The organism is Pontibacter actiniarum (assembly GCF_003585765.1).
In the GTDB taxonomy this organism is placed as follows: Bacteria; Bacteroidota; Bacteroidia; order Cytophagales; family Hymenobacteraceae; genus Pontibacter; species Pontibacter actiniarum.
Genome location: NZ_CP021235.1, coordinates 1,494,107 through 1,609,449, shown reverse-complemented (window position 1 = coordinate 1,609,449; position 115,343 = coordinate 1,494,107). Strand labels below are relative to the sequence as shown.

Below are 115,343 nucleotides of genomic sequence, written 5' to 3'. Positions count from 1 at the left end.
GTATAGACAACGCGAAGCTGGAGGAGCACCTCATAGATTTCGATGCGCCGGAAAACTGGCGGCACCTGGTGAAGGGCGATGTGCTTTTCTCCACCCTGGGAACTACCCTGAAGCAGGCGGGCGGGCAGAACCAGCAGTACAAGGTGGATTACCTGTACCAGTTCCGTTTTGCCCAGGCAGCTGCACAAAATGGCGTGCCTGTCTATGTGCTTGTCTCTGCACCGGGCGCCAGCCCCCATTCGGTTTTGTTTTAATCAAGAATGAAAGGAACACTGGAGCAGGATGTGAAAAAGCTCGGGTTCCCAAGTATGCACATCATCCAGCCCAGCCTCTTGCACGGCGACCGGCCCGAGGAGCGCACCGGGGAGGAGGTTAGCTACAAAGTCTTGAGTTTTCTGAACAGGCTTGGCCTGCTGCAGAAGTACCGCCCAATCTCGGGCAGGGAAGTGGCGCAGGCCATGGTGCAGGCAGCTGTAGCCGCTACGCCCGGCGTGCATGTCTACACGCTGGATGAGCTGTTTCTATTGGCAGAGACTGATCAGGCTTAAAAAAGTAGCACTGCACGACTGCCCCACAGGAAAAGTTTTTCTCACAGCGGATTGCTGTTGGCAGAAAGGCTGTAGGTAACCTGCAGGGGCATATTAACATAGCAACAGAAGGAAAAATACGATGGCAACAACAGAAAAAAATATACCTTATTCCGTTTTAGAACTGGCCACAGTGGCAGCAGGCTCTACCCCGGGCGATGCGCTAAAGAACAGTTTAGAGTTAGCCCGCAAAGCCGAAGAAATGGGCTATACACGCTTTTGGCTAGCTGAGCATCACAACATGGTCAGTATTGCCAGTTCGGCCACTTCGGTGCTGATCAGCTACATTGCTGCAGGTACCAAAAAAATAAAGGTTGGCTCTGGCGGTATTATGCTGCCCAACCATTCCCCCTTGATTGTGGCGGAGCAGTTTGGCACCTTGGGCGCCCTGTTTCCCGACCGCATTGACCTGGGCCTGGGCAGAGCACCCGGAACCGATCAGGTAACGGCGCATGCCATCCGCTCCGACAGAATGCAGTCGGTGTACAAATTCCCGGAGGAGGTAAGCCAGATCCAGCAGTACTTTTCGCCTGATAACCGTGCCGCACAGGTACGGGCAACGGTGGCAGAAGGGGTCGGCGTGCCGATCTACATCCTGGGCTCCAGCACCGACAGCGCATACCTGGCGGCAGAGAAGGGGCTGCCTTATGCCTTTGCCAGCCATTTTGCCCCCGGGCAGTTATTCGAGGCGCTGTCGATTTACTACAACAACTTCAAGCCTTCAGAGTACCTGCAGGAGCCTTACACCATTGCCTGTATCAACGTGATTGCAGCTGAAACAGACCAGGAGGCAGAAAGAATATCGACCTCCCTGATTCGCATGATGTTTGGCGTACTGACCGGCAACCTTGACTACCTGCAGGCGCCTACAGACATGACGCCTGACTTGCGAGAGTTGCTGCAAAACCCGGCTTTTGAGCGAATGCTGAAGTACGCTTTTATCGGCAGCAAAGAAACGGTAAAGGAAAAGACCGAGGCCTTTATACAGGAGACCGGGGTAAACGAGGTGATGGTGGTGTCTCATATCTACGATCAGCAGGACAGGGTGAACTCTTACAGGATATTTTCGGAGATCATGCAGCGCCGCTAAGGCTGTAAAACTGTCTTTGCTGCGGAGAAAGAATCTTATATTTACTGAGAAGTACAGCGCTACGTCCGTTGGGCGTTCCCATCGCGAGCGCTGTACTTTCTTCAACACTTAGATACGATGACGATCAAACAACTAATCCTTAAAAAGCTTTACCCGCTTATCATGCGCTTAAGCAAATCCTCTGATGCGAAAGGGAAAGTGCTAAGCAACAAGCAGGGAGCGGCACCAAAGGTGCCTTTCTACCAACTCAAAGTGTTGCAAAATAATGGTGAACTGCTGGATTTTAGCCAGCTCAAAGACAAGAAGGTACTATTGGTGAATACCGCGTCGAACTGCGGCTATACCGGCCAGTACGAGGAGTTGCAGCAGTTGCACGAAGAGCTGCAGGATAAGGTGGTTGTGGTAGGATTTCCGGCCAACGATTTCCGGGAGCAGGAAAAAAGCAACGATACGGATATTGCCCAGTTCTGCCAGGTTAACTTTGGGGTTACGTTCCCCCTTGTCAAAAAAAGCAGCGTCGTGAAAGGCCAGGAGCAGAACCCGGTGTACCAGTGGCTAACCCAGGCCGAGCAAAACGGCTGGAACACCCATCAGCCCGACTGGAATTTCAGCAAGTATCTGGTGGATGAAAAGGGAGCCTTGACCCACTATTTTGGGCCGGCTGTTTCTCCCCTCAGCCCGGATGTAATGAGAGCGCTACAGTCTTAGTAGGCGCTGCTCCTGCGTTAGGGGCTACAGGAGATAGGCGCAGGTGCACCGCTACATGGAGCGGTGCTGCTTCGTTCTTTCCCTGAGTTGCTCGTAGTTGGCGGCTGCGAACGCGTCTATCTTTTTCGGCTCCAGGAAGTTTACCTTTATTTGCTCTTCCCGCTGTTTGCCACCTAGTATTACGTTAATTTCTCCCTGCAGCAGGCCTGCTACGGCAGCTTTGGCAACATCCTCAGCCGTGTCCATCTCGCTTACCACGGCAGTCTTCATCATATCCGTGTCTGTGGCCGAGGGATAAACTGTCATCACATGGATCGGGTACTGGTGCAGCTCTCTTCGCATCGCATCAGAGAACTGGCCGACGGCCGCTTTGGTCGCTGCGTACACGCTGTAGAAAGGCATGGCAATGTATCCGTAGCCGGAAGACATGTTCATGATTGCGGCCTCCTTGCTTTTGGTTAGAAGCGGGAGGGCCTTCTTGGTTAACAGGATCAGTCCGGTAACGTTAATGTTGATCTGGTTGATAATGTCTTCGTCGCTCAGTTCGGAGAGCAGACCGGCACTCACGACACCTGCGTTGTTGATGAGCATGTCTAACTCGCCCCATGCAGCCGCTACGGCAGCAACCGCATTGTCCAGGTCCTCCGGCTTAGCCACATTACTGCGGGTGGTGAGGAAATCGACGGCCGTGAATTCTTCTTTAAGTGCATCCAGGGCCTCCTGCCGCCTGCCCACCACCGCTATCTGCTTTACACCGCGCTGCGCAAGTTCCTTGATAATTGCTTTCCCTATTCCGGCGCTTCCGCCCGTGATTAAAACTTTTTTATTCTGTAGGTCCATTCTTTTTCCTTCTTAGCCTTTATACTTTCAAACGCCGGTAGCAGTGTTTGGTTTTGTACACACCCCGGCGAAAGCACCACCGGAGGCAGTGGCTCTTAGAGCTATACGACACTTTTTTGGGATTCTGCTTTGATGTTATGCTTTTGAAAGTATATTTGCTTTTACTATGTTACAGCAAGCACAGCAGAGCCTTGTTCTCGGCTTAAGAGAATGGTGCCAGCTTGCCGCTACAGAACGCCTCCAGACCCTAATCAACAACAGCCGTCTCTTTCAAGGAGGTGGTTTTTTTATACCTGCCCACTGGAATCAAAAACAAGTATGGCTTCACTACGCACAGTGAATTTTAGCATGTTTTTAATCTATCCTCAACCGCCGCGTTGACAGGAGAGGCTGTGTAGTACCTAACAGCAGGCCTTTCTTGCCCTCCGGCAGGAAAGGCTTTTTTTATGGTAGCTATATCTAACCTTAACCTTCATGTATCATGTACTTTAACAGTGAAACCATCGTCTTCCTGGACGGCCAATTCGTGAAAGCCACCGCGGCAACTTGTTCTGCTTATGCCCAGACACTTCACTACGGCTACTCCGTTTTTGAAGGTATCCGGTCGTACGCCACGCCGGCAGGCACCCATGTATTCAAGGCGAAAGAGCATTATGAGCGGCTGCACTACTCCTGCAAGGCAGTCGGCTTACCCCTTGCCTACTCCGTCGAAGCGCTGACTGAGTTAACCTATCAACTGCTGGAGGAGAACAACCTGCAGGATGCTTACATCCGACCGCTGGTGTATGCCGCCGCGCCAAACATGAGCCTGACAGAAGCGCGGGAAAGCAGCCTGCTGCTGGCGGCGTGGGAGTGGGGCAAGTACCTGGGCGATAAAACCCTGCGCTTGATGGTATCGCCGTATGAGCGGCCAAATCCGAAGGCAGTTCCCATTGAGGCGAAAGTAGCTGGCCACTACGTTAACTCCATTATCGCCAGCTCTGATGCCAAGGCCAAAGGCTATGACGAGGCCCTGCTGCTGGACATGAACGGCTTTGTGGCGGAGGGCCCCGGGGCTAACTTCTTCTATGAGAAAGACGGGGAGCTGTTCACCGCCCCTCCCGGCAGCATCCTGCGTGGCATTACCCGCAACACCATCCTAACGCTGGCGCGCGAAGCGGGTATTACGGTACACGAGCGGTTCTTTACCCCCGATACGCTGCGTGAGGCCGATGCCGCCTTCATGACCGGTACCGCTGCAGAAGTGATAGGGGTACAGTCTGTCGATGAATATGTATTTCCGAAGCCTTACGAGCAAAGCCTGGGGGCTTTCCTGGCCGGCCGCTACACGGAGTTGGTTACGGGCAAGTTAACACCTGCCCTGTAAAAATCCTCCCGTCCGCCTTCAACCAAGGGTCGCTTTAGATTTTGTAACACGACAAAGTGTAAATAATTGACATCTAAGTAGTTATTGAATTGCTTCCTGCTGATAGAAATATTAGTGGGGAGCAACTATGGTTTTGGTGGTGTAGGCTTATCCCTGATATTGGCCTTCTCCTGACACTGCAATTCACTTGCGCGCCCATTGCATAAAGCCCGCGATACGGCCGTGTCAGACTTTGGAGAGGGCTTTTATTTTACCTATAACCACCGTTATACCATGGCTTTAAACAAGTACAGCCGCATCTATACGCAGGACGAGAGCCTGCCGGCCTCACAGGCCATGCTCATTGGCTCCGGGTTGTCGGAAGAAGACCTGCGGAAACCTTTTGTAGGCATCTGCTCCACCGGCTTCGACGGAAACACGTGCAACATGCACCTCAACGGGCTGGCCGATGAGGTAAAGAAGGGGGTGAGCCAGTTCGGAATGGTAGGCCTGCGCTTCAATACCATCGGGGTGAGCGACGGCATCACCAACGGCACGCCTGGCATGCGCTACTCCCTCGTGTCCCGCGAGGTAATCGCAGATTCCATCGAAACCATCACCGGTGCACATAACTATGACGCCCTCGCCTGCGTGGTGGGTTGCGATAAAAATATGCCCGGTTCTCTGATGGCCATGGCACGCCTGAACCGCCCGGCGCTGATGGTGTACGGCGGCACGATAAAGGGCGGCGACTTCAAAGGGCAAAAGCTTAACATCGTTTCCTGCTTCGAAGCCTATGGCAAGAAGTTGAATGGGGCTATCTCAGAAGAAGATTACAAAGGCATTATCCGGAACGCCTGCCCCGGGCCGGGTGCCTGTGGCGGTATGTACACAGCCAACACCATGGCCTCGGCTGCCGAAGCATTGGGTATGTCCGTACCGTTCTCTTCTTCCTCTCCGGCGGCCAGTGCGGAAAAACAGGCCGAGTGCCTGCAAACAGGCCAATACCTGCTGCGCCTGCTGGAGCGCGACATCAAGCCGCGGGACATCCTGGTGCGCGAAGCCTTTGAGAATGCACTTGTTCTGATTACCGTACTCGGCGGCTCCACCAATGCGGTGCTGCACCTGATTGCCATCGCACACGCGGCGGGCATAAAGCTCACGCTGCAGGATTTTCAGGCTGTGAGTGACCGGGTGCCGGTACTGGCCGACCTGAAGCCGAGCGGCAAGTACCTGATGGAGGATCTGTCGGCTTTGGGTGGCGTGCCCGCTGTGATGCGCACCCTGCTGAACGAAGGCTTGCTGACAGGAGACCTGCTGACGGTGACAGGCGAAACACTGGCCGAAAACCTGGCACATGTAAAACCGCTCGGGGCGGAGCAAGACTTGCTGCGCCCGCTCTCGAACCCGATCAAAGTGGATGGACACATCCAGACGCTATACGGCAACCTGGCTCCCAAAGGGGCAGTGGCCAAAATCTCAGGCAAGGAGGGCCACCGGTTTGAGGGGCCAGCTATAGTGTTCAACTCAGAAGATGAACTTAACGAGGGTATTACACAGGGCAAGATACAGGCCGGCCAGGTCGTCGTTATCCGCTATGTAGGTCCCAAAGGTGGCCCGGGCATGCCCGAGATGCTGAAGCCTACCTCTGCCATCATGGGTGCCGGGCTTGGTGATAAGGTGGCCCTGATCACCGACGGCCGCTTCTCCGGCGGCACCCACGGCTTTGTGATCGGCCACGTTTGCCCGGAAGCTTATGATGGCGGCACAATCGCCCTGGTGGAGAACGGGGACCTGATCACGCTCGACGCCAAGGCCAACACCGTGCACCTGCACGTGGAGGAGGCGCTGCTACAGCTGCGGCGCAGCAACTGGCGAAGACCCGAGACTGTCGTGGGGCAGGGGGTGCTACTCAAGTACCTGAAAACGGTAAGCGATGCGAGCAACGGATGTATCACTGATTTAGAGGAAGCCCATGTTAACGAAAGAGAAGCAAGCCACAGCCTTGCCTAAGCAGGCAACATCAATTTCCGGGGCAGAGGCGGTTATCCTTGCGCTGCTGGAGGAAAAAGTAGACACCGTTTTCGGCTACCCGGGCGGGGCTATAATGCCGGTGTATGATGCCTTATTTGACTATACGGACAGGCTAAACCATGTGCTGGTGCGCCACGAGCAGGGAGGCATCCACGCCGGACAGGGCTACGCCCGCGCCTCCGGCAAGGTAGGGGTGGTGTTTGCCACCAGCGGCCCCGGCGCCACCAACCTGGTTACCGGCCTGGCCGACGCACAGATCGACAGCACTCCGCTTGTCTGCATCTCCGGCCAGGTGTATGCGCATTTGCTGGGAACCGATGCCTTCCAGGAAATCGACATTCTGAACATCACAACCCCGGTTACCAAATGGAATTACCAGGTAGCCAACGCCGAGGAGATACCCGATGTACTGGCAAAGGCCTTCTACATTGCCAAAAGCGGGCGTCCGGGCCCGGTGCTGATCGATATCACCAAAAATGCGCAGCTGCAGCAGTTCGAGTTTAGCGGCTACCAGCCCTGCCAACATATCCGCAGCTACCGCCCGAAACCCGTTGTGCGACAGGAGTACATTCTGCAGGCAGCGGAGCTAATCAATCAGGCCCAAAAGCCATTTATACTTTGGGGGCAGGGGGTGATGCTGGGCGCGGCAGAAAAAGAGTTCAGGGCTTTTGTTGAGAAGAGCGGTATCCCGGCCGCCTGGACCATTATGGGTGCAGGGGCACTCCCCAGCAGACACCCGCAGAATGTGGGCATGCTGGGCATGCACGGCAACTACGGTCCCAACGTGCTCACCAACGAATGCGATGTGCTTATTGCCATCGGGATGCGCTTTGATGACCGCGTTACCGGGCGGCTGGACAAGTACGCCCGGCAGGCCCGCATCATCCACCTCGACATAGACCCCACTGAGATCGGCAAGAACGTGCCCGTAACAGTGCCGGTGTGGGGCGACTGCAAAGAAACCCTGCCGCTTCTGACGGAGCTGGTTGAGCCTAGGCAGCATACAGCATGGCTACAGCAGTTTCGCAGGTACAACGAGCAGGAAATCGAGGCGGTGATACAGGAGGAACTGTTCCCGACCTCCGAAGAGATGACCATGGGGGAGGTGGTGCAGCAGCTGAACGAACTCACCGGTGGCGATGCCATTGTGGTGTCGGATGTGGGGCAGCACCAAATGGTGGCCTGCCGCTACGCCAGCCTCAACCATACCCGCAGCAACATCACCAGCGGTGGCCTGGGCACGATGGGTTTTGCCCTGCCCGCCGCCATTGGTGCTAAGTACGGCGCGCCAGAGCGAACCGTGGTGGCCGTAATCGGCGACGGCGGTTTTCAGATGACGCTGCAGGAGTTGGGTACTATTATGCAGTCTGGGGCGGATGTAAAGCTCCTGATCCTCAACAACCGCTTCCTAGGGATGGTGCGCCAGTGGCAGGAGCTCTTCCACGAGCGCCGCTACTCCTTTGTGGACATCGCCAGCCCGGACTTTGTAAAGGTGGCGGATGGCTACGGCATCAGCGGCAAAAGTGTGAGCAAACGGGAAGAGCTAAGGGGGGCGCTGCAGCAAATGCTCTCACACCAGGGCTCCTACCTGCTGGAGGTGATGGTGACCAAAGAGAACAACGTGTTTCCGATGGTGCCGCAGGGCTGTAGTGTAAGTGAGATCAGGCTGAGTTAGCTTCAGCATAAACAGACATACGTATGCGTAATGAGAACCATACCCAAAAAGAGGAGTTCAACATCACGGTGTACACCGAAAACCACATCGGGCTCCTCACCCGTATCGCCATCATTTTCTCCCGGAGAAAGATCAACGTGGAGAGCCTTAACACGTCTCCCTCCGAAGTTGAGGGTATCCACCGCTTCAGTATCGTGATGACAGAAACAGCGGAAACGGTGCGCAAGATTGCCGGGCAGATAGAGAAGCAGGTGGGCGTGCTGAAAGTATACTTTAACACTAACCAGGACGTGGTCTGGCAGGAGATGGCGCTTTACAAGGTGCCTACCGACGTCATTGCCGAGCGTGCCGTGGTGGAGCGCCTGCTGCGGGAGAATGGGGCCCGCGCGGTGGTGATCCGGAAGGACTACACCGTGTTCGAAACCACCGGCCACCGGGAGGAAACAGACAACCTGCTCAGGGTGCTGGAGCCCTACGGCCTGATTGAGTTTGTGCGCAGCGCCCGCATCGCCATCATCAAAGACAGCGAGGGCTTCCACAGAAAGCTGCAGGAGTTTGAGCAAAGCGAGCCGCACGATGAGGTGGTGGAAAACGAGTACCTCAGTAGCCGCGAAAAAGTCTTCACCATGTAGTTTTAGACGAAGGACTTTTTGACAAAAGAAGGAACTGCCGGGAAGTATGAGGCAGCGCTGGCAATTTGTCCTTTGTCAAGTACCCCATAGTCAAGAAACCAAATCATCTAACCTTAAATCAAACTAAAGAATGGCAACTATCAACTTCGGAGGAGTAGACGAAACCGTTATTACCCGCGACGAATTTCCGCTGGACAAGGCGCGCCAAGTGCTGAGAGACGAAACCATTGCCGTGATCGGTTACGGAGTGCAGGGGCCGGGGCAGGCGCTGAACCTACGAGACAATGGCTTTAACGTAATAGTGGGCCAGCGCCAAGACTCCTCCTCCTGGGAGAAAGCTAAGAGTGACGGCTGGATAGAGGGCGAAACGCTTTTCCCGATAGAGGAGGCGGCCGCACACGGAACGATCATCGCTAACCTACTGTCGGATGCCGGGCAGATAGCAGTGTGGCCCACACTGAAAGAAAGGCTCACCCCGGGTAAGACGCTGTACTTCTCGCACGGCTTTGGCATTACATTTAAGGAGCACACCAGCATTGTGCCGCCTGCTGAGGTGGACGTGATTCTGGCAGCACCGAAAGGCAGCGGCACCAGCCTGCGCAGGCTGTTCCTGAGTGGCGGCGGCTTGAACTCTTCTTTTGCTGTATACCAGGATGCCACCGGCAAGGCGTACGAAAAGGCAGTGGCGATGGGTATTGGCATCGGCTCCGGCTACCTGTTTGAAACTGACTTCAAAAAAGAAGTGTACAGCGACCTCACAGGTGAGCGCGGTGTGCTGATGGGCGCACTGGCCGGTATCATAGAGGCACAGTATCAGGTGCTGCGGCAGCGTGGGCACTCGCCATCGGAGGCGTTTAACGAAACGGTGGAAGAACTGACCCAAAGCCTGGTGCCGCTGGTGGGCGAGAACGGCATGGACTGGATGTACGCTAACTGCTCGGTAACGGCACAGCGCGGTGCTTTGGACTGGAAAGGCAGGTTTAGGGAGGCCACTTTGCCGGTACTCAACGAGCTGTACGACAGCGTGGCTTCGGGCAAAGAAGCAGAACGCACGATACAGCGCGGCTCCACGCAGGGCTACCGCCAGGAGCTGGAGGCTGAGCTTGCCGAGCTGCGCGAATCGGAGTTATGGCAGACAGGTGCTACGGTGCGCCAGCTCCGATCACTAAGTAAATAACAGAACTGGCCTTAGGATAGCCTTTGCTGCCGGTTGAGCGGTGGCAAAGGCTATCCGGCCATTTGCTGCCGCTAACCGTTGTGGCAGTTTTTGCCGCACGTCGACAGTTTATTTCCTTCGTGGACGGATGCCTACATTCTCCGCCTCATCTTTTAAACTTATCAAGCAGCTCTTGCTTGTAGGCGCTTCCAATAGGGATTTTTGTGCCGTTGCACAGCGTAAGCACATCGTTCTGAAGAAATTTTATCTGCTCAAGGGCAACTAAGTAGGAGCGATGTACCCGTACAAAATTTTCATCAGCTAACTGTGCGGCCAGTGCTTTCATGGTTTCGTGCAGCAGATAGGTTTTAGTTGTGGTGACAATCTGCATGTAGTCTTTGCGGGCTTCAATGTAGAGAACATCGTTGTAGTTAATCTTTGTCAAGCCCTTTAGGTCTTTTACCAGCAGGTGCTTTTCTTGAGTAGGCGCAACTTGATTTTGGGAAGTAGATTGATAATACTTCTCAATGGCTTTGGAGAAGCGCTCAAAAGAAAAAGGCTTTAGCAGGTAGTCCACAACATCCAGTTCATAGCCCTCATAAGCATAGGCCTTAAAAGCTGTCGTCAGAATGGTTTTAGGAGCCTGAGGTGTTGTCTTCAGGAAATGAATACCATTTACAAGAGGCATCTCCACATCCAGGAATAAAAGATCAACAGTATTGCTGCTCAAGAACTCATGTGCCTCTATGGCATGCCGGCATTTTCCTACCACTACAAGTGCAGGTATTTGAGCAATATAATGCTCCAGTACCTGGTGGGCTAACGGTTCATCATCTACAAGCAAACATTTGATCATAACAGTTTGAAGTGGTATACAGCTTATAAATTAATTGTCAGCTCGGCAACATACTTATTGGCCTTTTCCATAGTAACGAGCTGGTGTCTGTTAGGGTAGTAGAGAGCAAGCCGTTGGCGCAGGTTCACTAAGCCTATTCCTCCGGGTTGCTTACCTAAAGTAGGGGCCGAAAAGATGTCATTTTCAATACGGAAGCGGATGCAATTTTCTTCGCTGGTAAGGCTGGCATGTATGGCTGCATGGTCTGTGGCGCGGTGGCTGCCGTGTTTAAAGCTGTTCTCTACCAAGGGCAGGAACAGAAGGGGAGGAATCAGGATATTACCAGCAGGTGATGTATACTTAAAATCTATGGAAGCCGATGGAAACTTCAGTTGTTCCAGCTCAAAATAGTTTTCCAGAAAAGTTCTCTCCTGCTCTAGGGGCTGACGTTCTTTATCACATTCATATAAAATATACTGCATCATCTGGGAAAGCAGCAGGATATACCGTGGCGTATCTCGTGAACCAGTCAGGCTTAGCCCGTAAAGGCTGTTCAGGGTGTTGAACAGGAAATGCGGTTGTAGTTGTGCTTTTAGCATGCTTAGCTGCAGCGCAAAGTTGTCTTTTTCTAACTGACGCTGCCGTTGCTCGCTTTGGAGCCGCTCTTGTTGGTTTTTATAGCCATACTGCACAAACACAACAGAGCCGAACGCCAGTAGGTCCATGAGCAGAATCTGCAGGTCCCAGCCTCTCAGCAGAATCATGCTTTGCTGTAAAGCTATCCTAAAATGTTGCTGGTAAAACTGTGTAAGCGCCGGGTTTGTATTGATCGACAGAAAGGCATAGCTGACTAGCAGGTAACTTGCTTTTGAAATGTAGGCCAAGTATAAAACTGTGATCATTCCCAACAAACCGTACCTACTCTTATCCAGCAGGTAAGGGGCGATGTACCTGTAAAGCGGGATAAGGTAAAGTGTAGAAGCCACAGCGTACCCCATCACGGAGATAAACGGAAAGTTTTCTTCCCTGGAAACTACGATACTTTCTGTGTTCAGATAATAGCCATACTTGTAGAGGCATACATAAAGCAGCCATATCAGGAGTTCAAAAATAAAAGGAAAAGATGTCCACTTTTTAGCGGCAGATATTGCGGCCGTATACTTCATTCTCTGAAAATAAGCTTGTGCCAGTAAAGGTCAAAATTTCAGCAGCAGTGCTTCGACGAAAGGCTGCTTTTTTCTACGAAAAAGCCACTGTCTCCGCTTCGTAAGATAATCAGAAACGCTTGTCGAGTTTTTTTCAGAGGAGTCGATAGAAGCTTTTGCTTTGTGATAGATTCTTCTGTCAGGCTAAAAATACAGGTATACATCATGAGCAATTATTCTATCACCCGATTAGGCGTTATACTTTTTACAATTTTGTTTCTTCTGCTACACCTTGCGAGTTGCAGGGCAAAGCTAGCACCTACCATAGCGGCAAAAGAAACTCCAGCCACTATTAAGCTGAGGTTTACAGAACCCGATACGACCGAGAGTTATATCCAGGCAGATCAGTTTACCTCTCTGGACTTACACGACTACGAAAACTTCAAAAAACAAATCAAACCACTGCTGGACGAGATGGCCAGTAAAAAAGTAGTATCGCTGGGAGAGGGGACGCACGGAAGCCGTGAGTTCTACAAAGCTCGGTTTTGGATAACGCGCTTGCTGGTAGAGGAATATGGATTTGACAAAATAGCATTTGAGACAGATTATGCAGATGCTTACCTCTTAAATGAGGCACTGCAGGGAGGAAATCAGGAGCATAAGCAGCTGATGAAGACTTACCTTCTAAGCATCTGGCAGAACAAAGAAGTTGAGGAATTATTAAAGTGGATACAGGCTCGAAACACAGCAAACACTGATAAAATAGACCTACTAGGTATCGACCATCCCTTTGTTTTATACGATGCCAGGATGATACAGGAGCTGACAGCAATGGGCGCGCATAAAGCAACAGCCACAATGGCAAAGAGTTTTGAGAGGCTAGCAATCTACCAAGACTCTATTTGGAACAACACAAATAAAGAAGGCTTTACTTACAACGCGAAAGAGTGGTTCAGGAACGGAGTGAAAGCGTATCAACTACTTGATAGCATAGAAGGAGCTGTTCCTGCACTAAACCTTGCAGCCAAGGATAAAGATAAATTGGAGGGGGTGCTGCTAAATGCAAAGCTGGCGTATGATGCTTTTTACCAATATGACCGTTTTAAACGTGAGAGCTCCCGCGACAGCTGTATGGCAGAGATGGCTAGCTGGATAGTAAGAGGAGAGGGTGATAAACTTATTATCTGGGCACATAACATTCATGCAGGCAAGCAAGAAGTAACTATGAGTGGCTATCCTGTAGGAGGCATGGGAGCCTACATTTCTCGAAAGTTTCCGGATGGCTACTATGTGTTAGGTATGGGCACTGCCGGAGGAAGCTTTGCTGCAACAACAGACAGAGTTATAACAAAGCAGAGCCCTATGGCCAGTTATACTTTACAACCTGCTACGGCCGGATCTTTGGAAGGAGAGCTGGAACAGGTGCCTGCCGCCGCTTTTTATCTTACCGCAGCAACACTGGCTAAACTTCCAGAGAAGCTTCCCCATTGGGCGGTTGGGTTTGGCACTGATAGCGGAAAAGACAGCTACGTTAGAGCAAGTGTTGCCAAGCTATATGATGCCTTTATTTTTATTAAAGAGACCAATGCCGCTACTCCTCTTGCTGGCACAGATTCTCTGTTGGTAAACAAACCGTAGCTATAGCGTTTTCGGTTCATAAAGCTTGTTTACAGAGAAGTCTGAGAGTCAGATGAAGTATAATTCTCCAGGTAAAACTGCTCCTCATCATACTGTTGCTGTAAGGTTCTGCCTAGCATGTAGCCAAGGCCGGCCATGCCACCTATCAAAAGAGATAGCTCGCTACTTAAAGACCTGCTGATGCTATCAGGCAGAAGCAGCGGTACCAGGAAGGTAACAACAACAGCTGCTATACCACTCAAGGCATATATATGGTAGTTTGCGTTCTCACCATAAAGATTCTGCTCCCGTCCCAGAAAGCGGATTGCGAGCTTTGCCATCTTTAAAAAGTAGAGGTACAGTAAAGCTCCTGCAGGAATAATGGCTACGTATAGAAAAAACGGGGCGATGAAAAACAGCATAAAGCAGACATACATACCTGCAGCTGTTAAAAGAAAATAAGCAGCACTTTTCAGCAGCGGGTTGTAAAATGCATCAGCAGACAAGTGGCCGAGGTGCTTGTATCGCATGTCGAGGTTGGGCAGCACCAGGGCCAGGAAAAATAGAGGCCCTGGCATAAGCCAGGTGAAGTAAGAAACAGTGGGCGTGAGCACATGCCCATGCCCATGCACCTGACGGAAGATACCGCCAACGCCCATGCTGATCAGGAGTACCAGCAAACAGCCTAGTGCTGTGGCAGGCGCTCGCCTGTTTCGGGTGATGCTGAATAAAGCAGGGAACGGTGTCTTCTGGTATTCTGGAGTTTGTATCATAGCTGCAGGTATTATGCAGGCAATATATGGCTATCTCCTGATATTATATTGGCTTTGCCAGTGATATTTCCGGAACCTTCAATACCTTTTGCTTGCAGTAGAAACACTCCACCGCATTCTTATCTTTATGAGCAGGAAAGTGCTGATTACTCTCCGTACACACTCGTTCATTAAGCTGCACCTGCTGTTACCAGGCTCCTTCCCAAGTATGAATTTTACAAGTTAATTCTAAGCCCTTCAACTGCTTTTACCGTTTCAGCAGGGTCAGTGCCAAGGCCTTCCTGTTGATGCACGATCTCGCCCTGGGCGTTCAGTAGGGTGATAATGTTAGAGTGGGAGATGTTGCCTTTCAGGTCGTTTTTATACTTCACGTTCAGCAAGGCAGCCAGTTCCTGTATGTTGTCGGGGGTGCTGGTGAGCAGCGTCCAGCGGTCAGGTGACAGGCTGTTGCTGGCGGCAAAGTCCTTAAGTACGGCAGGTGTGTCGCGGGCAGGGTCCATGGTGACGAGCACAATACCTAGTTCATCGGAGCTATACTTGCTGAGGCGGTTTTCCAGCACTTTCAGGTCGGCCACTGTTCTGGGGCAGGCATAGCCGCAGCTGGTATAGATCATAGCCACCAACTGGGTTTTCCCTTGCAGCTTTTCTAGCTTCAGGTCTTCACCGTTTTGATTGCTCCAGCTAGAGCTAAGGTTGTACAGCGACATATCAGTCAGGGCACCAACTGGCTGGGCCGCGGCAGTTGTGGTGCGGTTGGCTGTAGTGTTTGGTTTTACGCAGCAGCTGTGTTCTTCCTGCTGGCAGGCGGCAAAGCCTAAAGCCAGGGCAAAGAGGAGGGGATAGGGGGCGCTTTTCATACTTAAAACTGTTGTTGGGGGAATGCTTAATTTATACATGTTATTAGCCGGTGCTACTTCTGAGCGACTGATACTTTGGAGCTTTGAGCGCATCTGAAGCCAAGGTTTGCTACCGTATAGTTGGCCTTCAGGCTGGAGCGGAAGGCATAGCGCATAAAAGCGACGTAGTTCTTTACATTGGAAGCATTGCTGGCCCCACTGCCGCAGAACTGCTGCTGGTCGCTACTGCCGGTGCTGCGGGCATCATCCACCAGCATGGCAGAGTTATAGTCTGAGGTCCATTCCCATACCAGGCCAATCATGCCGTACACGCCATAGTAGTTGCGAAAGCTCTTTTGCACTGGTGGTAGGTATTGCGGGTTGGGCTGGCTGTACCACTCCAGGCTGCGCTGGTAAAAGCGCTCATCGTTGGTGGCATCGGCCTTTGATTCGCTGGCTAGTGCGGCATACTCCCATTCGTTTACGGAAGGCAGGCGTTTGCCTTGGCACTCACAATAAGCCTTGGCCGCAAACCACGACACATTTACTATAGGGCTATTGCTGATCTTGGCAGCGTCTGCACCTATACTTTCATCGGATGCCCAGTGGCGGAGGTAGTTCTGGTCGGCAAACAGGCGCTTTACTTTTGATTTCTGCCACTGCGGGTTCTGCTTCACAAACGCCAGAAATTCTGCGTTCGTAACAGGGTAGGTATCCAGCAGGAACGCCTTTACAGGCACTGGTGCTTTATCAGCACCATAGAGCGGCACAAACGTGCCGCTCTTGATAGTAGCCATCTGCTGGGGAGGTGTTTTCTGTGCCACCGTTATGTGGCACAGAAAACAGAGCATCAGTATAAGGGGTAACTGTCGGGCCATGATTAACAGATTAGTGCTTGTTGCTGGCCTTTGCCTTGGCTACCTGTTGGGTGGTAACCTCGCCACCTTTGTTGCCCCAGCTGTTCAGTACGAAGGTCATCACGTTGGCAATCTCTTCGTCAGTCAGTTTAAGCTTTGGCATAGTGCTGTTGTACAGTTCGCCGTTTACTTTTATCTGTCCTTCCAAGCCATGGGCAATTACACCGATGGCTCTGTCTACGTTTGCATTCAGGTAGTCAGATTTAGCAAGCGGAGGGAAGGCTCCTTTTATACCCTGGCCTTCGGCTTGGTGGCAGGCCTGGCAGTTTTGAGCAAACACTGTTTTGCCAAGTGCCAGTCGTTGGTCTTTGTTGGCGGCCACAGGTGCAGCAGGAGCTTTTGCCAGCGGCATTTCCTGTATGGTAGCACCTTCTGGTAAGTATATTTTGTCAAGAATCTGACCAGAGTAAATGTCCTTATTTTCTGGTCCTTCCACTTTCAGCATGCCCAGCGCGCCTTTATTGAAGGCTCGGAAGATAGAGTGGTCTACCAGAATATAGCTGCCCGGTACATCGGTTTTAAACTCTGTGATAGCAGCGCCACCGGCAGGCACCAGGGTAGTCTGCACGTTCTCGTTTGCTTTAGAGCCACCCTCGGTGTATACTTTGTCGAAGATTTCACCGATCACGTGGAAAGAAGATACCAGGTTAGGACCACCGTTGCCTACAAAGAGGCGTACAGTTTCGCCTGTTTTGGCGGTAAGGGCATTCTCACCGTTCAAGGCACCCACAGAACCGTTAAACACTACATAGGTCGGGTCTTCGTTCAGGGCTTTGCCCATGTCGAACGGCTGCAGGCCAGCATCGCCAAAACCTCCCTTGGTGTAGAAGTCGCCTTGCATCACGTAGTATTCTTTATCTACCGCTGGCAGCCCTTCTTCCGGCTCCACAAGTATAAGCCCGTACATACCGTTGGCGATGTGCATACCCACCGGCGCGGTGGCACAATGGTACACGTACAGGCCTGGGTTCAGCGCTTTAAAAGAGAACACCGTTTCGTGACCGGGTGCTGTAAAAGTGGAGGCCGCGCCACCGCCCTGGCCAGTAACGGCGTGCAGGTCTATGTTGTGCGGGTTCTTACTGTCGGGGTGGTTCATGAGGTGAAACTCTACCTCATCGTTCTGTCGGATACGGATAAACTTACCCGGCACTGAGCCACCAAAGGTCCAGAAAGTATAATCCACACCATCGGCCAGCTTCTTTACGACTTCGGTTACCTCCAGGCGCACCACTACCTTCGCAGCGTGCTTGCGGGTGATGGGGGCTGGTACATTCGGTGCGTCAGTTAACTGCGCCTCTAATACAGGCAGCTCTTTAGGCGTGGCCGTGCCGGAGGTTAGGACTTTTTCTGCTTCTGTTGTCTTTGTGCTACAAGAGCTGAGGATACCCGCACAATAAATAGCTATGGCGAGTGTCTGTACTGTCTGGGTGATGGATAACCTTTTCATGACGTATAGGTGTGGTAGAATTGATAATGCTAAATAAGGATGTCGAGCTCTCTTATTTTATGATGCAGGTCATGTGCAGCGGTGATTTTCGTCACTAAGGTATTTGGAAGTATGAAAGGAGGTTTTGGATAGTAAGGCAACTGTGGGTGTAAGCGTTTGTTTATATATGCTTGAGGTATTGAGTTTGCAACTAACCTGTTTTGAAAAGCCATACTTCACCCCGTTGCTTTTTCTAAATTGCCTGGCGCAAGCGTCCGCTTGTGCCTTAGACTGCCTCTGTTTGTACTTCCATAGTCCCCTGCTGGCGCAAGTCTTCAGACTTGTGTCCTACTATAGTGTCGAGTTTGCAACTCGACTGGCTTACAAAGCCACACCTGCTACTGCCTTGGCTATACTTCTATAGCTGCTTCTGCTGATGCATCTTCTACCAAGCTATCTTTGTTAGCTCCCGTTCATCCTCCAGCTTACACATACCTATCGTTTCACCTCTTGCTCTGGGGCGCTCATGCCCGCGAGGGCTCGTCTTCCCGCATCGCGCTTGGAGCTTTTCCTGCCGGGGGTAGGGGCCCTCTTACTCGTGCCTCGGGCTGCCTCGCTCGCGCTCGTCACCGGAAAAACTCGCATAGGCGCTCAACGGAAAGACTGGATAAGTTTTCAGTAGCCAAAGCTGAGGCGGTTCCTGAAACTGCTTTGTAGGGACAGATCGCGACTTGTCCGCTGAACACCACTGACTACAGTACTTATACTTCTAAAATGGCATCTACAGATTCCCCGCCTTGGCTAAGGAGGGGAAGGGAGGGTTGGGTCCGGTAACCACAAACTACAGCAGCACGATGCCAGGAAGTATAAAACAGAAAACCCCGGCTGTGTAGCCGGGGCGTTCCGTATCAAGTTTGCACGTTCACAGCACTAAACCATGTCTAGCTTTTGGTGGCCGTAGTCATTACAGCGTCGCTTCTTTTTTATTCTTTGCAGAGGGATAGTCTTCCAAGGAAACATCCGTGTCTGCCTCTAATGACCAGCCCGTTTTCAGGCCGATGATGAACCAGGCAAGGGCTATCACACCGCCGGCAAAAATGGTGTCACCTACAACGCGAAGCCAGCGCAGCATCTCCATGGTGTCGGTCTGCATGAACTCCATGGAGCGGGCGTACCACAGACCGTGCTCTACGCTAGCCCAGGTTTGCATCAGTCCAATCGGCAGCACACTGATCACCACCATCAACATCAGGCCAATGTTAATAGACCAGAACGCGAAGCTGATCACGCCGTCTTTCCAGCGGCGACGGGCAGAGAGACCCTTCACCACAAACAGCATCAAACCAATGCCCAGCATGCCATATACACCAAACAGGGCAGTGTGCGCGTGAACAGGTGTGGTGTTCAGGCCTTGCATATAGTAGAGCGCAATGGGTGGGTTGATGACGAAGCCGAACACGCCGGCACCCACCAGGTTCCAGAAAGCCACGGCAATAAAGCTGTAGATAGGCCATTTGTAGGCTTTAATCCATTGCGTGGCGCGACTGATCTGCAGGTTGTGATACGCTTCGAAACCGATGAGCACCAGCGGCACTACTTCCAGGGCACTAAAGGTAGCACCCAACGCCATAACCGAAGTTGGCGTGCCACTGAAGTATAAGTGGTGGAAGGTGCCGATGATACCGCCGAACAAGAAGATGATGGTGGAGAAAAGTACCGTGGCTGTCGCCATTTTAGTTTCCAGCAGGCCCATGCGCACAAACAGGAAGGCAATCACTACGGTGGCAAACACTTCAAAGAAGCCCTCTACCCACAGGTGCACTACCCACCAGCGCCAGTACTCGGCAATAGCCAGGTTGGTGTGCTGTCCCCACATCAGGCCAGAAGCATAGAAAATAGCAATGGCAGCAGAAGAGATCAGGAACATACCCAGCAGGTGGCGACCTTCCACATCATTTTTAAAGGCAGGCATAATAGCACGTACCATCAGGCCCAACCACAGGAACAAGCCTACCAGCAGGAAGATTTGCCAGAAGCGGCCCAAGTCTACATACTCATAGCCCTGATGGCCGAACCAGAAGTTTTCGCCGTAGCCCAATTTCTGCATCACACCGTACCACTGACCAGCCAGCGAGCCAGCCACAATAATCAGCAAGCAAATGAACAGGAAGTTAACGCCCAAACGCTGGAACTTCGGCTCATGTCCTGACACGGCAGGGGCAATGTATAAACCCGTTGCCAGCCAGGAGGTAGCGATCCAGAAAATAGCCAGTTGCACGTGCCAGGTACGGGTAATGGAATAAGGCAGAAAGTCAGCCAGCGGGAAGCCGTACAGCGCCTGCCCCTCTACGCCGTAGTGCGCCGTTACCACCCCCAGCGTTACCTGCACCACAATTAGCGCAGTTACGATCCAAAAGTACTTCAGCGTCGCCTTCATAGAAGGGGTTGCTTTCAGGCCCAGCAGTGGATCTTGCTTTGGCAGCTTAGAATGGTCTATCTCTTCTTCGCGGTTAGAGGCATAGTAGTAGGCCAGCAATCCAACACCAGCTATAAGTATGATCACGCTGAAACCTGTCCAGATAATCAGGTCTGAACTTGGCTCGTTGGCCACCAATTTCTCAGCAGGCCAGTTGTTGGTGTAGGTGATCTTTTGATCAGGGCGTTCGGTAACGCAGGCCCAGGAGGTCCAGAAGAAGAAAGCGTTTAGCTTGCGCATGCGCTCCGGGTCTTTCACCGTATTGTTTGCCATAGCATAGGCATCGCGGTGTTTGGCAAGGGCCGGATCATCTGTAAACAGCGCCGTGTAATGTTTGCTTACGTCTGCAATGGCTTCGGCACGAAGGTCCGAAATGGTAAGCACGCCAGTTGCCGGATCATAGGTATTGGCGCGGATCTGTTTTTGCAGGCGGGCCTGCAGCATGGCTTGTAGTTCGGGATCTAAGGCATCGTGGTTCACGCCTTTCTCCTGCTGCGCCCAGGTATCCAGAAAGTACATAGCTTCCTTATGCAGCCACTCTGCACTCCAGTCGGGCGCAACATAGGCACCGTGGCCCCAGATAGAGCCTAGTTCCTGGCCGCCAATGGACTGCCACACGTTCTGACCGTCCTGTATGTCCTGATCGGTAAAGACTACCTTGCCGGAGGTTGTTACTACTTTTTTCGGAATAGGTGGGGCCTGTCGGTAAATCTCGGAACCGTAGTACCCGAGCACGGCGAAGGAGCCGACGATCACGGCTAAAAACCCCAGCCAAAGTTTTTTGTATTTCATGATAATATAGATTGGATGTTGATTACTTGGAAGTGAGCCAAGTCAGGTGCAGGTGGCAAATCAAACCACCTGCACCTGCACTTTGGTTTAAAAGAGATAAGCCACGCTTACCTGTGCCCGGTTGTTTCCTTTGGTGTCGCGCACAGTGGTTGTGCTGATGTTTTTCTGCAGCATGGCACTCACAGATAGTTTCTGGAGGTACACGCTCAGGCCCAGGTTGGCGTAGATGCTTTCGCCGCCTGTCTGCTTGTTTTCCTCCCCCTGCACTTTGTCTTTCGTGGCTTTTTCATAGTACACGCCTGCGCTTGGCAGCAGTGAGGTAGTGCCCACGTTCTCCCAGTAAAACAGGTTAGAGGAAGCGCTCAGGCGGTCGCCGAATTCGTACCCGTCGTTGTTCTCGGTGTTCTGGTTGTAGGTCACATCAGAGTTCAAACCGATTTTATTGTAGCGGATGGTGTAGATGCCGGTCAGGATGTAGTCGGTGCTGCCGGTGCCGGGCTGCATGTTAGCCGGTCCGCCTTCGTGTCCGCTCTGCTTAAACTCTCCTGTAGGTAATTTTACACCGCCACCCAGGCGCAGGGTATGGCGCAGGCTATATTTTGCGCTATCGCCGGTGTTTACAATGGCATAGTTAGCCAGCAGGGTAATGTCGCCGAAGCCGCTGCTGCGGTGCGTCATGTTGGGCATTACGTGCTCGTTAAAGCGGTATGGCACAAAGGCAAACAGCTGCACGCCTTTTATAGGAGTGTAGCGCCCCCAAAGCTCGGCAGAACGGAAGATGTTGTCGGTTTCTTCGTGGTGTGTTTCAGGCACGCCATCATGCGTGTGGGTGTAGGTGCTGGTGATCGTATAAGTGCTGCTCAGGTAGCGCACGCCGAAGAGGTTTTTGTGCACCTGCGGCAAAATGCCCAGGTAACTGCCGCCCATGGTACAGCCGCCGTCACAGGCCTGGCTGCTGAAATTTATGCCTAAGAAGGCTACTGCAAGTATAAATAACTTTTTCATGACTTAACTTTTTGGATGTGTTAAAGGTGCCACGCAGGTGTGGCGGTGTTTTGTGCGGAGGTTAAGCCATTGTTTTTGGAGGGTGGAAAATGCAAAAGGCAGGGGAGGCATATACCTGTAAAGTAAGGATTGGCTCTTTTGCCTGTGTTGCCGCTACAAACAGCACCTCCTGCAGCCGGAACGCCTCAGCCAGAAAGACAACATCCTGCAGCGGCTGCCGCTCCCGAGTGGGCGAAGATTGCTTCTCGCTCTTTTTAAGTTGCTTCTTTAAATAGCAGCTGCCTTTGCAGGCGGAGGCAGGCGCTTCCCGCTGTTCGCAAAGGTACTGGCTGATATAGGCACGGTTAGCCTGAAACAGCAGACAGGTAGCTGTTTTGCTCATGGGCTGAGCCACTGCGCATATCATTAATAAGAACCAGGCAAACCGTTTCATTTCTCTTCTCTTTTCAGGTTCAAAGGTCTTTGGAAGCATCAAGGGGAAAAATGACATTGATCATAATTAAAAGAGATAAAGGTCTTTTATTATTTTGAACCATGCTCCTACTTTTGTTCTGTAATCAATCGCTAAACAGACCAATCATTAAAATTTAGAGTCATGAAAAACGGCGTTAAAAAACAAGAAAGAGGCCTGAGAGACAAAAACAACAATATGTTTCTGAGCTCTGTAAAGGGTGGTGCCATGGCGCTGCTCTGCGGCATGATGCTCGTTGGCTGCTCATCAGGAGAAAATGAAACCTACTATGATGAGTACAAGCAGGAGCAGGGGGCAAATGCAACTGCGGCAGCAACTGAGGCTCCCGCTGCTGACGATGGCAAAGGGGTAGGCCCGGTAACAACAGTAGCACTGGGAGAGGGCATAGAAGACGCGATGGCCGCCAACGGCAAAACCATTTTCGAAGGCAAATGCTCTGCCTGCCACCAACTGTCTGATCAGAAAGTAGTGGGGCCGGGCCTGGCAGGCGTAACCGAGCGCCGCAAACCAGAATGGGTGATGAACATGATCGTGAACCCGGAGGAGATGACCAAGAAAGACCCGGTTGCTAAAAAGCTGCTGGCCGAGCACCTTACCCAGATGACGAACCAAAACGTGAACGAGCAGGATGCCAGAGCGATTCTGGAGTTCCTGAGACAAAACGACCAGGCGATTTAAGCAAAATCTCTACTCAAACCATAAATCATTATGGAAACTGTATTCAACAAAGTTCGAAAATCAGCCCCAAAGGCCGCCCTGCTGATGGCAGTGGCAGCCGGGGCCATGCTGCAGGGCTGTAGCAGCACCGAAAGCAGCGAGGCAGCTGCCCTTGTTTCCGGTGTTGCCGGCGATGCCGCCTCCAAAGTGTATGTGGCCCCTGGCCAGCATGATGAGCTTTATACGTTTATGTCTGGTGGCTTCAGCGGCCAGGTGGCCGTGTATGGCGTACCGTCCGGCAGGCTGCTGAAAGTGGTGCCGGTGTTCTCGCAGAATCCGGAGAACGGCTACGGCTACAACGAAGAAACCAAGGCCATGCTGAACACCTCCTTCGGTTTTGTGCCCTGGGATGATTTGCACCACCCGAAACTCTCGCGTGCCGCAGGTATGACAGACGGCCGCTGGCTGTTCGTGAACGCCAACAACACGCCACGTGTCGCCCGTCTCGACCTGAAAACATTTGAGACAGCTGAGATCCTTGAGATCCCGAACAGTGCCGGTAACCACTGCTCTCCTTACCCCACCAATGACAACGAGTACGTGCTGGCCGGTACCCGCTTTAGTGTGCCGATCAACGTGGAGGGAGATGGCAAGTATGAGGACGTGAACTTTGATGAATACAAAGAAAAGTTCAGAGGCTCCATCTCCTTCATCAAAGTAGACAAAGAGCATGGCGACATGGACCTGGACTTCCAGATTCTGGTGCCTGGCTTCGACTATGACCTGGCTAACGGTGGCAAAGGCCCATCTTCTGACTGGGTTTTCTTTACCACTTACAACACGGAGCAAGCCAATACCCTGAAAGAAATTGGTGCCTCACAAAACGACAAAGATTACCTGGCGGCAATTAACTGGAAGCTGGCTGTAAAGTATGCCAAAGAAGGCAAAGCGAAAGAAATGCCTGCCTACTACTACCACAACAAGCTGGATGAGAAATCACATATCGCCAAGTCTGAGATCAAGAAGACTGTTAGAATCCTTCGTCCGGAAGATTGCCCTGGCCTGATGTACCTGATTCCGGTTCCTAAATCACCACACGGCATCGACGTAGACCCAACAGGTGAATACATGGTGGTGAGTGGTAAGCTGGCCTCTGTTATTCCGGTGCACTCTTTCTCTAAAATGCTGAAGACTATTGAGAAGAAAGACTTCATTGGCAACGTGGGTGGCATTCCGATTCTGCGCTACGAGTCTGTACTACAGGGGGAGGTGAAAGAGCCGGGCTTAGGACCGTTGCACACCGAGTTTGACGATAAGGGCAATGCTTATTCTTCTATGTTCGTGTCTTCTGAGATCGTGAAATGGACGCTGAAAGACCTGCAGGTAAAAGACAGAATTCCGGTGTACTACTCAGTTGGTCACTTAGTGATACCTGGCGGCGATACGAAGAAGCCTTATGGCAAGTACCTGATCGCCATGAACAAAATCACCAAAGACCGCTACCTGCCAACTGGTCCTGAACTGGCGCAATCTGCCCAATTGATTGACATCAGCGGCGAGAAAATGAAGCTCCTGCTCGACTTCCCGACTATCGGTGAACCGCACTACGCCCAAGCCATTGAGGCGAAGAAGATTGCTCCGAACAGCGTGAAGATGTATAGCCTGGAAGAGAACAGCCATCCTTATGCTGCCAAAAATGAGAAAGAAGCTCGAGTTGAGCGCAAAGGCAACGAGGTACACGTGTACATGACCGCCATCCGAAGCCACTTGACACCGGATAACATTGAAGGTATAAACGTGGGCGACGAAGTATACTTCCACGTGACAAACCTGGAGCAAGACTGGGACGTGCCGCACGGCTTCGCGATCATGGGTAACAACAATGCCGAGTTGCTGGTGATGCCAGGTGCTACCCAAACCCTGAAGTGGGTGCCACAAAGAGCAGGTATCATCCCGATGTATTGCACCGACTTCTGCTCTGCGCTGCACCAGGAAATGCAAGGCTATATCAAGGTATCTCCAAAAGGATCTAAAGTACCGCTGGCCTTCTCAACAGGTGCCAAAAAGCCAAAAGCTTAAACTCTGATATTCTGAAAGCAGGGGGCACCACGCCCTCTGCTTTCTAATCTCTTACCCCTTAAAATTACAAGGATGAAAACTGTAAGCAGGCTGCTGATGTTTCTGGCGGCAATCTCAATTGGTTTGCTCTTTCTGTTCCCGATGTGGAAGATTTTGGTGCAGGCCCCCCAGTACCCGGAAGGTTTGCAGATGCACATCTGGATAAACAAGATATCCGGTAACACAGACTATACGCTGCAGAACTTCAACATCCTGAACCACTACATCGGCATGGAAAAAATAGAGCCAGACTCTTTTAAAGAGCTGACTTACATGCCGTACATCGTTGTTTTCTTTATAATCTCTGGTGTGCTGATTGCCCTGCTTAACCTGAAGCGCCTGGTGCTGCCATGGGTAGCCTTGCTGATGGTAGCTGGTGGCGCTGGCCTCTTAGACTTCTACATGTGGCTGCACAAGTTCGGTACCAACCTCGATCCAAATGCGCCAATTAAAATACCGGGTATGACCTACATTCCGCCTTTTCTTGGCGGGAAAGACCTGCTCAACTTCCACGCAGTATCGCTGCCGGGCGCCGGAAGTATAGGTATAGCCCTGGCAGTTATACTTGGCTTGGGCGTGTACTTTCTGGAACGCAATCGTGAGCCGCAGCGCATCAAAACACTTGCTTAAACTGATTCCGCCGCACCATGAAAACTTACCAAAACATCCTGTTTATACTTGTTGGCCTGCTGCTGTTTGCCTGCAAACCGGAGCCACAACAGATAAGCTACGGCCAAACAAACTGCGGCCATTGCAACATGACCGTGTCGGACAGCCGCTACGGAGCAGAGCTTGTAAACTCTAAGGGCAAAGCCTTTTTCTTCGACTCTGCTGAATGCCTGGCTGCTTACCTGAACGATAACCCAAAGCAGGAGCAAGAAGCTGCTTTTGTACTGGTGACAGATTTTACAAAGCCTAACACGCTGGTTGATGCAAAGCAGGCAGCCTTTCTGCAAAGCGAGCAGTTGCCAAGCCCGATGGGCATGTTCCTGACTGCCTTTGCTGATGCGCAAACAGCCACACAGTTTCAGCAAAAACATACTGGTCGCCTGCTCTCCTGGAAAGAAGCCATGCTAGCCGTTCAAAAAAATGAAAAGCCTCTATAAATATTTCTTCGCAAGTATAGCTGTGCTGTTCGTGCTAATCCAGCAGGTGCAGGCGGCTACGCTGAAGGTATGTGCCAGCTGCCCCAATACGTCTATCAAAAAGGCCATTGCCCTCGCAAAGCCCGGCGATAAGGTGGTGGTAGACGGAGGCATTTACCGCGAGGGAACCATCGATATAACTAAATCTATACACCTAATTGGGCTGAATAACCCAGTGCTGGACGGGCAGCACAAAGGAGAGATACTGAACATCCGGGCAAATTATGTAACCGTGCAGGGCTTTACGCTGAAAGATGTGGAGGTAAGCTACCTGAGCGATTTTGCCGCCATACGTGTGGCAGAAGCCAGCCATGTAAAAGTGCTGAACAACAAAGTACAGAACGCTTTTTTCGGCATTTACCTGCAGCGCGCCGATAGCTGCGAAGTGCGCGGCAATGTAGTACAGGGCAAGGCCACTACAGAATCTGGTTCGGGCAATGCCATTCACCTGTGGTACTGCAATACCATCAAGGTACACGATAACAAAGTATCCGGCCACCGCGACGGAATATACTTTGAGTTTGCCACCAACAGTGACATTCAACGAAACCTGAGCCAGGGCAATCTGCGCTACGGCCTGCACTTTATGTTCTCTGATGGTAACGTGTACAAGTATAATACCTTCCGCCAAAACGGGGCGGGTGTGGCCGTGATGTACACTAAGAACATTGTGATGCAGCAAAACCTGTTTGAAGGCAACTGGGGCGCTGCCGCATATGGCCTGCTCCTGAAAGACATCAGCCGTAGCTCCATCAGCAACAACACCTTTAGGCGCAACACAACCGGCATTTACCTGGAGGGCTCCAGCAAGTTAGATGTGAAACAGAACAGCTTCGAAAACAACGGTTGGGCCATGCGCCTGCTCTCAAATTGCGAGCAGGACACGTTTCTGTTGAACAACTTTATCGGAAACACCTTTGATGTGGCCACGAACGGCACAGCTGCACAGAACCACTTTGCAGGCAACTATTGGGACAAGTATACCGGCTACGACCTGAACAAAGACAAAACAGGCGATGTGCCTTATCGCCCGGTAAGCTTATACTCGATGCTGGTAGAGCGGGTGCCGCCTTCGGTGATGTTTATGCGCAGTTTTATAGTAGACCTGATGGACCAGGTGGAGCGTGTGCTGCCAAGTTTCATACCGGAGCAGCTCCTAGACAACAGCCCATCCATGAAAAAAATATAGCCATGTTAGCGATAGAAAACCTCTGCAAATCTTATGGCAAGCTGAAAGTGCTGCAGCACGTGAGTGTGAATTTTGGGACTGGCAAAGTCGTGTCGGTTATCGGGCCTAACGGTACCGGTAAAACCACTATGATCAAGTGCATACTGGGCATGGCGCTGCCCGACAGCGGCGACATTAAAATGAGCGGGCAGAGTGTGCTGAACCAGCACGACTACCGCAGCCAGATAGGCTATATGCCGCAGATTGGCCGCTACCCCGAAAATATGAAAATCCGCCAAGTGATCGGTATGGTGAAAGACATTCGCAAAGACATCAAAAATACAGACGAGGAGCTGGTAGGGCTGTATGGCCTGGAGCAGCTATATGACAAACGTATGGGCGCTCTGTCGGGTGGAACGAAGCAAAAAGTGAGTGCGGCACTAGCCTTCCTGTTCCACCCGCAGGTGCTTATATTAGATGAACCTACCGCCGGCCTTGATCCTGTTTCGGCCGAAATCCTGAAGAGTAAAATCCTGAAAGAAAAGAAAAACGGCAAGCTTATACTCATTACGTCCCATATCATGAGCGAGGTAGAGGAGGTGGCCGACGAGGTGATGTGTATGATGGATGGCAAGCTGAAGTTCTACGAAACCATTGCCGCCATTAAACAGCAAACGCATGAAAATCGCCTAAGCCGTGCCATTGCTAAAATCATGAACGAAGAGGAGGACTAAGCCATGAACAAGATCATCAAATATGTACTCTATGATATTATCCGGAGCAAAATTGTGCTGGCATATACGTTGTTTCTGCTGCTGCTTTCTATTGGTTTGTTCAACCTGGGTGGCAGCACGGACAAAGCCATCCTTAGCCTGCTGAATCTGGTGCTGCTGACGGTGCCGCTTATCAGCATTGTATTTGCCACCACGCACTTCTACAACTCCTATGAGTTTATGGAGCTGCTGGTAGCACAGCCGATTAACCGCAAAAAGATATTCATGAGCGAGTACCTGGGTGTGGCGCTGTCTTTGTCGGCTGCGTTTATACTTGGCGTGGGGGTGCCGGTGCTGCTTTTCGGGGCCAGCGTTACAGGTTTATACTTGGTACTGACAGGTGTGTTCATCACCTTCATCTTCGTAGCTCTAGCTTTCCTGGCCTCCGTCATTACCCGCGACAAAGCCAAAGGCATTGGCATCGCGCTGCTGCTCTGGTTCTACTTCGCCCTGATCTACGATGGCATTGTGCTGTTTATACTTTACTACTTCGCTGATTACCCACTGGAACAAGCTTCGCTGGCGCTTACCGCCCTCAACCCAATAGACCTGGGCCGCATTATGGTACTGCTAAAATTGGATGTGTCGGCGCTGATGGGCTATACCGGGGCTTTGTACAAGAGCATCTTCGGTAGCATCTGGGGAGTAGGTTTGGCCTTCGGAATGCTGCTAGTGTGGGTGCTGGTGCCGCTGCTGAGCTCCGGAAAAATATTTTCGAAAAGAGATTTATAGTGTAGTGCCTGCTTCGGCAGGTGGATTAACAGGTGTTTTGGTGATTTAGAGAGCACAGAGCTACGTTCTGTGCTCTTTTGTTTTTAGAAGCAAATCTAAATTTCAGAGCGGGCGCTTTCCCGCGGACAGGTCGCGACCTGTCCCTACAAGTCCTGTACCTTTAAGTAGCTCCGTTAGCAGAAGTTATCTGAAATGTTTCCAGTCCTTGGGTTGAGCGCCTTGTAGAGTTCCGGTGCCCGTAAGGGCATTGCGACCGAAGGGTAGCAAAGGAAGGCTACACAGCGCGATGCCCGAGGACGAGGCCCCGCGGCCGTGAGCGCTCCAAAGCAAAAGGTGAAACAGTAGGTATGTGGGAGCTGGAGGATGAACAGAAACTAGAAAGGATAGCTTGTTTGAAGATGAGGTAAGAAGTGGCTATGGAAGGCTGTACATGTATGGTTCTGTGAGCCAGTAAAGCTGGACGCTTTACGCTACAGTAGGCACTAGCTGCAAGCTAGCGCCAGCGGGGAAGTATGCCCTGCGATAAGCAGAGTCAGTCACAGGCACAAGCTGACGCATGCGCCAGAAAAGCTGTTTTGAATATCAACTGTAAGTGTGGCTTTGCAAGCCAGTCGAGTTGCAAACTCGACATTATAGTAAGACACAAGTCTGAAGACTTGCGCCAGAGGAAAAAGTTATACCTAAATAACATCATCAGAAACAATACATTAACAGAAATGACAGACATCATTTTATACTAACCTCCATTTCCCTACACTTGCAGTCCCGTTGATAGTGAAGACGAAGACAAAATGAATATACAGTCAAAACGAAACTGGCTGCTGGTAGCGCTGTTCAACCTGGTAGTGGTAGCTTTTCTGGGGCTGCTGCTGCGGTGGATGTTTGTGGCACCAGTGGCTGGGATCAACTATAAATACCTGTTGCACGGCCACTCACACGTGGCATTGCTGGGCTGGCTATACTCTGCTGTTTTTGTGGCGCTGGTGGCTTTTTTTTTACCGCCGGCACTACAACAAAAGAAGACCTATACCTGGCAGTTTTGGCTGTCGCAGGGGACAGTGCTGGGGATGCTGCTTAGCTTTCCGGTGCAAGGGTATGGACCTGTTTCAATATTCTTTTCCACAGCGCATATCTTAATGAGCTACTGGTTTACTTACCAGTTTCTGAAGGATGGAAAAGCCGCGCAGCTAGGCCAGGGAAAGCATCAGCAGTCTTATGCTTTCGTAAAGGCGGCACTGTTTTTCCTGGTGCTGTCGTCGCTGGGGCCATGGGCAATGGGACCGATCATGGCGACAGGCCAAAGCGGTAGCGAGTTATACTTTAACGCCATCTACTTTTACCTGCACTTTCAGTACAACGGTTGGTTTACGTTTGCGGTGCTGGGGCTCCTGTTCTGGCTGCTGGAGCAGTACAAGGTCAACTTCAGTGTCAAGTATGGCAGGCTCTTCTTTCGCTTGATGTTCTGGTCCTGCCTGCCTGCTTACCTGTTGTCTGTGCTCTGGATTAAACCTGCCGCTGTGGTGTATGCGGTGGGGGGAGCGGCTGCGCTGGCGCAAGTGGTCGCGTTGGTTGTGCTGCTTCTGCTTGTAAACTCTATAAGCAAGCAGGTGCTGGCATTATTCAGCAACTGGAGCCGCTTTATACTTGTACTGGCTGGAATGGCTTTTACAGCTAAAATCCTGATGCAACTAACAACGGGCATTCCGTACATGGCGGATTTGGCCTACAGGCTACGCTTCTTTATCATCGGCTATCTGCACCTGGTACTAATTGGCTTCGTCAGCATGTTTCTATTTGCCTTTTTTGCACAGCAAGGTTGGTTAAGTTTTAAGCAAGGTATGAGCCGGTGGGGGATGGGATTTTTTCTGGCTGCCTTTGCCGGAACCGAAGCTTTGCTTTTTCTGCAGGGCATTTTCTTTTGGTTAGGAGTAGGAGCTATACCTGCTTACCACAAGTTGCTTTTCGGACTAAGCATCTGTTTGCCTGTTGGTATACTTCTGTTTTTTGTAGCACAGGTGTGGCGGAAAGAAGTTTATATTTCGGAAGGCAAAGCAGCAAAAGAGCTGCAGCATCAAACAAGTTAAACTCGTGTAAACAGTCTACATTAAAAACAGCAAGGGCTGCTTCTATGTAGAGGCAGCCCTTGCTGTTTTAGGTTAATTCCTTAGCTGCACCCGAGGCTATTGCCGCAGTTCAGGCATTTATAGCATGTTCCAGAGCGGATGGTAATGTGGCCGCAGGTATTGCAGATAGGAGCATCGCCCATCATGTTCGCCAGCACCTGCTGCGTTTGCTCCATCAGCAGTGTTTTGCTCTGCGATACCACTTTATACTCTGTACCTTTTAGTACAGGCTTTTCTGGAGGTGTTGTCAGTGATGCAGAAAAGGCAGACGGAACATCATCCTGTGCATCTTTCTCTTGCTGCACATGCACCAGGTCGGTGCGGTTCAGGTACTCGTAGCCGAGCAGGCGGAACAGGTAGTCAAACACCGAAGTGGCAGACTTGATGTTAGGGTGCTCCACGCGTCCGGCAGGCTCAAAGCGGGTAAAGGTAAAGCGGCTGACATACTCTTCCAGCGGCACGCCATACTGTAGCCCCAAAGACACAGCAATTGCAAAGCAGTTAAGGATGGAGCGGAACGAAGCACCTTCTTTGTACATATCAATAAACACCTCGCCCAAAGAACCATCAGTGTACTCGCCGGTGCGGATGTAAACCGTGTGTCCATCAATCTTAGCCTTTTGTGTAAAGCCTTTGCGTTTATCTGGCAGTTTATGGCGCTCCACCATAGCGGTAAGCTGCTGGCGGAAGTTCTGGTTGCCGGCTCCTGCAAGTATGGCTTTGGCTGCCTGAAGCACCTGCTCTGCATTGGTCGCGGTTTCTGTTGTAATGGTGGCTTCCGCTGCTTCTTCTCCCGAAGAGCTGCTCTTAGAAGTAAGTGGCTGCGAAAGTTTGCTTCCATCGCGGTAAAGGGAGCAGGCTTTTAGCCCCAGTTCCCAAGAACGCTCATAGCATTGTGCTACCTCGGCTACTGTCGTTTCGTTTGGCAGGTTTATGGTTTTCGAAATGGCCCCGGAAATAAAAGGCTGTACTGCTGCCATCATCTGTATATGTCCATCGGCCTTGATAAAGCGCGTACCCTTGTTGCCGCAGCGGTTGGCACAGTCGAAGACAGCATAGTGCTCCGGCTTCAGAAAAGGAGCGCCTTCCACCGTCATGGTGCCGCAGACGTAGTCGTTGGCCTCCTCTATTTGCTTAAGTGTATAGCCAAGCTGGCATAGCAGGTTAAAGTCTGGATGCTGGTATTGCACAGGGGCAAAACCAAGCCGTTGCAGGCAGTTATCACCTAAAGTATACGCATGAAAAAGCGTATTTACATCGTAGGCAGAAGGTGTAGCTGCTTCAAGCTTTTCCAGCTCTTCCGGCAGCAACCCTCGCTGGAGCAGTGCCTCTGGGTTGATATGCGGTGCCCCTTTCAGCGTAGCGTGGCCTTTGGCGTAGTTTACAATGGACTGTATTTCATCAGAAGTATACTTTAGTTTTTGGAGTGCTGCCGGGATAGACTGGTTGATGATTTTGAAATAGCCACCGCCCGAAAGCTTTTTATACTTTACGAGTGCATAGTCCGGCTCCACGCCCGTGGTATCACAATCCATCAGCAGCCCGATAGTGCCGGTGGGGGCGATAACAGTGGCCTGCGCATTGCGGAAGCCATACTTCTCGCCCTGTTGTAGCGCTTTGTCCCACGCCTGCTGTGCGGCTGCCAGTAAGTTTGGCGGACACAGATCATGTTTCAGGCCAACAGGTTTTATACTTAGATGCTCATACTTGTCAGGTTGGTTATAGGCCGTGTAGCGGTGATTACGAATTACGCGCAGCATAGCCTCCCGGTTAGGTGCATACTTGGCAAAAGCACCTAATGCAGCGGCCATTTCTGCGGAAGTTTTGTAAGCCGTGCCTGTCATCAGCGAAGTAATGCCAGCTGCCACGGCGCGCGCCTGGTCGCTGTCGTAAGGCAGGCCCTGTACCATGAGCAATGCACCCAAGTTAGCATAACCCAGCCCAATGGTGCGGTAGTCGTAGGAGCGTTGCGCCACTGCCTCGGATGGGAACTGCGCCATCAGCACCGATATCTCCAGCACCACCGTCCAGAGGCGACAGGCGTGTTCAAAGGCATTTGCATCAAATTCCTGCTGCTCTTGGTTGTAGAAGCGGAGCAGGTTCAGCGAGGCGAGGTTACAGGCAGTGTCGTCCAGGAACATGTACTCGGAGCAGGGGTTGGAGCCTTTTATCGGTCCTTCTGCCGGGCAGGTATGCCACTCGTTTATCGTGGTATCGAACTGTACGCCCGGGTCGGCACAGGCCCAAGCTGCCTCTGCAATCTGTTGCCATAAGTCGTGGGCAGGCACTTGTTTTAACGTGCTGCCATCGGTGCGGGCGGTCAGGTGCCAGGGCGCATTCTGGTGCAGCGCTTCAAAAAAACTGTTGGGTACACGCACCGAGTTATTTGAGTTTTGTCCCGATACAGTAGCGTAAGCCTCCCCTTCATAGTCAGCGGAATATCCAGCGGCAATCAGGGCGGCTACTTTCTTTTCTTCCTCTTTTTTCCAGTTGATAAAAGCCTCTATCTCGGGATGGTCCAGGTCGAGGCTCACCATTTTAGCGGCCCGGCGTGTAGTGCCTCCAGATTTAATAGCTCCGGCTGCACGGTCGCCTACACGTAAAAAGGACATCAGCCCCGAAGAGGTGCCACCACCGGAAAGAACCTCATCTTTGCCCCGGATGGCAGAGTAGTTGGTGCCCACGCCCGAGCCATACTTGAAAATGCGCGCCTCCTGCACCAGTAGGTCCATAATGCCGCCTTTGTTAGCTAAATCATCCTGCACCGAAAGTATAAAACAGGCGTGTGGTTGTGGTCGCTCAAACGCAGAGCCAGACTCTTTGAGCTCCTCTGTTTCGGGATCAACATAATAATGCCCCTGTGCCTGGCCTGTGATGCCATAAGAGGCATGGAGCCCGGTATTAAACCACTGCGGAGAGTTTGGCGCCGCATATTGCCCCAGCAGCATGTACACCAGCTCATCATAAAATGCCTGCGCATCTGCCTCACTTGCAAAATAGCCATACTTACTGCCCCAGGTGCGCCAGCAATTTGCCAGCCGGTGCACCACTTGCTTCACAGAGCTTTCAGCACCGGTGCTGCTTTCCGGCTGTGGCACACCGGCGCGGCGCAGGTATTTCTGTGCGAGTATATCGGTGGCTATCTGCGACCATTGCGCTGGTACTTCCACGTCTTTAAGCTCTGCCACTACATCGCCGGAAGGGTTGCGAATGGTAGAGGAGCGGAGCTCGTAGCGGAACATGTCGTAGGGCGACTGCTGCGGAGAGGTAAACTTTCTGTTGATGGAGATACCCTTTGGAAGGGGAGGTGTATGCTTTGTCATACGGCAGGATAGGTTTCTTATATATAGTAAAGGAAAAATCAAGACCTAAAACTGCCTTATGTTAAACCGAAAAAGAATGACAAAGATCATTCTATAAAAAGACTTTTGTGTCTTTTATTCTAAAGTGCGCTTTATACTTTTACATCAGTGATTTAAACCTGATATACATAAAAGAATTCAACATGGAAACTACACAGACAATTGAAGTACTGGATGTAACGCTGCTGGAGCCACGCCTGAAGCACCCTACCATTTTTGAGTGGTTTGATGCCCGCAAAGGCGGCGAAGCTTTTATCATATACAACGACCACGACCCGAAGCCGCTCTACTACCAGCTGCTCGGCGAACGCGGCAACACTTTTCAGTGGGAGTACCTGGAGCAGGGGCCTGAAGTATGGGAAGTGAAGATTTCCAAGCTAACGCAGCAGGAAGGCGAGACGGTAGGCGAACTGGTAGCAAAGGATTTCCGCAAAGCGCAGGTATTTAAGAAGTATGGCATCGACTTCTGCTGTGGCGGTAAAAAGTCCGTGAAGCAGGTATGCGAGGAAAAAGGCGTGGACCAACAGGCGCTGGAACGAGAGCTGGAAGTTACTTCTGCAGCAGAAAGCCGCGAAACAGACTTCGGTAGCTGGGAGCTTCCTTTTCTGGCGGACTACATCGTGAACATGCACCACAAGTATGTACGAGAGGCGATTCCGGCCCTGTACGAGTACACGACCAAAATTGCCCGCGTGCACGGCAAGCGTCACCCGGAGCTGCTGGAAGTAGCCAAACATTTTGTGAACGTAGCCAACGAGCTGGAGGCGCACATGCCGAAAGAGGAGCGCGTGCTGTTCCCATTCATCAAACAGCTGGATGAGGCGAAGAAGCAAGGTATAAAACTGGACAAACCCGCTTTCGGCTCTATCCAGAACCCCATCAACATGATGGAAATGGAGCATGAAGCAGCCGGCGATGAACTGGTGGCTATCCGCGAACTGACGGATAACTACACTCTACCAGCCGATGCCTGCGCCACTTATACTATTGCCTTTAAAAAGCTACAGGAGTTTGAGGAGGATCTGCACCGCCACATCCACCTGGAAAACAACATCCTGTTCCCGAAAGCGCTGGAGCTGGAGAAAGAAGTACTGAAGTAGTTCATCTGAATCAGGATTTACTGGATTTATGGATGGGCAGGATTTTCTGTTTTGGTTTGAAATGATTTGATGACTTTAAGTTGATTTCGTTTGTGCGCAGCGCCTGCAAGCGCCTTATCTGCCACAAATCAGAAAAATCATTTACTAGCTAAATCAATCCTGCCCATCCTTTCCCATCCTAAAAATCCTGATCCTAAAAGAGAAACCACATGAAAATTGCCACAAAACCCCAAAAGAGAGTTAAAAGCCTGGTGCCACTTTCCCGGGAGCACCATCATGGGCTGTTGTTTTGCTGGAAACTGCGCCAGGGCCTGAAGAACGGAACAGATCTTCGCATCCTGCAGGACTACGTCCGCTACTTCTGGGACAGTAATTTGAGAGAACACTGCGAGGAAGAGGAGTGGCTGCTGAACAGGCTCCTGACAAACGAAACCGTGAACATCAGGATAGAGGAGGAGCACCGTCTCCTGCACGAGATCATACACCTCATCTGCGAGCATAACCCGACAGCAGCTCTTTTCCAGACATTGCAGCAGGACCTGGTAGACCACATTCGTTGGGAGGAGCGGGAGTTGTTTCCGTACCTGCAGGCGGTGGTTAAACCAGATGAGCTGGAACTGGCAATGAAGTTGCTCGAGCTGAAGCATACGCCGCGAACAGACACCTTTACCCCCGCCTTCTGGGCTGATGGGGCACCAACCGAAGAAGCATGGAAATAGCTGCCAACACAAAGATATCGGCTATTCTGAAGGCCAACCCTGCGGCGATAGAAGCCATTGCCTCTATCAACAGGCATTTTGAGAAGCTGCGCAACCCCCTGCTGAGAAAGGTGCTGGCCTCGCGTGTAACCGTTGCCGACGCCGCTCGCATCGGCGGGTGTTCGGAAGAGGATTTTTACCGGATACTGGAGCCCCTGGGCTTTTGCCCTCGTGCGGCCACCGGTAACACGGCAAAACAAACCGCTGCTGTAGTAGCGATACCGGCTTACCTGGAGCAACTGCGCCCCGAAAATCTGCTTACGCTGGACGTGCGCGAGGATATAACCACGGGTAACGATCCGTTTCTGCGTATCATGGCCGCTGTGGGCAGGCTGGATAGCTCCAATGCGTTGCAGCTCATCAACACCTTTGAACCTACGCCTCTGATAGACATCCTGAAAAAGAAAGGGTACGCCGCATATGCAGAGGAGCAAAGCCCGGACCTGGTGCATACTTTTTTTTGGCTGGAGCACCTAACGGAAGTAGGGGAGGCCGTTGCAGAAAAGGAACCGGCTTCCGCTGATTTAAAGGCTCTTATGCACGCCTACGAGGGCAAGCTGGTACACCTCGATGTGCGCCACCTGGAAATGCCGCAGCCGATGGTGTCTATTCTAAGTCACCTGGAGACACTCCCCGCAGGTGCCGCCCTCTATGTGACGCACAGGCAAGTGCCGCAGTTCCTGCTGCCCAAGCTGCAGGAGCGCGGTTTTGCCGTGGCCATCCAACAGGCTGAACCGGGTGAGGTCTTCCTGCTCATCTATAAAGTATAAACCCATGTCTACCGCCACTGTTTCTAACTCTCCTTCTAAATGGGTCGTGCTGCCGCACTTCGCTTTTGCTGCCCTTTCTTTTATGGCGCTGAGCGTTCTGCTGCTTTTTTCTACCGATGCTTTCGGGGGGCACTACTTCCACCCAAAGCTGCTAACGCTCACACACGTAGCCGTACTGGGCTGGGCCACCATGCTTATTTTCGGTGCGCTGTACCAGCTGTTGCCGGTGGTGCTGGAGTGCAGGCTCTATAGTGAAAAACTGGCCGTTTATACCTGTGGCTTGTTGAGCAGTGGCACAATTTCGCTGGCCTATTCATTCTGGTATTTCCAGCTAGGCTGGACCATGCACCTGGCCGCCTGCCTGCTGTTGATCGCTTTTCTGCTGTTTAACATCAACGTCATCCAGACAGCCCGGAAAGCACCGAAGTGGACGATTGAGGCAGACTTTATCGTGACCTCTGCTGTCTGGCTGCTGGTAACCGGCTTGGTTGGCGTGTTAATGGCCCTTAACTTCACCTATCCCTTTCTGCCCCAGGAGCATGTGCACTACCTGAAGCTGCACGCGCACATTGGCATGGCGGGCTGGTTCCTGCTCCTCATTATCGGGGTTGGGGCTAAGCTAATCCCGATGTTCCTGCTGGCGCACCCGCAAGGCACCCGCAAACTCAACTGGGCCTACAACCTGATCAATGGCGGACTGCTGCTGTTTATAGTTGATCACATGCTGCTGCACACCGGCTGGCTGCCTTTGTACGCCGGGCTTGTAGCGGCAGGCCTGTTGCTGTTTCTCTCTTACCTGCAGGAAGCCCGGAAAACGATGCAGCGAAAAGAAGTTGACTTAGGCATGCAGCAGACGTTTGTGGCCCTGGCTCTCCTGCTGTTGCCCCTGGTGCTGGTGTTTGTCGTGAGCAGCGATCTGAAGCTGCCGCAGGGGCTCCAGCTCTCCCTTTACCTCGTGTATGGCATTTCGGTGTTCCTTGGCTTTGTGACGGCGCTCATACTGGGGCAAACGTTTAAAACGCTTCCCTTCATCGTCTGGATGCATGCGTACGAAGACCACGTGGGCAAGTATAAAACACCGCTCCCGAAAGACTTGTACAGCCACACGTTGCTGCGCTGGCAAAACATCAGCTATTTGGCAGGTTTTGTGATGCTGTTAGCTGGCGTGCTTTTAGGCCAGCGCCAACTCATACTTGCCGGAAGTATTGTTTTCAGCATTGCAGCATCCTTGTACACGGCCAATGTATTTCAACTGCTACTGCACAGGGCACATGACTTAAAACCTTTTACCTATGGAAGCGCAAACACCTGAACTAGAGCCGGAGGTATGGCACACGCTCCGGTACATCATTGATCCAGAAATCGGGATTAACATTGTGGACCTTGGCCTTGTTTACCTAGTGCGCCTGAAAGAGAACCAGCTGCAGGTAGAGCTCACCCTGACCACGCCGGGCTGCCCCATGAGCAGCACCATCCTAAAGGCGGCTGAGCAGATCCTGCAACACCGTTTCCCTCAGTATGAGGTTACAGTAGAGCTGGTGTGGCTGCCTCCCTGGACAACTGACATGATCAGTGAAGAAGGAAAGCGGCAACTGAACAGGAGTAATTAGTATCTTTGCTACGTACGTATACATGAGATGATGCTGTCCAAGACTACCGAGTATGCCCTGCGGGCCGTTGTGTACATTGCTATGGGCAATGCCGACGGACACAAGGTGGGAATAAAAGAGATTGCCAAAGAACTGGACCTGCCGGTGCACTTTATCGGTAAAATATTACAGGACCTGGTGCGTAAAAACGTTTTCTCCTCGGCAAAAGGGCCCGGCGGCGGGTTTTACATGCACCGCCCCGCCAATGATATCAGCATCCTGGAAATTGTGCGCACCATAGATGGCTTAGAAGCTTTTAAAAGGTGCGGCATGGGCATGAAGCAATGCTCCGATAAGCACCCGTGCCCCCTGCACAACGACATTAAAGCTTACCGCGACCATCTGTTAAAAGTATTTAGCACTAAAACGATCCAGGACCTGGTGGATAGCATCAAAACAGGGAAGTACTTTATCACGAACGTGCATGATGAGGTCTAGCAGCGGTGTTTAATGTCTTCGGCAGCGTCACTGGCCGAAGACTGGCGTTTAGCTGTTACTCTCTTTACCTTCATCTTCTCTGCCTAATATCCAGATTTGTTATTCTTTCCGTGTCAGGGTTCTCTGGCTTGTAGGAAAGGTCATCAAAGCTTACCGCTGATTTGCCCAGCCCTAGTTCTGCCTTCACATAGTTTGTCAGTTGAGCTTCACTCTCTGGAGCAAGTCCATAGTAGTCGTAGCAAACGATGCTTCCTCTTTGAAACGCACAAATAATGGCGAATATCTTTTGATGAGCGTATCCAAGGTCTTTGAGCTTCCATTGAGGTGCTAAGCTAAAGAAGGAGAGCCTTTCGTAGATTGCTGGTGTAGCAAGGTTTAATCTGCTTCTCAGGTAACCCTCTAATGTTATAGGTTGGATAAAGTCGAAGAAACTTCTTCTCACCCTTGCTGGGCTAAGCCTTATTTTTTCTCCCCCTGGTAGGCTGGTCTGCATGGACGCTATCACTTTGTTTGCCACCCAACTCCCGTTAGTGGCTGTTTGGGATTGTGGCGCCGCCTCCACCCAAAACCTTACCATTTCCCCGTGATTTAAAGTAAAAGCAGGAAAGTCAAAGCCTTCTAAATAAAACCCCTGATTCTGAATTAGCATGATGGTTTAAATTAGTGAGAACTATTCGCTTCCGGATAACTAAGGCAAAAGTGGCTTATCTCTGTTCGTTATACTTGCCGCTGCGCGATAGGGCACGGTGCCTTAGGTCAGATACTTTTTGCGGGCATGCTGTAGGAGGGTCTGCAGATACTCTTTGTCTTCCTGAGCTTTTAAATCTTTGCCGGAGGCCTCCTCAATAGAATCTAGCTCTTTCTCCAGCAGCGCTTTGTGCCTGTTCTGCTCATCACGCTCGCTTATTTTTGCTATCAGGTCGATCAGGCGCGACTGTACGGCCACATCCGTTGTGGAGTAAGCCCGAATACTGGCTGCACACAAATAAAAGGTCTTTTCGAAAGGGACGGGAGCGTACACGATGAACGGCGCTCCTTTACTGTTCCGGGCAACTTTCTGCCCCCTTAGCTCCTGAAGCCGGCAGAGCAGATCCATGAGGTAATCGATTGCCTGGATTGCCGTGCCCGGGTCGTTTACGCCAGGGCTCAGTCCTTTTACCGCAATTTCGGTAAGCTGCTTAAAGCCATAGTAAAAGTTCTCCTTTACTATTTCCTGGTGGCGGAGCAACACGTTTTCTTCCAGCAGTTCCTGTATTTCCTTGTCGAGGGGCTTGTTAATTTTGAGGAACGGCTCTCCCTTCAGCAGATAGGCTCCCTGCACTTTGAGTATCCTGAGCTGCAGCCCCTTTTTTTCGGACGCCTTTTTGATTCCCTCCTCAGTAATGGTGTCAAAATACCCGGAGTCCCAGGCTTTCACCAGCACAGCATCTGGGTCCTCCTCCCAGTCTTCCTCATAGCTCCCGCTGCTGATTTCTCTGTTCAGCACATCCCGTGTGCTGCGGTACAGGTTGTTCAGTATGTTCCCGATCTGTATCTCGTTGGAGATTTTATGGATAAAATAGATGAAGCAAATAAGGCTGGCAAAGCCTAAAAACATACCCAGCACAGTGGAAAGGAGTGGTACCTCTGGCCCCCCTTGCATGGTCTGCACATTGCTGAGCACGACAATGATAAAGCCTACGGTGCCTACTATCGTTCCGAGTACAATCTGGCTCCCTCTTTTACTGATTAAGTCCGGCAGCAGCCTTGGAGAAAAGCTGGACGTAACCTGAGACAGCACGATCATTACCATGGCAAAGGTAAAGGTAACGAGGCTGATCAGGCCCGTCAGTAACGAGGAGAGCAGACTTCGCACGGTGTCCGCATTATCCATCCTCAAAAAAGGAACCTGCCTTATCACTGCCTCACCCACCGAAATTTTATCCAGATAAGTGCAGAGCCAGGAAAACGCGAGCAATGTAAAGGCAATCATGATCGGATAGAAGGCAATGCTGTTGATTGCCAGCATGTAGGCTTTCTTGATGGAATATTTTGCTTTGGCAATCTTCATGGCACCACAAGGTTAAGAGGGAGGCCGCTTAAACAAAAACAGTTGCTGCCCCTACCGTTCTGCAAAGTCACAGGCTGCTACATGGAAGGTGGCAGGGTAGTCAAAAACGGGAAACAGCCCCCTTGAGTTGTACTTGTCAGACCAGCGCAAAGCAGCAGCTGAAAGACGGAAAGCCAGAAGCAACCATGATACAGGGCGCGTTTCCGCCTGGGCCTTGGATAAAGCTGTTATAGATATAGACTTTTTATAGGATTGTGCTATATTAGCTGAGGCAAACTCTTTCCCCGGCTACGCAGCCTGTCTCAGCCGTTGTGGGAATATGCTTTGCCGAAAGTAAACGTAACCTACCCAACAACAAAAAACAGCATGAATACAAACCAACTGCTTCGCTTCGGAGCATTAGCCGCCCTGGCATTTTGGGTAACCAATCTTGGATGTGGCTATCTGATCAACTACAATCATTTAACCGGATCTGTAAGCGAAATAGGGGCGGTCGGTACGCCAACACAATCACTTTTCACTGGTGGCATTATGCTGTGTGCCGTTTTTAATGCACTTTTTGTGCTGGGATTGTTTCGGGCATGTAAAGCACTGCGCATGCGGGTAGCGCCTGTTTATATATTGGCGGCCTTCTCCGTTTCTATGTTTGGAGTGGCTTTGTTTCCAACACCTCAATTGCTGCACGGTGTTTTTGGCGTCATTTCGATGCTCATGCATGTGGCCCCCTTATTGGCTTTCATCCTCTGGAGAGGCGATGTAAGGTTACGATGGGTGTCGCTGGCAACATTCTTTTTCATGGCGGTAAGCATAAGCTCCTTTTTCCCTGCACTACAAACAGAGGTGCCGGGTTTAGTGGTGAGGTTCTTCCACATGGGGTGGGCGGCGTGGTATAGCTACATGAGCTATCACTTCATCAGGTTAACAGAAACGAAAGCGGAAAGTAAAGTGCTTCAACCACAAGTGGCTTAGTATTGTGCTGAGTTTAGCCATGACGCTAGTGGGCCTCCTTATATTCATGCTCTTGGCACATAAGCTGCAAAATCATAAAACAACAATACATTACTCCATAAAACTTTGGTAATCCGCTAAAATGAAGAAAAGCTTATTCTTATTAACCACGGGTATCATCGTAGTTTTTACGGCCTGCCAAAAGCACACGACGGGTTTTACCGTATCAGCTAACCTCAGCGGCTTCTCTGAAAAGGCGAAAGTTATAGTCGCGAATGGAAATACAGGGAAAGTGTTAGACTCGACAGCACTGGTTGATAACCAATTTGTTGCAACTGGGCTTATTGAAGAACCGCCGGTACCTATCACGATTCAAGTCAGTTCAGAAAATAACGAAACGGCTTATGCTGTCATTTACATCGGAAATGAGGACGTGAAAGTTAGCGGTAGGAAAGAAGACTTTCCTGATGCTTTGGAAGTGACCGGTTCCCACTATCAAAAGTATAAAGCGGAGCTTGACAAAGGTATCGCTCCTCTGAACAAAAAGCGAAGCGAAAAGCTGCAGGAAATGTTTTCCTTACGGCAAGAGGGGAAATGGAATGATAGCCTACAGCGGGCGTATTGGTCAAAGGAAAGCGGCGTTATTACACATATTGACGATCAGATAAGCCACATCACCAGGAGTTTTATTGAGGATAACATAAACTCTGATTATGCCCTCTCTCAACTTGTGCTTAACAAAGCGGATTTCACCAAAGAGTTTATAGAAAGGCAACTCGGCAGGCTAAATGCTGACTACAAAAATTCAGCTTCTGCGAAGGTGCTCACCACCTATTTGGGAAGCAAGCCGTTGGAGAACGGAGACAAGTTCTATGATTTTACAGCAGAAAACCAAAAAGGGGAACATGTGCCCTTCGCTAACTCTTTCAAGGATAAGTATGTGCTTCTAGAGTTTTGCTCTCCCTATTGCAGTTGGTGTGTAAAAGCGCTTCCGGAAATCAAAGAATTGTCGAAGCAGGAAAGTGAAAGCCTGGACATTGTAACCATGAACGTTGATAGCAACAAGGAAGACTGGCTCAAAAAGTATACGTCCAATAAAATTACCTGGACGAGCCTCTATGATAAAGACGGCAGATACAGTGATGTTTACACCAAGTACCGTGTCTTCATGACTCCAACTTATTACCTGTTCGATAAAAATGGCTTAGTGGTCGGAAAGTGGGACGGCTACAGCGACAGTTTGCTGGAAGAGATAAAGGAACGACTAAAACACGGCAACTAAACACATGCGTGAAGATGCCATAGAGGTGGCGCTTTATAGCTTAGGTGTACTGTTTCTTCTGATGAAGGCCTAACCAGACGTTGCCTCCAGCTTGTATCTCATATTAAATAGCGCTTATAAATGGATACTTCTTACCAAGGTTAACATTAACGAGAACGATATTATACCTGAATGTACACGAAGGGGTGCGACCTCTAATAAGCTTAATGAATGCTGCATAAGATAATGAAGTACAGTAGAATACATCCATTAACCCGAAGCATAGCTGCGGCATTGTTTCTTAGCGGCACTGCTGTTTGCTCCGCCTTTGGACAGGGCAGGGAGCAAAAGGTTATCACGGCAGATATCGATAACTTCTGGATCGCCTATGACAGCATCCGCTCCACGACTGACAGTCTTCAGCAGCTTCATTACATTCAGACGCTCTATATAGACAAGGGTACGCCCGGCCTGAAGGCATTTATGGAGGCAAAGGGCTACAACGCTGAACAGGGTCTCCGCTCCATCCGCAACTATCCCAGGTTCTGGGATTCCATACGGCCAAACACACAGCAGGCCAGGGCAGGGGCAAAGGGAATGGAGCCCTATCTCAAGAAGCTAAAGAAACTCTACCCGGCCCTAAAGCCCGCCAAAATCTACTTTGTGATCGGTGCGCTTCAGTCCAGCGGAACAGGCCTGGACGCGATGGTTTTAGTTGGAGCGGAAATGGCAACGGGAGACCCCGAAACCGATATATCGGAGTTCCCGCAGAACTGGCAGGTAGGGCTGGGCAGGTACTTTAATAGCCAGCCGTTCCAAAACATCATCCCCCTGAACATACACGAGTACGTGCATACACAGCAAAAGGGGTACGGAAACAACTTGCTTGGCCGCAGCATTATGGAAGGTACTGCCGATTTTATCACCGAGCTGGTCACAGGTAAAAAAATGCCCCTTCCGTACATGGTTTATGGAGCGCAGCATGAGGAGGAACTGAAGGAGAAGTTTAAGAAACAGATGTTCGCTCCCTACATCAATAACTGGTTTTATAACCTGTCATCAGCCCACCCGGACCTCGGCTACTACATGGGCTACGCCATTTGCAAGACCTATTACAGCAACGCAAAGAACAAGAAGCAGGCCATCCGTGAAATGATAGAACTTGACTTCACCAGCGATAAAGCAGTGGAGGCCTTTCTGCAGCAGTCACACTACTTCCCGGATGCAATAGACAAAGTACAGCTCTTGCAGGCGTATGAAGGCATGAGGCCGGTGGTAAGCAGCATCAAGCCTTTGGTAGCTGGAGACAGCACAGTGGATGCATCAACGAAAGAAATATGTATTTCTTTTTCCACGGAAATGGGGCCGACGACGGGTGTAAAGTATGGGGCTGGAGGAAAAGAGCAATGGCCACTTGTCGGCAAGGGGGAGTTTTCTGCCGATAGAAAATCCTGTACTTTTAAAGTGGACCTGAGCCCGGGCAAGGAGTATGATTTTATCGTTTCGGAGGGCTTTATGTCAGCCGAGGGATACCCACTCAAGCCTTTTAGGGTGAGATTCAAGACCCCAGTGGAGAACCAAAAATAGAAACAGGCGCTGCTAAGATACGCCGCACATCGTTCCGTCTTCACGCAGACATTGGCTAAACAGAGCAGTGAGAAAGCCATTGCATTGGGACCGTACTATAAAACCCACGGCGCACACAACGCAACAACAATGAAAATAACTTTAGACTCTTTTCTACTCTTAACCTTCTTATGGCTTACCGCTGCCTGCCAACCCAAACAGAAAGTCGACTACATCATACATAATGTCAGACTGTTCGATGGAGTAGAGGTAAGGGAAGAGGTAAGTGTTGTTGTGGACGATGGAAAGATAGTAGACATCACCTCAGAAATAGGGCGGTATATTGCAGAGGAAGTGATAGAAGCGGGTGGCTACACCATCATACCTCCGCTGATCGACGCTCATGTGCACATCAGTTCCCTGGCACAACTGCATGCGTCGCTTCGTGAAGGCGTGTTTGCGGTCGTTGATTTACACTCTCCCCCCGGAGTAGCAAATAAGTTAAAAGCAAGCAGGGACTCTTTCCTCCACGCCAGCCTGCTCTCGTCTGGCCCGGCGCTGACGGTTGCAGGTGGCCACGGAACACAGTTTGGCGCTCCCATTCCAACGGTGACAAAAGAGCGAGAGCCGCGAACGTTTGTAGCGGATAGGGTGAAAGAGGGGGCAGACCTTCTAAAAATCATACGGGAGCCTATGCTCCCTACGCTGGACTATGAAACGATAGGCGCCCTTATCAAGGCTTCCCATCAATTCGATAAGCTAGCCGTAGGGCATATATCAACCGCCGGAGACGCCACAAAGATCAGTGAATTGGGTATTGATGTGGTATCGCATATATGGCTTGACAGGAAGATGACAGATGAAGAGCTTAGCCTGCTTCAGGAGAAGAAACCCTTTGTGATACCTACTTTGCTTGTGACGAGAGAGCTGCTGCAGTTTAGGGAAAAGCAGGGCGGGGCGAATCATTACCTCCCATTCCAGGATATCCGTCAGGAAGTAAACAGGCTTCACAAGGCGGGAATTACGCTACTGGCAGGAACCGATGCCCCGAACCTGGGTCTAAAGTTTGGGGAAAGCCTGATTACCGAAATGAAGCTGCTGGTTTCGGTTGGGCTGAGTGAAACGGAAGCATTGAAAACGGCTACGGTCAAACCAATTCAAGCGTTTGGTTTAGACCAGAACTTGTTACCCCGGAGAGGCCACAGCGCCAATTTCATACTAGTTGAAGGCAACCCAACCGTTGATATCACAAGTTTACAGAAAATAAAAGAAGTTTGGGTGATGGGGAAGCGGACAAAAAAGTAATCGCAACATGTCCACGCCAACACCTCAAGTGCAGCCGCCGATGGGCCTTGTGGCCTGCACAAACCTTCAGGTATACCGCTAACGACAAGCCAATGAACTTTGCCAGCATATTTTCTGATTCGTTCGACACTTTCAAAGTTCTTGCTAACATGGACGTGTCTAAAGCCAGTTTTAAAGCGGCACATACTCCTAAAAGCGTTTGGCAGATATTAAACCATTTAGTCCTGTGGCAAGAATTTCAGCTGGATAAAATAAAAGGAAGAACGCCCGCAGGTATGGATGAACTAGATACCTGGAAAACTGGTCCTGCTGTTCATTCGCAACAAGCGCTACAGCAAGTCATCGGGACTTTTAACCAACAGATTGAAGACATCAAACAGGAAATAATGGCCTTGGCTGCTGGAGGTGAGAACCTTGCGCAAAAGCTGACCATCATCCAGGAAATGTCAGTGCATCTGTCTTTTCACCTCGGGGAAATGGTCTTGCTAATGCGGCAAAACGGGCACTATCCCTGGCCGGGCGAAATGAAAGACTTCTTAGCCACTTAAAGTGAGCGGGCCCCAGCCACTTTATACTTCAAGTTTCGGTGAGAACCATTACCAACAAAAGAGCACAAGTATGATTCAGATTGCACTTAACGGAGCCAGAAAAGAAAGCATCGTCCCAAAAACGACCGAGTCAATTGTAGCTTCTGCCGTTGCAGCATGTATAAAAGGAGCAGACAGCATACACTTTCATCCCAGAGACGCCGAAGGAAACGAAACATTGGAAAGCATTTTTGTGGAAGAACAAATAGCGGCGCTACGGAAAGAATTAAGCCGGGTGCCAGTCGGAATAAGCACAGGGGAATGGATTGAGCCAGATTTAAACACAAGGCTGGAGCAAATAAGCTCTTGGAAGGTGATGCCAGACTTTGTTTCTGTAAATTACGATGAGGCTGGGGCTGAAGAAGTAACGGAGTTGGTTACTAAAAAAGGCATACAAATCGAAGCTGGGCTGAGCAAGCTCGAGGCAGCTAAAAGCTTTGGCCAACTCTTTTCAAAAGGCCGGTTTAGAAGAATCCTGATGGAGCCACAAGAGCAGGAGTTTGCTTTGGCATTTGAAACTGTTCAGAAAATTGAAAACCATTTAAATGATGCCGGCGTGCGGCTCCCAATCCTGCTACATGGGTTTGATAAAACCTGCTGGGAGTTTATAAAAGTTGCATTCAGCAAAAATTACGAGACAAGAATTGGGTTTGAAGACGTGCTGATCTTGCCCGACGGTAGAAAGGCTAAAACCAACGCCGAACTACTCGTACAGGCGTTGCAGCTAAAAGATCAGTTGGCAGCACTGGCTACGAATGGTCTGTAGGCAGAAGCCAGGAATTTATGGACCAGTAAGAGAAGTATAAAACCCTTTCAAACACGAGCTGGCTATACTTGTGATAGTTGGCGTTAACCGAGACAATGAGAATAAAGCTCTTTTACATTTGTGTGGTGTGGCTTGTTAGCAGCATGAGCTGCATCGCTAAAAACGAGGTGAAGGTTCATCTTACTGTTAACCCGGAAAAGAAAAGCTTTACCTGCAAGTACCAGATCAAACTACAGCCTAAAGCGAAACGAAGCCACTTTGTGTTCACCCTGAATAAGGCTTTTCATGTGGAAGGCGTTCGCAGCAAAGGGCAAAGCAAGTATGAAGTGCGTCCTTTTTTCGACCTCTTTCAGAAAGACACCCTGAAGCGGATAGAAGTAGCGTTCGCTAATAATAGCAAGTCCACCAGAGAAGTTACGATCAGCTATAGTGGTAACGTGCCGGAGCGCTTTTTCACGGATAATGTGCTGGAGTTTAGTGCCCACACCAATTGGCTGCCGAACATCCCCGGCAAAGAATACGAGCTGGTTAGTTACGAGCTGGAGGTGTCGGTTGAGGACGGTTACCAAGTTATCAGTACCAGCCACCCTGTGGGGCAAAAGCCGGGAACGTATACTTTCAGAGGGAGCGCCCCAAACATAGAGATCACGGCCATTGCGGCAACAGAATTTGAAGAACTCAGCACAGGTTCAGAAGGACACACCGTCTCGGTCTATAAAGCCGGTAGAAGGATGAATGCCGCCGATACCACCCTGCTCCGTCACACAAGGGAGGCCATTGCCTACTTTAACCAGACCATCGGAAAGGAGCACCCTATCGCCACTTTCACCGTTTTGCTGCCCGGCACCAACCGCGACGCCTTCGGTTTACTGGATAACGCCGTGAACATCACCTATGCAGACTTCAACACCAACAACGTAGAAGACAGGCTGATCCTGGCCCATGAGATCAGCCACAAATGGTGGGCGTACGGGCGCTGGAACGACTACAATAACTGGCTGAACGAGGCTTTTGCAACGTACGCCAGCCTGCTTTACCTACGAGCGATAGGGGACACGGCCACCTATGAGGAGGAAATCGCTAAAAGGCAGGCCTCTTCCAAAAACTCGCCCGCCCTAGTAGGCTTCGACGTCAGCAAGCATGACTACAAAACGTACCGCCAGGTTATCTATGGTAAGGGAACGGTAGCGCTGTACCACCTGCACAAAAAGATTGGAGATAAAAGGTTTCTTCAGCTTCTGTCGCAGGTTGCCGCTGCCAAAATCGCCACAACGGAAGAACTGCTGGAGAAAGTAGAAAAGCTGGAGGGTAAAGAGCTCAGGAGATGGTTTGAAGCCACGCTTAAAAGCTGAGGCAGCAGTTGCTGCGGTATGCACGGCTGTACATCACTTACAGCCTACAAAAGGCTTTTTCAGCCAAAGAACCTCTGCGGACGGTAGGTGATTACAAGTCCAGGAATACCAGCAGTGCGAATAGCTCGGGGTTGAGCCTTAGCCGGAGAAGCTGCAGGGCGCGCTGCTTCTGGGTTTTAACGGTGTTCACCGAAACTCCCAACTAGTTGGCAACTTCCTGGTTTTTCATCCCCTCCAGGTAACACATTCGGGAAATACGCTGGCAGTTGGCAGGGAGGGTACTCAGGGCACTGTGCAGTTGTGCGAGCACTTCGGCATAAACTATTGCGTTATCCAGGCCGTCTTCTTCTACAACCGCCATGTTAGCCACACCTTCCGCGTAAGTGGCTTTTACTTTCTGATGCCGTGCTACATTAAGGCTTGCATGTTTCACCGTGCTGTACAGGTAGCTTTTGATAGCGAGAGGATGCGCAGCAACGGAGGTTCTCTGGTTCCAGTACTTGATAAATGCTTCCTGCACTACGTCTTCGGCAGTTTCCTTACAGCCTACAACCTGGGCAGAAAAGTAAACCAGGCGTGAATAGTACCTGTCAAAAAGCTCCTTCAGGGTTAACTCATCTCCAGAAATAGCCGAGGCTTCGTTTTCACTCATCTTTTGATACTTTAAGAATAGTAAATATGGCTATGGCTAACCCAGGCGAAGGCATATACTTTAGGTGGCAACGCAGCGATGCCCTTGATGTCAAGTATAAATAATGCCTTCGTCTGATAAACATACAAAGAAAGCCAGCATAATCAAACATAACAAAACGTAAGTTTTGTTTGAAAGTAAGCGCTCGCTCAGTTGAAATTGCTGTTGCCACTATTATATAGCTTAGCTGCTGTGTCACTGTGCTATTGCTCGCTTTGTTCTGTTCCTTCCTAACCTTTGTTTCGAAGCCCAAAGCTATTGCTAAAACCATTTTGCTGGCCAACCAGGCGGGTTAACTTAATGTTACTTTTCGGTTAAGGGAAAGGCAACGCAGGAAATCTGCTGCTCCTATCTGGGCTACAGCGTTGGCAAACCTTCCAAGCCAGTGCCTTCTCTATTATTATGTATGTATTTCTGAAAATATTTCAGATTCTTTTCACCCCTTTTTCCTTCCAAGGTGTCTTTACTTCAACGAAGCCACTATGGAGAACAACCAAAAGCAATACAACAGCGCCGACCTTCTGCTCAGGTACCTGCAAGGCGAGTTAACGCCATTGGAGGAGGAAGAGCTGGCGCAGTGGGTACAGGAGACGGAGGAAAACCGGCGCTTCTTTGATAAGGTCAGAGACGAAAAGGCACTTGAGGACGAACTTCGCTTCTTCTCGTCTCTAGACACAGAGCAGGCCTGGCAACGGATTGCCTCCCAGACAGTAGCCCAGGAAGAGCAGAGAAGCTTCTGGAGAAGCACCACGCTCTGGAGGTACGCAGCGGCCATTGCATTTATACTTTGTGCGGCACTGGTACTGTACCAGGCACGGGTAAGAACGCATGATCAGCAACAGGCTGTAGCCGCGGAGGTACAGGAGCAGCAAGCAGCGGACATACTTCCAGGGGGAGACAAAGCGATGCTGACAACCAGCGATGGCGCTGTCTTTATGCTGGAGGAGATGCCCAACGGTACGGTACGGGAGGAGCAGGGGGTAAAAGTCTCGAAGCAGGACGGTTTGCTAACCTTTGAGATAGCCGAGAACAGCAGCAGCCAGGTCTTTTTCAACACCATCTCGACCCCTGTGGGCGGGCAGTACCAGATCCTGCTGCCAGACGGCAGCAAAGTATGGCTCAACTCCGCATCTACGCTGCATTTCCCATCAGCCTTTGCAGGGAAGGAGCGCGTGGTGGAGCTGACCGGGGAGGCCTACTTCGAAGTAGCTAAAAAGCAGCAACAGCCATTCCGGGTACACCTGCACAAGGCCACGGTGGAGGTGCTGGGAACGCACTTCAACATAATGGCTTACCCCAACGAAGGGAATATCACGGCCACGCTGCTGGAAGGGTCGGTAAAGGTCGGGAACGGCAACAGGAGCAAGCTTATGGCACCCGGCCAGCAAGCCAATATAGGAGAGGAGATTCTGCTCAAAGAGGTGGACGTGGACGAGGCGGTGGCCTGGAAGAACGGGCTGTTTTACTTCAAAAAGGCAGAAATCGCCACTGTGATGAGGCAACTGGAGAGGTGGTACGGCATAGAGGTAGCCTACGGCGAGGAAATGCCTTCCAAGCACTTCTCCGGCATCATCTCCCGCAATACGCCGCTGGCTAAAGTATTGGAGATGCTGGAGCTGACAGGCTCCACCCGGTTTAAAGCCGAAGGGAGAAAGGTTACGGTCTCAACTAAGGAATGAGAGGGCCAGAAGCCATTCACGGGATGCGGGGCCACGGCTGCGGCATGCCTCGCAGAGCGTGTCGGATGAAACGCCAGTATGGGCCATTTAACATAAGACTTAACATACTTACCCAAACACCCTTCTTTTATGAAACAACATATACTACGCAAGAGCGGTAGGGGGCTTCGCGCGCTTCTGTACCGGATGTTGCCGGCCAGGAGGCTTGTGGTTTTTGCCTTGCTCGTGACCTACCTGCAGGCGCACGCCTACGGCTTCTCACAGGGTATTTCCATTCATGAGCAGAATGCCTCCCTCGAAAAGGTCTTCAAAGCCATCAGCAAACAGAGCGGCTACCTTTTCCTGTACAACGATGAACTGCTGGAGAAAGCCCGGCCGGTGACCCTTGAGCTAAAGGATGCCTCGCTGGAGCACGTGCTGGCGGTGTGTTTCAAGAACCAGCCGCTAACGTACAGCCTGGTGGAAAATACCATTGTGGTAAAACCTGCCCCTGCCCGGCAGCGGCAGGAGGAGGTGGCTGTAAGCGGAAAGGTAACCGATAAGGATGGCGTTGGCCTGCCCGGCGTAACCGTTGTGCTGAAGGGAACCAGCAAAGGAACCTCAACAGACGCGGAAGGAAATTTCTCCATCGGTGTGCCAGGCGGTGCCGGTACGCTTGTCTTCTCCTACATCGGCTTTCAGGCCCAGGAGGTTGAAACCAACGGGCGGGCAATTATAAACGTAACCCTTGCAGAAGATACCAAGGCGCTGGAAGAGGTGGTAGTCGTAGGCTATGGCACGCAGAAGAAAGCGAACCTGACCGGTGCGGTTGATCAGGTGAATGCCGAAGACATTGCCTTGCGCCCTTCCGCAGACATCACCAGCTCTTTGCAGGGCCTGCTGCCCGGCTTAAACATCCAGATGAACTCCGGTGACCCGACAGCCACGCCTGACATCAACATCAGGGGCTTTAACTCCATTAACGGCGGCGGCCTGCTCGTGCTTATCGACGGCATTGAGGGCAACCTGACCCGCGTTAACCCGCAGGATATCGAAAGCGTGACCGTGCTGAAAGATGCCGCCTCCGCCGCAATCTACGGGGCAAGAGGTGCCTTTGGCGTGATCTTGATCACCACCAAGACAGGCAAGGCTGGCGAAATGGTGGTGAATTATACCAACAACTTCGGCTGGACCACGCCCACCACCCGCACCGACTACATCTCCGACCCTTATGTGTACGGCAAGACGGTGGATGCCGCCCTTTTTGGTTACAACGGAACCAGCTACACGGGCTACAACGAGTTGGATTGGGAAGCGATTCGGATGGTGGCCAACGGCGAGATAGAGCCTTTCCACGAGCTACAGCCTAATGGCACCTACAAGTTCTTTTACAAGACCAACTGGTACGACTACCTGTTCAAGAAATACCAGTACTCCAACATGCACAACATCTCGGTGTCCGGGGGCAGCGACAAGATAAAGGGCTACCTCTCGGGCAGAGTTTTCGAAAGAGAGACGATCAATAACATTGCCGACGCAGGCATGGATCGCTACAACCTGAAAGCCAACGTGAGCTTTAAGCCGACGAAATGGCTGGAGCTCTCCGACAACATCCTGTTCAACCACGACAAAGAAGAGGACTTCGGTGGCTACCGTAACGGCTACGGCGGCATCTGGAGCACGACCACCTGGTACCAGCTGTTCCCGTTCCTGCCGAATAAGGTAGACGGAAAGCCGTTTGACCTGTACGGGCAGGGCGGCCCGGCCGCGATGGAGGATGCCCAAAACTGGCAGCGCTTCAACACCGAAGAGTTTACCAACACCTTCAGGGCCAGAGCCACTCCGCTGGAGAACCTGGAGCTTAACTTTAACTACAGCAACAGAATTACCAACACTGCCAGAACCTACCGCCTCAACGAGTTTGAGTATCTGACGGGGGCGCGGATGGACCTGCAGACCGTGGGCGTAAACCGCCTCAGCGAGTACCGCTGGCGAGACTACTATAACGCTCTGAATGCCTACGGCACCTACTCCCTGAACCTGGGAGCCAAAAACAACATCAAAGTGATGGCGGGCTTTAACCAGGAGGAGTTTGAGCGCGACCGCGTACTCGCGCAGCAGGGAGGCCTGCTGATTAGAGACCTGGCGAACCTGGCCCTGGGCACCGAGCTGATGACCGCTGACGGTTCGTCGGAACTATGGGCCGTGCAGGGGTACTTCGGCCGCTTTAACTATGACTATGATGCCAGGTACCTGCTGGAGGTGAATGCGCGCTACGACGGCTCTTCACGTTTTCCTTCGGAAAGCAGGTGGGGCTGGTTCCCATCCGTGTCTGTAGGCTGGCAGGTAAATCGGGAAAGCTTTTGGCAGCCTATTGAGAATACCTTCAGCTTCTTAAAGCTGCGGGCCTCCTACGGCTCGCTGGGCAACCAGAACATCAGCACCAATACCTTCCAGCAGACGATGAGTATTGGCCGGTCTGAGTGGCTCGACGGGGGGCAGCAAATTATTTACGCCGGTGCCCCGGCTCCCCTTCCAAAGGTGGTCAGCTGGGAAACCACCAGCACCATCAATTTCGGGGCAGACATGGGCTTCTTCCGGAACAGGCTGACGGCCTCCATCGACGTGTACCAGAAGGACACAGAAGACATGTATTTGCCGGGAACACCGCTGCCGGGTGTGTTCGGCGCTACTGAACCAAAGGAGAACCTGGCCTCTCTCCGTAACCGGGGCTTCGACCTGAGCCTGGGGTATAACAACAGCTTTGAGGTGGTCGGCTCCCCGCTGGCGGTGCGCGCCACGGCCAGTGTAACGAACTTTAAAGGCACCATCACCAAATTCGATAACCCGAACGGCCTGATGAGCTCTTACTGGGAAGGGCAGGAGCTGGGCCAGATCTGGGGCTACCACGTAGACGGCCAGTTTCAGTCGGATGAGGAGGCTATCGCTTACCAGAATTCTTTCGTGAACCCCTCCAACAGCCTCGGCAACGTGTACAACTACATCCTGAACGTGGTGCAGAACAACGACTGGAACCAGCTTCGCGCAGGCGATATCAAGTATGTGGATGTGGACGGCGACGGCAGAATAGACAGGGGAAACTATACTTTGGAAGACCACGGCGACCTGCAGCCCATCGGTAACGCCATGCCGAAATTCCCCTTTGGCTTTAACGTGAGCGCAAGCTGGAAGGGCCTCGACCTTTCCGTTGCGGGGGCTGGTGTTGCCAAGCAGAACTGGTACCCGACGGGAGACATTTACTGGGGAACCTACCAACGGCCTTATTTATCCTTCCTGAGAAAAGACCTGGTAGACAATGCCTGGACACCGGAGACTCCGGGCAACAGGTACCCGCAGATTGAGCGCGGGTACGCCGCCCTGAACAGTGGCCGCTCCCTGAACGAGATGAACGATTATTACCTGGAGAACATCGGCTACCTGCGCGTGAAGAACCTGACGCTCGGCTATACTTTGCCGGAGGCGCTCACATCCAGAGCCAGCATTAAAAAGCTGCGGGTGTACTTAAGCGGCGAGAACCTGTTTACCTGGCGCTTCGGAAACCTGACCAAATACATTGACCCGGAGCAGGCAGGCTCGGCCATCGACTACTCTAACCCCGGAGACGCTGTCAACAGAGCAGACCTCCGCTCGTACCCGATGGGCAAAACGTACTCCATGGGTATTAACGTGACCCTGTAACTCACCCTGAAGACTTTATAGCAATGATGAACAGAACATACCTTACATCCGTTTTCGCGCTTTTAGCGGTCTTGTTCTCTGCCTGTGAGAAAGACTTTCTCGACCGCCCTCCCAAGGATAAAGTGGATGCAGAATTCTTCTTTAAAACGGCTACCGACCTGGAAGTAGCCACAAACGCATTTTACACGATGCTGCCCACCACCGAGGTGTACACGGAGGATAACGCCTCCGACAACATCCTCCCCCTGATCGCCTCAGAAAGGGTAAGGGGTGGCCGCATTGTGCCTACCACCCGCGGCAGTGGGGGCTGGTCCTGGGGCTATCTGCGGGACATTAACTTCTTTCTGCAGAACTACCAGCGTGTGCCCGATGAGGCGGCAAAACGGAAGTATGGCGGCATTGCCCGCTTCTTCAGGGCTTACTTTTATTTTGAGAAGGTAAAGCGGTTCGGCGATGTGCCCTGGTACAGCAAAGTGCTGGAGGCCGGAGACCCTGACCTGTACAAAGGGCGCGACTCGCGTAAAGTGGTTATCGATTCCGTAATGGCGGACATCAACTATACCATTGAGAACATCCCCGCGGAGGTAAAGCTTAACCGCATCACCAAGTATACCGCGCTGCTCCTGAAAGCCAAGATCGCCTTGTATGAGGGCACGTTCAGAAAGTACCACGGCCTCGGAGACTATGAAACACTGTTACAGGAAGCCGCCGAGGCATCGGAGGCCTTGATAAACTCCGGCGCCTATAGCCTGTTTACCACGGGCGGTCCGAACGCGGCTTACCGTGAGCTCTTTGCCCGTAACAACCAGGATGCGACAGAAACAATCCTGGCCCGGGACTTTGACTCAGAGCTGGGCCAGCACAAGTTGGGCTACCTCATGACAGCGCCTACCCAGGGGGCATGGGGCATCACAAAAGATGTAATAAACAGCTACCTGATGAAAGACGGCAGCAGGTTTACAGACCAGCCCGGCTACGAGACCATGGGCTTCTATGAGGAAATGCAGAACCGCGACCCGCGCCTGACACAGACCACCGCCGGCCCTGACTTCACCGTTTATGGCGAAAACACTCCGGAGCCGGTAAACCTGACCGGCACTACCACAGGGTACAGGGTCATCAAAGCGCTGCCGTCCAGAGACCAATGGAATGCCTCCTACTTTGACATCATCATCTTCCGCTATGCAGAAGCCCTGCTGATTCTGGCAGAGGCCAAAGCCGAGCTCGGGACACTCACACAGCACGACCTTGACATCACTATCAACAGGCTGAGAGACCGGGTGAACATGCCACACCTTATCCTGGCGCAGGCGAATGCCAACCCAGACCCATACCTGGCAGCCATGTACCCAAACGTAGACCAGGGAGCCAACAAAGGGGTGATTCTGGAGATCCGCCGTGAGCGCAGAATAGAGATGCTAAACGAAGGGCTCCGGTGGGATGACCTCATGCGCTGGAAAGAAGGCGACAAGATAGAGCAACCGATGCTGGGTATCTACTTCTCAGGGCTTGGCGCGCACGACTTTAACAACGACGGCACCCCGGATGTGTACCTCCATGACGGAAACGCCTCAGGCGCACCGAAGGGGGTATCCACCATTATTAATGTGCAGCAACGGCCACTGACCAACGGTAGCTCCGGCAACCTGGCCCCGTTCCAGCTGGGCGGCTTCTTCGACGAAAGCCGTGACTATTACTATCCGATTCCGATCGAGGACCTGAGGCTCAACCCAAACCTGGAACAAAACCCTAACTGGAAATAAGGATTTTAACCCATGATAAGAAACGAAATGCTAGCGATATTACTTGCCTGCTCCCTATGCCTTACCGGCTGCGACTCCAGTAAGGAGGAACCAACACCCGATGTGCCTGCTAAAGAAACACCGGTAGCCCCCTTAAAGGTCGGCTACAGTCTGCCAATCGGCAATTTCACAAAAGAGAAACTCCCATATGCCAAATCTGTAGGCGTGAGCTATGTGGAGGCCTCCGGAATGAGCCTTTTTGTGGATGACCGGAGAGACTTCAAGATGTCTGATGAGGAGGTTACGCAAAAGCTGAGAGAGGCAAAGAAAGCGGCGGACGAAGCCGGCATTAAAGTATGGTCGGTGCACATGCCGTACAGCCAGAGCATCGACCTCTCCACGGTTAGCGAGGCGGACCGGCAGGACATAGTGGCGATGCATCAAAAGTTGATCACTTTCCTGCGCATACTGGAGCCGGAGGTCATTCTTTTCCACCCCAGCTATTACCTGGGCCTAAACGAGCGCGACATGCGCAAAAGCCAGCTGATCAAGTCGGCCACCACGCTGGATGAAGCAGTGCAGGCCATCAACGCCACCATGGTGCTGGAGAACATGCTGGGCCCCGAGTTGCTGGCGGGCAATGGGAGAGAAAGACCGCTGATGCGCTCCGTGGAAGAGACAGTGGAGATTTTCTCCAGGCTGCCCACCACCATTTATTCCGCTATAGACATGAACCATATCAAGAACCCGGAAACCCTGATCAAGGCAATGGGAAGCCGGCTGAAGACGATTCATGTGGCTGATGGCACAGGGGCGGCCGAGAACCATTTTTTCCCTTGCTCAGGCGAGGGCAAGAACAACTGGACGGCCATACTTGGCGCTTTGGAGGAGGTGAAGTACACAGGCCCTTTTATGTATGAGAGTGCCTATCAGGATGAGAAGGACCTAATGCCGTGCTACCAGTCGCTTTACCAAAACTACAGCAACAGCAAGTAAACGTGGTTTGCCCTGCACCGCTGCAAGGCAGGCGCTTTTGACGCATAAACAGCCTAATCCCATGAAAAGAAAAATACACCTTCATTTTATCACAAGGTTCTTATGTGGAGCCCTTATACTTCTAAACCTGTCGGGTTGTAAGGAGGACGATGAAGCGTTTGAGCCAAAGTTACTCCTGGAGAACGAAGCCTTCGATGTCGCGAACACCAGCAGTTCGCATGCCCTTGTGTTCCTGACGAACCAACCGTGGCAGGCGGCAACAGATGCTGACTGGATCGTGCTGGAAGAAACCAGTGGCGAGAAAGGCAAGGTGACGCTCGCTTTCCAGGTGCAGGCAAATGAGGAGGATGCCCGAACTGGTACCATCAAAATCATGACAAACGACACGACGGAGAAAGTGATTACCGTTAAGCAGGAGGCAGGCAACCGGGATGATATCTATGTGAAGGAGGGCGCGACCGGAGAAGGCTACTCCTGGGCCGAGGCCACCAGCCTCGACAATGCCCTGGCCATAGCGGTAAGCGGTAACACAATTCACATAGCGGAGGGGGCCTACCTGCCCACTGTAACGGTAACAGGTGGCGACCCTGCCGATGCCGGTGATGTGACTTTTGAAGTCAGCAAGTATGTGAGGCTGAAGGGAGGCTATCCAGCCGATGCGGAGGAAGGTGCTGAGGCAAACCCTGCGCAACACACAACAGTGCTTTCGGGCGGCGGGGTGGCCTATCACGTCGTCACGGTGTCTGCCCCGAAAACAGACGGCCAGAAGGTGGTGCTGGAGGGCTTACGAATTACAGACGGCAAAGCCGCTGCGGCCACTACCTCTGCCACCATCAACGGCACTGCTTTCAGAAGAGACTATGGCGGTGGCCTTACCATCGGCAACGCGGTTGTGGAAGTGCTAAATACCGAGGTTGTAGATAATAAATCGGATAAGAACGTGGCGGGCCTGTATGCTTTTGGCGGGTCAGTGGTAACCATCAGGAACAGCAAAATAAACGGGAATATCTCAACGGGTAACGCCGGCGGGGTTTGGATCAGCGAGTCTACCGCTCATATCTATGATTCAGAGGTCCGAGAGAATGAAGGCGGAACCGCAGCTGGGGTACACGGCTACCCGGAGGCGACGATCAACATGTATAACACGGTGGTGGCTGACAACAAAGGCCGGTCGTTTGGTGCCGCTTTCTACATCAGGGAGAACTCCAAAGGACTACTGGTAAACTGCCTTATCAACGGAAACAGCAGTACTTCTGCAAACGGGGGCGGCGGTGTGATGCTGTACAGCAATAACATGGTTACCATCGTCAACACCACCATCACCGGAAACACTATTGCCGGCCCGGGCGGCGGAATTTACCGAAGGTCAGGCATCAACACTGTCAACATGTATAACTCCATTGTGTCCGGAAATGTGCAGAAGAACGATGGCCCGGATGTGGATGCCTACGAGCCGGACGCTACGGTACCGGTCGTGCAGTCGTCTATTTTAGGGAGCCTTGCCTACGATGCCAAGGGAGAAGTTATCGAAGGAGCTACGTTCAATCCAGGCACCATGTTAACCGAAGCCAAAGTGCCTGTAGGAGAGGGTAACCCAGCTACCGCGTATGGCATGAGCACCGAAGAGTTGGTGAAACTCGGCAGCACGCTAAATCCTGCTGTGGAAGGAAGCCTGATAACCCAGGACCTGTACCATAACAGCCGCTCCGGCTTACGCTTCATGGGCGCGCTTGTAGATAGTGAGTAATGTGTAGGTTAGGTACGGGGAGCCCTGAGGGGCTTCCTGTATTTCTGCCTTTTTCGTCTGTTAAACATGTGGTATACTTATACCTTCATTCAAACGGCACCAAAGGAAGGTAAAGGCTTTGCCAAAGTATAGCCCTTCCAGATACGTCACCTATTTTAAATATGAAACAAATGAACAAGCTGTGCCCCAAAGCCATGGTGGTTTTTTGCGTCCTGTTTTTAAACATGTTCTTTGTGCAGGCGTTCGCGCAGCGCCCGGCCACAGAGCACAGAAACGGCATGCTTATTTTAGGCTCTGCGGACATGCAAACATTGGTAGACAGGGTAGAGGTCGGCTTTAAGCTGTACCAGTCCGCTGTGCCTTTTGATTACATCATTGTTTCCGGCGGTTGCGCCGCGCATAAATCCGAGCTTTGCGAAGCTTCCGAAATGGCCGCTTTACTGGTGGAGAAGGGTGTTCCGGAGGAGCTTATCTTTAAAGAAGAGAAGTCTAAAACCACGGTGCAGAACTACGCCTATAGCCGTATGCTGCGAAAAGCCGACGGCTCCAACGTGATCAGGCCCGGAGATAAGCTGTACGTGGTGTCCAACCACTGGCACGCCATTCCGGTTGCCGCGCGCTTTACCGCAAACGATAGCGTAACTGCGGTATATCACATAGAAGGAGGTATCCTGCCCAAGGATACTGACAAGGTTAACTACACCGGCATATTTGACCCGAACATCAGCAGCGACGCCTATGTCGCAAAAGCCCTGTGGCCTATGACCAGCGCCATGTTTTCGGTAGAAGGCAGAAAGGGTGCGCCACGCACAAGCTACCGTTTCATGAACGGGCTTGTGTATGTACAAAGCCCAGCTACGCCAGAAGGGGATAAACTTGAAGAGACTGCACAGGCAGTGCCAGCGATACCATCTAACTGGGCAGGGCAGGTGGATGCCGCCTACTATAACAGCGTGGATAAAAAAGTCTACGTTTTTCGGGGGCGGCAATATGCCCGCTTCTCACCAGGAGCCAAAGTGCTGGATGCCGGCTATCCGAAGCAGCTTACGGAGCTGGTGAAGAACCTGCCTGCTGGCTGGCAAGGCGGCTACCTGGACGCCGCCTTCTTCCACACGAAGACCAGGGAGGTTTTCCTTTTTAAAGGGGAGGAATACATGCGGCTGTCAGCCAAAGGCAACACCGTAGCAGCAGGATTCCCGAAAAAGCTGAACACCTTCATCCCTGAGTGGCCTTTTTCCTGGGGTAGCGGCGACCTGGATGCCGCCGACTACAGCAGCAAGGAAGACAAAGTATACCTGTTCCGGGGGAAGGAGTTTATTGAAATCTCACTGGACGGTAGCCCACAGCTACAGCAAGGTTTTCCGAAGGCCATAGATCCGGCCTTGCCCCAAACCCCTGTAGGGAAAAAGTAAGCACACGTTGCCCCGGCACACAAGCGCTAGCGCATCACTCAAGATAATCAGATGAAAAAAACAGTCGCCCTGTTGTTGCTCCCGGCATTGCTGTTGGCTGGGTGCTCGAAAGATGACGTAACGCCGGATACGGCACCTCCCGTTGTTGTTGCGCCTCAGACACTCGAAGAACAACTGGCCAATGCCGATTGGGAAACGACAGAAGTGTCAAAGGCTGTTACCTGGAAGTATAAGCGCTTTAACAACCTCTTCAACTCCAACCAAAGCATCACCATTCTGGATATTGATCTGAATGCGGAGGGAGCGAAGGTGGACATTCCCTATGTCACCTCCGGCTTTTTGAAGACAAGCGAGGGTGCTGCCAGGGCCAGGGCAACCGCAGCCATCAACGGCTCCTTTTTCGACACGTCGGCGGGAGGGTCAACCGTTTTCTTTAAAAAGAACGGCAACATCATAAATACCACCCGTAGCGGGTTTACAACCTACCGTGAAAATGCCGGCTTTGCCATCGGTGCAGACGGAGCTGTTGCTGTGATAAAGAAACCCACGCAAGGCTGGAGTTCTCTATCCGCTGTGCCAACGCTGCTTGCATCAGGCCCACTGCTGGTGTTAAACGATGCGCCTGTTGAACAGGTACAGGAAGCTTTTAACAGCAACCGCCACCCCAGAACCGCCGTGGGCGTTACGGAGGCAAACCACCTGATAGCCGTAGTCGTGGATGGCCGCTTTACAGAAGCGCATGGCATGACAACAGAAGAGGTGGCCAGGCTGATGCACGCACTCTGCTGTGTAGAGGCCATGAATTTGGATGGGGGAGGCTCCTCTACGGCCTGGGTAAGAAACAGGGGCGTGGTCAATTATCCTAGTGACAACAACAAGTTTGACCACGCAGGCGAGCGCGGTGTCGCGACAGTTATTACCTTTATGGAGGAATAACAACGGAGGGGGAATCTGATATTTATAAACCAGAAGCATGAAGAATAGTCTTGCAAAGTGGGCGCTACTGCCTATAACACTCCTTACGGCAAACTTTGCCAATGCACAGTCCACGCACTACACTCCGGCTACGGAGCTAACCTTGGTCGGTAAAATAGAACCAACACAGCAGGTGTACCACCGGGTAGACACTGTAGCTTACCCGGCTATGCCGCAAGCGGTAAAAAGGCTGCTTACCAACTCAGCAGGGCTTGCCATTGCCTTTAAGACCAACAGTAGCACGGTATCGGTCAAGTGGTGTACCAGCAGTAGTAAACCGCTGGTGAACATGACGGCTATTGCCTATGAGGGGCTTGATCTCTATATAAAGAAGAATGGCCGTTGGCAGTTTGCAGGTGTTGGGCGCCCGAACGGAGACTGTACAGAGTATACCCTGGTCCGCAACATGGACGGCAGTGAGAAAGAGTGCCTGCTCTACCTGCCGCTGTACGACGAGATAAAGAGCCTGGAGATAGGAGTTGAGGATGGCGCCACAATAGAGGCCCTTCCGGATCCTTTCCAGAGACGCATTTTGCTGTATGGGTCCAGTATTCTGCAGGGAGCCTCAGCAAGTAGGCCGGGAATGGCTTACCCTGCTCGCCTAAGCCGGGAAACAGGGTTAAACCTCCTGAACATGGGCTTGAGCGGAAGCGCTAAAATGGAAAAGGCGGTGGCCGATATGATCGCCGCTGTTCCTGTTGATGCCTTTGTGCTGGACTGCGTGCCAAACTCCTCACCGCAGGAAATCCGTGAGCGGACCGCCTATCTTGTTAACACCATCAGAGAACATCACCCCAAAGCACCCATCCTGGTTATCCCAAGTACAGTGCGGGAAAACGGTGCTTTCGACCAGGAGGTGGGGCAGAGGGTGCAGGCGCAGAACAAACAGATAGAAGAAGAAGTCGCCAAGTTGCTGCGCAGCGGAGTTAAGAACCTGTACTTACTTTCCTATGATCAGCAGCTCGGCGCCGACCACGAGGGCACGATTGACGGCTCCCACCCCAATGACCTTGGGTTCGACCGCATGCTGAAACAGCTAAAGCCACAGATCCTGGCCATACTTAAGAAGCACCGCCTTCTGGCAGACTAGCAGGGGCGGTTTGTAGAGCGGTTATGAACGGGTGCGATTTGTGATGCTCACGCCCTGCTGTGGCTATAACGTTCATTTGCCGGTTTTACCACGGTGTAAGAAGAGTGTTCAGGCATCGAGCTGAGGCAATAGGGCAATAAGGGGAAGGGCAGGGGACCACATGCTGAAAAAAAATACGTAATACATCCTGTTGATGATGATGCTGTTACACAAGCAAAAGGGGGCTTATTTAGCTGTAGAGGCAAAAATATCTGCGTTACCACTTGTGTTAAGAAATAAAACCTCTACCTTTGCACTCCCTTACAGCAACACACAGAAACAACGCAAGGGTAGAGAAAAAAGTAAAAAAAGTTTTGGTAGTTCAAGAAGAAGTCACTACCTTTGCAACACGCCACAGAGCAACCGGTTCTAAAGGCTAAGAGTAAAAGAAGGCAACGTCGCAGGACGACAAGCGAGGACAACAGGTCCTCGGAAAGTTCTTTGAGAGATTGATTGAGACAGAAATTTAAGGTAAACCATGTGGTTGATTGAAAAATCAGCTGCATCAGGTTCTAGTAATAGAATTAAAGGAAAGCCGGGGTCGGACAGACACATTTTGCGGTTTTATGCCGCAGGAAGCATATTCTTACAATGGAGAGTTTGATCCTGGCTCAGGATGAACGCTAGCGGCAGGCCTAATACATGCAAGTCGAACGGATCAGGTTCCTTCGGGGACCTGATTAGTGGCGCACGGGTGCGTAACGCGTATGCAACCTACCTTCCACAGGGGGATAGCCCGGAGAAATCCGGATTAATACCGCATGTGACCACGAGAGGGCATCCGACCGTGGTAAAAGCTTCGGCGGTGGAAGATGGGCATGCGTGCCATTAGCTAGATGGCGGGGTAACGGCCCACCATGGCTACGATGGCTAGGGGTTCTGAGAGGATGGTCCCCCACACTGGTACTGAGACACGGACCAGACTCCTACGGGAGGCAGCAGTAGGGAATATTGGGCAATGGCCGAGAGGCTGACCCAGCCATGCCGCGTGCAGGAAGAAGGCCTTCTGGGTTGTAAACTGCTTTTGTATGGGAAGAAAACGCCCCTGCGGGGGTAACTGACGGTACCATGCGAATAAGCACCGGCTAACTCCGTGCCAGCAGCCGCGGTAATACGGAGGGTGCAAGCGTTGTCCGGATTTATTGGGTTTAAAGGGTGCGTAGGCGGCCCGTTAAGTCAGCGGTGAAATCCCACGGCTCAACCGTGGAACTGCCGTTGATACTGGCGGGCTTGAGTTCGGTCGAGGCGGGCGGAACTGGCGGTGTAGCGGTGAAATGCTTAGATACCGCCAAGAACCCCGATTGCGTAGGCAGCTCGCTGGGCCGAAACTGACGCTGAGGCACGAAAGCGTGGGGAGCGAACAGGATTAGATACCCTGGTAGTCCACGCCGTAAACGATGATGACTCGATGTTGGCGATACACTGTCAGCGTCCAAGCGAAAGCGTTAAGTCATCCACCTGGGGAGTACGCCCGCAAGGGTGAAACTCAAAGGAATTGACGGGGGCCCGCACAAGCGGTGGAGCATGTGGTTTAATTCGATGATACGCGAGGAACCTTACCTAGGCTAGAATGCGCGTGACCGCTCCAGAGATGGAGCCTCCCTTCGGGGCACAAAGCAAGGTGCTGCATGGCCGTCGTCAGCTCGTGCCGTGAGGTGTTGGGTTAAGTCCCGCAACGAGCGCAACCCCTATCTTCAGTTGCCAGCACATCATGGTGGGGACTCTGGAGAGACTGCCTCCGCAAGGAGCGAGGAAGGCGGGGACGACGTCAGGTCATCATGGCCCTTACGCCTAGGGCTACACACGTGCTACAATGGCCGGTACAGAGGGTTGCCACCCAGCGATGGGGCGCCAATCTCAAAAAGCCGGTCTCAGTTCGGATCGGAGTCTGCAACTCGACTCCGTGAAGCCGGAATCGCTAGTAATCGCGTATCAGCAACGACGCGGTGAATACGTTCCCGGGCCTTGTACACACCGCCCGTCAAGCCATGGAAGTCAGGGAGACCTGAAGCCGGTGACCTCAAAGGAGCCGTCTAGGGTAAAACTGGTAACTGGGGCTAAGTCGTAACAAGGTAGCCGTACCGGAAGGTGCGGCTGGATCACCTCCTTTCTAGGGACGGCCCTCGGCTTTCCGATGACGCAGCCACAAAGCACATGACAAACCTTAAAAGACTGTTTCAATCAATTACCTCAAAATTACCAAGGCAAAGACGACAGGTTTTTGCTTCAGTCTTAAGGAATTGTTAGAGGTTAGAGGTGAAAGGTGCAGGGCGTTGCTCTCACTCGTAACTCAGAACCCTTAACTCATAACTTTAAGAAAAGTTCTTTGACATGATGGGAGAGAGACAAAAGAAATAGACTAGGCCCTAGCGATAGGGCCCTAGTGCGAGAGAGGCGGGCCGGCCCACGCTTGTGGGGCCGGCCGAAGACGCAGAGAAGGGCGCACGGGGGATGCCTAGGCTCTCAGAGGCGATGAAGGACGCGACAAGCTGCGATAAGCTTCGGGGATCGGCACATACGAGTTGATCCGAAGATTTCCGAATGGGGCAACCCAGTGTATTGAAGATACACTACCCTACGGGGGGCGAACCCGGGGAACTGAAACATCTAAGTACCCGGAGGAAGAGAAAACAACAGTGATTCCGCAAGTAGTGGCGAGCGAACGCGGATTAGCCCAAACCAGTGCTGTTACGGCAGCCCTGGGGTTGTAGGACCACGTCGTGGGACCAAGTATTGAAGCATAACAGGCTGGGAAGCCTGACCATAGGGGGTGATAGTCCCGTGTGCGTAAGCTGCTTGGCCCTAGTGGTATCCTGAGTAGGGCGGGACCGGAGAAATCCCGCCTGAATCCACCGGCACCATCCGGTAAGGCTAAATACTCCTGAGAGACCGATAGTGAACCAGTACCGTGAGGGAAAGGTGAAAAGCACCGTGAATAACGGGGTGAAACAGATCCTGAAACCGTGCGCTTACAAGCGGTCGGAGCCACTTCGTGTGGTGACGGCGTGCCTTTTGCATAATGAGCCTACGAGTTACTCCTCCCTGGCGAGGTTAAGTGTTTGAAAGCACGGAGCCGCAGCGAAAGCGAGTCTGAACAGGGCGCGCAGTCAGGGGGGGTAGACGCGAAACTTTGTGATCTACCCATGGGCAGGATGAAGGCTGGGTAAAACCAGTTGGAGGTCCGAACCAGTTTACGTTGAAAAGTATTTGGATGACCTGTGGGTAGGGGTGAAAGGCCAATCAAACTGAGAAATAGCTCGTACTCCCCGAAATGCCTTTAGGGGCAGCGTCGTGGTGGAGTCATATGGAGGTAGAGCTACCGATAGGACTAGGGGGAGTCACATCCTACCGAATCCTGACGAACTCCGAATGCCATTTGATATACACGGCAGTGAGGCCTGGGGTGCTAAGGTCCCAGGCCGAGAGGGAAAGAACCCAGACCGCCAGCTAAGGTCCCAAAGTCTGCGCTAAGTTGAACAAAGGGGGTCCAGTTGCCTAGACAGCCAGGAGGTTGGCTTGGAAGCAGCCATTCCTTTAAAGAGTGCGTAACAGCTCACTGGTCGAGCGACAGGGCATCGATAATAATCGGGCATCAAGCACAGCACCGAAGCTGCGGATTGTATTTATACACTGGTAGGGGAGCATTCCAAGGGCGACGAAGGCGTCCCGGCAAGGGGCGTTGGAGCGCTTGGAAAAGCAAATGTAGGCATAAGTAACGATAATGCGGGCGAGAAACCCGCACACCGAAAGACCAAGGTTTCCTGATCAACGCTAATCGGATCAGGGTTAGTCGGGTCCTAAGGCCGAGGCGAAAGCGCAGGTCGATGGACAACTGGTTAATATTCCAGTACCGGCACGTCATAGCGATGCGGTGACGGAGAAGTGAAAGGACGGCGCGCTGACGGAATAGCGCGTTTAAGGGCGTAGGTAGTAGGACGGTTGTGAAGTACGCCGACCTAGCTGAAACCCGAAAGTACTCCGCGGCCCCGGCCAAGGAGATCGTCCCTAATCAGGCTCCCTAGAAAACCCGCTAAGCGTTTAAATGGCTTGCCGCCCGTACCGCAAACCGACACAGGTGGTCGAGGAGAGAATCCTAAGGTGCTCGAGTGAATCACGGCCAAGGAACTCGGCAAAATGGCCCTGTAACTTCGGGAGAAGGGGCGCTTCCTGCTAGCAATAGCAGAAGCCGCAGTGAAAAGGCCCAGGCGACTGTTTAACAAAAACACATGGCTTTGCGAAATCGAGAGATGAAGTATAAGGCCTGACACCTGCCCGGTGCCGGAAGGTTAAGAGGGGGGGTTAGCCGTAAGGCGAAGCTCTGAATCGAAGCCCCGGTAAACGGCGGCCGTAACTATAACGGTCCTAAGGTAGCGAAATTCCTTGTCGGGTAAGTTCCGACCTGCACGAATGGTGTAACGATCTGGGCGCTGTCTCAGCCGTGAGCTCGGTGAAATTGTAGTCTCGGTGAAGATGCCGAGTACCCGCAACGGGACGGAAAGACCCCATGAACCTTTACTATAGCTTAGCATTGACGCTGGGTAACTCATGTGTAGGATAGGTTGGAGGCTTTGAAGCGGCGTCGCCAGGCGTCGTGGAGCCGTCCTTGAAATACAACCCTTGAGTTGCTTGGCGCCTAACCTTGTAAGACAGGGGACAGTGCTTGGTGGGTAGTTTGACTGGGGTGGTCGCCTCCAAAACAGTAACGGAGGCTTTCAAAGGTGCCCTCAGCACGCTTGGTAACCGTGCGCAGAGCGCAATAGCATAAGGGCGCTTGACTGTGAGGCCCACAAGCCGAGCAGGGCCGAAAGGCGGATATAGTGATCCGGTGGTTCCGCATGGAAGGGCCATCGCTCAAAGGATAAAAGGTACTCTGGGGATAACAGGCTGATCTCCCCCAAGAGCTCATATCGACGGGGAGGTTTGGCACCTCGATGTCGGCTCGTCACGTCCTGGGGCTGGAGAAGGTCCCAAGGGTTCGGCTGTTCGCCGATTAAAGTGGCACGCGAGCTGGGTTCAGAACGTCGTGAGACAGTTCGGTCCCTATCTGTTGTGGGCGTAGGAGATTTGAGGGGTCCTGACCTTAGTACGAGAGGACCGGGTTGGACGAGCCTCTGGTGGACCTGTTGTGGCGCCAGCCGCAGCGCAGGGTAGCTACGCTCGGACGGGATAAGCGCTGAAAGCATCTAAGCGCGAAACCCGCCCCAAGATGAGATCTCCCTTAAGGGCCGTCAAAGACGATGACGTCGATAGGCCGCAGGTGTAAAGCCAGGAATGGCAAAGCCGAGCGGTACTAATTGCCCGAGCGCGTCCGGTCAGCAGCACCGGCCCGCCGCTCTCGATTTTGTTTCTCCCCCACAAGTCATGTCATAAAGCATCCGGCACGCATAACAGCCGTGCGCAAGATAATGGTGGCTATGGCCCCGGTGAGCACCTCTTCCCATCCCGAACAGAGAAGTTAAGCCCGGGCGCGCCGATGGTACTGGGGTCACACCCGGGAGAGTAGGTGGCCGCCAACCCCAACAAAGAGCGCCCCCTCCGCAGCCGCGGAGCGGGGCGCTCCCTTTTTACCCCCGTCCCGAAACCGCACCACCCGCACCAGGCAGGGCCTGAAGGAGGAGCGGTGGCTTGCGCCAGAGGAGCAGCACAGCAAGCAGCCGCCAGAGCAACAAGCCCGTGGCAGAGAGCAAACGGAAACAAACACAAAGGCCCCGGCGCGAAAGAGCGCCGGGGCCTTTGCCTTTTGACTCACAAAGTTTTTTATTGAACTACAGCAAATAGATAGCCATTCCTGTTTATCCTCTAACTCTGTTATACTATTTTCTTAGTTTCCAGTAGCTATAGAGAAATGCTAGAAGCTGTTGGGGGCTAGTTTAGGAAGTGTCGTGCATAGGCCGGCAAGTGCAGGGAAACCTACCTTGTTGCTGTCTCTATCACTACCAGCTACGTTTTTGACCCGAGCCTATACTGAATACAAGGCAGGCTTTGGTTAGCTCCTAGCTTTATGTGTTAGGTATTAGGTGGTAGCCTTGACTTCATCGTACCTTTGCCCCATCAAATTGCAAACAGTTTTCTATAGATAGTGCAGAGAGTTTCGAATAGCGCATGAAGGTTATCTTTGTAGTGCCCCCACAAGTTCAATTACTTGACATAACTGGTCCTGCTCATATTTTCTACGAAGCCAAAGTGCTACGTCCTGAAATCGACCTATGCTTTGCCTCGATTGATGACACCGCTGAGATAGAAAGTGCGGCGGGCTTATTCTTGTCTAAATTGACGCCGTTCAAATCAATTTCTTTGAGCAAAGAAGATTATATCTTCATCCCAGGCATAGATTCTTTCTTATTTTCAGACGCTGCTTTCCTGGAGTCAAGCCAGGAGTTCTTTCAATGGTTAAGGGTACAGTTTGCGGCAGGAGCAAACATATGTTCTGTTTGTACAGGTGCTTTCCTGTTGGCAGAGGCTGGTCTGCTAAACAATAAGTCCTGTACGACGCATTGGAATTATTTCTCCCGGTTTGCCACTAAATTCCCCGAGGCAGAGCTGAAACGGAACCGCCTATTTGTAGAGGACAGTGGTATCTTCACCAGTGCTGGGGTAAGCTCTGGAATCGACCTTTCCCTGTTTATACTGGAAAGGTTGTATGGCGAGCGATTCGCCTTTGAATTAGCAAGAATAACGGTGGTTTACCTTAGGAGGGGCAGTGATGATCCCCAGTTAAGCGTATTCTTGCAGTATAGAAACCACCTGGAGGATAGAATCTATACAGCCCAGCAATACATCTTTGAGCATGCTTCCCAAAAGCTGCCAGTCGAAACCGTTGCGGCCCATGTCCACATGAGCCCCCGAAACCTGACCCGCCTTTTCAAAAAAACAACCGGCGTAACGATCGGTGCCTATCTGAACAAGATACGGATTGAAAAGGCGGAACATTTGCTAAGTGCTGGCCATAAACTAGACTATGTGGCAGCACAGTGCGGTTTCAGCAGTGAGAGTCAATTACGAAAGTCTTTGCAGGGTCCTCGGCAAATCTAATCCTTTCTTCCCCTGGATGCTTTTTGTCCGTATTCAGGTCCTTCTTGTCCTTCCATGGTTTTTCCTTAGGCGGTAGCTTTGCCAATAAAAAAGCGTTTATATGAAAAAGACAGCCCTTCTATTCTTATTGTTGTTTACTCGTATACCCCTTCATGCTCAAAATGACCAGCGCCTTCGGGGTTTGGAAAGGCAAATAAGCAGAATTCTGGAAGCCACCAATACCCCAGGCTGTGCGATTGCCATAGTGGAGGGTGAGAAAGTGCTTTATACCCAAGGCTTTGGCTACAGAGATTATGAAAATAAAGTCAAGGCAGACGCCAACACCTTGTTTTCTGTTGGTTCCACCACCAAGGCATTCACCGCTGCGTTGGTGGGCCAACTTCGGGAAAAAGGGCTGCTCAATTTCGAGGAAAGTCCTTCAAAATACGTACCGGCGTTAAAGTTCTATAATGAGCAATTGAACAGCGGCGTCCTTATTCACGACTTGCTGAGTATGCGGACCGGGCTGGCTCTCCATGACAAGGCTTGGTCAGGCGACCCGGTGAGCGACAGAGACAGTTTGCTGAGAAGGATTGAGTATCTCGAACCAGCCGCTCCGTTGAGGACAAAGTGGAATTACAGCAACTTTTCCTATTTTATCCTGGGGACAATAACTGAAAAAATTACCGGCAAATCCTGGGAGGAGAACGTAGCAAACGCACTGTTTAAACCACTGGAAATGCACAACTCCACCTTTGGGGTAGAAGGTTTGCAGGGAAAAACAAATGTGTCTTTGGGTTATGTTTCTAGCAGTAACAAGGTAGAAAAAGTAGCCTACTATGACCTTGCGGCCATGAGTCCGGCGGGAGGTATCAACAGCAATGCCCATGACATGGGTAACTGGTTGCTGACCTGGCTTAACATGGGAAAGTATAAAGGACGACAAATTCTGCCGGAGCAATATGTCAAGGAGGCCATAAGCCCTCAGGCAGTGATGCCAAGAGGGTATTTGCCTGATGAAGAGTTTCCGGGTATGTACTCAGCAAACTATGGCTACGGCTGGATTATTTCAGACTACAAAGGGCATTACCGGGTAGAGCATGGCGGTAGTGTAGATGGCTTCAGGACAAGTGTCACATTCTTCCCTAATGAGAAAATAGGGATCGTGGTTCTTACAAACCAAACCGACTACGAACCAGCTTTATTGATTAGAAATACCCTAGTGGATAAGCTGCTGGAAGTAAAAAAGACAGATTGGGTTGATCTTTATTTAAAAAGTCAGGAACCTAGTCAAACCCAGACAAAAACACTTGAGACTCGCACAGAAGTTAAATCAGAAGCAACAATCTCCTCGCAACAACTTAAAGAGTTTGTTGGCAGTTACATAAATCCTGGATACGGAAAAATTAGAATATTTTGCGAAGAAGACTCTCTGTATACCTACTTTAGGAGGAAAAAATTAAAAGTCGCACCTGCATCTACTAATCAGGATATTTTTCATGCCACGACTACAGTTCATCCTTACAGGATGGCAATGCCACCACTGCAGTTTAAGAAAGACAAAGAAGGCAGAATCACCTCCTTATCTATCCAATTTGAATCTGAATTAGCAGCTATAGAGTTTATTAAAGAGTAATTCCTGGTAGCGGTTAGTAACCGCTACCAGGGACTTTGTACAAGCCAGGACAGGAATGTCATAATTTCTGGAGATGTATACTGAGATAGTCAAGATATAATCTGACAGTTTAAGTAAATTGAATGTGACGCATTTAATTATTTAAACCCGCTTATATCATGACCACTCAAGACAAAATTATCAAAAACAAGTTAGGATTGCTAAGCTTGGCCGAGATGCTTGGCAACGTATCCCAGGCCTGCAAGGTGATGGGCTACAGCAGGGATTCCTTCTACCGCTTCCAACAGCTCTATGAACAGGGCGGCACATCCGCTCTGCAGGAGATAAGCCGCGCAAGGCCCAACATCAAGAACAGGGTAGAGCAAGCCGTGGAAGAAGCGGTAGTAGCACTGGCCACTGAGCAACCAGCCTTTGGGCAACTCAGAGCTTCCAACGAACTCAAAAAGCAAGGCCTCTTCATTTCACCTGGCGGGGTACGTTCTATTTGGCTGCGCCACGCCCTGGAGACCTTTCCCAAACGTTTAAAAGCATTAGAAGCGAAGGTAGCTCAGGAAGGTTTGATCCTGACCGAGGCGCAGATCGTAGCCCTGGAAAAAGCCAAAGAAGAGAAGACGGCGCACGGAGAGATCGAGACACACCATCCTGGCTATTTAGGTGCGCAAGACACTTATTACGTGGGCTACATCAAAGGCGTAGGCAAGATCTACCAGCAGACCTTTATTGATACCTACACCAAGGTGGCACATGCTAAAGTGTATGATAGAAAGAATGCATTGGTGGCAGCCGACATGCTCAACGACAGAGTATTGCCATTCTATGAGCAGCATGATCTGAAGCTACTGCGCATCCTGACCGATCGCGGCACCGAGTACTGCGGCGCCAGAGAGCACCACGAGTACCAGCTCTACCTGGCTATTGAAGACATTGACCATTCTAAAACCAAAGCCAGGAGCCCGCAGACCAATGGCATCTGCGAGCGTTTCCACCGCACCATGCAGGACGAGTTTTACGCGATCGCTTTCCGTAAAAAGGTGTATACAACTCTAGAGGAGCTGCAGGAAGGCCTGGACCTGTGGCTGGAGCATTACAACAAAGAGCGTACCCACACAGGCAAGTACTGCTTTGGCAGAACACCTTACCAGACCCTGCTGGAAACGAAACCACTGGCACAGGAGAAAATGCTCGACACTCTTCGGCAAGATCCTGTCAAACATTTTTTTTCGGAACCAGTCCTTACACCTGCAGACGAAGGGGTGGTGCAGAAAAAAAATGAGCCCCACGACGCGGGCTCATGGAACAATACGTTAAGGCAGACCACTGTCAGCTAAACCACAGCTGTCAGACTATATCTTGACTATTACATGTATACCGATTCGCATGTAACCCCATAAGGAGAACCCTTGATAGTGATTCGTTTTCTGTGTTCTAAGCTACATGCATGTCATACTCCTTATACCTGGCCTCGGCCTGCTCCATCACTTCATCCAGTATCTCCTGCAGCTCGGCTTTCACTTTAAAGCGCAGCACCTTTTTTACGGCCAGCATCAGTTGTGCTTTGGTATCGTCTTTCTTATACCAGTCGGGTTGGGAGGCGCTTTTCTTTACCTCTGCCAGTATTTTATGCACGAGCACCTTTATCAGGTCGTAGTCCTGAATGGCGTTGGGGTGATTGGCTAATATCTCATAAAAGGCCTCTTCTTCTTCCGTTATGCCTAACTGATTGAGCCGCTGATCTTCTTCCTGTATGGGCTTGGCTACCTTGTTGATCAACTCCTGTAAAGCCATCAGGTTATCGAAGAAATTGTTGTGATACTGTGAAATAATGCGCTCAACCTCTTCTTTGAACTTGCGGTATTTTACCAGATTTTTACTGGAGCGTACTTTTATTTCATCATTCAGAATCTGCCGGATAAGCTCCAGTTTCAGTTCGTTGCCAGTCTTCTGTTCTTTGGCTGTGGCCAGAAAGGCATCGTTGATGATGGATATATCCAGACGCTCAATACCAGCCATCTGGAAAACGTCGATCACTTCATCGCTTTCTATGCTGCGATGGATCAGCTCCTTTATTTGACCTTCTTTCTTTTTTATGTTTGTGGCAGGATATTTTACTTTTCGTACGGCTGCGCCAACATGTTGGAAGAAGAGTATGTCTATGGCGATATCGTTAATGGAATGGTGGTTTTTAACGATAGGAGCGAGGCTGGTTAGCTTCTTCTCGTTCAGCATGAAAGCCTTGCACTCCTCATCGTCTGACACGATATGATTTGTCGCACGGCTTACCAGTTTTATTTTATCTGCGGAAGTTAGTGCAGGCCAGGTGCTATAGGAGAAATCAGTTGGCAACTGCTCCCGCAGCAACTGTATCATTTCCTGAGCCAGCGAAAAAGCCTCTTCTATATTCACGGTTACTTTGCCCTTACCGCCTGCGGTAGTATACTTCTTCGTGGCATCGCGTAGTTTGTCGCCGATGCCGATGTAGTCTACGATCAGGCCGCTGGGCTTGTCGCGGAACACGGTAGCCACGCGGTTTACTGCCTGTATCAAATTGTGACCGCTCATCACTTTGTCGACATACAAGGTATGCATGGCCGGGTTGTCGAAGCCGGTGAGCCACATGTCGCGCACGATCACAAGTTTCAAAGGATCATCCGGGTCTTTGAAGCGGGCTTTCACAGCTTCCATCTGCTCTTTACCCCGCACATGCGGATGCCATGTATCAGGGTCTTTGGCGATGTTGGTGGTCATGATCACCGCTACTTCGGGGCAACCTTCCAGCGCGGTGAGTGCATCATAGAGCTTCACGCAATTGCGGCGGCTCATGCACACGATCATGGCTTTGCCGCTCAGACTTTTCTCTCTTGAGGTATAGTGCTGCAGAATATCTTTGGCGATGGCTTCTACGCGCTCTTTTGCCCCGGCGGCGTCTTCCATGGCGGCCCACAAAATGCGGTTCTTCTCGTTCTCTTCCAGACCGCCGGTTATCTCTTCGGCTTCTTCTTCGAGCTGCTCGTTGCCCAGGTGCAGCTTGGCCAGGCGCGGCTCATAGTAGATCGGCACTACGGCTTTGTCTTCGGTGGCCTGGCGGATGTCGTAGGTATGGATGATGTCGCCGAACACGGCTACGGTGTCGGCGTCTTTGCTGTCGACGGGCGTGCCGGTGAAGCCAATGAAGGAGGCCTGCGGCAGGGCGCGGCGCAGGTTGTTGGCAAAGCCCTGCACCAGGCCGTACTGCGTGCGGTGGCACTCGTCGGCAATCACGATGATGTTGTCGCGGGTGCTCAGGACGGGGTGCTCCAGCTCGCGGCCAGTTGCTGTGTCTTTGAGGTTAAACTTCTGCACGGTACTGAACACCACTCCGCCGCCATCGCCGCTCAAGAGGCTGCGCAGTTCGTCGGTAGTATTAGCAATCTGCACGTCGCCTACCAGGTCTTTGGCGGCCACAAAATCGTCGAAGAGCTGGCGGTTGAGGTCGAAGCGGTCTACCTGCACCACAATGGTCGGGTTCTTGAGCTCGGGCAACTGCCGCAGGATGCCGGTGTAAATGGCCATGGTAATGCTTTTGCCCGATCGGGTGGTGTGCCAGACCACGCCAATGCGGCCATCGCCATAGGGCTTTACCGACTTCAGCGTTTCCTGCAGAGCGTACTGTATGCCGAAGAACTGGTGGTACTTGGCGCCTTTCTTGATCAGTTGGCCCTTGTCGGGCTCGTGGAAGATGTAGTGGCGCACGTATTGCAAGAGGCGCTCGGGCACGAGCAAACCTTTGATAAGCGTTTCCAGCGCGAAGCCGTTGCCGGTTACCTCGCGGCCGTCTATGCTTTTCCAGGCGGCGAACCACTCCAGGCCGCTGCTGTACATGCCGTGCAGTGTGGTCTGGCCGTCGCTGACTACCGTGAGGGCGTTGTATTCGAAGAGCTGCGGAATCTGGTAGGTATAGTGCTGCACCTGGTTGTAGGCGGCTTCTACGGTGGCGTCCTGGTTGAACAGGTTTTTGAATTCGAAGAGCACCAGCGGCAGGCCGTTCACGAAAATAATCAGGTCGGGAATGCGCTTGCTTTTGCCGATGATGGTGAACTGGTTGACCACCTGGAAGTCGTTCTGCGAAATAGCATCGTAGGCGATGGGGTAGAAGTGGCCGAAGTGCTGTTTGCCGGTATCGTCTTTCCAGGTTTTGCTGATGCCTTTGCTGAGCTTGAGGTGGAAGGCGTGGTTGCGCTGGTGCAGATCTGCGCCCGAGTTGTAAAGGAACTCCTGCTTTAGTTCGGCCAGTACCTTTGGCGGCACCTGCGGGTAGCGGCGCTGCAGAAATTGTTCAAACACATCTTCGAGCACGGCTTTGCTCAGGTCGCGCTTTATATCGGAGCCGTGCTGGTAGGTATAGGGCTCCAGTTCGCGCAGCCAAGCAATGGCCGCCTGCTCAATGGCTTCTTCAGCTAAGTACTGGCTCATGCAGTTCGTCCAATTTGGTTTGCATTACATCAATTTCTCCCGACATGAGTTTGGGTAGGAGGGTGTCGCGGAGTTGTGATAATTTTCTGCTTTGTTCAATATTGCTTTCTAATTTATCACCTATTGTTATAAAAGTATTCTGATATAACTGAAGTCTTTCCTTGGTTGGCATTTTAAATTCATAGTTTTCTATAGAGTCTTTAGTTATCATTCTGACTGTTGAACCTTTTGAATTTGACAAAATATGATTCTTATAATTATCAGATTTAAGTAACTGGAATAGTAAATTATTATTGAGATCAGATTTATTAAAGACCTTATATAAATTGGTACCTACAATTACTTTTTTATGCTTGAATGAAATCGGTACTATAGCAGGAAATCCAAGAATTGGTAGATTATCAGATTGCTGTCGCGTTGCTATGATAATGTCCCCGGGCTTAACTAAATAAGCGTCTTTACAATCACCTGAATAAGGCCGGGCCCCAGAAAATATAAAACGGTCTTTAAATGAAACACATCCCATACCGAGAAGATAAGCATCTCCACTTCCAATAAATTTCCCCTCATATGAGTAACCTCCTTTGATATCAATCAAATCACCTAAACGTACAATATCCCAGCTATCGCATTCTTCAGAATTAAACAGCTTTTGAAAAAGAGTCTGTGCCATGAATTCCAGCGTTTGGTTCATGCGGCGGTTCAACTCTATTTTGTCATCTAGCGCAAATAAGATCTCGGCTATGCGGCGTTGGGCTTCTATACTTGGTACCTCAATTTCTAAATCCTTGATGTGCTGTGGAGAAATGTTTGCCTGATTAGCACTTCCACCTGCATTGGTAGCTAATTCAAACTGCACTTCAGGTCTTGAAATATAATAGTATAAGAAGTCGTCATTCAGCTTCTCAGTATCTTTAGAGTATAACTTTCCGACACGTTGGTTTAGTAATGCAGGCTTATCAAACCCATACCTTCCAACTTTACCAACAGCAGAAGAAATCTGGCTGATATGCGAGCCAGTCATCGAGATAAGTATATCCTTCTTCTTGACTATAAATTGGTTCAGCTTTGCCGTTAACTCATGAGGAAAACAATCAGCTTCGTCTAATGAAATGTTAGGCGGCTGAATATTTTTGATTTTAATAACAGGTATACCACTTTCTTTCAAATCACCTGACTTGAAGGCATAGCCGTTCTGCACGTTTATCAGTTCTCCTAGTTTATATGTATACCAGTTGTTCATTTAAGCTTATCTCTCTGCTATACGTCTAGCCAATTGGTTAATTTCTTCAGCCAATTCTAAGCAATCATTAATTATAGAGTTGGCTTGTGAAGGTGAATAAGGCCTACGAATTGTTCCATCTTGTTTATTCCCATGTGCAAATACCCCCCTTTCGCTTACTAACTTATTTAAAGAATCCATATAAATTGGGTGAGAAGGTACATCAACGCCAACAGGGATAAGGATATTTTTCAGATACTTTAAAGAAGCACCATGATTTCCTTTTAAAGATTTATTCAGCTTTACTTTAGATAAATTCAAGTCTTGTATTACATAATCATCTATATTTACAAGTGACGTATCTCCATCTTTATAAGGAAATTTAGAAGTAGATATCAAGTGCATCAACATCAATGTACCGATACTTACTTTCTTATAATGTTTGTAAGCATCAACAATTGACTCACAAACATTAAGAGAGATTTCTTCAAAATACTGTTCAAAATATGCATGTGACAAAACACAAAATGCATTAATGTCTAATCTATATTCATTGTCTGTGACTAAAGGATCTGCTAAATGCCTATTGAGAAACTGATTCTGAATTTGTGAAATATTTGCTTTAAGATCTACGAGACTTTGATAAATTAATCCTCTATAGTTCATCATCTAACAAATGGATTAATATTTAACTTTAAATCAAATACAGAATTTATTAATGTTTCAAAATTGCTAAATCTTGTAAAGTAGCTATCTTTTGTTTTCGTTGTTGCTTCTATTGAACTTCTAAACTCGGCAGCATTACACATTAACTGGAAGTCATGAGTGAACTTAGCAATACTCTGTTCAGTAAGTAACTCCTCCGGTACAGACCTAAAATAAAATACCTGAACTTCAAACAAAACTCTATTGAATCTGGGCTCTAATTTATTTTCTGTATATTTTCTGCCAATTCTGTTAAATCTTCCAAAGACATTTTCAAGCTTAAATAAAGAATTATTTAAATTCTGATATTCACCTTCAACTGTCTCATTAAATTCATTCCATTTTAAATTGAAAGCTTTCATTGAGTCATCTAAAAATTTCTTCAGATTTCCAGCATAAGAGTTTCCAAAAAAACATATAGCAAGATATCTAAGTATTATTTCTACATCTCTCAATCTATGATCTGGACCCTTCAATCCAAGTACACTATGAATAGGTTGAAGATCATTAGTGATAGCAATTAAATAATTAGAGAATGGGCCTCTAAAAAGGACTTGTCTAAGCTCTTGAGTAGCTAGTGGAACTGAACCAGTATTTAACCTGTGAAATATATTATATAAAACATCATTAGATCTATAACTAGAAATTACTGTACAGCGTAAGTCAGCATTTTTTAATGATCTAACTACATCAGTATAAGCAGGATTAGAAATTAAGTCTTGATATGCTAATCCATTCAAATCTTTGCGGACTTTTAGACCAGTCAAAATCGGCTTATTCCAATAAGGAATTTGTGGATTAATAAATCCTGCAATCGTTAATAATCTTTGCTTACCATCAATTACAAGGAAAGACCTACGCTTCTCTAAATCTTCAGCTAATACAACCTCAGGCACAGGATATCCCACAATTAGAGATTCTATAAGTCTACTTCTACGAGCGTCGTCCCATGCGTTTCTTCTTTGGAAATCGGGATTTAAATCAATATTCTGCTGATCTATTTGGTCATAAATTGTACCTATAGTCCAATCTCTAGAATATACTTTGGTATCTTCTAAATTAGCTAATTCTAAATCGTCAGCTATTTCTTCATTATCATTCAAAATACCTTGAAGATCCATATAAGACAATTCTTCTTCTTCTTCTATATTTGGGTTATCTCTCATTTTCAAAAATTATAATAATTAAAAAAAATTATATTAATTAAAAACCTAGTGAATCTTCGTACCCTCTTCTGAATGCACGATAGACTTGAGCTTCTCTATCTCCAAGGTCTGTTACTCTTATGTTTTGAACTTTTTCGTGCTCTGCCAAAAAACTAAGGTGGTCCTTTAAAGGTCTAAGTTTAGTATCAAGTTTAGCTAGTTTTATAGAAATAAAATCTGCGTGTTGTTCTATAAGAGTTAAATATTCTGTAAGAAACTCATCAACATTTTCTTTAGATTTCAGGTTTTGCATATCACAATAAGTCAATTCATGATCTATCTGAATTAAGTACTCTTTTATGATAGAATTAGCTTCATCAATTTGGCCAGAGAGGGAAAGTAATTTTATTTTTTCTATCTCCTTTTTCTCGGCTTCAAAAGCTTTTAATAGTATTTGGCACCTTTGAATAAAGAAATTAATATCTTTTAACCCTGATCTCAACTCATTTATATGATCTAAATTGAATGTATTTGTTAAGCCAAGTAATGAGTTAGCATAATCGTAGTTGGTAGTGAAATCTTCAAATGTTAGATTATTCATATCCTAATTAAATTTAGAAACCAAACCCAATCCCCTCCAGATTCTCCCGAATCCGTTTCTCCAGTAGGGCGCTTTCTTCGAACTGAGCGGCCAGTTCGGTAGTCAGCAGCTTCATCTTCTCTTCAAACGGAACGCCGTCGTCTTCCTCGGCTTCGGAGCCCACGTAGCGGCCCGGCGAGAGCACGTAGTTGTTGGCGGCCACTTCGGCTAAGGTAGCGGCCTTGCAGAAGCCTTCGGTGTCTGAGTAATTGCCTCCCAGGTTGCGCCAGGTATGGTAGGTGTCGGCAATGCGGGCCACGTCGGCATCTTCGAACACACGCAGGCGGCGGCTGGCCATGGTGCCCAGTTTGCGGGCATCAATGAAGAGAATCTCATTTTTGCGCTCGCGGTGTTCACCGTCGCGGCCGTCGCGGTTCTTGCTCAGTATAAATATACAGGCCGGTATGCCGGTGGTCAGGAACAGCTTGTCGGGCATCTGCACAATGCAGTCTACCATGCCTTGCTGTATCATGTGCTCGCGCACGTTCTTTTCGCCGGCGCTTCCGGTGGTCATGGCGCCGTTAGCCATCACTACGCCTGCCGTGCCACGCTCCGAGAGGTGGTGCCAAAGCGTCTGGAACCACATGTAGTTGGCGTTGCCGGGAGTGGTAAAAGTATCTTTGGCCCCGAAAAGGCGCGGGTCGTTGTCGGGCAGCAGTTCGGGATGCCAGTTACTGATGTTGAACGGCGGGTTCATGAGGGCATAGTCAGCCTTCAGGTCAGGGAAACGGTCCTGCAGCAGCGAGTCGCCCAGCTTCACGTCGAAGGAGAGGTTGCGCAGCAGCAGGTTCATTTTGCAGAGGCGCAGCGTGCCTTCGTAGCGCTCCTGCCCATAAATGGAGATGTCGTTTTTGTCGCCTCCGTGCGCCTGCAGAAACTTAAGGCTCTGCACAAACATACCACCCGAGCCGCAGGCCAGGTCCATGATGCGGCCCTTGAGCGGCTCCAGCATTTCCACGAGCAAACGCACTACCGAGCCCGGTGTAAAGAACTGCCCCGCACCGGAGCCTTCAGCCATCGCAAACTTACCGATGTAGTACTCATACACGCGGCCGTAGATGTCGGATTCGGGGTTGTTGACCTCGGAGAACTTCTCTTTAGAGAACAGGTTGATGAGCCCGGCCACCTGCGTAGGGGAGAGCTGACTTTTCACGAAGATCGGCTCCAGCACGCCTTTGTAGTCGGGGTTGCGCTTGCTCAGGAGCTCGTCGATCAGCACAAAGGCCTGGTCCACCTTCACCTTGATGTCGTCCTGCTCAGCGTTCTCGCGCAGGTAGGTCCAGGTAGCTTCTTTCGGCAGGCGGTATACGTTCTTTACCTGGTACTCCAGCTCGTCTTCCAGCACCTCGCTCTGCTCGTGTGCTTCTATGTTATAGTAGTCGCTTTTCTCATCCAGAAAGGAAAGCTGCAGCTCCTGTTTGCGTACTTCGTAGCGCTCGGAGAGGTGCTTCAGGAACAGCAGCGACAGCACGTAGTCTTTGTACTGGTTCTCAGCTACTGCGCCGCGCAGCTCGTTGGCGGCATTCCAGAGTTCGTTTTCAAAATCTATATCCGCCTTGGGGGTGGAGGTAGGGGTATTCTTCTTGGCCATGTAAGCTTGTAATCCATTTTAAAACAGAAGTACAAGGTACAGAAAATTGGATAATGGGAAGTATAAAATATAGATTGAAACAAATATTTCTTTCGCAGGGACAGGTCGCGACCTGCCTACATCGTGCAGGCGGGATTATTTGTCTGAATCAGGATTTTCAGGATGAACGGATGTACGGGATGATGCTTGCTCTGAGGTCTTCCTTTATACTTCGAAGCCAACACCATCCTGTATATCTTCTTTAATTCTATAAATCCTGATTCTACTTACCAATACAGAACTTCGTGAAGATATTGTCCAACAGGTCATCCGTGGTGATTTCACCAGTTATTTCACCTAAGCTGTAGAGCGCGCGGCGGATATCGGCTGCAACCAAATCACCGCTCATGCCCAGACCAAGGCCGTTAAGCACATCGTCAAGGGCGGCGTAGGTTTTGTTCAGGCTGTCGACGTGGCGCAGGTTGGTGACGATGGTCTGGCTTTGCGTGTTGAGCTTGCCCAGGTTTACTTTTTCTACCAATGCCTGCTTTAGCTCGTCCAGGTTGGCACCTTCGGCGGCAGAGATGGTCACAAGGCCTTCTATACTTTCGAAAGCAGCAACTTTATCGGCTGGGGCACGGTCTATCTTATTGGCCACTGCTACTAAAGGAAGTTTCTTTGGATTCAGTCTGTCCAGTTCGGCCTGTACCTGGGCAGCGGTTACTTCGGTAATATCGAAAAGATAAATGATCAGCGACGACTGGCTCAGCTTCTGCATGGTACGTTCTACACCAATCGCTTCTACTTTGTCTGTTGTCTCTCTTAAACCGGCTGTATCGATAAAGCGGAAGGTGATGCCTTCGATGTTGATCTCGTCTTCGATGAAGTCGCGGGTAGTACCGGGAACGTCTGATACAATAGCTTTTTCCTCGTTCAGTAGCTTGTTGAGCAGGGTTGATTTACCGGCATTCGGATTGCCCACAATCACCGTCGGCACGCCGTTTTTGATCACGTTACCCAGCTCAAAAGACTTCAGCAGCTCCCGAATGATGCGTTGAATGTTGCTGATAAGGGTCCGCAGTTGCTCACGGTCAGCAAACTCTACGTCTTCCTCGCCAAAATCCAGCTCGAGCTCAATCATAGAGGCAAAGTGTACGAGCTCGGCACGCAGACGCTTGATCTCCTGCGAAAAGCCGCCACGCATCTGTTTCATGGCCACCTCATGGGAGAGGGCGGAGTCGGAAGAAATCAGATCGGCTACGGCTTCGGCCTGTGCCAGGTCGAACTGCCCGTTCAGGAAAGCACGTTTTGTAAACTCACCGGCATTGGCCAGGCGGGCGCCACGCTTTAGCAGCAGCTGTACAATTTGCTGCACAATATAATCAGAGCCGTGGCAGGATATTTCTACCACATTCTCTTTGGTATAGGAGTGAGGTGCTACAAACAGCGACACCAGCACTTCGTCCAGCACCTTTTCTTCCTCCCGGATGGTACCGAAGTGGATGGTGTGGCAGGCTTGCCTGGCTAAGTCTTTGCCTTTGAAAACGCTGTTGGTAATACTGATGGCTTCAGGGCCGGAAAGCCTGATGACCGCAATGGCTCCCACGCCGGGGGCTGTAGCTACGGCTACGATGGTATCGTTAGAAAAATCTGTATGGATCAAATCAAATTCAAATTATGCTTCGCGCAAATTTAAGGATTAATAACTAGAAAGAGCGCGCCACACATATTCCTGGTTTCAGGAAGCCGTACCAAAGGGGGCATTGTAGCGCAGAGAAGCACTATACCAAGAAATTACCACCTCGGTACAGCAGCCCTGTTACTTCGTGCTCTTTTCAAATTCCTGAAAATCCATTTCCTTATGATGGTTCTCCCCAAAGTAGCGCAGGATCTTTGAGAAGTTCTTGGCATCCAGGTAACCAGGTACCGGAGCCAGCATGTTCATGTTTTCGTCCAGGTACACGGTCGTCGGGAAACTCATCTGGCCGTTCAGCAGGGCTACTGCCAGCTCATGCGATTTGTACTCGGGCTTAAACTGGAACGTTTGCCCATTAAGGGTGATGGGTTCTTTACCTTCGGCATCCAGCTTTACAGCGTAGAAATGATCGTTTACCAGCTTTGCCACCTCTGGGTCGGTGAAGGTTTCCTTATCCATTTTCTTACACCAGCCGCACCAATCGGTATACACATCGATAACGACCTTGCGCGGCTCCTCTTTTATGCGGGCAGCAGCCTGCTCCATACTTAGCCACTCAATCTTTTCAGGCTTTTTATCCGCCTTGGCCTCCACGGCAGGAGTTGGAGCAACAGCTGCAGAAACCTCCTGCTGCTCAATGCGCTGGTCAGCTGAAGCACTGGGTGGGGTGGCTTTGTTGCAGGCAAGCCCCAGCAACGGTAGTGCCAGCAGGGCAATGTGCGTCTTTATCTTCTTCATTTTTGATCAGTTTGTAATGCTAAACAAGTAACGCAGCAGGCCTGGTTCACTACAGCCCGAGCTATATAATCAGCATTGGTACTTTAACGGCATGGCGAACAGCGTCGATGGTTGTTCCCAGAATCAGGTCCTTCACCATTTTATGGCCGTGCGACCCCATAACCAGCAGGTCCGCCTCAAAGTTATGCACTATTTTAGGGATACGCTGTTTCGGGTTGCCAAAGCCCAGCTGCACGCGCACATGGTACCCCCGGGCGCGCAAATCATCGGCGTAGCGCTGCAGGTTATCCCAGTCAGAGGAGGTCTCCATATCCTTTATATCCTGCCCCAGAACAAAGGCCCCTGCTGTTTCCACGATATGTATGAGCAGGTACTCTGCGGCAGGCGTGCCGATGGCCACTGCATTTGTCAGCACCGTGTTGTCTACGTCCGAAAAATCAAGTGTAACCGCAATGCGTTTGTAAGCGGGTTGTGCCTCCGGCTGATAACTTACCGGCTGCTGGTGCCTGGCCGGCCGGTGGTGTGCTGTAGCACCTGTTACAAAAGGCTGCAGCGTGATGTACAGTAGTAGCAGACAGCAGGCCACCGCTACTGGCACCACCAATACCCATATCAGAAGCGGGTTCTCTGCCTCATGCAGCCACTCCACAATCTGGTCCAGTACAAGCTTGGCGTTAAGTATAACAATAACACTGGCGATGAGCCAGGCACCGGTCTTCATCCAGGCACCGATGGCAAACTCACCCATTTTATCTTTGTTGCTGACAAAATGAATGAGAGGTATCACGGCAAAACCCAGCTGCAAACTCAGCACGACCTGGCTCAGCACCAGCAGCTCACCCGTCTGATCCTCCCCATAGTAAATGATGACGAAAAGGGCAGGCCCCACGGCCAGTAAGCGTGTGATCATGCGGCGCAGCCAGGGCTGTATGCGCAGGTTCAGGTAGCCCTCCATCACTATTTGCCCGGCCAGTGTGCCGGTAAGTGTGGAGCTTTGCCCCGCTGCAATCAAAGCCACGGCAAAAAGTATGGGTGCCCACTTGGTGCCCAGCAGCGGCGCCAGAAACTCATGCGCATCCTGTATCTCCGTTACGTGATGGATGCCATTGGTATAAAAGGCGGCTGCGGCAAGTATAAGTATGGCGGCGTTAACAAAGAGGGCCAAATTAAGCGCAACAGCCGAATCAATAAAGTTATACTTAATGGCCCGCCAGATACCCTGCGGGGAGCGGTCTATCTTGCGGGACTGCACCAGGGAAGAGTGCAGGTAAAGGTTATGGGGCATTACGGTAGCTCCAATAATACCGATTGCGATATACAGGGCATCGCTGCTGGGGATGGAGGGAATGAAGCCCGTTACCAGTTCGCTGACATCGGGTTTGGCGAAAAACATTTCCATGATAAACGCACCACCAATAATGGTGACAAGCGCTAACACGAAGGCCTCCATCTTGCGCATGCCCTTGTTTATCAGGAAGAGCAGTAAAAACGTGTCCAGCACCGTCAGGCTAACTCCCCATAGCAGCGGCATACCGAACAGCAACTGCAGTCCGATGGCCATACCCAGCACTTCGGCAAGGTCACAGGCGGCGATGGCGATCTCTGCCAGCACATACAGCGGAATGTTAATATACGGCGGATAGCTCTCGCGGGAGGCCTGTGCCAGGTCCTTGCCGCGCACCACGCCCAGGCGGGCACTCAGGCTCTGCAGCAGGATGGCCATGAGGTTCGACATCAGAAGCACCCACACCAGTTTGTAGCCAAACTGACTGCCCCCGGCTATGTCGGTTGCCCAGTTGCCGGGGTCCATGTAGCCCACGCTCACCAGGTAGGCGGGGCCCAAAAAAGCCAGCAGGCGCCTCCAGACACCGGTAGGCGTGGTGGTATCGATAGAGGAGTGGACCTCTTCCAGTGATTTGCCTGTATGAACTCCCGGTTCTAGCATTGTTTCGTGAATCTTTGAATGAGGACGTCCAACATGGCGTTGATCAGGCAGATAGGTAGATGTTTTTTGATACTTCGCAGGAAATCAGGAGCTGCTTTTGCCCGTCCAGCTCTATTTCCAGGGAGTTGTCGTAGAGTATCCTGTCGATGATTTTAATATGGGAGCCCAGGCCAATGCCGACCTTATCCAGGAACTGCAGAAAGAGTGGCTGCGAATCGCTTACCCCGACAACTTTGCCTTCGTTGCCCAAGGCCATATCACCGAGCAGCTGTTGCTTTTTCAGCTTCATTTCGCCGTTCTCTGTGGGAATTGGGTCGCCGTGGGGGTCAAACTTTGGATAGCCCAGGAATTCGTCCAGCCGTTTGGTGAGCAGGGTAGAGGAGATGTGCTCCAACTCTTCGGCCACCTCATGCACCTCATCCCAGTTAAACCTGAGCTTCTCCACCAGGAATGTTTCCCAGAGGCGGTGCTTGCGAATGATTTGCAGTGCCACACGCTCGCCAGCCTCCGTCAGCGACACCCCTTTATACTTTACATAATTGACGATACCCTTGCCGCTCAGCTTCCGGAGCATGTCTGTCACGGAGGCGGCTTTGGTGTCCAGCGCTTCTGCAATGGCGTTGGTGTTCACCTCCTGCAAGCCACTCGCTGAGAGCTTGTAAATTGCCTTTATGTAATTTTCTTCGGTGTAACTGTGGCTCATTTTATAGTTTAGAATGACTGAATAATTGAATAACTGAGTTGAGAAGGTTGATAGAGTGGCTATATCTTTTCTGATCACCCTCAAAAGAATTGGCTTGTATGCCTCAGTAGGCACTAACTTAGCCAACACAAATCAGAGAGAAAATTAAATCCAGTTCTTCCGGTCTTCTCAACTCAGTTATTCAGAACCCCTTACTACCAACGGATTAGTGCTGATGCCCAGGTAAATCCACTACCGAAGGCGGCAAGGCAAACCAGGTCACCTTCTTTTACACGGCCTTCTTCGTAGGCTTCGCTCAGCGCGATCGGCACAGAAGCGGCGGTGGTGTTGCCATACTTATGGATGTTGCTCATTACCTTCTCTGCAGGCAGTTGCATTTTCTGCTGGATATAGGACGTGATGCGCAGGTTAGCCTGGTGTGGCACCAGCAGGTCAATGTCCTCTGCTTTATAGCCGTTTTTGTTCAGTGCCTCTTCGATTACCTCCGGGAAGCGGGTAACAGCGTGCTTAAACACCATGTTGCCGTTCATGTACGGGTAAACGCTTCCGTCATCGATCATCTCATGCGTCAGGCGCTCTTTCTTGTTGCTGTTTGGTGCTGTCACGGCTAGTTCTTCTGCAAACTCACCATCGGAGTGCAGGTGCGTAGACAGGATGCCGCGGTCATTGCTTTCAGACGGGGTAAGAACCACAGCGCCTGCGCCGTCACCGAAGATAACAGACACACCGCGACCACGGGTAGAAAAGTCGAGACCGGTGGAGTGAATCTCAGCGCCCACAACCAGCACGTTGTTGTACATGCCGGTCTTTATAAACTGATCCCCCACAGACAAGGCATAGATAAAACCGGAGCATTGGTTACGCACGTCCAGGGCCGGTATCTCTTTCAGCCCCAGCTCACGCTGCAAAAGCACCCCGGAACCCGGGAAGAGGTAGTCTGGGCTCAGGGTGGCAAACACGATCAGGTCAATGTCTGTGGCCTCCAGCCCAGCCATCTGTATGGCCTTGCGTGCAGCAGCAGCCCCCATGTTGGCAGTTGTGTCTACACCTTCCTGAAAGTAGCGCCGCTCCACAATACCTGTCCGTTCACGAATCCATTCATCCGAGGTATCCATTATCTTTTCCAGATCCTTGTTTGTTACCACGTTATCCGGCACGTAGTGGCCAACGCCTGCAATTCTTGAATTACGCATACTTTGAGTTTGTTTATATGACAAATATACTGTTTTATTCTTTATTTAGATTTATCTAAAAATAAATTATTGATAGATGCCTCTCCGCTTAAGGCAGTCTTAACGACAGAAAGCAGCTTTTCCTCCTCCGTTTGCCAGAACACACTGTGGGGCGCTCCGGCCGTGTAAAACCTTTGCTGCCGCAACCGGCGCCGTACTTCATCGGCTTTTACCCGCTGAAAGTCTATGGACAAACCTGCCTGGTGCTGCTCAAGCAGTTCCTGCCACAGCGGGTTCTGCTGCACCAGCATGGGCAAGGCATAGGCCATGTACTCATACAGCTTTGTTGGGACGCAGCGCGCGGTGCTGGGGTTCGGGCGATAGGGAAGTAGCCCGACATTGCTTTGGGAGATGGCTTGCAGAATTTGCGCATGAGGTACGAGGTGCTCACCCCCAATCATACGGATATAGCCTTTGCCACTGATGCGTTGCCGCAGTTGTTGTAGCTCCTGGCTTTGTGCACAGTAGCCAATAATGGTTAAAGTAGTAGTTCCATCTTGCTGGTGCAGCTTTTCCACCAGGTCAACGGCTTCAAATACTCCGTTCATCGCTGCAATGGTACCCGAGTACAGCAGGCGCAGCGGGGCGTTAGCCAGGGTTACTGGTGTAGCAGGGGTACTGTAGCCGCCTTGGGCCTGGTACTTGTTTTCCAGGATGCTGTACTTGCCCTGGGGCAGAAACGGCAGCTCCGCTGCGTAGCTGCGCTCGGCCAACAGAAAATGGGCCACATCCGGGGCAGCTTTGCTTTCTGCCTTTCTCACCCCGAAGGCGAGCAGCTGGCGCAACAGGGGCGGGTAATGCCCCTGGGATGTCAGGTTCAGCGCATAGTTCTCCTGTACATCATACATCAGTTTAGCGCCATACCTACGGCAGTACTCCTGACTGCTGCGCAGGAGCTCGTGCGTAGAGGCAATCACCAGGTGGGGTTTAATTTTCTCAAGCAGGCGCATGTACTGCCGCTGGGCCAGAAAACGCCGGACGCTTAGGCGGTGGAAGTTGAATAGGGGGTGGAAATACACATTATCCGGTGCCTCCGGAACCGGCGCTTGGAAACCGGCTATGTGTACTTGAGTATCCGGCAGCTTACTCAGCGAAAGGCCCAGCTTCTCGAACATCCGGGTATCGTTAATGGGCTTGAGTATGGAAGCAATCAGGATTCTCTTTTCAGACATCCACCAAAAATACTTACTTTTACGCAATATTATGTAAAAAGCATATTTTTGAAGATGGAGCTAAGACAAATAATAGAGCAGGCCTGGGAGAACCGTGAGCTGCTGAAAGAATCAGATACCGTTGAAGCCATACGTTCCGTTATTGAGGACCTGGATAAGGGCATCCTGCGCGTGGCGGAACCTAACGGTGAGGAGTGGAAGGTGAACGAGTGGGTGAAGAAAGCCGTTTTGCTTTACTTCCCGATTCAGCAGATGAAGACCATAGAGGTTGGCCCGTTTGAATTTCATGATAAGATCGCGCTGAAGCGCAACTATGAGCAGCTAGGCGTGCGCGTTGTACCACATGCCGTGGCGCGCTACGGGGCATACCTGGCCAATGGTGTAGTAATGATGCCGTCTTACGTCAACATCGGTGCATACGTAGGTGCCGGCACCATGGTGGATACCTGGGCAACGGTAGGAAGCTGCGCACAGGTAGGCAAAAACGTGCACCTGAGCGGTGGCGTTGGCCTTGGCGGTGTACTGGAGCCAGTGCAGGCTGCCCCGGTTATAATCGAGGACGGTGCCTTTATCGGCTCCAGAAGCATTCTGGTGGAAGGCTGCCGCATAGGCAAAGAGGCGGTGATCGGTGCGGGTGTTACCATCACGGGCAGCTCTAAGATTTTTGATGTAACAGGTAGCGAGGAGAAAGTTTACAAAGGCTATGTTCCGCCGCGTTCCGTGGTTATCCCCGGCTCTTACACCAAGAAGTTTCCTGCAGGAGAGTTCCAGGTGCCTTGCGCACTCATCATCGGGCAGCGCAAAGAAAGCACAGACCTTAAAACTTCGCTGAACGACGTACTGCGTGACCATGCTGTAGCCGTGTAGCAAAAGGATACCGAAAACTGCCTTGCGGCGGTCACATAAGTATAAAAGAGAAGCCTCTGCCGATAAACTCGGCAGAGGCTTCTCTTTTAATATATGCAGCAGCACGCGCAGGAGGGGTAGCAGCCCCCGCAGTACTGCCTGTAGCTGGTCTACTTCTTAAAGCCCGGCGCTACCACCAGTTCTTTTGTGCCGTGTGTCCAGGAGTAGAAACCCTGGCCGGACTTAACGCCTTTGTGGCCAGCCTGCACCATGTTTACCAGCAGTGGGCACGGCGCATATTTAGGGTTACCGAAGCCATCGTGCAGCACGTTCAGAATAGAAAGGCACACATCAAGCCCGATAAAGTCGGCCAGTTGAAGCGGACCCATCGGGTGCGCCATTCCCAGCTTCATGATCGTGTCGATTTCCTCTACCCCGGCCACACCTTCAAAAAGGCTGTAAATCGCCTCGTTGATCATAGGCATCAGGATGCGGTTTGCCACAAAGCCCGGGTAATCGTTCGCTTCGGCGGGCACTTTGCCCAGCTGTTTCGAAAGATCCATGATCTGCTGGGTTACCTCATCTGTTGTGGAGTAGCCACGGATCACTTCCACTAGCTTCATAACAGGCACCGGGTTCATGAAGTGCATGCCGATCACTTTATCAGGGCGGTTGGTTACCGAAGCAATTTTTGTAATGGAGATAGAGGAGGTGTTGGAGGCAAGAATAGCCTCCGGCTTGGTGTAGCTATCCAGGTCGCGGAAGATCTTTAGCTTCAGGTCCACGTTTTCGGTGGCGGCCTCCACTACCAGGTCTGCATCTTTTACACCTTCCTGCATGTTGGTGAAGGTCGTCACGTTGCTCAGCGTTTGCTGCTTCTGCTCCTCGGTCAGGTTGCCTTTGGCAATAATGCGGTCGAGATTCTTCGAAATTGTACCGAGCGCCTTTTGCAGGGCTTCTTCTGAGATATCTATCAATGATACAGGAAAACCATTCTGCGCGAACACGTGGGCAATGCCGTTGCCCATAGTTCCAGAACCAATAACTGCAACTTTCTTCATAGGTTAAGAATGTATATATCTTTAATTAAAAATCTGTACAAAGCTAAGAAGTTTACGCTTAACGTAGGTGATTTGCCTTAGTTTCTTAGAATACTTAAAACTTTGTTTGTGAAATATTAGACAACTTGACTTGGATTCTCCCGGGCGAAGTCCCCGGTATTGTTTCTATTTATAGGCACATGGCCTGTTATCCTTGCCTGGATAAAGCACTGCAAAACAACTATTAGCACGAGAAACCTATTTGCCAATTTCCTCCGTTGCTTCTCCACCCTTATAAAAAACATACAAGTATGGCGCTAAAAATAAACCCTTTGTTATAGTGTGCCGTAAAAGCTAAAAATTAAAAAGTACAACTAATGTACGGCAGTGGCTGACTATAGAAGTGCCCTTATAGAGCCCCTGCACTTGTTTAACTTACGAAAAGAACTATGGGAAATTTACTTTATATCATTGCCGTGGTGCTGGTTATTTTCTGGCTGATCGGATTTCTGGGCTTCCCGGATGCCGTTGGAGGAATCATTCACGTGCTCCTGGTACTAGCGGTGATAGCTGTACTGCTGCGCCTTATAAGGAGCGCTTAACTTGACGGTGACATTTACGTTAAAGGAACAAACAACAAACGAACACACTAAAAAATAAAACTATGGGAAATTTACTGTATATAATAGCTGTGGTACTTGTGATCATCTGGCTGATTGGGTTCCTCGGGTTCCCGGACGCTGTGGGTGGTCTGATTCACATACTACTTGTAATCGCCATTATCGTTGTACTGCTTCGCCTGATACGGGGCTGAGGTAATACAGCATAACCATAAGCAAAAAGGGCTGCCAAATTTGGCAGCCCTTTTTGTATCGTATCATATTCATACCTTATCTTCTAGTGAGGCCGATATTAAAACCGGCCCGAATCACGGGGTTGCTGTAAGGGTTGATCGGGTCGTCGTTGCCGTTATACAGCACAAGCAAATCAAAGGAGCCCTTATCGGAAATGCGCTGGCGATAGCCCAGACCGACCATCGGCATGGTTAAACTGCTGCGGTCTGTCCGGCGCCTGCCGGTGGCGTCGAAATAGGGCACCTCTATACTTAAGGCCTCCACTTCGGCATGGGCCAGCACGGCACCGCCGCCAACCTCAAACATTTCCAGTTGCGTAAAACCACGCCCTCCGAAATGGTGCAGGTTAAAGCCGCTGCCACTCTCATAGTGGTACACGCCGCCAACGCCCAGGTAAAACTTTGGCGTAACCGCATAGCTAAGTGTCGGCAGCAGGGAAATACTTGTAAAGGAGCCGAACTGCAAGCCGAAGCTGCCGCCTATGTAGAGTTTGTCTATAAAGCGCAATGGCACCTCTACCTGTTCCTCCTGCACCACCTCGGGCTGCTGCTGCTCCACTACAACTGGCTCCGGCTTGGGCTGCTCCTGCACCCGCTGGCGCGGCTGGGGCCGTGGCTGCTCTACAGGCACAGGCGGCCCGGTTGGCAGCTCCGGTTTCTTGTAAGTTGAGTCAGGTACCTGTGCTGCTGCCTCCGTGCTGATAAACAGCGTAAGGGCCAGCGACAAAACAATCCCCGTGAGGGTGCGCGGTTGATTCAGCATTTTATGATCTATCTAAATGAAGAATTAAACTACTGCCGTGGCATACATTTTCTTGCGCAGTTCTTTAATCCCCTCATCCGACAGATACTCCTCATAACTCATGCGCTTGTCAATAATCCCGTTTGGTGTCAGCTCAATAATACGGTTTGCGATGGTGTCTACAAACTGTAAGTCGTGCGACGAAAACAGAATAGTGCCATCAAAATCCTGCAGCGAGTTGTTCAGGGCCGTAATCGACTCCAGGTCCAGGTGGTTGGTAGGCTCATCGAACACCAGGGCGTTGCCTGACTGAAGCATCATCCTAGAGAACATGCAGCGAACCTTCTCGCCACCTGACAACACGTTTGCTTTCTTCAGTGACTCTTCCCCGGAAAACAGCATACGGCCCAGGAAGCCACGGATAAAGCTTTCGTCTTTCTCTACGGAGAACTGACGGAGCCAGTCCACCAGATTCAGGTCTGTGTCGAAAAACTCCTGGTTATCCTTCGGAAAGAAAGAAGAGGTGATGGTGGTACCCCACTTAAACTCACCGCTGTCGGCCTTTTCCTCGTCAAACAAAATCTTGAAGAGGGTAGAGGCTGCGATATCATTACGGCCAATCACGGCGATTTTATCTCCTTTGTCCACCATAAAGCTGATATCGGTAAAGATCGGCTGCCCGTCCACTGACTTGCTCAGGTTCTCAACGTTCAGGATCTGGTTGCCGGCCTCACGCTCTGGTTTAAAAGCGATATACGGATACTTACGCGAAGACGGTTGGATGTCCTCCACGGTAAGCTTCTCCAGTAACTTGGCACGAGAGGTAGCTTGCTTCGACTTGGAAGCATTGGCGCTGAAGCGGCGGATAAACTCCTCCAGCTCCTTACGCTTGTCTTCCGTTTTCTTATTGGCGTCTGCGCGCTGTTTCAGAGCCAGCTGGCTCGATTGGTACCAGAAGCCATAGTTACCGGCAAACATTTTAATCTTGCCAAAGTCGATATCGGCCACGTGCGTACAAACAGCATCGAGGAAGTGGCGGTCGTGCGACACCACAATTACGGTGTTGGCAAAGTTATCGAGGAAGTTCTCCAGCCACATGATCGATTCCGCATCCAGGTGGTTGGTGGGCTCATCGAGCAGCAGGATATCCGGGTTACCGAACAGCGACTGCGCCAGGAGCACGCGTACCTTCTCGCTACCGCCCAAATCCTTCATTAGGGTGTGGTGCAGGTCCTCGCTGATGCCAAGACCGCTCAGGAGCTCGGCTGCCTCGTATTCGGCGTTCCAGCCCTCCATGTCGGCAAACTCACCTTCCAGCTCGGCGGCGCGCAGGCCGTCCTCCTCATTAAAGTCTGGCTTGGCATAAATCGCGTCCTTTTCCTCCATGATGCTCCACAGGCGCTTGTGGCCCATGATCACCGTCTGGAGGGCAGGATACTCATCGTACTCAAAATGGTTCTGCTTCAGCACGGCCAGGCGCGCGTTGGCTGGTTTCTCCACCGTGCCGGTGTTTGGGTCTATTTCGCCAGAAAGTATCTTCAGGAAAGTTGACTTGCCCGCGCCGTTGGCCCCGATAAGGCCGTAGCAGTTGCCGGGAGTGAACTTGATGGTAACATCTTCAAATAATGTGCGCTTGCCGTAGGACAGGCTGACATTGTTCGTACTGATCATAAATGCTTAAGTATGAATATGATTTAAGATTTGGCTGCAAAGCTACGAAATAAAAGCGTGGTTTAGCATGTCTCTACGCTTTGCAGGGCAATTATATAGAGAAGCAACTATGCTGCATGTGTTTCAAAACCAGCAATTTTGCTCGTCGTAATTAAAAAATCATGCGCAAACCACAACGCCACCGCTCTAACTATAGTATATAATTTTAATAATATTCGACAGCCTGGTGCCCATGGTACCTGTATTGCCGCCTTCGCGTGCGTACTTCTTAACCAATTGCGGTGCTAATCTGTTCATTATAAATAATTGATAATAAGAATTTAAACACGATCAATATGGCTTCAAAGGTTTCTTATCAGAACATCTCCATAAAGTACGGAATATTTGTCGGCATTGCCCACATGGCATTCTTTCTGATTATGTGGGCGGCAGGGCTAACAGATGTAGTTGAGCTCTCCTTCCTGAGCGGCATTTTCCTGGTGATAGGTATTATCATGGCTATTTCAAGCTATAAACGTGCCAAAAACGGCATGATAGAATACTTTAAAGGGCTCGGCATCGGGGCCACGGTGGGGGTAGTTTCCTCGGTACTGCTCGCGCTGTTTCTGATGCTGTTCGTAAACCTGGCTGCCCCGGATTACCTGGAGTCGCTGCAGGCAAGCGCACTGTTCCCGGAGAGTCTCTCCAAGCTGTCGCTCTTCGTTATTACGATTATATACGGCACGGTTCCCGGGCTGTGGATCGCCTTTATTGCCATGCAGTGGTTTAAGCGGCCAGACCATACCATGCCGGAACAAGTGTAACGGAAAACTAAAAAGAGTAATCGCGAACAAAAAATAGTACGGACAATGGAAAAGACAGGCCTCAAGTACGGCCTTTTAACGGCTGCTGCACTGATCGCCTATTTTATGCTGATGCGGGTGTTCGGCCTGGCAGATGTGATCGAACTGCGCTTTTTGAATGGCGTGATTATGGCTTTCGGTGTAGTATTGGCCATCAAAGGCTACAAAGAACGCATGCACGGCAAAATCGGCTACTTTAAAGGGCTCGCGACAGGCATCATCACGGCTGTAGTCGGAACCACGCTATTCGCTGCCTTTATGGTGGTATATGTAAAGCTGGGAGGGGAGGCCCTTATCGAAACGCTCTCTGCCGAGCGGTATTTCGGAGAGCGTGTTGTGGCCACGCCGGGTGTCGTTATCTTCTCTGTGCTTATGCTGGAGGGGGTGATCTCAGGCTTTATGATTGCCTTTATTGCCATGCAGTACTTTAAGCAGCGCGAACACAAGGTGCCGGGCGGGCCTTCGTAGGCTTTAATATATATTTAATACGATGTTACTGCGTAAGACATAAAAGAGAGGCGGCCTTAGGAATAAAGCCGCCTCTCTTTTGTGTTCTGTAAATTTAACTCATTTAACAATGCTGTCTGGCCGTTGAATAATCTGTACCACTACTTCGTGCAAGTCCCCCTCCTTATCTTCCAACTTAAAGATTACTAAAGGATTATCTGCATCGTGAACGGACTCCACATCGACTACCCTCTCACCTTCGTCCAATTTTGTCTCCAGTTGGGGCATTAAGTCTTTCACGGCTTTTGCGAAATTAACTTCCAGTTTGCTCGGATTGTAAAACCTTGTCCTCATGTTGTAAATATTAAAATGAAACCAGCTTATACTTAATGGTTTCGCCTTTTGATTTTTGAAAAGTCCTATATAGAACTATGGTATAAGTATACCCCGCTCAGGTGCTATGGTTGCGCTAACGGCAGGTTATTTAGTCAATAAGAAAGCAGTGTACCTTTTACCAATATTGGTTTTACACAACAAGGAAATAATTTAAATTAAATATTAGATAAATATTATTTATTTTTAAAAAATGCCTAACTTGCATTCAGAAATTCCGTTAAACACAGCAACAAGAAACTTTAGACAATTTTATAAGTCATACACCCTTAAAAAATGAAAAAGTATTTACTTCTGAGTGTTTTGTGGTTGGTAGGTTTTGCAGGTTATGCACAGGGCCTGCGGGTTACAGATGAGGAGCTGGACCTGGTGGTGCTCTCGATGGATTTAGAAGGCCCGGAAATGGCCAACCTCGAGATGAAACAGGAACTGAAGCTGACAGAAGAGCAGTACTCGCTGGTAGAGCAGCTAAACAGCAGCCGCTATGAGCAGCTGCAGCAGGCAGAAGAGACCTATGCCCTTAACCCGAAGCAACGCACCAGAGAGGTAAGAAACATACACCTGCGTAACGACCGCGACCTGCAGGAGGTGCTGTCAGCTGAACAGCTGCGGGAGTACCAGAAGCTGGAAGGGCGCTTTACGATGCGCTTTGTGTCTGAAAACGAGGAATAGCAGCAACTTTATACTTATAGCAGGAAAGCCCGAGTAGTTACTCGGGCTTTCCTGTTTCTACTGGTCTATAGTAAGAGATTTCCGATACTTTCCCCAGGGCATTGATGCGCACCTGCAGTCGGTTTGCCTCTGACATCTGGTTGCGGCTGTTGCACTGCGTGCCAGGCTCAATGTAGTAGAAGTAGATGCGCTGGTTGCGCTCCATCAGCTCTTCACTGTCGGGCTTGCCCAGTACATTGCGCAGCACGTACTCTTTCTTTCCGTAGAGCTCCTTCCTGATCTTCTCGAAATCGTCGAGCAGCCCGGCACGCTGGCTTTCGCAGCCGTTGCGGTCATCCTTCCACACCTTGGAGTCGAAGCTTTGGAGGTTTTCAGGAGTTCCGCAGGCGCCCAGCAGCAGGAGCCCGAGCAGCTGTACAGTTGTTATAAAACGCTTTCCCATATTGCTTGTTTTGCAGCCTTAAAGTTGCACCTTGCAGCCTTGCCAGACAAGCCAAAGCAGAAAAAAAGCATTTAATTGTATATAGCATATTTTAAATATAACTCCTGCAACAATATGCATCAGATGGGGAAGAGGCTATTGCAATTCTCTTGCTTTGTGCTTATTTTACTTATGGCTAATAGCTTAGCTCTTTTGCCGGAGCGGAACAATTTGTACTGCACTTCCTGTTGTTTTTATCTAACACGTAAAACAGAAGCTAAACAATCCTATGGTAAGAGTATTGCTAACCTCCATCACCCTCGGACTTTTATCCTTTACGTCGCCCGTCCCCAAGGACGCGGCAGCCATCACAGCACCGCTCGCGCTGGAAGCGAAGGACCTGGCAAACAGTTCTCTGGCAGCCAAGGCCGCCGTGTTTGAGGACCATGTACAGGAACTCTACAACGAAGCCAACCTGGAGCAAAAGGGACTGTCGTACCAGGTGTTTCACAAGGCCGTGGTCGGCTTCCAGAACTTCAAGCGGCTAAAGATGATCGCTCCGTCCAAGTCTGTGCTTTCCGTGGTAGACTTTACAAAGCCCAGCTCAGAAAAGCGCCTCTGGATAATCGATCTGAAGTCTAAGAAAGTGTTGTTTAACACCCTCGTGGCACATGGCCGCAATACGGGAGAAGGAAAAGCGACCCGCTTCTCCAACACCCCCAACTCTAACATGAGCAGCCTCGGCTTTTACCTGACTGATGCCACCTATTTTGGCAAGCACGGTCTGTCGCTGCGCCTGCAGGGCAAAGATGAAGGCTTCAACACCAATGCCATGGCCAGAGCAATTGTTGTACACGGAGCTGATTACGTAAGCGAGGATTTTGTAAAGCAGTATGGCCGCCTTGGCCGTAGCCTGGGTTGCCCTTCCGTTCCGAAAGAGGTATCGAAAGATGTGATCGAAGCGATCAAAGACAAATCGGTGCTTTACATCCATGGCAACGATGCGAAGTATAGCTCAACGTACCTGAACAACAACCAGGCTGTAGAGGCCTTTGCACTGGAAAACGGTGCGGATGCAGCCATCAGCATGTAGAACTGCCCGGTAGTTCCGCTGCCTTCCCAAGATATCAAAGCCACTTGCTTAGCAGCAAGTGGCTTTTTGCTTTTACAGGTATTAACTGTTTTGGCTAAAGCTGGAAACCCTCCCGCGGCAAAGTAAAAAAAGATGCAACACCAGTTTATACTTACAGATGACGATAGAACTTTTCTCCCAGGCAGGAATGGACAGGGCGCAACAAAATGGGTGCAATAATCCGGCTGCCGGGGAGCCGGTAAGTATAGCGCTGCAACGCTTTACAGCTACGCCACAACCGGCACAAGGCCTTCCACGTTCATGAGGTAACCCATCCTGGCGGCGGGTGTAAGTATAATACTGAAAGCATGTATGAGAGCAGTCATTAAATTTATCATAGCACTGCTGGTGGCAGCAGTGTCGCTGGTGACCTATTGGTGCAGCACAGAAGAGAATGAGTTTACGGGCGAGAAGCAGCACGTGGATATGACCGTAGAGCAGGAAATAGCCCTTGGCCTACAGGCGGCACCAGAGATGGCCCAGCAGTACGGCGGCCTGCACCCAGACAGGCAGGCCGCCGCCGAGGTGAAAGCTATCGGGCAGAAACTGGTGCAAAACACTAATGTAAAGGAAACGCCTTACCAGTTCGACTTTCATTTACTGGCAGACGAACAGACCGTGAATGCCTTTGCCTTGCCGGGCGGCCAGGTGTTTATAACGGCAGGTTTGTTAAAGCGGCTGGAGTCGGAGGCACAGCTGGCAGGCGTGCTGGGGCATGAGATTGGGCATGTGGTGGCGCGCCACTCCGCCGAGCAGCTGGCCAAGGCAAAGCTAACCCAGGGGCTGACAGGTGCCGCCGCTATCGCCACTTACGATCCGGATAACCCCGCCAGCCGGTCGGGTGCTGCGGTGGCCGCCATGGTGGGCCAGTTGCTCAACATGCGCTACGGGCGCGAAGACGAGCTGGAGTCTGACCGTTTGGCGGTGCAGCTCACAGGCAACGCCGGCTACGATCCCCGGGCTATGATCAAGGTGATGCGTATCCTGGAGGAGGCTGGCGGCGGCGCAGGCGGCCCTGAGTTCTTGCAGACGCACCCGAACCCCGGCAACCGTGTGACCCAGATCGAGCAGGCTATACAGGAGGAGTACCCCAACGGCCTGCCAGAGGGCCTGCAACAATAACTTTGTGGCAAAGCAGTATTAACGTACTTTAGTACGTATCAAAGGCAGTAGTACAGACAATCAAACCTATGGAGAGCAACAAGCACCACAACTTACTTTTCGTCATCAACCCTATCTCCGGTGACGTGGAAAAAGAGGACCTGGAAGAAGAAATTGCCACTATCTGCCAAGAGCACCATATACGCTTTGAGATCTACAAAACGACCGGCGAGCACGACAAAGAAACGATCAAAGAAAAGCTGGATCAGCAGAAGTATGACGCCGTATACGCCATCGGGGGAGATGGCACAGTGAGTATTGTCGCCTCCCTGCTCATCAACACGACTACCCCGCTGGGCATCGTTCCGCTGGGCTCCGGAAACGGGCTCAGCAAGGACCTGCACATCCCGCAGGATACCGAGGAGGCCCTGGAGCTCATTCACCGCCACGTTGTGCGCAACATCGATACGGTTTTACTTAACGGCGTGCCCTCCATCCACCTCAGTGACTTTGGCTTTAACGCCCTGGTGGTAAAACGCTTTTGCGAGGGTGACACACGGGGACCGGGCTCCTACGCCTGGATTGCGATGCAGGAATACCTGGGGTACGAGGCGAAGCGCTACCGGATAGAGACCGATGCAGAGAGCTTCGAAGGGCAGGCTTTTATGGTCACAGTTGCCAACGCCAACGCCTTTGGCACCAACGCCAACATCAACCCGGACGGAATCCTTAACGACGGCAAATTTGAGATCTGCCTCATTGAGCCTTTTCCGAAAGCGGCCGGTATCGGCATACTTTATAAACTGTACACCGACAGCATCGACACCAGCGTCTACACCCGCACCATAAGCTGCAAAAAAGCCACCATCTATAACCTGGAGCACGAGGTGATGCACATTGACGGGGAACCGATGAACCTGGGGGAGGTGATAACCGCAGAAATTCAGCCTAAGAGCCTCAAAGTGATCCTGCCGCTGCCGGAAGACGAAGAGTAGACCTACTGTGCCGCGAGCGGCGTACGCACGCTCGCAAGCTTTTTCCGGAACATTACGTCGGCACCTGCACCAGCCTCTGCCGGCACCGTCCGGCACTCCATCCACACCTCGCCATTGCTGTAGTAGTTCAGCACAAAGAAGCCCAGCTGCTCCAGGGTAAAGGTAGCCCTGCCTCCTTTCTTCACGAAAGCGGTTTTACTGCCTGCGCCACTTACGATGTAGTGGTTTCCGCGCACCTCAAAGTGCTGCAGGTTGTGGTCGTGGCCGCCCACGTAAATCAGGTTGCTATAGCGGTGGAAGATGCGCAGAAGCCGTTTCCGCATTCTCTTGTACTTGCGGTGCGACATGTCTTCGTACGCTCCGAACAGCTTCCGGTAAAAAGGGTACAGCGACCCGAAGATGGGCAAGGGGATGTATATCCGCTTGTGCATAGCGGTGAGCGGGAAAATGTGCTGCTTTACCGTGAACTTGCCGCCGTGCTGGGCATTGCTGTAAAGCGGGTGGTGTGCCGCAATAAGCACCCGCTGATGCGTGTTGCGCTTCAGAACCCTGTTGAGCCGGATAAAGAACTCCTCTATGTCGTCATAGGGGCACTCATACTTCCGGCCCAACGGCTTCTCGCCTCGCTGCACGAACCACTGCGTGTTAATGATGACCAGGAGCAGCCCGTCGGCCAGTTGCCAGGTGCTAGGGCCGGGGCAGCCGTTGTGGGGCATGTAACTCTTCTCCTGGCCCAGGTGCTCCTCCACGTAGCGCTCCTGCCGCAGCATCTGGTCATAGCCGCCTTTGCGCCCCTTAAACCAATCGTGGTTGCCGCTGATAAACACCCCGCTGCCCGGGTATTGTTTTATACTTTGGATGAGGGTGTTGAGCCGTGCTTCGGCCATCGGCCGGTGGCGGTGGCCGACATCCGGCAGCCCGATAGGGTAGAGGTTGTCGCCCAGGAAGATCATGGTGCCCTTTGCCGCCACTTCCTGCTGCCACTCCTGTACCAGGTGCATCACCGGGTCTGAGCCGTCTGTGGCAATGGCCCCCACATCTCCCAACAGGGCCACCGACTGCTGCAGGTCCGCCGCAGGCGGGGGCGGTAGCCTTTTCCAGCCCAGGTCAGAAAGCCGGTAGAAGGGTTTGCGCCGGTACTTACGCTCCTGCCAATAACTGAAGGCCAGAAATGTAAAGAGCAGTGTCGGGACGATAACCAGAAAGTAGATCAGCATATAGAAGAAACAGGCAAGGGCTTAAAAGTTTGGGGGTGTCAGGTTCTTGAAGTGCCCATTGAGGCGCACGCGCTCTTTGAGCCGCTCTGTCTCCAGCACCACCGGCAGCACCTGCTGTAGGTGGTGTAGAATGGCCTCCTGCCGGTCCTGCTCGCTTAGCAGCTGTAGCAGCGTGTACTCCTGCTCGGTGCTTAGCCCCAGCTGGTGCCCAATGTCGTAGCTTGTAAAATTCTCCGGCAGCTCCAGGTAAAGGTTGCTGAGCCCCAGCGCATCATAGAGTTTCTGTAGGTTTTCCCGTATTTTGATCTTGGTGAGGATATCCTCCTCCAGCCGATTCTCTACTACCTCCACCTCACCGCCTGCATACAGCCTGTTCGGGGCCATCTTATCAAACTGCAGTATCTTGAATATCTGCAGCCCCTTTGTGCGGATATCCATTTCACCGTTCGCGTACTTCTTCTCCACGTTCAGCAGCTCTATTTCGGTGCCGTAGGTGCCTACGTTGTTCTCCAGAAAGGTGGGGATGCCAAAGGTTTTTCCCTCCTCCAGGCAGTCCAGCACCAGTTGTTTGTAGCGCGGCTCAAAAACGTGCAGGTTTAGTTTTTCCCCGGGGAAAACCACAATGCCAAGCGGGAAAAGCGGCAGGTACTTTATTTTTGGAGTCATGTTCAGGGCTTGTATGTATGGGTGATAGATGTAGCTTCGTTTTTCCGGGTGACCGACAGCTGTGCGCGCTTGCTCTTTGCCTACGCTTTCCGGGGCCGTTGCGTTGGCTGCAAGTATACCTACTTGCTAGGAAAACGGCACAAACTGATTACCTTTGCGGCCTCAAAAAGATAGTTAAAAATGGCTAAAAAGCGATTAGGACTGAGGCAAGTAAAGCTGCTTTTCGTAAAGTTAGTGCTTAGCCTTTTCCTGATAAGCGTGGTGTGGGTGCTGCTGTACCGCTGGGTGGCACCGCCGGCTACACTGCACATGCTGCAGCGGCGTGCCGAGGCTGGCGCCGCCGAAAAGGAAGAGCCCGGGATCAAGTATAAGTTTGTGCCGCTGGAGGAGATGTCGCCGCAGCTACCATTGGCGGTAGTCGCGTCTGAAGACCAGCTGTTTCTGCAGCACCACGGCTTCGACTTCGATGCTATTTGGGATGCCTTTCAGCGCAACCAGAAAGGCGGCAATATACGGGGCGGGAGCACCATCAGCCAGCAGGTGGCCAAAAACGTTTTTCTCTGGCATGGGCGCAGCTACTTCCGGAAGGCCGTGGAAGCGTACTTTACCATGCTCATTGAGGTGCTGTGGGGGAAAGAGCGCATTATGGAAGTATACCTGAACATTGCCGAAATGGGAGACGGTGTTTTTGGGGTGGAGGCCGCCGCACAGAAGTACTTTGATAAGCCGGCCAGCGATGTGGGACGACAGCAGGCGGCGCTGTTAGCTGCCGTGCTGCCAAACCCGATCAAGTATTCTGCCAAGAACCCTTCGGGCTACGTGCGGACACGCCGGGGCCGTATTGCCCGCGCCATGGGCCGCCTGGGTGGCACCACCTACATCAAGGAAATCCTACCTGAAACAGATGAAAAATAAACTTTACCTCTTGCTGCTAACGGTATTTGCCGCTGCCTGTGCCCAGCACCAAACGCCGCAGCAAATACTTAACCCAAAGGCGGCTGTGCGCCAGGTGCTGGCGGAGCAGGCTGCCTGCTGGAGCCAGGGCGATTTGGAGTGCTACATGCAGGGCTACTGGCAGTCAGACTCGCTGCTCTTTGTCGGCTCGCGCGGCCTGACCTACGGCTGGCAGCAAACGCTGGACAACTATAAGCGCAGCTACCCGGATCCGGCAGCTATGGGGCAACTCACTTTTGATGTGAAGGAGGTAGAGGAACTATCGGCGGAAACAGTGCTGGTGGTGGGCAAATGGCACCTCGGCCAGGAAGCAGCAAAAGGCGATCTGGAAGGGCATTTTTCTGTTGTTTTCCGTCGCTTTGCGGAAGGCTGGAAAATCATTGCCGACCACTCCAGTTAAAGTATATATCAGGCAATCCAACTGTAAGTATAAGCATGACAATTACTTATACTTGCAACAGAAGTTACAGGTACTTTATACTTACAACCTCTACAACTTCCTCTGAGCGGCCCAGGCGTAGCGTCACGGCTTCGCCCACAGCCCGCCCTACAACCGCTTTTGCAATAGGGGCTACAAATGCGATTTTGCCTTCGGCGATGGACGCTTCGTCTACCCCGACTATGGTAAAGGTGCGGTGCGCGCCGGACTTGCCGCCGCTTTGCGTACGTAAGGTAACGGTTGCCCCGAAACGTACTTCATCGTTTGGCTGCTGGCGCACATCAACCACTTTGGCACTGGCTATTCTATCGGCCAGTGCACTTATTCTTCCATTCATTACAGTAAGCTCCCGCGTACGGTTTGCCTCGTCCTCATGGTTGGCCTCTGTTTTTGCACGGGCGGCTTCCAGCCCGCTTAACTCCTGGCGCAGTTGCTCCAGCCCCTGCGGGGTGACATAGTTCGTTACGCCAGCCGGTAAGGCGGCACGAGGGGGAATTATGGGCGGCTGCCCTGCATCATCTTCCTTTACAAACGCTCTGCTCATGTGTCGCTATACTTAAACTTAAATTATGGGGAGGGGCCACTAATCCTTTTTCATCAAATGGCTTATGTCATCTGCCCGGAACCAGCGGTACCCGTACGCATCCAGCGTAATGTGGTGGCTGCCTTTCTCATCGGCAACGCTAACATACTTTACCATCAGGTCAACCAGCTTGGCCTCCTTGCTCTCCTTCAGGTTCAGCACGATCTCATGAGCCTTCTCATCAAAGTTGTGAAAGATTAACAGTGAGCTGCCCTGCCAGCTGTAATGCATGCCCAGTACATGCGGCTTACCGGTATCCACTAGCCTCCAATCACCCCAGCCTATTTCGCTGCACTCCTGCCGCAGGCGTATCAGAGTGGTCATCCAGTTCAGCAGCGAGTCCGGCTCGCGCCGCTGGTTTTCCACGTTAACATGCCTGTAGGCGTACGGCCCCTCGTCAATAACGGGGTGCACCAGCTTGTCTGCCTTCGAGAAGCCAGCCTGCTTATCATCCGACCACTGCATAGGCGTCCGGACGGCATCCCGCTCCTTCAGGCTCAGGTCATCGCCCATTCCAATCTCGTCCCCGTAACGGATCACAGGCGTGCCCGGAAGGGAAAACATAAGGCTATAGGCCAGCTCCGTTTGCTGCCGGTTTCCCAGCATAGGAGAGAGGCGCCTGCGGATGCCCCGGTCGTAGAGCTGCATGTACTTCTCAGGGCCGAAGCGGGCAAATACTTTCTGCCGCTGCTCGTCTGTCAGCCGCCCCAGGTCCAGCTCGTCGTGGTTGCGCAGAAAGTGCGCCCACTGCGAAACCGGGAACGCGACGCGCGTTGCTTCCAGGGCCTCAACCAGCGGGGCTATGTCGCCGGTAGCCAGGGCATAAAACATGTACTGGTTCACGTAAAAGTTAAACATCAGCTGTATGCCGCTTCCCTCTTCCCCGAAATACTGCTTGCTCTCTTTGGGCAGCACATTGGCCTCGCCCAGCAAAATGGCATCTCCCTTGCGCCACTGCAGAAAGCGGCGCATATCGCGCAGGTACTCGAAGTTCTGCTTCGATTTCGCCTTGCCCGGAGCCGGTGATTCCAGGATAAAAGGAACGGCATCCACCCGAAAGCCCGCTACCCCCAGCTCCAGCCAAAAGCCCATGATGCGGTGAATCTCTTCCCTTACCTTGGGGTTATCAATGTTGAGGTCTGGCTGAAACTTGTAGAAGCGGTGGAAATAGTAAGCTTTCGCTGCTTTATCATAGGTCCAGGTAGCCTCCTGCACTCCCGGAAACACCATGCCCTCGTTCCAGTCGGAGGGCCGCTCCTTCGACCACACATACCAGTCACGATGCTTGGCATCTTCGCTGCTGCGCGCGTCCTGAAACCAGGGATGTTGGTCAGAAGTATGGTTTACCACTAAATCAATAATGACCTTAATGCCGCGCTTGTTTGCCTGGTGCATGAACTCCACAAAGTTGCCGCTGGAGCCGTGCCTGGGGTCCACACCGTAATAGTCTTTAATATCGTAGCCGTTGTCTTTGTTTGGCGTGGGCTGAAAAGGGGCCAGCCACACCGTATCGATGCCCATGGCATGGAGGTAATCCAGGCGCCTGGCAAGCCCGCCGAAGTCGCCCACGCCGTCGCTGTTGGAGTCCATGAAGGTTTCCAGGTCAAGGCTGTAGATAATCGCGTTTTTATACCATAGCTCTTCAGTCATGCGGCAGGGGAGGTTTAAGTCTGTATTCTGTTTTCGGTTCTAAGCACCTTGTACGGTAGCAAGTATAGAAATAGTTAATTTTTAAGCCGATGAACAATAAAGGCGCGGGGTAAACCCCGCGCCTGCGCCATCGTTTCAGATGCCTTTATACTTTACACATCGCCTTCTTCGTCCAGCTCGGCCTCTTTCTCCACCTCCTGCACGTGTTCTGTGAATATAAAGCCGCAGTCGGCGGCGTGTGCGGCGGCCGCTGCCGTGTTTTTCACCAGCACCATCTCTACTTCCCCTTCCTGGCGGAGCTCATCGGCAATGGTGGTCACCGCTTTGGTGCGCTTCTCAATGTTCACATCTCGGATATAAATGGCCATCACACGCCCGGGGTGGTTCTCGACTACCTTTCGGTAAATGGCGGCGTCGGCCTGCCCGCTGTCGCCAATCAAAATAAAATTAAGCGTTGGGTAGGTGATCAGGATATTCTCAATCTCTTTATACTTGTGGCTCATGTGGTCCGACTTCAGAAACTTCTTTTCGTCGATGCCAAAGTCGCGGAGCAGGAGCGGGCCCTGCGGAATATCGTTGAGCTCCAGGAAGTGGTAGAGTAGGTCGTAGCTGTTCCAGGGGCTGCTGCTAACGTAGAAGAAGGGGTTGTTGCGCTTGCCGTTACGGCCCAGCTGCAGCGAACGGTAAAACTGCGACACACCATGGAAAGGGATGCGGGTGTGGGCGTTGTTGAGCAGTACGTTGCGCCCCGTCTGCAGCAGGTTGGTGGCATCCGTGCGGACAATGGTGTCGTCAATGTCGGAGATGATGCCGTACTCTGCGTCGGGCGGGGGCACCAGCACGTGCGCCTTTTCAGTTACACCAGGTGCAAAGTCCTTCACGGGCGCGTCAATCAGCTCTACCTCAATCGGGTGCCAGATATCGTCCAGCTGCAGCGCCTCCTCGGGGCGCAGGTTCAGCACAAAGTACCCTTCCACATCCGTGGTGATTTCGTAAAGCCGGTCCTGCAGGCATAGCTGCACCCGGGCATTGGGGATTTCGTCGGTTTCGAAGCGACGGTACATGTTCAGCAGGTTCTCCCAGGTGGTGTCGTTCTGCTCTGATTTGGCAATGCCTTTATCCACCAGCACGCGGCCTTTCACGTAGAGGCGCTCGGGAGTGCCGTAGCTGCGGTAGGTCACGAGGTGCAGGGGTTTGTTCAGCCCCAGTTTGTTTTTTAGCTGGAAGGTGAGCAGGTCCAGTTTTTCCTCTCCTTTAAGTATGGCTTTCGTGGCTTGTTTCTTCAGGTTCTTCATAGTTTTCGTTTGTCAAAAAAAATGCCTGCTGGTTTAGGGCTGGCACTTGGTGTTTAGAGATTCAGGGCAGTTTTGAGCTGCTGAAAATCGGTATCGGGAGCAGAGGAGGTGCTGCACCCCCGTTGCTGTGCCTCCTGTTGTATGTTCGCTATACGGTTGTCCGGGTTAGGGTGCGTGCTCAGGAACTCCGGTGTGGCGCCCTGCTGCGATTCCTCCTCCAGCTTAATAAAGAAGCCGGCCGCTCCGTCGCAGGCATAGTAGCTGGTGCCGCCCAGGTACTTCACAGAGGTTTCGTCGGCCTCTGTCTCGGCATCACGGCTAAACTTCAGGCCTGCCAGCGAACCCGACAGCTGCGCCGCAATCTGGCGCAGTGTGCCCGGGTTGTTGCCCAGCGCCACCGACAGCAGTAAAGAAATGCTGTAGTCGCGCTGTAGCTGCTTTATGCTGTGGCGCTTATCGGCGTGGGCAATCTCGTGGGCCAGTACGCCGGCAAAATGATCCTCGTCCTGCAGGTACTTTATCAGGCCGGTGAAAACGTAAATATGGCCTCCTGGCGTGGCAAAGGCGTTGAGCGTGTTATCATCCTTGATGATCTTCACCGTCCACGGAAACTCCTGCTTATACTTTACCTGGCCTGAATTTAGAATACGAGATATAATACGGTCCAGGTTCTGATAGGCCTTCTGCACATTGGCGTTGCTACTGCTGCGCTCGAGCAGCAAGCCTTGCGCACGGTAGGTGGAGTCCACTTCCTCCGACACCTGCTGCCCCAGCTTTATGTCGTCCTGAATTGAAAACAGAACGCCGTCGTTACTGTCACAGCTGCCCAGCGACAGCAAACCTGCCAGCGAAAGCAGGCACACAGGGGTAAAAAATCTTTTTCTCATTGCTTCGTTTTTATTCGTTTCTGTGCAACGCTTCTTCCGCACCTTCTTGTATAGCCGGAGCAGCATCCTTACTTAAGGGGCTGATGCGCTGGGCGAAAAGCTTTACACGGCCGGAGACAGGGAAGGTTGCAGGAGCAAAGGTGCTGAAAACAGTGCAAATTAAAAAAGCCCCTGGTACGCCAGGGGCTGTCTTTGCGGGTTGTGTAGCCGTGTTGTAGTGCGGGTGTTAGCGCCGGCAGGAGCATCATTCTCTAGCTGCCTGCGCATCGGTACTATTCTTTGTGATGCCCTTCAGAGAGTACGGCTGCTGTTGCGCACAGCCGCCCCGGCTCAGGTTGAGGCACGGTGTCGCGAGCTTACTTTGTCTCTTTTAGCACCTGCTTTCCAAACATGATCGATACAGTAAGGGTAAGGAGGGCGATCACCAGCATTGCCGTCGTCAGCAGAAAAGCCATCCCGGCTGTTTCGGTGGTGTCCGGCCCCTGCGGCTGCTGTACCATACTCAGCAGGCGGATGAAATAGGTGCCTGCACGCCAGCCCAGCAGCAACGTGAGCAGCGCTGCCTCGGTCGTGCCCAGCATAAAGCCCCAGCGCTTGCCCCGGTTCAGAAAGTGGCCGGCCGTAAGCCCCAGCAAACCTCCCACAGCACCTGTAATAAGAGCGGTATTGGCCTGTTCGCCCGCCAAATCTACTGCCACAACACCGCAGCCCATCAAGAAGAAGCCGAAAAAGGCATACAGGTAAGAAATATTCTTGTGCATGTAACGCTTTATTTATGTCTGATGATCGTGTAAAGATAAGGCACATCGGCGAATAAACAGGTATGCCTGCCTGCTGTTTCCACTGGTTTGCCGCTAGTACAAAACAGCACAGGCCGCGACTGCCAGTACGTACGCCCAAGCAGCAAAGCCCGCTTTTATTGTACAACTTTTGAGCAAAAGGACAGTATGAAGTGCAGGAGGCTTTCGCTTTATGAGGCTTCAAGAGATGGCAAAGAACAAAGAAGTACACGAGCTATATGCTGACCCTAGCAAATCTGCTGAACTGGCCGGCTTACGATATACATCAGATAATAAACCAGGCTACACCCGCAAAAAGGCAGGCAAGGGGTTTTACTTTGTAGATGAAAAAGGAGAACGGGTTACGGATAAAAAGAAGCTCGAAAGGCTAAAGTCGCTGGTGATTCCGCCGGCCTGGGAGGATGTATGGATTTGCAAGTCTCCGAAGGGGCATTTGCAGGTGACAGGCCGCGATGAAAAGGGCCGCAAACAGTACATCTACCACCCGCAGTGGCAGGTGGCGCGCAGCCTTACCAAGTTTGGCCGCATGATTGAGTTCGGTGAACACCTGCCCAAACTTCGGGAGCGCATCCAGGAAGACATTACCTCCAGAAAACTCGACCGTCGCAAGGTAACTGCCGTCGTGCTTTCTATCATGGACAACGCGCTCATCCGGATTGGCAACCGCCATTACGCAAAGTCAAACAAATCTTTTGGCCTTACCACCTTGCGCGACAGGCACGTGAAGATTAACGGCAGCAACATCAAGTTTACCTTTAAAGGCAAAAAAGGAGTAGAGCACGAAATTGACCTGAAAGACCGCAGACTAGCCAGACTGGTCAAAAAATGCAAGGACATTCCGGGCTATGACTTATTCCAATACTTTGATGAAGACGGCGAAAGACACACCGTAGAATCCGGTGATGTTAATGACTACCTGCGTGAGGTAACTGACCTGGACTTTACGGCTAAAGATTTCAGAACCTGGGGCGGAACTGTGAAAATGGTGGAGTGCCTGGAGGATGTGCTGGATGCGCACCCGGATCAGCCCAAAGACAAAAGTATAAAAGAAGCTGTAAAACTGGTAGCCCAGAGTTTAGGCAACACGCCTACGGTGTGCAGCAAGTACTACATACACCCGGAGGTGGTTACTCTTTTTAAAGAAGACAAACTCGTAAAGTACCTGCAGCGGCACGATGCAGAGAACCCAACCACAGAACACCTTACAGCCACGGAAGAACTCGTGCTAAAGATGCTGAAACGGGTGGCGAAGGAAAAGCAACAGGAGGCTTAACAAGCTACAAACATCGTGTTGCTACTCACAGAGCACATTACCCCGGCGCATTATCCAGCGACTGCCACAGGTATTTAGAAGCGATGGTACGGTAGGGCCGCCAGCTTTCAGCAATTTCCTGCATCTTCAGTTTTAGCTCTTTTCCTTTCAGGTCGAACTGGTAGTGGCGTTTCATGGCATTTTGTATCCCTAAATCATCCACCGGAAAAACATCCGGGCGCTCTAAGGCAAACATCAGTAGCATTTCCACGGTCCAGCGGCCTACACCTTTAATTTGCGTCAGGTGCTTGATAAGCGCCTCGTCTTCCATAGCGTCTATCACGGCATGCGCCATGTTGCCTTCCGCCGCAAAAGCAGCCACATTACGAATATAACCCATTTTCTGAAACGATAAACCTGCGCTACGCAGAGTTTCGTCTGATGCTTCTAATACCAGCTGGGGGTGGGGATAGGCCTCTGGAAACAGCTCTGTAAAGCGCCTGAAAATGACTGCGGCCACCTTGGTGCTTAACTGTTGCGATACAATAGAGCCCACTAGTTTAAAGTATAAATCCTCGGAAAGAGAAGACTTTAACGGTTGCCCACGCTGAATAATATCAAATAAGATCGGATCTTTGGAGAGCACCGCCAGAACTTCCGGTGTAAGAGGGGCAGCAGATTCATTCATAAGTTTCAATTAAAATAAAGAAGCAGTAACGTCTAAAGTTACTGCTTCTTTGGTGAGTTTAACAGAAATGCGGGCTAAGCTGTAACAGTCTGCTCGTTCAGAGCCTCAAGTGTCTGCAGTAGGTGCTGCTGCATCTGGTCTGTGATGTCGAGGTGCGTAACAAAGCGTATCATTTGCTGCCCGAAGCTTGAGGCAAGTATGTTCTGCTTTGCCAGTGCCTGCACAAACTCCGCATCTGAAAAACGGTCATTCAGTTTAAAAATGACGATGTTCGTATCCACGGGCAGCACGCTTTCTACATAGTTTGCGTGTAGCAGTGTTGCTTCCAGTTCCTTGGCTTTTTTGTGGTCCTCCTGGAGGCGCTCTACATGATGGTCAAGCGCATAAATACACGCTGCCGCCAAATAACCCGCTTGCCGCATGCCGCCTCCTAACACTTTTCTCACTCTGCGTGCCCTTTTGATAAACGCTTTGCTGCCTAACAGCACGGAACCTACCGGTGCTCCTAATCCTTTTGATAGGCAAACGGAAATGCTATCGAAGTATAAACCATAGTCTTTTGCGCTATCTCCTGAAGCTGCCAGGGCATTGAAAACACGCGCACCGTCCAGGTGCAAGGCAAGGCTGTGGCGCTTGCATATAGCTGAGATAGCGGCAATTTCATCTAAAGTATAAAAAGCTCCGCCGCCTTTGTTGCAGGTGTTCTCCAAAGATACCAGCCGTGTTTCCGGGAAGTGGACATTATCCAGCGGGCGAATGTGTGCCTCCACCTGCTGGGGCGTCATTTTACCGCGCTCGCCATGCACCAGGGCCGTAGAGGCTGCAGAGTTGAAGGCAATGCCACCACCTTCATACTGGTGGATATGGGAGGTCACGTCGCAGATTACCTCTGTTAGTGGCGCAGTGTGCACCTTAATGGCAATCTGGTTTGTCATGGTGCCGGAAGGGCAGAAGAGGCCGGCTTCCATGCCGAACATGGCGGCCGCTTTCTCCTCCAGCGCGTTGACAGTCGGGTCTTCGCCATACACGTCGTCGCCCACTGGTGCGGCAAACATGGCCTGCAGCATTTCAGGGGTGGGGTTGGTGACGGTGTCGGAGCGAAGGTCTATCTTATGTATCATGAATTTGCTATGTGAAAAACTTTACTTTGTAAAAATAATAACTTACTTTTGCCGTTCAAATTAAAATTATTGCAACGATGGGAGTTACTAGATTAAAAAGAAAAGATCGCAGAAATAAGGCAAGAGCAAACAACAAAGTAGCTAGAATTAAGCAACTTCTGTTGACACCGGTTATCAAGAATGTTGATATGGATGAGCTGAGAGCTCAGTTCGGTGAGGCTCCAAAAAACAAGCCAGCTGAGCAGAAAGAAGAAACTGCTGCTGAGTAGTCCTTTTTTTCTCGCGAAGTAAGACCATCTGCTGCCGCTGCTGTTCCTAGCAAATGGCGGCGGCTTACTGACAAAGACTTCAAGTGTGTTTGCAAAAGCAGGCACACTTTTTTTATGCCCGCTTCCCTAGCTCCACCACCTGCAGGTTTTGCACCTGCCCCTCGGCAATGGTAAAAAGCACCATCGTGCGCACTTTATGAAAGCCGTGCCTGCCGGCCGCGCCCGGGTTTATGTGCAACAGGTTGTTGTGGCTCTTGTCCGTCATTATTTTGAGGATATGCGAATGCCCGGTAATGTAGAGCTGCGGCGGGTTCTGCTGTATACTTTGGCGCACATCCGGGTGGTACTTACCGGGGTAGCCGCCAATGTGCGTCATCAGCACATCCAGCCCGTTGGCCTCGAAGCGTTGCACTTTGGGGTGTAGCTGCCGGATGTCTGCCCCATCTATGTTGCCGTACACGCCACGCAGCGGAGCGATCTCCTGTAAACGATCCGACACATCCATGTTTCCGAAGTCACCGGCATGCCAGATCTCGTCCCGGTCAGAGAGCAGGCGCAGGATCTGATCATCCATATAGGAGTGTGTGTCGGAAAGCAGGCCGATTTTAAGCATAACGCATCTGTTTTTGTTGTTGTAGGAAGGTACTGATTTCGGAGCAGTAGTGTTGTAGGTTGGGCACAACTGTGCTTTGGCCCGGGCAGTAGGCAAAGGCACTTCTTTCGCTTTAGTTCCGGTTTTCCAGGGGCTTAGCCAGCTGTAAAGTATAAAAAAGGAGATGGGGGAATTCCCCCATCTCCTTTTTTATACTTGTAGTTAGGTCTTTGAAGAAAAATGAGGCTGCTTATACTCCCCAGGTGCCCGGAGACTGACGCCACTCGGCAAGTGTCGCCATCGCTGACTCCTGAATGTAGCCTTGCTCGGCAGCGGCCTCTAGCAGGGCATTGTAATTACTAAGCACATGCAGCGGGATACCGGCCTTCTCAAAGTTTTCGTCCGCCACGGCAAACCCGTAGGTAAAGATAGCTACCATGCCCACCACTTCGGCACCGGCAGCCTTCACCGCCTCGGCGGCTTTCAGCGAGCTGCCACCCGTGGAGATCAGATCCTCTACCAGCACCACTTTCTGCCCTTCTAGCAGGCGGCCCTCAATCTGGTTCCCCATGCCGTGCTTCTTGGGCTCGGGCCGAACATACAGAAAGGGCATCTCCAACAGGTCTGCCACCAAGGCGCCCTGGGCAATGCCTGCCGTGGCTACACCGGCAATGGCCTCAACCTCCGGGTACTGCTGTTTTACCAGCTCTGCCAACTGTTGCTTAATAAAGCTACGTATGTAGGGGAAGGAGAGGGTTACGCGGTTATCGCAGTAGATAGGGGAGTTCCAGCCGCTGCTCCACTTAAACGGCTGCTCCGGGCTAAGTTTAACGGCCTCTGTCTCTAACAGAAAAGAGGCTACCTGATGTGCTGTAGTCGTAGAATCCATAGGACGAATTTACAGAAATAATCTTCCTTTTTCCGTCTGCGTATTTTGATTGAGGCAATTTATTTTTTGTTTTGTATAAATTAGAGCTTCACCAGAAGCACCCAAACTACATGAACGTTTTCATTAACGATATTCCGCTTATCCTTAAAAAAGCCACAGACAAAGTCTATAAGCATGAGTATGACCTTGTTCTGAAAGCCACCGACGAGTTTACATCCAAAGACCTGGTGGGCGACGTGCTGATAAAGGAGGCGGACCCGCAGCTGATTGACCGCCTGGTAAGGTTGATGGAAGTGAAGAAGCTCAAGAAGCTGCGTTCACTCACGCTGGTTGGCGATAAAAAGAAAAAGCTGGTTGAGCACCTCAAGGACCAATTCAAAATCATACGGGCTGCCGGTGGCCTGGTGCTTAAGGACGGAAAGATCCTGATGATTTACCGCCTCGGTGTGTGGGACCTGCCCAAAGGAAAGCTGGAGAAAAAGGAAAGTGTAGAGGAAGGGGCACTGCGTGAGGTAGAGGAGGAGTGCAACATACAGGTGGAGGTGCTGGAAAAGCTACCGAAAACATGGCACTCGTACGCCTTCAAGGGCAAGAAGATCCTGAAGAAGACAAACTGGTACCTCATGAACTGCACCGACGACAGCCTCATGAAGCCGCAAGCCGAAGAGTTTATTGAGGAGGTTCGCTGGATGACGCCGGAAGAGGTGCAGGAAGTGCTGCCGAACGCCTACACTTCCATCGCCTTCATTATCCGACAATATCTGCAATCTCTGAAAACTGGAAAGGTATAAACTCATCCACGTTGCCGCCAAACCGGTGAATCTCGCGAATAATAGAGGAACTGATGGCGGCAAGGTGCGGTGCTGTGATAAGGAACACGCTCTCCAGGTCGTGGTTCACATGCCGGTTGGCCTGGGCGATAGTGTTTTCGTACTCAAAGTCCGTGGTGTTGCGCAGGCCACGGAGCAGAAACTGCGCCCCCACTTCCCGCGCGAACTCTGCTGTCAGCCCTTTAAACGTCTGCACCTTTATGTTGGGGTGCTGCTCAAAAATGCGCGTCATGATCTCCAGCATCTTATCCACGGGGATGTAGCGCTGCTTGCTGCTGTTATTCCCGATACCAATGATCACCTCGTCAAAAAGGTTTGCCCCCCGCATCACCACATCGTAGTGACCGTTTGTGAAGGGATCAAAAGAGCCGGGGAAGAGCGCAATTCTTTTCATTCGTTAGTTTTGAGTTGCTGAAGTTGGAATGGGTAACTATTTTGGTTGTAAAGTGTGATTAACTGAAATTCCTGCCTGAGCCAAGCTCTTTTTAATTATTCAGTTACTCAAAATTCAGAATCAAGCCTACTCGCACAAATGGAGGCTGTAGAGCTCAAAGTACCGGTGCTCAAAGATGTCGTGAAACTTATAGCTGTAGTCCACGTCGGCCGGTTTTTTGCCTAGCTTTATGTGCCGGATATACTTCTGCAATACGTTGAACAGCGAGGAATCGTGTGTGATATCCCCCCAAAGCGTGATTGTTTCCTGCTCCGGGTTCATCTTTTGCTCCTGCATCACAAAAATGATGTAGTAGATAAAGTCCTCCGGGCTCAGGTAGTGGAAAATATTGCAGAATTCCAGCCCGGCCGGGCCCACCACCAACAGGGTTACGTAGTTCCGCTCCACAAAGGCGTACATGCTGCGCAGATTTGTACGCGGGGTCTGGTGCAGGATGCTCCGGATCAAGGCGCTGGTCAGGTGCACGAGCTGCATTGGCGCCTGCGGAAACAGGCCCTGCAGCGTCTGGTACGTGCTTGCGTCAAGCGAAAAGATGTTGACGGCCTCCAGGCTGCTGTGGCGGTAGGAGAGCACCACATCCTGTAGCGGGTTCAGGTCTGAGTGCAGGCGCAGGTAATCGTGCTGGTGGGCAGGGTCATACAGCGTTTCGGGCACAAGCGTGAAGTGCTGGTTGCTCACAGCCACCCGCACCAGGTTCCAG

99 protein-coding genes, 3 rRNA genes and 1 pseudogene (2 of these 103 running past the window's edge) are annotated in these 115,343 nt (G+C 51.2%); 59 read left to right on the top strand and 44 right to left on the bottom strand.

Annotated features, from left to right (window positions below):
• The 4 genes from CA264_RS22180 to CA264_RS06980 form a co-directional block, all read left to right on the top strand.
• Positions 1–254, top strand: partial view of an NAD(P)H-binding protein gene (locus tag CA264_RS22180; protein WP_237151190.1) — the 3' portion only. Its footprint begins 115 nt before the window's first position; the window shows 254 of its 369 coding nt (coding positions 116–369); its start codon lies off the left edge, out of view; it ends in the stop codon at positions 252–254.
• Positions 255–260: 6 nt separating this feature from the next.
• Positions 261–548, top strand: a complete 288-nt coding sequence (locus tag CA264_RS22175) for a Rossmann-fold NAD(P)-binding domain-containing protein (protein WP_237151189.1) — start codon at positions 261–263, stop codon at positions 546–548.
• Positions 549–669: 121 nt separating this feature from the next.
• A complete protein-coding gene (locus tag CA264_RS06985; protein ID WP_025605798.1) occupies positions 670–1,677 on the top strand; it encodes an LLM class flavin-dependent oxidoreductase in 1,008 nt (335 codons plus the stop codon).
• A gap of 117 nt (positions 1,678–1,794) precedes the next feature.
• Positions 1,795–2,385, top strand: coding sequence for a glutathione peroxidase (locus CA264_RS06980; RefSeq protein ID WP_025605796.1), 591 nt, complete (start codon positions 1,795–1,797; stop codon positions 2,383–2,385).
• 51 nt (positions 2,386–2,436) lie between these two features.
• Here the strand turns inward: CA264_RS06980 and CA264_RS06975 are convergent, their stop codons facing one another.
• Positions 2,437–3,225, bottom strand: coding sequence for an SDR family NAD(P)-dependent oxidoreductase (locus CA264_RS06975; RefSeq protein ID WP_025605794.1), 789 nt, complete (start codon positions 3,223–3,225; stop codon positions 2,437–2,439).
• A 481-nt stretch (positions 3,226–3,706) separates the two neighbouring features.
• On the opposite strand from CA264_RS06975, the gene CA264_RS06970 reads away from it, so the two are divergent.
• The 5 genes from CA264_RS06970 to ilvC all read left to right on the top strand — a co-directional run bounded on the left by CA264_RS06970 (position 3,707) and on the right by ilvC (position 10,088).
• Positions 3,707–4,591: a branched-chain amino acid transaminase gene (locus tag CA264_RS06970; protein WP_025605792.1), complete on the top strand. Its 885-nt coding sequence runs from the start codon at positions 3,707–3,709 to the stop codon at positions 4,589–4,591.
• Positions 4,592–4,864: 273 nt separating this feature from the next.
• The gene (gene ilvD, locus CA264_RS06965; protein ID WP_025605790.1) at positions 4,865–6,583 is read left to right on the top strand and encodes a dihydroxy-acid dehydratase; all 1,719 of its coding nucleotides are present in this window, start codon (positions 4,865–4,867) and stop codon (positions 6,581–6,583) included.
• On the top strand, positions 6,546–8,279 hold the full coding sequence (gene ilvB, locus CA264_RS06960; RefSeq protein ID WP_025605789.1) for a biosynthetic-type acetolactate synthase large subunit: 1,734 nt from the start codon (positions 6,546–6,548) through the stop codon (positions 8,277–8,279). The genes ilvD and ilvB overlap by 38 nt, the downstream gene beginning before the upstream one ends.
• 23 nt (positions 8,280–8,302) lie before the next feature.
• The gene (gene ilvN, locus CA264_RS06955) at positions 8,303–8,911 is read left to right on the top strand and encodes an acetolactate synthase small subunit (protein WP_025605788.1); all 609 of its coding nucleotides are present in this window, start codon (positions 8,303–8,305) and stop codon (positions 8,909–8,911) included.
• 130 nt (positions 8,912–9,041) lie between these two features.
• Positions 9,042–10,088, top strand: a complete 1,047-nt coding sequence (gene ilvC, locus CA264_RS06950) for a ketol-acid reductoisomerase (RefSeq protein ID WP_025605787.1) — start codon at positions 9,042–9,044, stop codon at positions 10,086–10,088.
• A 145-nt stretch (positions 10,089–10,233) separates the two neighbouring features.
• Here ilvC and CA264_RS06945 read toward each other — a convergent pair whose 3' ends face one another.
• Complete coding sequence (locus CA264_RS06945) at positions 10,234–10,923, bottom strand: LytR/AlgR family response regulator transcription factor (RefSeq protein WP_025605786.1); 690 nt, start codon at positions 10,921–10,923, stop codon at positions 10,234–10,236.
• Between the two features lie 23 nt (positions 10,924–10,946).
• A complete protein-coding gene (locus CA264_RS06940; RefSeq protein ID WP_025605784.1) occupies positions 10,947–12,068 on the bottom strand; it encodes a sensor histidine kinase in 1,122 nt (373 codons plus the stop codon).
• Between the two features lie 204 nt (positions 12,069–12,272).
• Between CA264_RS06940 and CA264_RS06935 the strand changes: the two genes are divergently transcribed.
• The gene (locus CA264_RS06935; RefSeq protein WP_025605783.1) at positions 12,273–13,685 is read left to right on the top strand and encodes an erythromycin esterase family protein; all 1,413 of its coding nucleotides are present in this window, start codon (positions 12,273–12,275) and stop codon (positions 13,683–13,685) included.
• Between the two features lie 29 nt (positions 13,686–13,714).
• On the opposite strand, the gene CA264_RS06930 is transcribed toward CA264_RS06935, so the two are convergent.
• The 7 genes from CA264_RS06930 to CA264_RS06895 form a co-directional block, all read right to left on the bottom strand.
• Positions 13,715–14,437: a hypothetical protein gene (locus tag CA264_RS06930; RefSeq protein WP_157593655.1), complete on the bottom strand. Its 723-nt coding sequence runs from the start codon at positions 14,435–14,437 to the stop codon at positions 13,715–13,717.
• A 215-nt stretch (positions 14,438–14,652) separates the two neighbouring features.
• Positions 14,653–15,294, bottom strand: a complete 642-nt coding sequence (locus CA264_RS06920; protein ID WP_025605777.1) for an SCO family protein — start codon at positions 15,292–15,294, stop codon at positions 14,653–14,655.
• A 53-nt stretch (positions 15,295–15,347) separates the two neighbouring features.
• A complete protein-coding gene (locus CA264_RS06915) occupies positions 15,348–16,070 on the bottom strand; it encodes a formylglycine-generating enzyme family protein (RefSeq protein WP_051364378.1) in 723 nt (240 codons plus the stop codon).
• 91 nt (positions 16,071–16,161) lie between these two features.
• On the bottom strand, positions 16,162–17,637 hold the full coding sequence (gene nirK / locus CA264_RS06910) for a copper-containing nitrite reductase (protein ID WP_025605774.1): 1,476 nt from the start codon (positions 17,635–17,637) through the stop codon (positions 16,162–16,164).
• Between the two features lie 943 nt (positions 17,638–18,580).
• Positions 18,581–20,884: a nitric-oxide reductase large subunit gene (locus CA264_RS06905; RefSeq protein WP_025605772.1), complete on the bottom strand. Its 2,304-nt coding sequence runs from the start codon at positions 20,882–20,884 to the stop codon at positions 18,581–18,583.
• Positions 20,885–20,971: 87 nt separating this feature from the next.
• On the bottom strand, positions 20,972–21,889 hold the full coding sequence (locus CA264_RS06900) for a transporter family protein (protein ID WP_025605770.1): 918 nt from the start codon (positions 21,887–21,889) through the stop codon (positions 20,972–20,974).
• Positions 21,890–21,950: 61 nt separating this feature from the next.
• The gene (locus tag CA264_RS06895) at positions 21,951–22,271 is read right to left on the bottom strand and encodes a hypothetical protein (RefSeq protein ID WP_025605769.1); all 321 of its coding nucleotides are present in this window, start codon (positions 22,269–22,271) and stop codon (positions 21,951–21,953) included.
• 267 nt (positions 22,272–22,538) lie between these two features.
• Here CA264_RS06895 and CA264_RS06890 point away from each other — a divergent pair, with 267 nt between their 5' ends.
• From CA264_RS06890 to CA264_RS06855, 8 genes are all read left to right on the top strand, one after another.
• On the top strand, positions 22,539–23,039 hold the full coding sequence (locus tag CA264_RS06890; RefSeq protein WP_036775814.1) for a c-type cytochrome: 501 nt from the start codon (positions 22,539–22,541) through the stop codon (positions 23,037–23,039).
• 30 nt (positions 23,040–23,069) lie between these two features.
• A complete protein-coding gene (nosZ, locus tag CA264_RS06885; RefSeq protein ID WP_025605765.1) occupies positions 23,070–25,097 on the top strand; it encodes a Sec-dependent nitrous-oxide reductase in 2,028 nt (675 codons plus the stop codon).
• Positions 25,098–25,169: 72 nt separating this feature from the next.
• Positions 25,170–25,766 carry a hypothetical protein gene (locus CA264_RS06880; protein ID WP_025605763.1) on the top strand — a complete coding sequence of 199 codons (597 nt, stop codon included), beginning with the start codon at positions 25,170–25,172 and terminating at the stop codon, positions 25,764–25,766.
• Between the two features lie 17 nt (positions 25,767–25,783).
• Positions 25,784–26,242 (top strand): nitrous oxide reductase accessory protein NosL, encoded by a 459-nt coding sequence (locus CA264_RS06875; protein ID WP_025605762.1) that lies wholly within the window; start codon positions 25,784–25,786, stop codon positions 26,240–26,242.
• The gene (locus CA264_RS06870; protein WP_025605761.1) at positions 26,226–27,470 is read left to right on the top strand and encodes a nitrous oxide reductase family maturation protein NosD; all 1,245 of its coding nucleotides are present in this window, start codon (positions 26,226–26,228) and stop codon (positions 27,468–27,470) included. Before CA264_RS06875 ends, CA264_RS06870 begins: the two co-directional genes overlap by 17 nt.
• 2 nt (positions 27,471–27,472) lie before the next feature.
• Positions 27,473–28,183, top strand: a complete 711-nt coding sequence (locus CA264_RS06865; protein ID WP_025605760.1) for an ABC transporter ATP-binding protein — start codon at positions 27,473–27,475, stop codon at positions 28,181–28,183.
• Positions 28,184–28,186: 3 nt separating this feature from the next.
• A complete protein-coding gene (locus CA264_RS06860) occupies positions 28,187–28,954 on the top strand; it encodes an ABC transporter permease subunit (RefSeq protein WP_025605758.1) in 768 nt (255 codons plus the stop codon).
• A gap of 791 nt (positions 28,955–29,745) precedes the next feature.
• Positions 29,746–31,038 (top strand): hypothetical protein, encoded by a 1,293-nt coding sequence (locus CA264_RS06855; protein ID WP_119570430.1) that lies wholly within the window; start codon positions 29,746–29,748, stop codon positions 31,036–31,038.
• An 80-nt stretch (positions 31,039–31,118) separates the two neighbouring features.
• Here the strand turns inward: CA264_RS06855 and CA264_RS06850 are convergent, their stop codons facing one another.
• Positions 31,119–34,400, bottom strand: coding sequence for a vitamin B12-dependent ribonucleotide reductase (locus CA264_RS06850; RefSeq protein ID WP_025605752.1), 3,282 nt, complete (start codon positions 34,398–34,400; stop codon positions 31,119–31,121).
• Between the two features lie 182 nt (positions 34,401–34,582).
• On the opposite strand from CA264_RS06850, the gene ric reads away from it, so the two are divergent.
• From ric to CA264_RS06820, 6 genes are all read left to right on the top strand, one after another.
• A complete protein-coding gene (ric, locus tag CA264_RS06845; RefSeq protein ID WP_025605750.1) occupies positions 34,583–35,539 on the top strand; it encodes an iron-sulfur cluster repair di-iron protein in 957 nt (318 codons plus the stop codon).
• A gap of 209 nt (positions 35,540–35,748) precedes the next feature.
• Positions 35,749–36,258 (top strand): hypothetical protein, encoded by a 510-nt coding sequence (locus tag CA264_RS06840; protein WP_025605748.1) that lies wholly within the window; start codon positions 35,749–35,751, stop codon positions 36,256–36,258.
• Complete coding sequence (locus CA264_RS06835; RefSeq protein ID WP_025605747.1) at positions 36,249–37,067, top strand: DUF2249 domain-containing protein; 819 nt, start codon at positions 36,249–36,251, stop codon at positions 37,065–37,067. The genes CA264_RS06840 and CA264_RS06835 overlap by 10 nt, the downstream gene beginning before the upstream one ends.
• A 4-nt stretch (positions 37,068–37,071) precedes the next feature.
• Positions 37,072–38,379: a heme-copper oxidase family protein gene (locus CA264_RS06830; protein ID WP_025605745.1), complete on the top strand. Its 1,308-nt coding sequence runs from the start codon at positions 37,072–37,074 to the stop codon at positions 38,377–38,379.
• Positions 38,360–38,677, top strand: coding sequence for a metal-sulfur cluster assembly factor (locus CA264_RS06825; RefSeq protein WP_025605743.1), 318 nt, complete (start codon positions 38,360–38,362; stop codon positions 38,675–38,677). The genes CA264_RS06830 and CA264_RS06825 overlap by 20 nt, the downstream gene beginning before the upstream one ends.
• A 27-nt stretch (positions 38,678–38,704) precedes the next feature.
• Positions 38,705–39,154, top strand: a complete 450-nt coding sequence (locus CA264_RS06820; protein ID WP_237151188.1) for an RrF2 family transcriptional regulator — start codon at positions 38,705–38,707, stop codon at positions 39,152–39,154.
• Positions 39,155–39,224: 70 nt separating this feature from the next.
• Here CA264_RS06820 and CA264_RS06815 read toward each other — a convergent pair whose 3' ends face one another.
• Positions 39,225–39,803 carry a hypothetical protein gene (locus tag CA264_RS06815; protein WP_025605739.1) on the bottom strand — a complete coding sequence of 193 codons (579 nt, stop codon included), beginning with the start codon at positions 39,801–39,803 and terminating at the stop codon, positions 39,225–39,227.
• Positions 39,804–39,905: 102 nt separating this feature from the next.
• Positions 39,906–41,204, bottom strand: a complete 1,299-nt coding sequence (locus tag CA264_RS06810; RefSeq protein ID WP_025605738.1) for a DUF2254 domain-containing protein — start codon at positions 41,202–41,204, stop codon at positions 39,906–39,908.
• Positions 41,205–41,570: 366 nt separating this feature from the next.
• On the opposite strand from CA264_RS06810, the gene CA264_RS06805 reads away from it, so the two are divergent.
• The 7 genes from CA264_RS06805 to CA264_RS06775 all read left to right on the top strand — a co-directional run bounded on the left by CA264_RS06805 (position 41,571) and on the right by CA264_RS06775 (position 48,989).
• Positions 41,571–42,173, top strand: coding sequence for a DUF998 domain-containing protein (locus CA264_RS06805; RefSeq protein ID WP_025605737.1), 603 nt, complete (start codon positions 41,571–41,573; stop codon positions 42,171–42,173).
• 121 nt (positions 42,174–42,294) lie between these two features.
• On the top strand, positions 42,295–43,434 hold the full coding sequence (locus tag CA264_RS06800) for a TlpA disulfide reductase family protein (RefSeq protein WP_025605735.1): 1,140 nt from the start codon (positions 42,295–42,297) through the stop codon (positions 43,432–43,434).
• Positions 43,435–43,659: 225 nt separating this feature from the next.
• Complete coding sequence (locus CA264_RS06795; RefSeq protein WP_162912062.1) at positions 43,660–45,000, top strand: DUF2268 domain-containing putative Zn-dependent protease; 1,341 nt, start codon at positions 43,660–43,662, stop codon at positions 44,998–45,000.
• A gap of 129 nt (positions 45,001–45,129) precedes the next feature.
• Entirely contained in the window at positions 45,130–46,284 is a 1,155-nt protein-coding gene (locus tag CA264_RS06790; RefSeq protein WP_025605732.1) for an amidohydrolase family protein, read from the top strand.
• Positions 46,285–46,376: 92 nt separating this feature from the next.
• Complete coding sequence (locus tag CA264_RS06785; protein WP_025605730.1) at positions 46,377–46,832, top strand: DinB family protein; 456 nt, start codon at positions 46,377–46,379, stop codon at positions 46,830–46,832.
• A gap of 70 nt (positions 46,833–46,902) precedes the next feature.
• Positions 46,903–47,637 (top strand): 3-keto-5-aminohexanoate cleavage protein, encoded by a 735-nt coding sequence (locus CA264_RS06780; protein WP_025605728.1) that lies wholly within the window; start codon positions 46,903–46,905, stop codon positions 47,635–47,637.
• A 95-nt stretch (positions 47,638–47,732) separates the two neighbouring features.
• Positions 47,733–48,989, top strand: a complete 1,257-nt coding sequence (locus CA264_RS06775; RefSeq protein ID WP_025605727.1) for a M1 family aminopeptidase — start codon at positions 47,733–47,735, stop codon at positions 48,987–48,989.
• Between the two features lie 202 nt (positions 48,990–49,191).
• Here CA264_RS06775 and CA264_RS06770 read toward each other — a convergent pair whose 3' ends face one another.
• Positions 49,192–49,641 carry a sigma-70 family RNA polymerase sigma factor gene (locus CA264_RS06770; protein ID WP_025605726.1) on the bottom strand — a complete coding sequence of 150 codons (450 nt, stop codon included), beginning with the start codon at positions 49,639–49,641 and terminating at the stop codon, positions 49,192–49,194.
• A gap of 521 nt (positions 49,642–50,162) precedes the next feature.
• Between CA264_RS06770 and CA264_RS06760 the strand changes: the two genes are divergently transcribed.
• From CA264_RS06760 to CA264_RS06695, 14 genes and pseudogenes are all read left to right on the top strand, one after another.
• Positions 50,163–51,359, top strand: coding sequence for a FecR family protein (locus tag CA264_RS06760; RefSeq protein ID WP_025605723.1), 1,197 nt, complete (start codon positions 50,163–50,165; stop codon positions 51,357–51,359).
• Between the two features lie 129 nt (positions 51,360–51,488).
• On the top strand, positions 51,489–55,037 hold the full coding sequence (locus CA264_RS06755; protein WP_211233384.1) for a TonB-dependent receptor: 3,549 nt from the start codon (positions 51,489–51,491) through the stop codon (positions 55,035–55,037).
• A gap of 23 nt (positions 55,038–55,060) precedes the next feature.
• On the top strand, positions 55,061–56,800 hold the full coding sequence (locus tag CA264_RS06750; RefSeq protein ID WP_071784581.1) for a RagB/SusD family nutrient uptake outer membrane protein: 1,740 nt from the start codon (positions 55,061–55,063) through the stop codon (positions 56,798–56,800).
• Positions 56,801–56,827: 27 nt separating this feature from the next.
• Positions 56,828–57,775, top strand: coding sequence for a sugar phosphate isomerase/epimerase family protein (locus tag CA264_RS06745; protein WP_211332067.1), 948 nt, complete (start codon positions 56,828–56,830; stop codon positions 57,773–57,775).
• Between the two features lie 61 nt (positions 57,776–57,836).
• The gene (locus tag CA264_RS06740) at positions 57,837–59,522 is read left to right on the top strand and encodes a BACON domain-containing protein (protein WP_025605718.1); all 1,686 of its coding nucleotides are present in this window, start codon (positions 57,837–57,839) and stop codon (positions 59,520–59,522) included.
• A 161-nt stretch (positions 59,523–59,683) separates the two neighbouring features.
• On the top strand, positions 59,684–60,934 hold the full coding sequence (locus CA264_RS06735; RefSeq protein ID WP_084196172.1) for a hemopexin repeat-containing protein: 1,251 nt from the start codon (positions 59,684–59,686) through the stop codon (positions 60,932–60,934).
• A gap of 51 nt (positions 60,935–60,985) precedes the next feature.
• Positions 60,986–61,870, top strand: a complete 885-nt coding sequence (locus tag CA264_RS06730) for a phosphodiester glycosidase family protein (RefSeq protein WP_025605715.1) — start codon at positions 60,986–60,988, stop codon at positions 61,868–61,870.
• A 37-nt stretch (positions 61,871–61,907) separates the two neighbouring features.
• On the top strand, positions 61,908–62,999 hold the full coding sequence (locus CA264_RS06725; protein WP_025605713.1) for an SGNH/GDSL hydrolase family protein: 1,092 nt from the start codon (positions 61,908–61,910) through the stop codon (positions 62,997–62,999).
• Positions 63,000–63,626: 627 nt separating this feature from the next.
• Positions 63,627–65,148: ribosomal RNA gene (locus tag CA264_RS06720) — 16S ribosomal RNA — on the top strand.
• Between the two features lie 312 nt (positions 65,149–65,460).
• Positions 65,461–68,352, top strand: a 23S ribosomal RNA gene (locus CA264_RS06715).
• A 90-nt stretch (positions 68,353–68,442) separates the two neighbouring features.
• Positions 68,443–68,554 (top strand): 5S ribosomal RNA (rrf, locus tag CA264_RS06710).
• The 16S, 23S and 5S rRNA genes sit together here, the layout of an rRNA operon.
• Before the next feature lie 586 nt (positions 68,555–69,140).
• Entirely contained in the window at positions 69,141–70,070 is a 930-nt protein-coding gene (locus CA264_RS06705; RefSeq protein WP_025603963.1) for a GlxA family transcriptional regulator, read from the top strand.
• A 100-nt stretch (positions 70,071–70,170) separates the two neighbouring features.
• A complete protein-coding gene (locus CA264_RS06700; protein WP_025603962.1) occupies positions 70,171–71,685 on the top strand; it encodes a serine hydrolase in 1,515 nt (504 codons plus the stop codon).
• Between the two features lie 158 nt (positions 71,686–71,843).
• Positions 71,844–72,869, top strand: a pseudogene (locus CA264_RS06695) (IS481 family transposase); the annotation flags it as partial.
• 241 nt (positions 72,870–73,110) lie between these two features.
• On the opposite strand, the gene CA264_RS06690 reads toward CA264_RS06695, so the two are convergent.
• The 12 genes from CA264_RS06690 to CA264_RS06630 all read right to left on the bottom strand — a co-directional run bounded on the left by CA264_RS06690 (position 73,111) and on the right by CA264_RS06630 (position 88,902).
• Entirely contained in the window at positions 73,111–76,134 is a 3,024-nt protein-coding gene (locus tag CA264_RS06690; RefSeq protein ID WP_025605701.1) for a type I restriction endonuclease subunit R, read from the bottom strand.
• The gene (locus tag CA264_RS06685; RefSeq protein WP_025605699.1) at positions 76,115–77,377 is read right to left on the bottom strand and encodes a restriction endonuclease subunit S; all 1,263 of its coding nucleotides are present in this window, start codon (positions 77,375–77,377) and stop codon (positions 76,115–76,117) included. The genes CA264_RS06690 and CA264_RS06685 overlap by 20 nt, the downstream gene beginning before the upstream one ends.
• A 6-nt stretch (positions 77,378–77,383) precedes the next feature.
• Positions 77,384–78,025, bottom strand: coding sequence for a HEPN domain-containing protein (locus CA264_RS06680; protein ID WP_025605698.1), 642 nt, complete (start codon positions 78,023–78,025; stop codon positions 77,384–77,386).
• On the bottom strand, positions 78,022–79,227 hold the full coding sequence (locus CA264_RS06675) for a DUF262 domain-containing protein (protein WP_025605696.1): 1,206 nt from the start codon (positions 79,225–79,227) through the stop codon (positions 78,022–78,024). The genes CA264_RS06680 and CA264_RS06675 overlap by 4 nt, the downstream gene beginning before the upstream one ends.
• Positions 79,228–79,264: 37 nt before the next feature.
• Positions 79,265–79,807, bottom strand: a complete 543-nt coding sequence (locus CA264_RS06670) for a hypothetical protein (RefSeq protein WP_025605694.1) — start codon at positions 79,805–79,807, stop codon at positions 79,265–79,267.
• A gap of 13 nt (positions 79,808–79,820) precedes the next feature.
• Positions 79,821–81,437 carry a type I restriction-modification system subunit M gene (locus CA264_RS06665; protein WP_025605692.1) on the bottom strand — a complete coding sequence of 539 codons (1,617 nt, stop codon included), beginning with the start codon at positions 81,435–81,437 and terminating at the stop codon, positions 79,821–79,823.
• A 262-nt stretch (positions 81,438–81,699) separates the two neighbouring features.
• Complete coding sequence (gene mnmE / locus CA264_RS06655; RefSeq protein ID WP_025605689.1) at positions 81,700–83,079, bottom strand: tRNA uridine-5-carboxymethylaminomethyl(34) synthesis GTPase MnmE; 1,380 nt, start codon at positions 83,077–83,079, stop codon at positions 81,700–81,702.
• Between the two features lie 156 nt (positions 83,080–83,235).
• Positions 83,236–83,850: a thioredoxin family protein gene (locus tag CA264_RS06650; protein ID WP_025605687.1), complete on the bottom strand. Its 615-nt coding sequence runs from the start codon at positions 83,848–83,850 to the stop codon at positions 83,236–83,238.
• Positions 83,851–83,911: 61 nt separating this feature from the next.
• Positions 83,912–85,795, bottom strand: a complete 1,884-nt coding sequence (locus tag CA264_RS06645) for an Nramp family divalent metal transporter (protein ID WP_025605686.1) — start codon at positions 85,793–85,795, stop codon at positions 83,912–83,914.
• A 43-nt stretch (positions 85,796–85,838) separates the two neighbouring features.
• The gene (locus CA264_RS06640; protein ID WP_025605684.1) at positions 85,839–86,498 is read right to left on the bottom strand and encodes a metal-dependent transcriptional regulator; all 660 of its coding nucleotides are present in this window, start codon (positions 86,496–86,498) and stop codon (positions 85,839–85,841) included.
• A 194-nt stretch (positions 86,499–86,692) separates the two neighbouring features.
• Complete coding sequence (locus CA264_RS06635; RefSeq protein ID WP_025605682.1) at positions 86,693–87,691, bottom strand: 3-oxoacyl-ACP synthase III family protein; 999 nt, start codon at positions 87,689–87,691, stop codon at positions 86,693–86,695.
• Between the two features lie 41 nt (positions 87,692–87,732).
• Positions 87,733–88,902: a glycosyltransferase gene (locus CA264_RS06630; protein ID WP_025605680.1), complete on the bottom strand. Its 1,170-nt coding sequence runs from the start codon at positions 88,900–88,902 to the stop codon at positions 87,733–87,735.
• A 54-nt stretch (positions 88,903–88,956) separates the two neighbouring features.
• Between CA264_RS06630 and CA264_RS06625 the strand changes: the two genes are divergently transcribed.
• Positions 88,957–89,769, top strand: a complete 813-nt coding sequence (locus tag CA264_RS06625) for a 2,3,4,5-tetrahydropyridine-2,6-dicarboxylate N-succinyltransferase (protein ID WP_025605678.1) — start codon at positions 88,957–88,959, stop codon at positions 89,767–89,769.
• A 149-nt stretch (positions 89,770–89,918) separates the two neighbouring features.
• Here the strand turns inward: CA264_RS06625 and CA264_RS06620 are convergent, their stop codons facing one another.
• Positions 89,919–90,809, bottom strand: coding sequence for a 3-hydroxyacyl-CoA dehydrogenase family protein (locus tag CA264_RS06620; protein WP_025605676.1), 891 nt, complete (start codon positions 90,807–90,809; stop codon positions 89,919–89,921).
• Between the two features lie 428 nt (positions 90,810–91,237).
• Between CA264_RS06620 and CA264_RS06615 the strand changes: the two genes are divergently transcribed.
• Positions 91,238–91,390: a lmo0937 family membrane protein gene (locus CA264_RS06615; RefSeq protein ID WP_108212983.1), complete on the top strand. Its 153-nt coding sequence runs from the start codon at positions 91,238–91,240 to the stop codon at positions 91,388–91,390.
• A gap of 62 nt (positions 91,391–91,452) precedes the next feature.
• On the top strand, positions 91,453–91,602 hold the full coding sequence (locus CA264_RS06610; protein WP_115566706.1) for a lmo0937 family membrane protein: 150 nt from the start codon (positions 91,453–91,455) through the stop codon (positions 91,600–91,602).
• A gap of 76 nt (positions 91,603–91,678) precedes the next feature.
• Here the strand turns inward: CA264_RS06610 and CA264_RS06605 are convergent, their stop codons facing one another.
• Together CA264_RS06605 and CA264_RS06600 are read right to left on the bottom strand one after the other, a co-directional pair.
• Positions 91,679–92,404 (bottom strand): hypothetical protein, encoded by a 726-nt coding sequence (locus tag CA264_RS06605; RefSeq protein ID WP_025605674.1) that lies wholly within the window; start codon positions 92,402–92,404, stop codon positions 91,679–91,681.
• A gap of 24 nt (positions 92,405–92,428) precedes the next feature.
• Positions 92,429–94,054, bottom strand: coding sequence for an ABC-F family ATP-binding cassette domain-containing protein (locus CA264_RS06600; RefSeq protein WP_025605672.1), 1,626 nt, complete (start codon positions 94,052–94,054; stop codon positions 92,429–92,431).
• Positions 94,055–94,389: 335 nt separating this feature from the next.
• Here CA264_RS06600 and CA264_RS06595 point away from each other — a divergent pair, with 335 nt between their 5' ends.
• Together CA264_RS06595 and CA264_RS06590 are read left to right on the top strand one after the other, a co-directional pair.
• Positions 94,390–94,857, top strand: coding sequence for a DUF4199 domain-containing protein (locus tag CA264_RS06595; protein ID WP_025605670.1), 468 nt, complete (start codon positions 94,390–94,392; stop codon positions 94,855–94,857).
• A gap of 45 nt (positions 94,858–94,902) precedes the next feature.
• Positions 94,903–95,364 carry a DUF4199 domain-containing protein gene (locus CA264_RS06590; RefSeq protein ID WP_025605668.1) on the top strand — a complete coding sequence of 154 codons (462 nt, stop codon included), beginning with the start codon at positions 94,903–94,905 and terminating at the stop codon, positions 95,362–95,364.
• Positions 95,365–95,463: 99 nt separating this feature from the next.
• On the opposite strand, the gene CA264_RS22065 is transcribed toward CA264_RS06590, so the two are convergent.
• Positions 95,464–95,697 (bottom strand): hypothetical protein, encoded by a 234-nt coding sequence (locus tag CA264_RS22065; protein WP_025605666.1) that lies wholly within the window; start codon positions 95,695–95,697, stop codon positions 95,464–95,466.
• A gap of 315 nt (positions 95,698–96,012) precedes the next feature.
• Between CA264_RS22065 and CA264_RS06580 the strand changes: the two genes are divergently transcribed.
• On the top strand, positions 96,013–96,408 hold the full coding sequence (locus tag CA264_RS06580; RefSeq protein ID WP_025605664.1) for a hypothetical protein: 396 nt from the start codon (positions 96,013–96,015) through the stop codon (positions 96,406–96,408).
• Positions 96,409–96,445: 37 nt separating this feature from the next.
• On the opposite strand, the gene CA264_RS06575 is transcribed toward CA264_RS06580, so the two are convergent.
• Complete coding sequence (locus CA264_RS06575) at positions 96,446–96,850, bottom strand: hypothetical protein (RefSeq protein WP_025605662.1); 405 nt, start codon at positions 96,848–96,850, stop codon at positions 96,446–96,448.
• Positions 96,851–97,118: 268 nt separating this feature from the next.
• Here CA264_RS06575 and CA264_RS06570 point away from each other — a divergent pair, with 268 nt between their 5' ends.
• The 3 genes from CA264_RS06570 (at position 97,119) to CA264_RS06560 (ending at position 100,057) form a co-directional block, all read left to right on the top strand.
• Entirely contained in the window at positions 97,119–97,922 is an 804-nt protein-coding gene (locus CA264_RS06570; RefSeq protein WP_025605660.1) for a murein L,D-transpeptidase catalytic domain family protein, read from the top strand.
• 351 nt (positions 97,923–98,273) lie between these two features.
• On the top strand, positions 98,274–99,083 hold the full coding sequence (locus tag CA264_RS06565) for a M48 family metalloprotease (protein ID WP_025605659.1): 810 nt from the start codon (positions 98,274–98,276) through the stop codon (positions 99,081–99,083).
• Between the two features lie 68 nt (positions 99,084–99,151).
• On the top strand, positions 99,152–100,057 hold the full coding sequence (locus tag CA264_RS06560; protein WP_025605657.1) for a diacylglycerol/lipid kinase family protein: 906 nt from the start codon (positions 99,152–99,154) through the stop codon (positions 100,055–100,057).
• Positions 100,058–100,059: 2 nt separating this feature from the next.
• Here the strand turns inward: CA264_RS06560 and CA264_RS06555 are convergent, their stop codons facing one another.
• Together CA264_RS06555 and CA264_RS06550 are read right to left on the bottom strand one after the other, a co-directional pair.
• Positions 100,060–101,274: a metallophosphoesterase gene (locus CA264_RS06555; protein WP_025605655.1), complete on the bottom strand. Its 1,215-nt coding sequence runs from the start codon at positions 101,272–101,274 to the stop codon at positions 100,060–100,062.
• Between the two features lie 21 nt (positions 101,275–101,295).
• On the bottom strand, positions 101,296–101,940 hold the full coding sequence (locus CA264_RS06550; RefSeq protein ID WP_036775577.1) for an LON peptidase substrate-binding domain-containing protein: 645 nt from the start codon (positions 101,938–101,940) through the stop codon (positions 101,296–101,298).
• Between the two features lie 180 nt (positions 101,941–102,120).
• On the opposite strand from CA264_RS06550, the gene mtgA reads away from it, so the two are divergent.
• Positions 102,121–102,855 carry a monofunctional biosynthetic peptidoglycan transglycosylase gene (gene mtgA / locus CA264_RS06545; protein ID WP_025605653.1) on the top strand — a complete coding sequence of 245 codons (735 nt, stop codon included), beginning with the start codon at positions 102,121–102,123 and terminating at the stop codon, positions 102,853–102,855.
• Positions 102,845–103,294, top strand: coding sequence for a YybH family protein (locus CA264_RS06540; RefSeq protein WP_025605652.1), 450 nt, complete (start codon positions 102,845–102,847; stop codon positions 103,292–103,294). The genes mtgA and CA264_RS06540 overlap by 11 nt, the downstream gene beginning before the upstream one ends.
• A 64-nt stretch (positions 103,295–103,358) precedes the next feature.
• Here the strand turns inward: CA264_RS06540 and CA264_RS06535 are convergent, their stop codons facing one another.
• The 5 genes from CA264_RS06535 to CA264_RS06515 form a co-directional block, all read right to left on the bottom strand.
• A complete protein-coding gene (locus CA264_RS06535) occupies positions 103,359–103,877 on the bottom strand; it encodes a GreA/GreB family elongation factor (protein WP_025605650.1) in 519 nt (172 codons plus the stop codon).
• 39 nt (positions 103,878–103,916) lie between these two features.
• Positions 103,917–105,566: an alpha-amylase family protein gene (locus CA264_RS06530; RefSeq protein ID WP_025605648.1), complete on the bottom strand. Its 1,650-nt coding sequence runs from the start codon at positions 105,564–105,566 to the stop codon at positions 103,917–103,919.
• A gap of 152 nt (positions 105,567–105,718) precedes the next feature.
• Positions 105,719–106,861, bottom strand: a complete 1,143-nt coding sequence (locus tag CA264_RS06525) for an App1 family protein (protein WP_025605646.1) — start codon at positions 106,859–106,861, stop codon at positions 105,719–105,721.
• Between the two features lie 53 nt (positions 106,862–106,914).
• Entirely contained in the window at positions 106,915–107,748 is an 834-nt protein-coding gene (locus CA264_RS06520) for a M48 family metalloprotease (RefSeq protein WP_025605644.1), read from the bottom strand.
• Between the two features lie 356 nt (positions 107,749–108,104).
• Positions 108,105–108,509 (bottom strand): hypothetical protein, encoded by a 405-nt coding sequence (locus CA264_RS06515; RefSeq protein ID WP_025605642.1) that lies wholly within the window; start codon positions 108,507–108,509, stop codon positions 108,105–108,107.
• A 226-nt stretch (positions 108,510–108,735) separates the two neighbouring features.
• Here CA264_RS06515 and CA264_RS06510 point away from each other — a divergent pair, with 226 nt between their 5' ends.
• Positions 108,736–109,821, top strand: coding sequence for a DNA topoisomerase IB (locus CA264_RS06510; protein WP_025605640.1), 1,086 nt, complete (start codon positions 108,736–108,738; stop codon positions 109,819–109,821).
• Between the two features lie 37 nt (positions 109,822–109,858).
• Here the strand turns inward: CA264_RS06510 and CA264_RS06505 are convergent, their stop codons facing one another.
• Both CA264_RS06505 and CA264_RS06500 read right to left on the bottom strand, forming a co-directional pair.
• Positions 109,859–110,488: a DNA-3-methyladenine glycosylase family protein gene (locus CA264_RS06505; protein WP_025605638.1), complete on the bottom strand. Its 630-nt coding sequence runs from the start codon at positions 110,486–110,488 to the stop codon at positions 109,859–109,861.
• Between the two features lie 74 nt (positions 110,489–110,562).
• Positions 110,563–111,609: a threonine aldolase family protein gene (locus tag CA264_RS06500; protein WP_025605636.1), complete on the bottom strand. Its 1,047-nt coding sequence runs from the start codon at positions 111,607–111,609 to the stop codon at positions 110,563–110,565.
• A 77-nt stretch (positions 111,610–111,686) separates the two neighbouring features.
• On the opposite strand from CA264_RS06500, the gene CA264_RS06495 reads away from it, so the two are divergent.
• Positions 111,687–111,878 carry a hypothetical protein gene (locus tag CA264_RS06495; protein WP_025605634.1) on the top strand — a complete coding sequence of 64 codons (192 nt, stop codon included), beginning with the start codon at positions 111,687–111,689 and terminating at the stop codon, positions 111,876–111,878.
• Positions 111,879–111,990: 112 nt separating this feature from the next.
• On the opposite strand, the gene CA264_RS06490 is transcribed toward CA264_RS06495, so the two are convergent.
• A complete protein-coding gene (locus CA264_RS06490) occupies positions 111,991–112,491 on the bottom strand; it encodes a metallophosphoesterase family protein (RefSeq protein ID WP_025605632.1) in 501 nt (166 codons plus the stop codon).
• A 229-nt stretch (positions 112,492–112,720) separates the two neighbouring features.
• Entirely contained in the window at positions 112,721–113,359 is a 639-nt protein-coding gene (gene pyrE / locus CA264_RS06485) for an orotate phosphoribosyltransferase (protein WP_025605630.1), read from the bottom strand.
• 110 nt (positions 113,360–113,469) lie between these two features.
• Between pyrE and CA264_RS06480 the strand changes: the two genes are divergently transcribed.
• Complete coding sequence (locus CA264_RS06480) at positions 113,470–114,150, top strand: NUDIX hydrolase (protein WP_025605628.1); 681 nt, start codon at positions 113,470–113,472, stop codon at positions 114,148–114,150.
• Here the strand turns inward: CA264_RS06480 and coaD are convergent.
• Both coaD and CA264_RS06470 read right to left on the bottom strand, forming a co-directional pair.
• Complete coding sequence (gene coaD, locus CA264_RS06475; protein ID WP_025605627.1) at positions 114,107–114,583, bottom strand: pantetheine-phosphate adenylyltransferase; 477 nt, start codon at positions 114,581–114,583, stop codon at positions 114,107–114,109. The genes CA264_RS06480 and coaD overlap by 44 nt on opposite strands.
• 126 nt (positions 114,584–114,709) lie before the next feature.
• On the bottom strand, positions 114,710–115,343 hold the 3' portion of the coding sequence (locus tag CA264_RS06470) for a DUF3822 family protein (RefSeq protein ID WP_025605626.1). It continues 254 nt past the right edge of the window; only the last 634 of its 888 coding nucleotides appear in the window; its start codon lies beyond the right edge, outside the window — the gene reads right to left on this strand; the stop codon is at positions 114,710–114,712.

Coding starts and splice junctions, on each gene's coding strand:
- CA264_RS06730 (WP_025605715.1), top strand. CDS start 60,986: ATGAAAAAAACAGTCGCCCTGTTGTTGCTCCCGGCATTGCTGTTGGCT.
- ilvC (WP_025605787.1), top strand. CDS start 9,042: ATGGCAACTATCAACTTCGGAGGAGTAGACGAAACCGTTATTACCCGC.
- CA264_RS06495 (WP_025605634.1), top strand. CDS start 111,687: ATGGGAGTTACTAGATTAAAAAGAAAAGATCGCAGAAATAAGGCAAGA.
- CA264_RS06940 (WP_025605784.1), bottom strand. CDS start 12,068: ATGAAGTATACGGCCGCAATATCTGCCGCTAAAAAGTGGACATCTTTT.
- ric (WP_025605750.1), top strand. CDS start 34,583: ATGGAAACTACACAGACAATTGAAGTACTGGATGTAACGCTGCTGGAG.
- CA264_RS06820 (WP_237151188.1), top strand. CDS start 38,705: ATGATGCTGTCCAAGACTACCGAGTATGCCCTGCGGGCCGTTGTGTAC.
- CA264_RS06555 (WP_025605655.1), bottom strand. CDS start 101,274: ATGCTGATCTACTTTCTGGTTATCGTCCCGACACTGCTCTTTACATTT.
- CA264_RS06620 (WP_025605676.1), bottom strand. CDS start 90,809: ATGAAGAAAGTTGCAGTTATTGGTTCTGGAACTATGGGCAACGGCATT.
- CA264_RS06870 (WP_025605761.1), top strand. CDS start 26,226: ATGAAAAGCCTCTATAAATATTTCTTCGCAAGTATAGCTGTGCTGTTC.
- CA264_RS06760 (WP_025605723.1), top strand. CDS start 50,163: ATGGAGAACAACCAAAAGCAATACAACAGCGCCGACCTTCTGCTCAGG.
- CA264_RS06855 (WP_119570430.1), top strand. CDS start 29,746: ATGAATATACAGTCAAAACGAAACTGGCTGCTGGTAGCGCTGTTCAAC.
- pyrE (WP_025605630.1), bottom strand. CDS start 113,359: ATGGATTCTACGACTACAGCACATCAGGTAGCCTCTTTTCTGTTAGAG.
- CA264_RS06520 (WP_025605644.1), bottom strand. CDS start 107,748: ATGAGAAAAAGATTTTTTACCCCTGTGTGCCTGCTTTCGCTGGCAGGT.
- CA264_RS06560 (WP_025605657.1), top strand. CDS start 99,152: ATGGAGAGCAACAAGCACCACAACTTACTTTTCGTCATCAACCCTATC.
- CA264_RS06570 (WP_025605660.1), top strand. CDS start 97,119: ATGGTAAGAGTATTGCTAACCTCCATCACCCTCGGACTTTTATCCTTT.
- nosZ (WP_025605765.1), top strand. CDS start 23,070: ATGGAAACTGTATTCAACAAAGTTCGAAAATCAGCCCCAAAGGCCGCC.
- CA264_RS06510 (WP_025605640.1), top strand. CDS start 108,736: ATGGCAAAGAACAAAGAAGTACACGAGCTATATGCTGACCCTAGCAAA.
- CA264_RS06525 (WP_025605646.1), bottom strand. CDS start 106,861: ATGAAGAACCTGAAGAAACAAGCCACGAAAGCCATACTTAAAGGAGAG.
- CA264_RS06915 (WP_051364378.1), bottom strand. CDS start 16,070: ATGGCTACTATCAAGAGCGGCACGTTTGTGCCGCTCTATGGTGCTGAT.
- CA264_RS06480 (WP_025605628.1), top strand. CDS start 113,470: ATGAACGTTTTCATTAACGATATTCCGCTTATCCTTAAAAAAGCCACA.
- CA264_RS22065 (WP_025605666.1), bottom strand. CDS start 95,697: ATGAGGACAAGGTTTTACAATCCGAGCAAACTGGAAGTTAATTTCGCA.
- CA264_RS06500 (WP_025605636.1), bottom strand. CDS start 111,609: ATGATACATAAGATAGACCTTCGCTCCGACACCGTCACCAACCCCACC.
- CA264_RS06775 (WP_025605727.1), top strand. CDS start 47,733: ATGAGAATAAAGCTCTTTTACATTTGTGTGGTGTGGCTTGTTAGCAGC.
- CA264_RS06575 (WP_025605662.1), bottom strand. CDS start 96,850: ATGGGAAAGCGTTTTATAACAACTGTACAGCTGCTCGGGCTCCTGCTG.
- CA264_RS06665 (WP_025605692.1), bottom strand. CDS start 81,437: ATGGCCAAGAAGAATACCCCTACCTCCACCCCCAAGGCGGATATAGAT.
- CA264_RS06985 (WP_025605798.1), top strand. CDS start 670: ATGGCAACAACAGAAAAAAATATACCTTATTCCGTTTTAGAACTGGCC.
- CA264_RS22175 (WP_237151189.1), top strand. CDS start 261: ATGAAAGGAACACTGGAGCAGGATGTGAAAAAGCTCGGGTTCCCAAGT.
- CA264_RS06680 (WP_025605698.1), bottom strand. CDS start 78,025: ATGATGAACTATAGAGGATTAATTTATCAAAGTCTCGTAGATCTTAAA.
- CA264_RS06830 (WP_025605745.1), top strand. CDS start 37,072: ATGTCTACCGCCACTGTTTCTAACTCTCCTTCTAAATGGGTCGTGCTG.
- CA264_RS06780 (WP_025605728.1), top strand. CDS start 46,903: ATGATTCAGATTGCACTTAACGGAGCCAGAAAAGAAAGCATCGTCCCA.
- CA264_RS06615 (WP_108212983.1), top strand. CDS start 91,238: ATGGGAAATTTACTTTATATCATTGCCGTGGTGCTGGTTATTTTCTGG.
- CA264_RS06670 (WP_025605694.1), bottom strand. CDS start 79,807: ATGAATAATCTAACATTTGAAGATTTCACTACCAACTACGATTATGCT.
- CA264_RS06650 (WP_025605687.1), bottom strand. CDS start 83,850: ATGAAGAAGATAAAGACGCACATTGCCCTGCTGGCACTACCGTTGCTG.
- CA264_RS06550 (WP_036775577.1), bottom strand. CDS start 101,940: ATGACTCCAAAAATAAAGTACCTGCCGCTTTTCCCGCTTGGCATTGTG.
- CA264_RS06675 (WP_025605696.1), bottom strand. CDS start 79,227: ATGAGAGATAACCCAAATATAGAAGAAGAAGAAGAATTGTCTTATATG.
- CA264_RS06930 (WP_157593655.1), bottom strand. CDS start 14,437: ATGATACAAACTCCAGAATACCAGAAGACACCGTTCCCTGCTTTATTC.
- CA264_RS06625 (WP_025605678.1), top strand. CDS start 88,957: ATGGAGCTAAGACAAATAATAGAGCAGGCCTGGGAGAACCGTGAGCTG.
- ilvB (WP_025605789.1), top strand. CDS start 6,546: ATGTTAACGAAAGAGAAGCAAGCCACAGCCTTGCCTAAGCAGGCAACA.
- CA264_RS06890 (WP_036775814.1), top strand. CDS start 22,539: ATGTTTCTGAGCTCTGTAAAGGGTGGTGCCATGGCGCTGCTCTGCGGC.
- CA264_RS06860 (WP_025605758.1), top strand. CDS start 28,187: ATGAACAAGATCATCAAATATGTACTCTATGATATTATCCGGAGCAAA.
- CA264_RS06600 (WP_025605672.1), bottom strand. CDS start 94,054: ATGATCAGTACGAACAATGTCAGCCTGTCCTACGGCAAGCGCACATTA.
- CA264_RS06595 (WP_025605670.1), top strand. CDS start 94,390: ATGGCTTCAAAGGTTTCTTATCAGAACATCTCCATAAAGTACGGAATA.
- nirK (WP_025605774.1), bottom strand. CDS start 17,637: ATGAAAAGGTTATCCATCACCCAGACAGTACAGACACTCGCCATAGCT.
- CA264_RS06530 (WP_025605648.1), bottom strand. CDS start 105,566: ATGACTGAAGAGCTATGGTATAAAAACGCGATTATCTACAGCCTTGAC.
- CA264_RS06505 (WP_025605638.1), bottom strand. CDS start 110,488: ATGAATGAATCTGCTGCCCCTCTTACACCGGAAGTTCTGGCGGTGCTC.
- CA264_RS06605 (WP_025605674.1), bottom strand. CDS start 92,404: ATGCTGAATCAACCGCGCACCCTCACGGGGATTGTTTTGTCGCTGGCC.
- CA264_RS06865 (WP_025605760.1), top strand. CDS start 27,473: ATGTTAGCGATAGAAAACCTCTGCAAATCTTATGGCAAGCTGAAAGTG.
- CA264_RS06635 (WP_025605682.1), bottom strand. CDS start 87,691: ATGCGTAATTCAAGAATTGCAGGCGTTGGCCACTACGTGCCGGATAAC.
- CA264_RS06900 (WP_025605770.1), bottom strand. CDS start 21,889: ATGAAAAAGTTATTTATACTTGCAGTAGCCTTCTTAGGCATAAATTTC.
- CA264_RS06750 (WP_071784581.1), top strand. CDS start 55,061: ATGATGAACAGAACATACCTTACATCCGTTTTCGCGCTTTTAGCGGTC.
- CA264_RS06745 (WP_211332067.1), top strand. CDS start 56,828: ATGCTAGCGATATTACTTGCCTGCTCCCTATGCCTTACCGGCTGCGAC.
- CA264_RS06645 (WP_025605686.1), bottom strand. CDS start 85,795: ATGCTAGAACCGGGAGTTCATACAGGCAAATCACTGGAAGAGGTCCAC.
- CA264_RS06975 (WP_025605794.1), bottom strand. CDS start 3,225: ATGGACCTACAGAATAAAAAAGTTTTAATCACGGGCGGAAGCGCCGGA.
- CA264_RS06735 (WP_084196172.1), top strand. CDS start 59,684: ATGAAACAAATGAACAAGCTGTGCCCCAAAGCCATGGTGGTTTTTTGC.
- CA264_RS06685 (WP_025605699.1), bottom strand. CDS start 77,377: ATGAACAACTGGTATACATATAAACTAGGAGAACTGATAAACGTGCAG.
- CA264_RS06875 (WP_025605762.1), top strand. CDS start 25,784: ATGAAAACTTACCAAAACATCCTGTTTATACTTGTTGGCCTGCTGCTG.
- CA264_RS06850 (WP_025605752.1), bottom strand. CDS start 34,400: ATGACAAAGCATACACCTCCCCTTCCAAAGGGTATCTCCATCAACAGA.
- CA264_RS06630 (WP_025605680.1), bottom strand. CDS start 88,902: ATGTCTGAAAAGAGAATCCTGATTGCTTCCATACTCAAGCCCATTAAC.
- CA264_RS06970 (WP_025605792.1), top strand. CDS start 3,707: ATGTACTTTAACAGTGAAACCATCGTCTTCCTGGACGGCCAATTCGTG.
- coaD (WP_025605627.1), bottom strand. CDS start 114,583: ATGAAAAGAATTGCGCTCTTCCCCGGCTCTTTTGATCCCTTCACAAAC.
- CA264_RS06690 (WP_025605701.1), bottom strand. CDS start 76,134: ATGAGCCAGTACTTAGCTGAAGAAGCCATTGAGCAGGCGGCCATTGCT.
- CA264_RS06825 (WP_025605743.1), top strand. CDS start 38,360: ATGGAAGCGCAAACACCTGAACTAGAGCCGGAGGTATGGCACACGCTC.
- CA264_RS06740 (WP_025605718.1), top strand. CDS start 57,837: ATGAAAAGAAAAATACACCTTCATTTTATCACAAGGTTCTTATGTGGA.
- CA264_RS06945 (WP_025605786.1), bottom strand. CDS start 10,923: ATGATCAAATGTTTGCTTGTAGATGATGAACCGTTAGCCCACCAGGTA.
- CA264_RS06610 (WP_115566706.1), top strand. CDS start 91,453: ATGGGAAATTTACTGTATATAATAGCTGTGGTACTTGTGATCATCTGG.
- CA264_RS06895 (WP_025605769.1), bottom strand. CDS start 22,271: ATGAGCAAAACAGCTACCTGTCTGCTGTTTCAGGCTAACCGTGCCTAT.
- CA264_RS06590 (WP_025605668.1), top strand. CDS start 94,903: ATGGAAAAGACAGGCCTCAAGTACGGCCTTTTAACGGCTGCTGCACTG.
- CA264_RS06835 (WP_025605747.1), top strand. CDS start 36,249: ATGGAAATAGCTGCCAACACAAAGATATCGGCTATTCTGAAGGCCAAC.
- CA264_RS06920 (WP_025605777.1), bottom strand. CDS start 15,294: ATGAAAAGCGCCCCCTATCCCCTCCTCTTTGCCCTGGCTTTAGGCTTT.
- CA264_RS06805 (WP_025605737.1), top strand. CDS start 41,571: ATGAATACAAACCAACTGCTTCGCTTCGGAGCATTAGCCGCCCTGGCA.
- CA264_RS06705 (WP_025603963.1), top strand. CDS start 69,141: ATGAAGGTTATCTTTGTAGTGCCCCCACAAGTTCAATTACTTGACATA.
- CA264_RS06490 (WP_025605632.1), bottom strand. CDS start 112,491: ATGCTTAAAATCGGCCTGCTTTCCGACACACACTCCTATATGGATGAT.
- CA264_RS06540 (WP_025605652.1), top strand. CDS start 102,845: ATGAAAAATAAACTTTACCTCTTGCTGCTAACGGTATTTGCCGCTGCC.
- CA264_RS06515 (WP_025605642.1), bottom strand. CDS start 108,509: ATGCACAAGAATATTTCTTACCTGTATGCCTTTTTCGGCTTCTTCTTG.
- CA264_RS06755 (WP_211233384.1), top strand. CDS start 51,489: ATGAAACAACATATACTACGCAAGAGCGGTAGGGGGCTTCGCGCGCTT.
- CA264_RS06580 (WP_025605664.1), top strand. CDS start 96,013: ATGAAAAAGTATTTACTTCTGAGTGTTTTGTGGTTGGTAGGTTTTGCA.
- CA264_RS06700 (WP_025603962.1), top strand. CDS start 70,171: ATGAAAAAGACAGCCCTTCTATTCTTATTGTTGTTTACTCGTATACCC.
- ilvD (WP_025605790.1), top strand. CDS start 4,865: ATGGCTTTAAACAAGTACAGCCGCATCTATACGCAGGACGAGAGCCTG.
- CA264_RS06795 (WP_162912062.1), top strand. CDS start 43,660: ATGAAGTACAGTAGAATACATCCATTAACCCGAAGCATAGCTGCGGCA.
- CA264_RS06840 (WP_025605748.1), top strand. CDS start 35,749: ATGAAAATTGCCACAAAACCCCAAAAGAGAGTTAAAAGCCTGGTGCCA.
- CA264_RS06905 (WP_025605772.1), bottom strand. CDS start 20,884: ATGAAATACAAAAAACTTTGGCTGGGGTTTTTAGCCGTGATCGTCGGC.
- CA264_RS06815 (WP_025605739.1), bottom strand. CDS start 39,803: ATGCTAATTCAGAATCAGGGGTTTTATTTAGAAGGCTTTGACTTTCCT.
- CA264_RS06790 (WP_025605732.1), top strand. CDS start 45,130: ATGAAAATAACTTTAGACTCTTTTCTACTCTTAACCTTCTTATGGCTT.
- CA264_RS06980 (WP_025605796.1), top strand. CDS start 1,795: ATGACGATCAAACAACTAATCCTTAAAAAGCTTTACCCGCTTATCATG.
- ilvN (WP_025605788.1), top strand. CDS start 8,303: ATGCGTAATGAGAACCATACCCAAAAAGAGGAGTTCAACATCACGGTG.
- CA264_RS06935 (WP_025605783.1), top strand. CDS start 12,273: ATGAGCAATTATTCTATCACCCGATTAGGCGTTATACTTTTTACAATT.
- CA264_RS06880 (WP_025605763.1), top strand. CDS start 25,170: ATGAAAACTGTAAGCAGGCTGCTGATGTTTCTGGCGGCAATCTCAATT.
- mtgA (WP_025605653.1), top strand. CDS start 102,121: ATGGCTAAAAAGCGATTAGGACTGAGGCAAGTAAAGCTGCTTTTCGTA.
- CA264_RS06810 (WP_025605738.1), bottom strand. CDS start 41,204: ATGAAGATTGCCAAAGCAAAATATTCCATCAAGAAAGCCTACATGCTG.
- CA264_RS06725 (WP_025605713.1), top strand. CDS start 61,908: ATGAAGAATAGTCTTGCAAAGTGGGCGCTACTGCCTATAACACTCCTT.
- CA264_RS06800 (WP_025605735.1), top strand. CDS start 42,295: ATGAAGAAAAGCTTATTCTTATTAACCACGGGTATCATCGTAGTTTTT.
- CA264_RS06785 (WP_025605730.1), top strand. CDS start 46,377: ATGAACTTTGCCAGCATATTTTCTGATTCGTTCGACACTTTCAAAGTT.
- CA264_RS06770 (WP_025605726.1), bottom strand. CDS start 49,641: ATGAGTGAAAACGAAGCCTCGGCTATTTCTGGAGATGAGTTAACCCTG.
- CA264_RS06535 (WP_025605650.1), bottom strand. CDS start 103,877: ATGAGCAGAGCGTTTGTAAAGGAAGATGATGCAGGGCAGCCGCCCATA.
- CA264_RS06640 (WP_025605684.1), bottom strand. CDS start 86,498: ATGAGCCACAGTTACACCGAAGAAAATTACATAAAGGCAATTTACAAG.
- CA264_RS06565 (WP_025605659.1), top strand. CDS start 98,274: ATGAGAGCAGTCATTAAATTTATCATAGCACTGCTGGTGGCAGCAGTG.